Consider the following 115,343-nt stretch of genomic DNA (forward strand, 5'->3'; position numbering starts at 1 on the left):
TCAACCCAATAAAATTTGCCGCACATTGCGGCGCTAGAGATACCATGAATATCGAGTTACTCGGAATATCAAGCCATCAATTAGAACCATCAACTTCCGGTTACCCAAGTGATTGGGAAGAGTTTGATGTTCTCATAGAATTAGACTTGTGCTTTGAAAATCATCAAGCAGATAGCGTGTTTTTTGAATTCTATGTGGCCTCTCCCAAGGCAATTGAAAACCGGACTATTAATTCATTTATGCCACCTACATTGGTACTCGAAGAATTTGATTGGAATGTTATTAAGTGTCATATTTCAAAGTTACTTTTACATGCAAATGGCAGTAATTCGTGGGCAGAAGTTGCAACAAGGCTTGCTGGCCAAATTAGGCCAACTAGTTTGAGTTGCTTTCCGTTCTAAGTATCTCTAACAAGCCAATTATGGCAAGGGCGCAAAACGCATGGCTTGCGCTCTTTCGTCGCTAAGTTAAGCCATGCATTTGTGCGCCCCATATTGGAGCGTTATATGCCTATGAGTAAGCTATTAATAATCACAGCATTTTTTATTTCGTATGATGCTGTGGCCGAAGTATCAGATAAAATGGCGACAATACCTGAACTATGGTTGCATGGTTTAATATTTGGTGTTCCCGTTTACTTTTTGACAGCATGGCGTAAAGGGTTTTTATTTCTTGGTATTTCGTTTGCCTTATTATTTGCTTACGCGGCATATGCGACTTTAAGTGATCCTTATGTTGGCGCAGCAATAATTAAAGAGCAAGGCATACCTTATATCATTGCCTCTTATAGCGCAGCCGTAATAATTGCTTTATTTACTGCGTTTGGTTTAGTTAAAAATAGCTTTAAATTAAAAAAACGGCATATAACAAGGCCGTAAAACCAAGGGCACAAAACAGCAGGCTTGCGTTCCTTCGACGCTAATTATAGCCTGCTATTTTGCGCCGGTTAGGCAAGCGTTATATGCCTAAGGAAGAACTGTGGGTTTAATCGAAGCTATCTTGTTGGGATTGCAATTTAAGAGTTTAGAAAAACCTCTTGTGTTTTTCTCTATGTTAATTGGATTTCTATTTTTTACTTTAGCTGGTTTTGGAATGCTTTATGGTGTTTATGATATTGCTATAAGCAGTAAAGATGGCAAACTTCCATTTGTTTTAGGTGCAACTGCATTTTCAATGTTGTTTTTTGGTCTTGCAAGTGTTTGTGGTTATATAATCAAACGCTGTTTTGCCAAGGTGTAATCGGCTTATAACAAGTCACTCAAAAGGACAAATAACAGTTGGTTTTTGCTCCTTCGTCGCTTATTTTAACCAACTGATATTTGCCTCTTAGTGAGGCGTTATATTTCCTTTGGAGCCTGTCGTGATTCTTAACAATGAGTATGGGGTCATGATTGCAAGTGATGTCAGTAACGGTCGAGACGGAATAGGAGTTGAGATTTACTTCAAGGGTAAGTTGATACTCGAGATATTTCGTGATGACACAAAAAAGTCGCGTGAAGTGACAACTTATGACAAAGATATACCGCTAGAGGTTGTTGAAGCTTCTATAGAATTATTTAAAAAAGAAATACCTTGGGATTTCCAAGATTAGTTCATTGGAAATATAACAAATTAATTAAACAATGGACGCAAAACAGCAGGCTTGCGTTCATTCTTCGCTTAGTTGAGCCAGCTATTTTATGCCGTTTATTTGCGGCGTTATGTTTTACGGAAAATAAGCTCAGAAATTAATATAAGATTAAATAAAGGGAACTTTATGAAAGAAGCTATGGATGAATTAATAAATGAGGCAAAAGCTAAACTACTGTTTTGGAATAAGATTGAAAGCAAAGCCGTTAAAGTTGCGATCGTATTTGTTTTTATTGGCTTAATCGCTTTAAAAGTATTTACCACAGTACTTACTTTTGATTGGCTGAAAAATTTATTCGTTTAATGAGTTCACGACTAAGTAAAACATAACATGCTGCTCAAGCGGGAGCGTTAACGTTTGGCTCGGTTTCGCTTTGCTAAATATCTCAGCCAAACATTATCAGCCCTTTAAAAGTGGGTTAGGCATTCTAATGAGTATCGAAGTTCGTAAAGCAAATTTTGATGATTTCTCAGCATTTAAAATGTTGTGGCAATTTTACCAATATCATCAAAGTTCATTTTCCTTAGAAGATATCGATGAACAAGGAAAATTTTATATAGATGAAAGTTATCTTGAGGAAGTGTTAAGAGGTCAAGATGAGTGTAATGCTTACATAGTTCTAAGTGAGCAATTAATTGTTGGGTTTGTAACGGTTGAGCCAACTGAAATCATGGGCGAAGAAATGCCTGAACTTTCAGATATTTTTATTTTACCTAAATATAGAAATCAAGGTATTGCTCAGCTTGTTATCGAGCTGTTGATGCATACAAAAGAATACAACGAATGGCATGTTGCTGTTTACCGCAATGATAAAAATGCTCTAAGTTTTTGGGAGAAGCATTTTAAACAATCAAATTACTCAGGCGTTAAAAAGGTAAAAACGTCTGATTCTGAAGAGTTTCATGAGTTTGTTGTACAAAATGCCTAACAAGCAGTGCAACAGGGACAAATATTGTTTGGTTTTTAACTGGGCGTTATAAGCCCTTTGGAGTTTAGTGAATGAAGTCAGTATGGGTATTCAATAAAAACAATGCGGACTTTTCTGGTGGTGTCTTCAGTGAACTCGAATTAGCTGAAAGTTGGATAAAAGAAAATTCACTGACTGGGGTACTGACTAACTACCCACTTGATCAAGGTGTATTTGATTGGGCAGTAGAAAATGACATGCATAATATTAAGCCCGAAAAATTAGCTGAAAAAAGTAAACAGCCTAATTTTATCGGTGGATTTACTACAGCTAGTCAAGAGCATTATCATTACCAAGATGGCGCTCGTTCATAAGGCTTAAAACAAAGCGAATTAAAAGTGCGGACCAAAAACAGTTGGCTTTATTCGTGCCTCACAAATTTTAGTCAACTATTATTAGCCAGCTACAACGGCGTTAGTTATAAAAGAAAAACTGAGTATTCATATGGACACCTTGCTTAAAAATCTAGAACAGATCGCTGCTCAACAAAATTTGATTTCAAATGCGATAGCAGGCGCTAAATTGTGGGTTGCTTCAGAGGATTTTGGTATTGATAAAGCAATAACCGATAAATTTAAATTCGAATTTCATTCTCACAAACTGTGTTTTAAACATGAATACATCGAAGTTTCGTATATTGAAACCAATTTAAATGTTTTACTCGAAGAGGAAGAAGTTGGTTATTATTCTTGGCAAACGCAGTTAGATGGTGAAGTTATAGACGATATGTTAGTTATTACAGATAATGAGTTAAAGTATAGTTAACAAGTAACTAAAAAAGGACGCAAAATAGCAGGCTTGTGCTCCTTCGTCGCTAATTTTAGCCTGCTATTTTGTGCTGTTTACAGTAAGCGTTAGCTATATAAGGAGTCAAATGAAGTATAAAATAGTACCTGTAAGATCGGATTTCTTAGATAAAATTAGAAATGTAGGTATAGACGATCAAAATCAACCTGTAGAAGTATTGGAAGCAAAAGGCGGGGAGCCATGCCGAGATGTACTTCGTGGTGCAAAGGCTGGTGAAGAATTAATATTGGCCAGTTATTGCCCTTTCACAAAACCAGGCCCATATAAAGAGTATGGGCCGATTTTCGTGTTGGCAAACTCAGAGAGTGAGGAGTTTGATAATACCAAACTGCCATTACCAAATGGATCTGAAACCGATTATTTAGGCCACACATTTGTGTTAAGAGCATACTGTAGTAACGAGCGTATAATAGACGCAAAATTGACATCGCCTGAGCAAGCCGAATCAGATCTTGAAGTGTTTTTAACCAATAAAAAGGTCAGCTTTGTCATTGCAAGATATGCAGCTTACGGTTGTTACAGTTTTAGAGTGGAACGTGCGGCATAGCTAATAATTTAATTATTAAGGGCATTTTTACACTGACGCTTCGTTAAAAAGCATGTAAAAATGCCTAATGTTAAGGCGCTATATGCCAAGGTTCCCCTTCGAGTTTTCTTTTAAAGTTAATCAGTGTTCTTGTAGGAGTATTTGTATTAGTTACTGTTGGTTTTTTTATTCATCAGTAAATCATGATGCAAATTTTGATGTCGATGAAGAAATTACTATACTCACATACGATAAATGCCAGTCAAGAAGCGAAATTGTTATTCCGGCTAATAGCAACATGCACATCGAATTAAATATCAGGCTAAGTAACAACAGTTCTAATTGGAACCACGATATAAATACCTATGCGCCTTCTATTTATATTTACTCTAAAGGCATATCGTTAAATTTACTTAAAAATTCATCAATTCTTAATTATGCACAGTTTTCTGACAGTCGGCACACTCAAATTATTTAAAAAATGGACAACGAGCTAATTAGAAAAGCATTAGGTTTGGCATGTAACAAATCACTCGTGCAGGACAAATTGCTCATAGTGAGCGCGTAATAGTTGGCTCGCGCTCGCAAATTTAGCCATTTTTTTCGCGTCATTTCGAAAGGCGTTATATTACTGAGGATTAAATATTGAAAAAAGAACAATTGGCGCTTTTAAAAACTCTACAGAGGGCATTGTTAGAAATTCGAATAATTGGCTTTAAAGGCCAAGACTCTGGACTATCTGTAGAGCAAAGCGAGTTTATAGCTGACATCGCGGATGCTCTGCATAATATCCCGGATGCAATAACTGATGCCAATTTTGATTTGGATTTTCACACTAAAATTATGCTTGGTGGTTTCGATGATAAGTATGGTACGACAACAAATTTTAGGTTGCTGGAAATCTATAACCACATTTTGCAAAACGAAATATAATAATGGCAACTAAACGGAAACAAAATGGTTGGCAGGTTTCACCTTTGCCGCTATTATAGCGAGTTACTTTGTTCCGCTTAGTTGGTGTTATCAGCCCGGAATCCAAGTGACTTAAGGAGATTTAAATTGATTACTTGCTACTTGAAATATGTCATAGACCCGTACAAATTGTCCGAATTTGAGACATATGCAAAACTCTGGATACCACTGGTCAACAAGTTTGGTGGAACACATAACGGATATTTTCTGCCTTCTGAAGGCGCGAATAATATTGCATTAGCATTATTCACTTTCCCAAGCCTCGCAGAATATGAGAAGTATCGAGCAAACTCTTTTCAAGACCCAGACTGTATTGCTGCTTTTAAATATGCAGAAGAAACAAAATGCATCATAAGTTATGAGCGAAGTTTTTTTAAACCGATCTTCGAATGAATAATGCTGTTTAAAAGTGAAAAAATTCAGTTAGCTGACTTCTTCGTGCCAGTTAGCAAGGCGTTATCATTCTTTTGAGGTATACGTGAAAATTTTTAAATACATTGGTTTTGGTTTGTTGAGCATATTTCTATTTTTTATAGGAATAGCAGTCATTAGTTCCATTAATCAGGCTAAACAGAGTGAGACATTTATCCCTTTTATTAAGCAAAACATGCCGGAAATAGCTAAATGGGATAAAGGGGTATTTGAGAATTTACTGACAGATGAGGCTTTTAATTCAATAACACCAGATCAATGGGAGCTTTACTTAAACAAGGTATCCTCACTAGGTAGACTAGAAAGTGTAGGCGAGCTACGTCTTGAAAATACTAGCTCTTTTACTTCGTTTAGTGGTGACACACAGTCTACAGCAGTGTATACGGTACCTATGAATTTCACTACAGGTCAAGCACACGCAAAGCTTGTACTCATACATACAGATGAATTAGGTGTAAAAATTCAGCACATCAAATTTCTATCGGACCATTTGATGCAATAGGACTCATAAGAAGTCTGTTTACGGCAAGCGTTAGCGCGACTAAGAGTAGTCGTGCATCAAGACATGGAAATGATAGTTTCGATTATCGAAAGCATCAAGCAGGCACCTAGCTTTTTTAAAGACAACACCCCCAAAAAGATAAAAAATGAGACATGCACAAATCTATTGCATTGTCGGTATCCGGCGGAGTTGTTTTATTTTCAGAGCAGTTCAATAAAGGCGTTTGTTCAAAAGAGGTAAAATGAAATGGTTCTTTAACCATTCCTAATTTGGTGACATCCGCTTAACTTATTGTTATGGTTGGGGGCGCAAAGCTCATATCTGAATTGCTGTTGTTATGTGAGATTTGTCGTAGATAGCAATGTTTGCAGGTAAAGGAGCATGTATGCAAAATTTGAAAAAAGTTAAAGTGTTAACCCGTGGATAGTCAGCGCTGATTGCTGGTGTTTGCTCAGGTCTTTCTGATTATTATTGTTTAAGGAAAAATGGTCTGCGTTTAGCTTTTATTCTGTTTAGTATAATATCTTTCTTTTTACCAGCTATTGTGTACATCGTTTTGTGGCTAATTTTACCCAAATACCTTTCGACACAAGCTATGGCTAGGCATTTGAGGCGAAAAGCATTGCTAAAAAAGAGTCTCACCTGCTAACAAAAAAATGAAACCGTGGATACAAAGCTGTTGGTTTTGTTCGCTCCCGATAAATTTTAAGCAACTATTTTTCGCCGTTTATTTGCGGCGTTGGTCATACCAAGAGGCTCGTGCTAGAAATGAAGTATGGGGATTTATTTCAAATTGAAGAAGTGGATTATAGTAAATATCGGACTTGTCGAGGTGCTGCTAACCGAGCGGAGTTTGAAAGCGTTATTGAAACGATACGAGATCCTAACTCTAGCGTGGATGAACTCGATGATGCGATAAATGACGGTCTATGGGATCTCTTCTCTCATCAATATACTCTGTATTCTTCAACCCCTTTAGCCCTTTATTTAATACTTAGCCGTACAACTAAAGCTGAGAGAATTAAGCGGGTTGAGCTAAGTGAATTCATTAAACTGTGCAAAAGCCGAGGCAATGAGGGTATTTTTTTAACAGAGCAGGAGCTACTTGCGAACAAACGCGGAGAACTGCCTATATTTTCAATCGCTGATATACTGCGCAAGTATACCTAACAAGTTAATCATCAGGACATAACATCATAGGCTTGCCACAAGGCGGCCGTGAAGATTATAATTTTCTTACTGTTAACGCGTTATACAACTATGGATAGTTTAGAGTATGCCCAATCCTTTTATTCCTGAATCATTTAAGCCACCGACGTTTTTTGATAGTGAAAATTTTCACTTCAGAGTTCTGGAAGAAGGCGTTGCTGAGTTAGACTTTGAAGCAGTCATGTCCAGTCAAAAAAGGCTACAAGGAATATTTGGCCCAGGAACTGAGTGGCCTAAAGTTAATATGACCCTCGAAGAAAATATAGAAAGCTTAAAGGTTCATAAGCAAGAATTTGAATCCAGAGATGCTTTTGCATATTCCGTATTTAACAATTCAAAGAAAAAATGCCTAGGCTCTGTTTATATAGATCCAAGCCAATCACTAAATTATGACTGTGAAGTCTACTTGTGGATTCGAGATGATAGTATTACGTTAGAAAAAATACTTTATCAAACTGTCTTGAATTGGCTTGAAGCCGTGTGGCCTTTCTCAAAAGTAGCATTCCCTGGCAAGTCGATTTCATGGCAAGCTTGGACCAATGAATTAAAAGTAAAACCAAATAGGGCAAACACAAATATATTGCCGTAATTTTTTCTATCTTGTAAAAGTGTTTGTCCAACTTGTTCTTTATCAAATATCACTGTTATTCGTAATTGACGTTCTTCATTGGTTTCTAATTTGGTCGTATCAAATTAACTTATTATTGTGATTTACGATATGATAGTGTGTCTGGCTTTATGATTTGTATAGCTGAGTAATATAATGTTGAAATTGATGGTTGGGGCTGTATCGTGCAAAACGATACTTAATAAGCCATGCAATAGGGATAAAACTTATGGCGATTCGCTTCGCTCAAATTGCGCCTACCATTTTTTACCCGTTAATTGGGCTTTGAGAGTACTATGAAATTCATCGCAATTCTTTTAGTAATATTTCCCATAATATCTTTTGCAGATAGCCATCATAAAGAGTTCAAAGATATTGATTTAATTGGCTCTATTCTAAGTGAGTATGAAGAACCCTATGTATTTGGTGGTCAGTTTTCCGCGCATACATTTTTGCTTAGAAATGACGAAATGGGCAACACTAAACATATTGCTATTAAATATGATGACTTTGGCAACGAATCTACCCAGTTTATTTATAAAGTGAATGGACCATGTTGCACTTATTATTCGTTAAAGCTTGTTGATGAAACGGAGTACTTTGTCATTAGTTACTCTCCAGGGAGAGGAAGATCATTAGCTATTTTCTCTGTATCCGAGTCTAAGCAACCAGATTTCGCTGGCACTCCAGTACTAGAACAACTCAGTGGTGACGAGCCTTATACTAATAATACGTTTAAGGTCTCTAACTGTGGGCTACATAGTGAGGTTAGAGACTTAGATAAAAACGGAAACTGGATTATGGTTCCTGAGGTGGCTTATATAACGCCATCAGGGATCGAAAAATCAAAGGTTAGTGATAGTATGTGCATAAAATCCATGACGGAGCTGAGTACTCGTAACAAGTCACTTAGGCAGGCCTCTTAACCGTTGACCAAGTTATGCTTCGTTTCATACTTTAGCCAACAATAATTTGCCTCTTTGTGAGACGCTAAGGAAGTTTATGCGTTTATTACTTGTCATCGCTTTGATGTTTATTCCTGAAAAAGTTCAGGCAAAACCTTATGATGTGTCAACATTCCAAAATACTAACCAATTAATCTGGGATGAAGGGTTTAGATCTCATATTCAGGTATTCTTCGGCGATGAGAAAGGGCGTTACTTTTGGAATGCCCCTGTTGCAGAACAAGTCAGAGCTGGATTTGGCGGGCCTTCTGACAATATAACTCAGCCAGCGGAGAACATATACTTGGCATCGGCGTGTCGACAACATTCGTGTCCTGAAAAAGCAGCTTATATTACGGATGGAACACAAGAGCTCTTTGCTATAATTTCGTTTTTCTGCCCCAATGCCAAAAAGCAACCCTCTTATCAGGGGGATGGGTGTTTGGTGATCTTCTATAAAAACAAAAAATCAAGAATTCAGCTATCTAAATATCTTGTTGATTGGAAAAATCGACATCAAAAACTGGCTTCGGTCGAGTTAGTATCCGTAATCTAATAAGCCAGCTGGCGCGCTGTATTTTAAGGAGAGTTTAGTGGGTGAAAAGGTTCAAAAAGCACTCAATGACATTATATACTTTGGTTGTCACGTTATTGTCGGAATCTAACGAGACAATCACAAACATATTTTTGTAGCTCTATTTAAATTTAAAATTCTCAGTCGATTTTTCATAAAAATCAATATCTTGCACTAATAACCTCAGTATGCCTTGAGTTATATATTTCCGACTATGGTGCCTTTGATGGCGTATGACCTATTTGTTCTTTTCTAATTTGGTGACATCTGTTTAAGTTATTGTTATGGTGAGAGAAGTAAAGTTCGTACCTGCATGGTCGCTGTTATCTGGCAGGCATAGTACTGTTGTTAAGTGATATATGTCATAGAAAAATGTGAGTGATAGGGAGTATGTATGTCGTATTCAACAAAACTTGAAGCGGCACAAAGAGAGCTTGAAGAAGCAAAAGTGAATAAAATTAACATGATGCCCCCACCATATAGGCTACTAAGGAAGCTAGGGGTTAAAATTGTGCCTTTTCATTACAATCGTTTTTTATCCAATTTTGTGATCGCTTCGGTTTGGTATATGCCTATATTGTCTGCGCTGGTATTTTGGCACTTAGATGACATTTCAATCGCTAATATTTTTGCTTTTGGTTTGTTTAGTAGCTTGATGTTGGGGTTATGCACGGCTGCTTATTATAGAAATAGCGCAAAAAAGCACAAATTAAGCGCTTGGGCACAACTGTAGCTAAATGGGACAGTCACAAGTATATTTCTGTAGTCGAGCTATCTCGTAAAAGCCTCCTTCCAATTAGTACACCATATCAATACCCTGAACTCGTAACTTCAGTACGCCAATCAGCCTCAACCTACAGGCATTAAGCAAAGATATTGTCTGCTAATATTGATGAAAGGGCAGTGTGCTATCCGTACTACGATTTCCTGTTCAATCAATACAATGATTAACTTTTGTTTGCAGGCTAGGTGACTCGGAAACGGTTCTACTGCCTCTTCACACGTGTTTTTGGGTTCAATAAATTATGAAATGGGATGAAGGCGGTTATTCAATAAAGGTAATATGAAATGGCTCTTTAACTATTCCTAATTTGGTGACATTTACTTAACTTATTGTTATTGTTGAGGACAGTAAAGCTTGTATCAGCATCACTGTTGATTGCAGGTGTTTGCTCAGGTCTATCTGATTAGTACTGTTTAAGGGAAAATGGTGGGCTTGTGCTCCTACGTGGCAAATATAGCCAACTAATTTTGAAGTTTATAGCAAGCATTATAAGTTAGGGTTGAGTACTAAGGATGAAACTAGAAAATGATATAGGGTTATCTAGCGTTTTCGTCGACTTGAGTTTCGTTTTGCTGATCTTTTTTGTTTTAGCATTACCCTTGCAAAGAGACTCTGCAATTTCACTAATAAAAGGTAACTCAGTTGAAAACTGTGGCCAATTTGCAAATTGGTGTAGTCATAATGCACCTATAAAAGTGGCGATTGAAAATGACGGAACAGTGCGGTTTTTCCGATACGGAGAAGATGTAACATTCAATATCAATGAAGTTAGTGAAATCAATCAATATATATATAACCTACAGAGTGAATTCGAAGCAGAATATGCGTGGCTATATATATCGGAAAATGTATTGGTTAAGAATAGTATTTCGGTCTCATCTTTACTAAAGCAAAATGGCATAATTCATATTGTGTGGACTGATTTGTAACAAGGTCGTAAACGCGGACAAAAACCGTTGTCTGTAATGCTTAGTTTCACATTGCGGCTATCAACTTTTTGTCAGCTGAAGTAGTGTGATAGGTAATGAGAAACACGTGTAATTATTAAAAGTGATCCCATTCGACAAATATATGATAACCTTTCTTGAATTCAAAGATGAGTTTGCAAACTTGGAAAAGGGCACCATATAAGATTTGATTAATACCTGGGAACAGTTATGCAAACAAATTGAAGATGTCCTCATGATAAAAAAGCTACAAAACCTGAAATGGTTTCAGGTTTGCGTTCACCCTTCGTTAATTTAGCCAATCTTTTTTCGCCTCTTATATGGGCGGTATATTTACGTGGAGTTTAGCCGTTGAAATTTAGTCTATTTATATTGTTTCTTATGATCACATTGAGTGCTCAGGCAGATCAATCAGCTAATCATTTAGCCCGATATATTGGCAAACTAAACATGTACGACGTGACATTTACATTGCTAGACTCTAAATGCAGCACGTCCTATTCATTGACGAAAAAGCAAGTTGAAGAAATTGACAAATTAACTTTAGAAAAAACAGGGGTATCATATAAAAAATACACTTCAATTGTAGGCGACCCTGAACTTACGCTAGAAATGGCTGAAGAAGCAATTCAACCGCTCCTCGATAATAATTGTAATGCTAGATTGCTAGACCATTGGCATTATAGAGTATCGAAAGGCGTCGATAAAAATTTATCAGAACTGAGAAATGCAGAACCAACAAGTATGCAAATAAAGTAAGTTTAATAGCTGTTTAAGGTGATGTTTTACTGCTTAGTTGACGCTCACTCTTCACCAATTATAACCAAGCATTTATTTGCCTCTTAGTGGGGCGTTATACGGGTAAGGAAGTATAGTGCAATATTGGACAGGGCCTTCAGAATCACATTTTGGTGAAGGTACAATTTGGACTGAGTTTGCAGATGAGGGGCATGCCCTTCGTCAGGTAGAAAAGTATGATGGGAAATGGTTTTCCTCCAGAAATGACTCCGAGGATGAATGTTGGTTATACGATGGCAACATAAGAGATTTAGAGCTTTCAGACTCAAGAGAGATTTCTAAAGAAGAATTTGAAGTTGTGTGGCAAAGGTCGGCATAACAAGTTACTTTAATTGTATGGTGGGCAATCAGTCTAATTGTTGTCACTCTGCATATTGAACAAGGAAATATCCGCCCAATCGTTTGAAAATTTACCTCGTAACGGGGGGATAGTATCCACATTCAAATACACTGCTGTTGGTATAACGAACTTATATTTGTTACCTTTCATTTGTTCGTCGTTATTTTTAACGCTTTCTTTAGTTTATATCCAGCGATACTATCTGAGTGGTAGTGCAACGAATAAGCGCTAAACAAGGATAAAATGAAATAAGCTTGACGCTTCTTTTGATTTTAGCTTATTCAACTTTGACTGTGAGTTTAGCCTTATGTGCTTGGTGAGTTATGCGTGAGCATTTGGATATCAATGGAAAAGTGCCAAATCTAATTGATCACGTTCTTGAGGAGCTACTTTGTACTGAGATGTGGTCAGAAGGTACGCTAGAGGATCAAGCCAATGTCATTTATCTTAAGGTTAATGGCTGTTGGTTCCGCCACTTTTTTGATTGTGCAATTGTATTTTGGCGTAATCAAGATAAAGCGCCAAAGTCATATGAAATGCAAGAATTAGATTCATATTTTAAGGTAGTAGACCTCGCTCACAATCTTGATATTAAAGGCTTAAAAATCCGCAGTTTTGAAACTTATTCTATTAAAGGCGGATCTGAGTTTGTATTTACGTTTGAGAACAGTCGTTCAATTGTGTTCACTAATATAAATGATATTACCGTATATAGAACATAACAAATGCTGTAAGCGCATCACACAATAAAGTTGGCTGTGTTCTTTTGTTGCTAACCTTAGTCAACTTTTATGTGCCGTTTACGGCAAGCATTATATTTTCAAATAGTATGTGGCCATTTTCTAGATCTAAAGTGTACATTGACGGTAAAAACCTAGCTATATTTGAAGCAGGTCAAAAGAAAATAGTGTCTATTTCTGAAATTACAGAGGTCTCTTATTGTTGGGATCTGTCATTAGGATTTAGAGATTGTTTAACTTTTAAGTGTGCCGCTGAGCAGATTGTTGTTGGTACCCTTCCCAGAAATATTGACAGCACGTTAAGCGTACTAAATAGCCAGCTGAAAAATGGTTCTTTACCACACAAACTTGAAGACCTTATTGATGAAGCACTGCTTAGTGATACTGTAATACTTTGGCAAAAAACATAACAAGTTAATTCAATAAAGAATACAAAACGCTTGGCTTGTGTTCCTTAGTTACTAATTTTAGGTAAGCATATGTACCAATTATTAGGGTGTTCGGTGTACTTATGGTAGAGCATCAGCAATTGTTGAATTTTGCTAGAGACGGAGAGGATATTTGCGTCACGCTATATATTGCTAGAATTGGTTTTTCACTGGCGAGATATTGTTGTGGTGTTTTGAGTGGAGAGACACTGTAAATAGCTGTCTTTAGTGCAGTTTTTTGAAATCTTTTCTTTAAGTTAGCTTTTAGGTACAGTGGCGAAACTGAGTTCAAAGTCGGTCTTAGTTCCTCGCTTTTCAATTTAAGCTCTTACTAGAACCATCATTTATCAGCCGAACGCGTCTGTCCAATTTTGTTTTCTAACTGAGGTGTCATATACCCTTATGAAATATCTGATTACTTGTTTATTATTGTTAGTTTCTCCACTTGTTTCTGCATGTAAATGTATAGAATTTAATGTTGGTCAATATGTGTCAAATGCAGAAAAAGTGTACCTCGGTCGTATTGTTAGCACCCAAATGCTTGGAGGTAAAGGCAATATGTCTGCAACTTTGAGAGTGGATGAAAAGTACAAAGGGGACGTTTTTGAGCTAGAAGAGGTCGTTCAGAGAAACAGTCGCTGTTCGTTATTTTTTACTTTAAATGAGGAATATCTGGTGTTTGAAGGGAAAAGTGGCGAAGTGAATCAGTGCAGTATGCGAAACATCCGATATCTTCGTGACTTGGAAAGTCAGTTAAACGTATTGAGCACACTTGCAAAGCAGGGGATATGACAAGGCTGTACAGGTGGATAAATAACACCTGACTTTGTTTATGCTCCACAAATGTTAGCCAACTTTGTGATATCAGGTGTTTATTGATGGCTCGTACACTCACTTTTATACTTATTTTCAACCTGGTTGCTTGCTCACCTACGCAACCTATTTCGAAATATAGGAACGTTTATGGAGTCAAAGTTGAGGCTACAATATCTATTGAACTCGCCCAAATAATTATCAACCATGTAAAAAAGTGCTCAGATTTTAGCTGTATAACGGATGATGAGCATAAATGGATATTGAATTGGTTCGATGTCTATGAATACGATAAACCTTATAGAATAAGCTTGTATACTGTAAACAATTTTAAAGTAGAAAATAAGCGCGTTTATTTAGTTGAGCTAGATGTTAAAGATGACTTCGGTCATTTGTCTTACTGTCTTATCGAAGAAAATGGAGGTTTTAAAATTATTGGTATTTCACATGGTGAAGTTGGATAAAACACATAACTAACCAATTAAGCGCGGGACTGTGAAAGCTTGGTTCGGTTCCGCTTCGTTACACTTGTTTAGCCAAGCAGTATTTGCCCCCAATGGCGGCGTGAGGTGACTCTATTGTTTAGTATTCCAGAATTGGGTAAGAAGTTTGAAGTGACAATCGTCGATGTATTTGATTTAGGCCTTATTGTTGAATCAAATAAAGGTGATACATATCAGTTGAGAGTCCCAGAGTTGACAGATAGGTTTCAAGTTTTAGATAGAGAAAGTAGGTTAAAAGAGGTTATCGGGGAGACAATATCCGTCTATGAGTTTGTTGAAACAAAAAGGGCACGTAAGCCAGCTATCCGAGTCAGAACTAAAACACAAAGCGGATATACATAAAAAACGTATGATAAAAATGCGATAAGAATATAGTAAAGGTTTTTAATTGTTTCATTTATATACTTGAGTTGCAGGTAAGGGCTCAATGTAGTTGGCTTTTACTCTCTTATCGCATATTATAGCCCGCCGCAAATGGCCTATTAATAAAGGCGTTCGATGATTTTGGAATATCATGCGTATAAATCTATTTCTCATACTGCTATTTATGTCAGCCAGCTCCCTAGCTCAAACGTTAATTACTGAAAAGTATAAGCTAACCATTGCTGAGTTATGTGAAGAGGGCGTTGTCGGCTGCGATAATGTCGTTTTGAATATACTTGAGTATGGAACCGGCGGTGAGCAACGAATTAATGGTGAAGCTTTTCACACTCATTGCTCAGATGGCACTACGCCATGCGCATTTCAAGGCTACAGGTTTAAAGCCAAGAATCAAACATACAGAATATTAAACAACGGTACTTTCCAAATTTTTGATAATAATGGTGAACAAGTTTATTCAGGAAAAGGAAAGTGGCAGTAACTGTCGCATAACAAGCACTTAAACCAAAAAGCGCAAACCATTGGGCTTGTGCTCCTTCATCACGAATTTTATTCAACGATTTTTTGCCGCTTAGGCTCTGGTTATTACTGCATAAGCAGTGACAATTAGATATTTTCTTTTTTAGATATTAGTTTTTATAAATGTAATTTTGGAGTTTTACGTGAAAAAAGTTTTATTTATCACATTGTTTATTAGTTTTCTGGGTGGCTGTGTTGCAATGGGCCCATCACTTAAAGATGCACCTATACCAGAAGGAGATGAGCCAGTAGTTTACGTTTATAGAGAGTTTAGTAAATTTGCGATGGGTGCTTATGCAAAAGTTTATTTAAATGAAGACCATGTCGCAAATTTAGGTATGAAGGGGTTCACTTGGATAAATGTAAAGGAAGGAGAAAATAAAATTGGCGCTTTTCAGGGTCTTGCACAATTCGATGATGGAACGCTTAATCGCGAATTTTCGTTGCAAAAAGGAGAAAAGCTATATTTGAAGATCAGTACAAGCCATCTTACTTCAAACGGTATGACTGTAAGAATACAGAGCTTAGATAAAGTTGACGAAAAAACAGCCCTTGAAGAATTGGCTAACTATTCTTACCAGGCTAACTTCTCGAATAGATAACTTAACTGGTTATTATATCGGAGCAAAATCCAGTTGGTTTTTTTGCTCCTTTTTCGCTTACTTGACCAGCTATTTTTAGCCAGCAAGGCAAGTATTAGGTGAATCATGGGGACAGGTACCATGAGTAAGTGTTTGTAAAATTATTATTGTTTGGCATCTTCTTTAACAGCTAAGCTGTTTTGGCTAAATACTCCAGTGATTTTTCAAATGCCCCTGTTGTCACAAGAGCGTATTAGTTCATTTAGGTGTCATTATTAAACAACTCTAAACTGGTGGGGTAAGTTCTAAACATGGCTACTCCCCAACGAATTCATGTATCAGTGTTTTGAATGTTGTAAATGTGGACAAACTATAAGATCACAACCTGATTGCGGTGCTGTATTCACTTATCAAATTAATAAAGTTATGGACGCAAAAACAGCACATCCCTCGCTTAATTTAGTCTGCTATTTCTCGCCGTTGTGTAAGGCGTTAGATTTTATGGAGTATAAATGTTTAAAGTCTGTACCAAACTTTTAATTGTGTCTTTTCTTGTTTCTGGTTGTGCAACAACTACAGTTGAATATGATGAACCGACCGCTGGGGACAGAGCTAAAGTCAGGTTTGTTGCCTCAGGCCATCACGGTGGAGAGGCTTTGGTGGTTGGCTTCGATACTGCTAACTGTGAAAATGCACAAAATAGAGTGTCGTTATATGCAAAGATGCATGGTAGTTTTATTAAATCAAAAAAGGTCGGTGTTCCTTTGTGGAATTACGGCGACTATGCTGCTAATGCTAAAGAGTTTTATTTTGAAGCTGGTAAACCGAACAATTTTTTAATGTATAAAAAGCATAGCGGTGTGGGGGTTAGCACGTCTTGTGGTTCCTTTATATCAACTTCATTCGAGAAAGATAAGAACTACGAAATTGACTTTAATACAAATGGCTGCACAGCTATCGTATACGAAATTCAGGGCACCGATGGTGTATATAGTCGTGTGCGCCAGTCAGTTGGAAAAAATGACATCTCAACGATGCCTAATTCCTGCATCAAAGAATATAATAATAGAGTAGGAACTAAGGTCCCGCTTAATAATTAAAACCTAACCAGTTTTATAGTCAGATCTGTAATAGTTGGCTCTGTTTCGCTTTGCATTATGACCAACTATTGCTCGCGGATTAAGGTTATGTGGGGCTTCTGAGGAGCGCTATGAGCGTGAGTCGAAATTTAATTAAGTTTAATTCTATTAATTACCGTCAAGGATAGACCGAAGTTGTCGAGGTATTCACAGTGGTTACATTAATGTTGAAACAACACAAATCCACCCCGATATAGATATTACAGACATGGATTTTGATTCAGCTGTGACTCCGTTTGATGATGTTGCATAGGTAACAAATACGGAAGTTGAGTATTGGAGAAACTGAATCTCTTGTTGAGCAGTGAAACAACGCAATTATTTTGTCTAGAGGTAAGGTCAACATATAATAAAGCGAGCAATTCGACATGTAACGTCAAGTTTTTGCGGGGTATGATTAAGCGTCAGCATAGCCTGACAAACGTTTTGGTAGTTTGTTGTATATGAGCGCGTTAGTTGTATAAATTGAGGGCGAGTATAATGAAATGGATAGTCTTCTTTTTAATGTTAGTCGTATCCTATTTTTCATTAGGAAAGGGCGATAAGCTTTTGATCTCTTCATCAAATGAATCTGTTGAATTCAATTTAGTTGAAGGGGGGGAGTTCATTGTTATTAGAGAGAATACCACGTTTAAATTATTTATTAATACGGCGTTTATTGAAGATGGTAAAGTCCACGTAGTATACTATTGCCAATTTGATGGAGATTTAGGGTTTGGTATTGGTGAACTATCAAGTCTCTCTTTTTCTGTTAATGAAAGTAAAAGCTACAGCTGTAATAGCGATATAAAATCGCTTTATATTTTACGAGTAGGTAATTGACGAGCGTATTAAGCTAATGTCGTTATTTTTTTGCGAAAACTTTATTCTAAAAATAATAAGAAGCTAATGATCTTATACATAGGTTAAAGCATTGAATAATTCTCGATTCTCTCTTTCTTACCCAGTAATTTTACTTGGTAAACGAGTTTGTATGGAAAAAGCCATGAAAAAATTAAAATTACTATTTCTTTTATTTATTCCTGTGGAAAGTATAGCGAGTGATATTACTGATAAAGAAGCGGAAAAGTTATTAATCTTAGGTCAAAAATACTTTTCGAATCAGCAATACTCAAATGCACTCGTTGTTTGGAATAAATTGATATCAACTTCAGCGCTCGGAAAAGAAAAAGTTATTCAGCTTCAGTCAATTGCTGAATCTAACATTGGTTACATTTATTCGAATGGGTTAGGAGTGAAAGTTGATCACAGCAAAGCAGAAGAATATTGGTTAGAATCCTCTAAAAAAGGAAATATGGAGGCGAAATACCATTTGTGCTATACCTACGGCGGTAAGAAGATTCCTGGGAAAGGAATAATTGAAGCGTCACAGTTCTGCAAATCAGCTTATAATTTTTATAGTAGTAAAACTAACAAAGAATATAGTGATGAGTACATTATTGATCACATAAGTAAATTCTACAGGGAGTATAAAATGGGGGAGAAAGGTCTTGAACGAGTTAACGAAAAGTAACTAAGCGATCTATATAACAAACTAGCTGAAACTCTGGGAAAACTTTCTGCTAGCGCCTCATGTACAGCAGATAAGCTGTTAAACAAAGCGCACTAAAACAGGGTTGTGTTTCTTTGTTTCTAATTTCAGTCTGCTACTCTTTGACTACGAGGTGGATACTAGTTGCTAAGAGGACACATGGGGACTTTAAACAAAATACAAAATTGGTATTTTTCTCAGTGTAATGATGATTGGGAACATGCTTTCGGGATAAAAATTGATACTCTAGACAACCCTGGGTGGTCACTAAGAATTGATTTAAGTGAAACATTATTGGAAGGACGAGCTTTTACTACAATAGAAGTTGACTATGACTCCGACAAAAATTGGATCATGTGCAAGGTAGAAAATAACCAATTTATAGGGGCTTGTGGACCTCTAAAACTCGAAGCGATGCTTAATATTTTTTTGGATTGGGCAACAAAGGGCAGCTAAGCAATCAGTCAATCCGATTTCAACACGCATTTTTTTCGCGAATGCTTAAGACGCCATCTCCAATGGTAAGCTACCGGGCTTATTTTTTAAGAAAATATCCTCCTTTTTCTTATAATAGCAGCATTTTTTGCGTCCCCAAATTTACCTTTTAGGAAAAGGCGTCATGTGACTAGGTAATTCAAATGTATTCAAATAATGACATTAAGCCTATTGAACCTGCGATCAGCGTGATAAAACGCCAAGATATGTATTTCGGTTCAACTGGGCTACAGGTTAAAAGATAGCGAGCGCAATTACTTAGGGGGCTTCATTCTCGGATGCACAAATACAGATATTCGCTTGATCAACGGTTAGTGGCTTATTTGTGATGATATTGATTGATTAAATATAGAAAGCAATGTGGATGTTAATCAAGGCAATATTTTTGATGGTTTGCATTTGTTTCCTGAAAAGGAAGTAAATAGCCATAGAAGTGAGTTTGTTGCTCGATTATTTTCTAAGGAGCTAGCCATATGGAATGGTACTGCAATAGAAGTAATAAAAGGCGAAGAAAAATTATCAGATAGCTTTCAAGTGACCATAGAGTCTTTAAGGAAGTATAAAAGAACAATAGGATTCAAATTTGAGGCAGTCGTCAAAAAATAGTTAAGTACATAATTTTATTTGTGTTTTATTGGTTTTATTCATAAGTTTTGGTTCTAGATTATGGGGGGATACTTAGTCGATAAGTTACAACAGTATGCTGGTGGGAATGTAGTTTTTACTGGACTTTTAGTATCGACTATATCCGATGAAACAACCTATGGAGCTTTGAATCGCAATGAACTGGGATTTTATTTGAATAAACACTAAATTATTCACCAGCGGGTGTCGGGTTTTTTATTAAAATATAATCTGGATCTTGAATTCTGTCGCTCATAACAGGTTTAATAGTTGACGTAAAACCGAGATTTTACGTTTCTTCTTCGAAAGTTTGGGTCTTTTATTTGGATGGTTATGCGAAGCTTTATAATTATATTACTTTGTTTTTTTAATATTAGTCTTTTGGCATGTGAAGATGAGCATGTGATTTCACCGTTTGCTACAGAAGTACTTGACTATAATGGTTTTGATAACAGCTTAAAATACTTTGAAATCCTGTCTCCAGTTCAAAAGGGTAATGTTTATTTGAGTAGTATCACTGCGCGTGTGAAAGGAAAGTTTGAGTTTAATTTAGATATACGGGAAGATCGAACCTATAAAGGTAACTTTTATATTTCTAGCTTGGGGATCCCAGAAGATCTGCTTGATAAAGTAGAAATATTTATAGCGTACAATACAACTAGGAAAGACCGAAAGACAGTGATCTTTTGTGGAAATTTTGATTACTATAAATTAAGTGAACTACTTAATTTTGAAAAAGCAAAACAAGCACCGCCACCACCTCCAAAGTTGCCACCTAATGATTTGTCAAATAGCATATAAAAATGTTCTAAAAAAGGGATAGAAATCGAAGGGTTGTGCTAAGTTTATCCTGTTTCGTTGTTTCGTTGTTTCGTTGTTTCGTTGTTTCGTTGTTTCGTTGTTTCGTTGTTTCGTTGTTTCGTTTAGCACAGCGTTATACTTTAACTTGAGGTAATTTTGTTTGAAAATGGAATTCAACACATAGTCGCTATTGTTTTTATTTTCAGCTCATTTCCTGTTATCTTTAATGCAGGGCTTGAAATTATCCTTTTAGAGGATTTTGGCTAACTATTTTAGCCATAGCAGTGTCACTTCTTTATTGTGTACTTGCAGTACTATCTTTGTATTATTCGCCCAATGCACAAAGGCTGAACTATCAGGTTTTTAATTTTACTGGGCCTTGTTTCCTAAATATTTGAACTTCTGACCTTTTGCGTGATCAGATCAAAAAACATAACGCAACTCAAGCTTCCATGACAAAGAAAATTAAAAACTGGTCTGCCTATAACCGCGCGTTGATACAGCGTGGCAATATTGCTATTTGGCTCAGCGATAACGCTATTCAACAATGGCAAACCGCAGAAAAACACGGTGGTCGTGGTCGTTCAAATAAATATACTGATTTTTCAATTGAAACTTGCCTGACACTTCGGTCTGTCTTTAATTTGCCACTTCGAGCGCTCGAAGGGTTCGTTAATTCACTCCTCAATTTAATGGATGCACCTATTCACTCCCCTGGTTACAGCTGTTTGTGCAAGCGAGGAAAGACACTAGATGTTCAATATTGAACCAAGCCAACCACGCAGGGATTTATTGATATTGTTGTCGATAGCACCGGCCTAAAAGTTTATGGTAATGGCGAATGGCATACCCGAAAACACCGAGCCAGCAAGCGTCGAACTTGGCGTAAATTGCATTTAGCGATAGATGCTGCCAGTCATGACATTGTCAGTGCAGAGCTATCAATGGTGAATGTATCAGATGGTGAAGTTTTAGGTGATTTACTACGGTCACTACGGAGAAATGTTGACAGAGTAACCGGTGATGGTGCTTATGATACGCGTGATTGCTATGATGAAATTGCAGCTAAAGGTGCCGTAGCTCGTATTCCCCCAAGAGAAAACGCCCAATATTGGGAGAAAGGTCATCCGAAAAACAGCGCCATAATATTAATACATCAATTTGGTTTAAAACACTGGAAGGAAAAGTCTGGCTATCATGAGCGTTCGCTGGCTGAAACGGGCGTTTATCGTTTTAAACAGCTTACGGGTGACAAATTAACAAGCCGCACCTTCAACAGCCAACACACAGAAGTAATGATTAAAGCCAAGGTGATCAACACGATGAACAGGCTAGGTATGCCTGAATATTGGTAAAAATAACAAGGCCGTCAGTAAAGGCCTATTTGATCAACAAGGCCGTTATCATTAGCTATTTAGTTGTATTTTTTTTATACTGAACGATTATGTCGTTGATATCTTGGGGATCTGATGACCAATCAACGGGAAATTTGTTCAAAGTTCAAAGTTGAATACGTTCCATGCTACAAAAGCGATAAATTAGGTATTGCGATTGAATCAATTGGCAAACAACCAATACATGGTTTGAGGCATAAAGCTGAAAATGGCACATGTGGATGGTATATTTGGTGTGGGGAAGCGCTGCTAAATGACCCTGACTTTTTTAAACCTTTGCATGTAAGTCACGTTAATCAGTACCTACCACAAGTTCTTCCATACTTAGCTCTGCCTCCGGGGCATAGGTTTTTGTTGGCTGATGGGTATGAGGATGTTTGGCAAGATCGTAAGTTACTGGGAATATGACACGTTAAATCACCCATGGTTTCGAAGCAGCAGGACTGTGCCTTATTTGTCGCTTAGTTTAGTCAGCCATTTTCCGAAACTCCTTTAGGGATTATATGTCAGAGATAGCAATGAAAGTTCGTGCCAAAGTTACTTTTTAGGTTTTAGAACGACCGCCATACATATTTAGGCATATGGGTCAAAATGTATGGCCTATAATTCGCTAACTCGATGAAATTGAGACAAATTTCAGACTACTTTTTGAGGAAGGGAGAGAAGCATTTGACGGAAATATCATTGAGTTAGCAATGTACTTTGTGGATGATACACTTCATGAAACCAGAATGTATCTGGGGATACCATTTAAACTGTTCGTTATGGATATTAAAATTGCTGAGTGCCAGATTTTTAGTATCATAAAATAGTATTGTATATTAATGCGAATTGGATGGTAAGTTTATGTATAAACTTATTTTTATAACTTTCACTTTTTTTAGCTTTAATAGTATAGCGCTTCCATATGGCGGTTATTGGAGCCCTGGCTTTAAACGTTCTGTCTGTTTATTATGGCAAACTTCAACCGTTGAAATTCCACCGGGTTTAACTGTGACTATTTCTTCTAACTTTTCTTATAAAGGAAAAGGCTATGAGCTTTCTGAATTGCAAAAAAGTTATGGTTTTAAAAAAGAGCGCCATGTTTTGGAGTTTATTCTTCCCGAGGTGTATAACAGTTCATATGTTAAGGTGGATTACCCCTTGGAGCTCTATGTCAATGGCGAAAAATTAACTAAAGTACAAGTGAAAGATACTCAGTACTTTTACCTAACTGGAAAAACTGTGTCTGATATTCTAGCACGAGCAGAAAAAGGTCATGGTTTTGATGCAAAACTAAAGTCTATATCTGGAGAGATTCATTCTGTAAACTTTAACGATGAGCAGCTTGCTCTGAGTACAAAAATGCACTTTACTTGCTCTAAAAATATTACATAATCAAGTCGTAGACGCAAAGAATGAACAATTGGCTTTATACGTGGGCTCTAGAAATTTGAGATCAGAGTTTTATCGGCTCATATAGGCCTTAGGCGGCTATATGGTATTTGAAAGTATTTGAAGGTGGAAGTATATAATTAGTTGACTTACTTTGGAGTCTCAGGGAGTTTGTTCTAGAAAAAAGAGCAGTGTTAAGTACCAAATCAGAGGTGATATTAATCACGAATAGGCTTTCGTTGTCTTGATGAGCATGGACTGACAGAGATAGCGCGCAATCCCTCTAATACTGACTACCTATAAAGTAAAAGATCATGGTTGGTACTTAGAAAGACCACTTATCTTTTCTTGGGAAATAGTGACGATTGACCCCACTTAATCATGACTTCCAGTGAATATTTAGAACCAATTATACGCAATCGTCCAACCATAAAAAAGCTGGGTAAAGTAGAGTCTGTTGTTAACTCACAAAGGTAGCATTCATACATAACTACTAGCTTTCGACAATACCACTCCAATCTTGTTCAACAGTGATTGACTGATTATTGGTTTGAACATTCAAAGGTTAAGAGTCCTAATTATTTAGACAATAAGACGACAACATAATTGGTTGGGTGAAAAAGTAAAAATAAGCTGGTTCTGCTTCTTAAGTACGGCATTTAAACTTGTCACTTCTTAATTTGATTAGTAGCTAAAGCCTCAGTTGCCAATAATATCGATTTTTTGAGTATGTGGGTTTTATGTTTCCTTTATTCTGATTTATATATTAAGGCTTTCTGGCTATTTTTTAGTTTTAAGTTGAATTCTTCTTGAGCTTTGGTTGTACATTTATTTTTGATTAAAATTTTCTCTCCTTAGATGCATTTTTATCATAAAAATGGATATGAAATTGTAACAATCTGTATAGATGGTTAAACGGAATAATGTCGCTTGCATAAGGGGTAAAACATAGTAAAAACAAGTATTTAATGAAAATTTAATTTTATTTTTTTAAATGTATAGCCTCAAAATTTTTCAAATTTCACTTTTATAGAATGGCTAAGTTAATTTGATTGTTTCTAATTGTTTCTATGATGGTTACAAGTAGTTAGGTTATTGTTACTGTCTTATGTAATCAAGTGCGTATATGAATAGTCGTTATTATGCGTCAAGAGATACGCTGTAGTTTTGAAGAAAAAAAGGAGTAATTGAACAATGTCAGAGCTTTCTGAGTATCAGGTAAATATCAAAATTAAGCTATGTGCTTTATGGTCAGCTGTAATGTCACTTTACATTTATTGTGATTATTTCGAGCTTTATACACCTACAAAAATTGAGTCGATGATCAATGGGACGACTATTTTTGGAGCTGGAGATCAAACAGTTTTGCTTGGGTTGTCTTCGATAATGTTGGTCACGAGCTTGATGATTTGTTTATCAGTATTATTACCAGCAAAAATCAATAGGATATTGAATATAATGGTTGGGTTAATAATGACAGTTATGCTTATGTTCCTTGCTTATGCTGTGGGTTGGTATTTTTATAAAATGTATGCTGTTGTTGAGTCAATTCTGACCATGGTAATTGTTTGGCTTGCTTGGAAGTGGCCAGAAGAACCCAAGGTTTAACAAAGCCTCAAAGTAGGGTCCGTATTGGCTTTGCTCGGATCTACTTCGCTCAATGAAATTTAAATCAATTACTTATTGCCTTAATTGGCATTATAAGCCATTAGTTTTGAGTATTTATGTTCAATAAGTTTAGTTTATTAAGGAATAGTCGTGTCTAAAAAAAGTATTGCAAGACTCGCTGGGTTATTTTATTTGGCAGTCGTTTTGACAGGGATATTTAACCTTATTTATGTACCATCTCAGCTTATAGTATGGGGAGATGCAGCAGTAACGGTTAATAACATTCTTAATTCTGAGTTCTTATTCCGATTAGGTATTGTGAGTGGTGTACTCTGCTACATTAGTTTTTTTGTATTGCCGTTTATTTTGTACAAACTATTTAAGTCAGTTGATAAAAATTACGCTTTTCTCATGATAGCACTCGCTGTTGTCAGCGTTCCTATTTCTCTTTTCAATATGATCAATAAAGTTGACGTGCTTACGCTTCTCAGTGGAGCTGAATATCTAAAAGCAGTCGATACCGAGCAAATACATACGCAAGTGATGCTATTACTCAGGTCTTACAATAATGGGATTTCAGTAGTTCAGATATTTTGGGGTCTTTGGTTGTTTCCTTTTGGTTACCTTGTTTATAAGTCGAGGTTCCTTCCTAAAATATTCGGAATTTTATTGATGATAGGCTGTTTTGGGTATTTGATAAAATTCTTTGGATACCTTCTTTTTCCAAATGTAGCCATTCCTCTGTTTGTCGAATTGCCAGCTTCATTTGGGGAAATTGGAATTTGTTTGTGGCTTTTGATCATGGGGGTTAAAGATAAACCAGCGCAAGGAGTAAGCTAATCCATGCTTAGAAAGTTGTTATCAAACTATTGGATTACAATATTGTCAGCGGGGAACCAAAACAGGCGTTTTGTTTAGTTTTCTCTTTGTTTGGTGCACAAGGCACAAAAGGAGTGTGGTGCATGGACAACCCTAAAAATAAATTTAAAGTTTGATGGCAGGGATCTCAAGTTAATGGCCTCTAAAAAAAGTGCAGTGTGCATCAATGCTTGATGAGAGCAACGTTCCATCAGGGAAGTTTGTTGATTTAAAAGCTTGTCAGTGATGAAGGGTTACTCAGTTCGTGTTATCTGCCATGCAGAGCAGATCCCAAAAAGTTGAAGCGAAAGCTTTTGAGAACATTAATATTTCAGGACAGGCACATAATTACTTTTTAAAAAGCCCCTGCATACTCATCAGTCTTGTGGTTAGTCGTTTTTAAGTTTTAATAAAAATGATTGGTAAAAATTTTTCAGGACAGAGCTGTTTTCTAGCAGCTCGATTCAACACACATTTAATTATTAAAAAGAACATAAAATGTGTTAAAGCAAGAAAGGATATTTATATGATAAAGAATATAAAAGTAGTCAAAGTAGCGTTATTGATGTCAGCGTTTTCTGCTCAATGGTCTGTACACGCTGATGATAAGTTAGCAACAATTTTAAACAACCTAGAACCGAGTTTATTCGCACCAAATACAGTATCGACGAATCAATTTGAGTATGGTTCTAGCTTATCTCCCGATGGAAATAAGTTTGCGTTTGTTAGGGCATTGGCCCGGTTCTCAAACAGCGCGCTCGTCATGACTCATAAAAAAGGAGGGGTTTGGCAGACCCCAACATTATTGCCATTTAGTGGCGAGTTTCATGACACTAATCCGTATTTTTCAAAAGACAGTAACACATTTTACTTTACCTCCAGAAGGCCCGTAGAAGGTGCGAAAAAAGATATCTTTAAAATGTGGCAAGTAAGCTTTGATGGCGATAAATTTGGTCAGCCTGAGTTGGTACCTGGTAAAATTAACGGAGATCATAATGTGATCTACCCGACTGTACATGTTAATAAAGATATTTACTTCTCATCTATGATCAAAGGGTCTACAGGCAATGTCGACCTCTTTATTTCGAAGTATCACCCAGATGGATATCAAGCGCCGATTGAGATCACAGAGCTTAATTCTACGGTCAGTGACGCAGATCCTGAAGTTTCTACAGACGGAAAGTTGTTGTTTTTCACATCAATGAGGCCTGGGGGCTTAGGTCACTATGATTTATATGTATCGGTTAAACAAAAGGAGGGTAAGTGGGGGCAGCCGATAAACTTAGGAAATAAAATAAACTCGCGCAGGATGGACTCAGATCCTATTCTATCAGCAGATGGTAATACCTTATTTTTCTCAAGTGATAACAACCCCGAAGTGAAAGCTGTAAAGAATTACAATGAATTGCTCAAGCGGCAGGACAGTATTCATAATGGACTAATGAATATTTATAGTGTTGATATTACAGAGTTAAATAACTACCTGCGCAAAAACATCTAAGCCGTCAGCTACAATACTGCTTGCAACAGTAGGAAAACATGTCGATTTATCTGCATGTTTTCCTGCCTCTTAATCTATGACTAGTATTACTAAGGGACACACCGTTTTCAAAGGTATTTTATCGTGCCCAATAACCTCAAGCACGCCTGCTTTGTGTGGCTTTGCTCTTGAAGAATACGGTGTATTTAGCTCGTTATGGAGGAAGTATTATGAGGCTGGTAAAAGTATTGTAGTACTGTGGGACAGGCAACATTTATCAATTTAACGAAGCAACGTCTATTTACCGGGGTATAAACAATGAGGCACCTGTCACTTCACAGAGGAGGAACGGCTAAAGGTTTTCGTGTCACCTAGAGCCGTTTATATTATTTATCCGACAGCAGGCATTGTTCGCCCTGCTAGATCAGCTGGAAAGCCACGTTCCAGTGCAAGGTGTTCTGCTCGCTGTGCAATTTGTTGCTCAGTTATGTCACTTGTCATAGACGCATCAACGAACGTACTTTGACAGTGCGCTGAGGACCTATCGGATAACAAACCAAGCTCTAATAGCTTGTTAATAATGGTGTTTGCTGCTGGCAGGGCCGATGAGGCTTTGACGATTTCACATCGAGCATAGCTATTCGATTGAAAAGCGACATCGGCAACCCTTAATGTTGCATCATCTCCTGGTATTTGCTGTGCGCCATACATCGGTCGACCGCCAACATCGGCACTGTCAAAAGCAGGGATAAAGCCCGCAACTTTTTTAATGGCCTTGGTAGTTCTTTCGTTAATTACTTGTTCGTCCCATTGATGATTTACTTTATTGATGAATCTATCCGGAAGTTCAGGTTGAGCACTTCCTTGCTTCGACGAGACTAAACCTTCATCAAAAAGGGTTATATCAGGGGTCATTGCATGTATTTGGAAATAACCGTTTGGGTAGGGGGTTAATTGAGTCATGCCATTTTTTGTACCCCGAGTACCATGAAAAATGATTTCGGGCCAATTATACCGTTGCTCTTCCCAGCGGCTTATGTAAGCCGCTTTAAATTCAACCATACGTTTTGGTTTAAGTCCTACCATGTCATCGATAGTGCCAGTTCTAAACCCGCAGGCATTAATTAAGTAATCAACTTCAAAGGTCTCAGCTGCGCCTGAACGTTTAGTCTCTACGACCCATTTTTCAGCAGTGTTCTGGGCTACCGAAGTAACTTGCGTGTTTGTTAATAGTTCACAGTTTGGGCTGTTTTCTAGCGCCAAACTAGTTAATGCCGCTAGCCTAAAAACACTAATGCCATATTCTTGTACTAGAAAAACGGGAAACTTAAGTTGGGTTAAATCAGTTTGTTTGGCAAAAGCGACCATCCATTCATCAGGTGTTTTTGGCTGATTTGGTACGGGTAATTGCGAGAGTCGCTCAATATCTGACCGTTGGTACAATCTAAAATATTCGGATGCAGGTCCTAAAATTTCATTTTTTGGATCTGCGTCGATGAGTCTCTGATATTCTTGCCGAAGCACTGTGAGCCTCGATATAACGTCGTTTGGCTCCCCGTTATCATTAGAGGGTACTGCTACGATTGTTGGCCTGAAATCAATGGCCTCTTGATATAATTTTGCTGTGTTGATCGATTGTTTTAAAAGATCAATACATTGTTGGTCAGATATTTCTCTATATAAATTACCGCCGGCGTGCAGATGACACATTGGCGGACCATTAACTAAGCTACTTTCTTTTTCGAAAAGAAATACATCAGCGCCTTGTTGGCTTAATTTTAATGCGATAGTCGCACCGCCAATACCACCGCCTATGATTCCTACGCGGGTATTGGCATATTTTGAGAGTGAATTTGGCATGTTTTAGACAATAAATAAATGATAAAATGTTAAACCTTGAAAAGGTTCATATTCTTACTCTGCTGGTGCCGTTAAAGAGACTAAGGTTTCAATGATGTTTGCAAAATCATCTAATACCAAAGTTGCGCCATGACTGTTAATGTCTTCACCATGATTATACCCATAGGTTAGACCAACGCTTTGCATACCTGCTGCTGTGGCTGCAAAGATATCGTTTTTCGAGTCACCTATCATTAAACACGAAGAAGGGGTAACGCCAAGTTTGTCGCAAACATACGTTAGTTGCATTGGGTCTGGCTTGCGTTTTGGTAGGCTGTCGCCTCCGACAACCATTTCAAAAAAGTCGTTTAAACCTAAGTGTTTTAAAATAGGGCGAACAAACTGTTCGGGCTTATTGGTTACAATTACCAACCGATAGCCGTGACTATGCAGGCTTTGTAATGTACTTTTTACGTTAGGGTATAACGTCGTTTCAACACAAACATTTTGCTCGTAATAGGTTAGAAATATTGAAAGTGCTTTTTCGACGAAGGTGGCATCTAAATCAGGATTGATGTCGATACTGCCTGACAATGCTCTCTGTGTTAGCACAGCAGCACCGTTACCGACCCAACTTCGAATAGTGTCAGTTGGATAGGGGGTCATGCCTACTGCGGCTAGCATTTGGTTAATACTGAGTGCCAAATCAGGCACACTGTCGATCAATGTTCCATCTAAATCGAATAGCAATACGTTTTTGTTGGTGAATTTCAATGTAAATTCCTACTGTGTACCCTTATCTAAACTCGCGCTAGTGTATCTTTTAAAGAGTTCGCTTTCTACGGTCAACCTAGCTAAATTTGTGTTCTGTGTGTCTTCTAATATTTATCTTGATATTGATTAGGTAATTGTGAATGCTGTCCTTTGTTGTTTGTAGACCTTGATACGGTCATTTTGCAGTTTAGGTTTACATAGAGGAGGAATAATTCAAAAAATACTTAAAACTGCTTGTTACTTGCTTTTGAAACGCGACTTAATTTCGTTGAGATTAAGAGGGGGTGAATAAATAGCTTGTGTTTTTCCTAGTTCTGCTGAGTTTAGAGCAGGTTATCTCAGCGCCCTGTGTATCTGAACTAAAAGAGGCAAGGTATGCCATCGAAACTTGAGACCGGCACAAATTTTTTGGTAAAAGAAATTGAACGAAAGACTGTGTAAATATACAGTTTAAGTTGAGGCGAACAAGAATGACAAGAGCAAGGAAAACACTGAACAATTTGTCGTCGACAACTTATTATCATTTAGTCGCACGGCATGTACGCCGAGCTTTTTTATGTGGGGAGGATAAGTACACAGGTAAAAACTTTAACCATAGGCGTATATGGTTAGTTGGTGGAGCGTCTTAGGTTGCTGAGTAATGTATTTGCTATTTAAATAGCGGCGCATGTTATTATGAGCAATCACTATCATTTGCTTGTAAAAGTAAATAGACCACATGCGCTCAATTGCCCAGATAACTAAGTAATATCGAGGTGGTACAAGCTGTATAAAGGAAATCCATTTAAAGATAGGTGCCTACTTGGCGAACTAGGCTGCATGAAATTAGTTGGTATATAAAGAGCCTCAATGAATACATTGCGAAGACTGCAAACAAAGAAGGCAACTGCACTGGCAAACATTGGAAGGGCGATATAAATCGCGAGCCCTGCTAGATGAGACGTCATTGTTAAGCTGCATAACTTATGTAGACTTAAACCCTATTCGATCGGATGTGGCAAATATACTTGAAGACAGTGACTTTACATCTTTTCAAGAACGTTTTAACCATTTTCAAAACACAGAGAACGTCAAAAAATCAAGTCAACATGAACCCGAGAGCAAAGCCAGTTAACCTAAATCACTTAAACCGTTTGGCAAAAGAATGCATGAACACACATTATCTTTCTCGCTATTTTACTACTTCGAATTGGTAAAAGGGCGTTTGCTAGTAAACACAAGTTTAAGCACTTCTTCTTATTCTAAAATATATCAATATATTTATAAATTAACCCTGCTCAAACCGGTTGGAATTAATAATTTTATTAAGTTTGATTTTATTCTGTAGGGTTTCAAAAATAGCCTATCCTATTTTAATTGTGATGAAAACCTCATGGACGGTAGTGGTTTAGTTTTTTGTTTTTTATAATTTCTAAGTTGGCTAGATTTTAAATTTGCATGTCGATATTTTGGTTTCTATCCAATTATAGTTGCGAGCTTTTTAAATTTAATTTTGCTTTGTGTTTTTGTCAATGTTTTTTGTTGATAATGGTTTTTTTCTGTTTTAATATACTGCTCTTTTTTTTAAAATAAAAGTCAAACACCGCAAAGTTTTTAAAGGAGTTTTTATGAAATCACTTTTTCTTATTTTTTTATTAGCGTTTTTTTCTAGTCAATCGATAGCAGGAAACATAGATAGTTCAGGAAAATATGTTGGTAAGATAAAAAGTGTCGCTATAGGTCATTGGGGGCATGTGGGTGTGCAGCTAGACAATGGCGTTGTCTGTAACGGTAAAAAAGTTGTGCTATTACGCACTGATGTTCCATTATTTGATGCTTATTATTCATTGCTATTGACAGCTCAAACGACAAATCAAAGTGTTGAGATAAATCGCATTACAAGCTCAGAAAATTATCACTTGGGTTATTGTACTATTAAGTATATTGCCTTGGGTGACCTTTCTGAGTGGTAGCTTATTAATATATGGCACTTTTTTATTGCAGTTAAGAGCTGTTTAATAAAAAGTGTCTGTTCATTTTCAATTATTTTAACTCTCCACGTTTAATCCCGCTAACTTTCGACAAGTTTATCACTTCCTTTTTTTGGACGCTGAGGTTGCAAAGAAATTGTAGTGCGAAGAAAGCATCAAATAGAGCCAGTGTTTTGTAATGACTCAGCGGCAAATATTTCAAATATCATACGATAAATAACCAAATCACTTGACTTGCATACCTTAGTCTCTTACTTTGCGGTTTTCATTGATATGTATTATGACGAGGGGAATCAGTATGAAGGTTCAAATTACAAGTATCTCTGGACATCAGACGAGTAAGGTGTTCGCAATTACGATAGCAGTTTTAATGTTGCCAATGAGTTTTTTGCCACTCTTTTTCTTCTTTTTGGATCCAGGCCTTCAAACTAGCGATGGTGAACAAGTTTCTAACTTCCCATTTTTGTTCTTTGCGCTTGCTCCCATATTGTATGGGGCCATGTTTTATTTTATGCAGCGTATATTTTGCTGGGCTTACAATTTAGTCGCTAAAAAAGTAGGTGGTTTTGAATTCGAAACCTCTGAATAATAGGTTTAATTCAAGTGCCTTCGTTTTTAGCCTGTCCCTTTGAGTTGCTTCCTGATAAATATAGATTAATTAACTTTTTTTAAAATTGGTAAATAATGAGAAGGCGATAGTTTTAATTGCGTGAAAGCTGCAATGTTTAATATTCAAGGGTGTCGCTTTAATTATTTTCTTATTACCAATGGGAAGCGCCAATGTTTATACTAAAAAAATTACTTGAACTATTTAAACCCAACAGAGCAATACCAATCAATTGGAGACCAAAGCAAGTCATCAGTGTTGGAGATATCAGTCAACTAATTATACCTGACTCCCTCCCTTATGGAGGTGCTTTGAAAAAGATTAGAACTGAGTTGGTTAACTCCGGGTTGATGATTGAACTCGATTCTTTTTATACACAGAGCCCCATTAAGCTTCATAACCACTTCAATGAACTTACTTATAATTTCGTTTCAGTCGATGGTAAAAATGTTATTGCTTATGAAATACAATGGAGAAAAGTTGAAGGGTCTACATATTATGAAGTCGATTACGACGGCAACGTCATCTTTCAGTGTAAGACGTTCGGTTGTGATAAATCATCTCCACATTTCGAGGAGTATGTTAGAAACATGCAACGTATTTTCTCTACCATTGGAGAGTATCAGCGTTTTACAGAGCTTGGTAAGTAACAAAGTGAATAAAAAGAACAGGTAACAATTATTTCTTTCACTCGCTACACTTCAATCATTTATAACATTTTTCTGTCGTTGTATAAGGGTTTGAGAAGTGAAGGTCTAGGTGCAGTTTATTTTTATACTAAGGAGATAAGCTTGTTATAAATCTGTTTTAGATATTTAACCAGAGGCGTAAAGTGTTGAAGATAAGCTTTTATTAGGATAGGCAAATAAGAATTGGTTTTGTGTGTTTCTATACTGCAGAAACACTGTTCTAAGTTGTGGGTATGAGATTGGGCAATAAAATGAGAGTGTTTGTTTTAGTTTTGGTGTTTTTTTTAAGTCTAGACGTAGGTGCAAATAATACACAACGACTCGCTTTTACTGATTGTTGGTTTTCTGTTGCCTTTAACGAAGACTGGCAAGTCACTTCAAAACCGGTGAAAAGAAATAAATGTAAATTAGAAGCTAAACATAAAAACAGTAGTGCTAACCTATCTATATCAGTTGGTTACAGCGAGTATTTACAAGTATTAAGCGAGCATGGATTTGATTATTTCAATCAACAGTGGGTGACTGTTGGAAGGCAAGGTGCAACAGAAAGCGCTGAGCCAGTGAAATTTAAACATTGGCAAGGTTTAAAAGGGACTGTGGCTGTGGGGTGTCACGACGATGGTGGCTATATAGGAATATGCCCACATGACGTTCTTGTGTTACGTGAATCATCAATGCGAGATGGTAATGTTTTAATAATAAAAAGCTTTTCTGAAACTGAGATGGATTTTTCAGATATCTATAATACATTAGAAGCTGCGTATTAATAGACTGGTAGCGGTGTAATGCGTTGAAAAAGCAATCTGGGTAGGTCGGTTTTTACACGTTTTAGTTCACTGTTTATGTAACTTCTGAGCGTGCTATAGTGTACGTGGTTTCAAAAAGGATATTGTATGACGACACATAATAAAATTAAACGTCTAAGCATGAGCAGGGAGTTTATTACCCAAAACTACCAAACTTCTTTGTGTTTGACTGATATAGCTAAGCAGTCTTACATGTCTCCATATCATTTTTTGCGCGCCTTTAAAGAGGCTTATGGAGAAACCCCCAATGAACTGCTGATTAGGCTAAGGCTTGAGGAAGCGAAAAAAATGCTTATAACAGAGCATGTTAGTATTTCAGAAGTCTGTGAGAAAGTTGGTTATTCAAGTCTTGGTAGCTTTTCTTCACTATTTACAAAGCAGGTTGGTATTGCGCCGACCTTATATCGCCGCAAGCTATGGGCCTTATCATCAGAAGCTTATCGGTTTCCGTCTCAGGCTATTCCCGCATGCTATGCCTATCATTTTTTAAAAAAACATGGGAAATGAGCAACATTGGAGAAATATCCTCTTTATTGTTTGTATAAAATGAGGATAAATTCACAACAGGAAATGTATCAATGATTACATCCATAGCGCACACAACAATTTATGTACTGGATCAGGACGACGCGCTTGATTTTTACAAAAACAAACTTGGTTTCGAGGTTGGTGATGATATGAAGGTGGAGGGCGATTTTCGCTGGCTGACTGTACATCCAAAATCTAAACCACAGCATCAACTGGTATTAGCTGAGCCAAAAGAAGGGCCCATGTTCAGCAAAGACGCTGCTGAAAAAATACGAGCTTTAATCCAAGAAGGGGCTTTTGGAGCAGGTGTTTTTGAAACTGAAAACTGCCAAAAAACGTATGATGAGCTTGTGGCTAAAGGTGTAGAGTTTATCCAGCCTCCAACAGAACAGTTGTATGGTGTTGAAGCCATGGCACTAGACAATTCAGGTAATTGGTTCAGCTTAGTTCAAAGATAAAACATGATAAATTGAGTTTATATGACGTCGAATGCGGCGTCTCGTATTTTTAGATGTGGAAAACTGTAATGAATATGGACACGCGCTTCAAAGTTCTGGAGTCTCTGAATGCTGGTGATTTTCAACATTTAAATGGAGATCTGGAGAGCCATCTCAAAGGTACTGCTTCAATACTTGAAAGCTGGGGCGCTTCTGAAGTGTTGCAAACCGCGGGGTTGTTTCATGCTGCGTATGGCACCGCTGGATTTGATATGAATATGGTGTCACTTGAACAGCGAGATTCTATCGCTAAAACCATAGGCAAAGATGAAGAAGCGTTAGTCTATTTATATTGCTCATGTGACAGAGAGTTTGTTTTTCGGCAATTTGGTCATCAAGATAAAATCCAGTTTAAAGACAGGTTTAACGGGCGGTTCTTTCCACTAGATATTCACAGAACCAAGATGTTTTGTGAGCTAACCGTCGCAAATGAACTAGAGCTCGTACATTCAAGCGAAGCATTTAAACAAGAGCACGGGAAGGGCCTATATCACTTGTTTGTTAGAATGGAAGCTTATCTGTCCCATTCTGCTATTCAAGCGTTTAAGGTTGCATTAGATAGTGTGTTTTAATGCTTAATATCCAGTGAGTAGATTTTGCGAGTCAACAGTAATCGACCAAGGGAAAAAAGAATCATATTTTTAGGCTTACTGTTGGGTGAAGCCTCCAGTTGAACTATTTATAACAGGCGGCTGTTTCTTTAGTAAAGGGTCAATAAGTCTTTCTTTTCAGCATTGGTTAGTCTAACCTCCGTTCGCTTTCAAATAACTAAACTCATTAGTAGAGCAAGATGTTCGTATTCTTTTGATGTTTCTTTACTTGTGAATGTGAGTTTAAGCCTGTGGCGCATGCAGGTATCTCTAATAAAAGGTGATTTTTATTATTAGGTTAATATATTCAGTATTGGCTTGTATATTTTATACCTCCTCAATCGTATCTGCTGTTTTTTGGGGCTATGTTGCTTGGGATAGTTATCATAAAGGCTTGAATAGTGATGTATTAGCAATGCTAAGCATGGCAATCATGCCACATGTCATTTCCCTGATTGTGGCTAGTTGTTGCTTAAACCGCAGAAGGGAAAAAATTAAAGGCATATTCAGATCTGTATCAAAACCAACGTATGCTTACTCAGGTTACCTACTGATAGTAATTAATCTCGTGTGTTTTTCAGCTGTTTGGCTTTTCGCTCTAGAGGTTGAGAGTAAATACGTCACATTGTCTTTTTTAGTGTTTACATATTTGGGGAGCATTTTTGTCGGGTGGAGTAAACAAGAGACTGTGCATTACTGATATAGCGGAGCTGTTTCTTCATACTGATTAGCCTCGCAGTGGTTGTCAGTCGTTAGTCATTTTGATGTCACTGCTTTTGAATATATTGAACTTTAATGGTGGCTTTGCGCTATTGCTAGTTGTGTGAGATTAAGTGTTTATCAGCTGCCCCTCTATTCGTTGTTCGCGTTGCTCGCACCATTGGGGCTCTGTCATCCTACGTACTAACTCTAGTCAAATTACCCACTTTGACTTTATCTAAAGAGAAATGAAGTATAAGTGAGTTTTGTATTTAAGCCTTTTTGGATTGGTAAACCCGTAATGTATTGCCTGCTCAGTAAAAGCTTGCGATGAAATGAGCTTGATAGGGTTACTCATCTATGAAAATAGAATGTTAGACCATAAGTTTGGCAATCATTGTTTGCTCTGATTTGGGTTTTGAACAGAGTGAACCAATGCATTCGAGTAAGTTTTACTCCGGTTCAGCCTATTAACTAGGCCACTTAACCTAAACAATATAGTTTGGGTTAAGCGTACAGTCTTGTGTTTAGTTAAGCTTTAAATAAAGGCTGGCAGAATCTTCTCGGCAATGACTTGTTTGAAAGGAATGTTGTTATCATTCGCAGTGTGGACAATTAGCAGATCGAGCTCTTCAATTATCATGATGATTTGACCATTACCACCTTGGGCTGAAACACCTAAATAATGCTTGTCTCCAACTTTCAAGTCGACTCCCCACCATAGATATCCATAACCTTGATTAGATACATCTTTGCCGCCCCAATGCACCTCATCATCGCCAGTCATAATGAGTCTGCTGGTACCATCGGTGATAAATTTCTCGGGAATAAGTTGCTCGCCTTGCCATTTCCCTTTGTTCATAGCAAGCATGCCCCATTTTATCATATCTCTGGACGTCATATTTGTGCGCCACCCAGCTTCGGGCAAGCCAGATGCGCCATTTGTTCTCCACTGATAATTGTTGATCCCTATTTTGTCGAGTAATTCTTTTTTGATAAAGTTTTTAGCAGTTCCGGGGACGACGGCGTCGAGTACATGCATGACCAAAAGCGGACCATAGCCGTATTTGAAGGTTTGAGTCTCTTCAGTGACAGGCCGGCTGTGCTCAAATATCGCTTTAATTTCTCCTTGTCCCATTAATTGATTTGGCAGCTTCTCTATTTTCGCTCTTTGTTCACCATTAGTTCGAATACCGGATGTCATGGTTAATGCATGACGTAAGGTCACTTTATCAGCGCCTTGTTTTACCGATTTACTTAAATCTAACTCTGTCAGGAAGCTTGTTAAAGGTTTGTCCAAGTCATCCATAGAAAGATAGCCTAGCTGAATGGCACGACCAAGAGCTAAGCCGGTGTAGGTTTTTGTTACTGATGCTTGGTAATGAGGGAGGTTGACTCGCCCCTTTGCATAATAGGATTCAAAAACGAGCTTCCCATTATGCGCAATTAATAAACTGTCATAATGGCCATGTTTAAAACTACCAAGTTCTTTTGCAAACTGGGTGATCATCTGTTTTTTACCCCCGTAGAGATCTAACTTACCTACCGGGATCCCATCGTTTCTGTTTTTTGGGGAAGTATCTACGAAGGCAGTATCAAGATATGGGACTTCGGTATAGGTGATATGTGCATCCGCTTTTGACACTTCTGGGGCGTGATGTTCTTTGGTGTTTGCCATAGCTGTTGTCATGTTATTGCTTAAGAGAACTGCAATCGCGAGTAAGCTTTTTATGGTGTATTTGAGAGTCATAGCTGCTCCTTTTATTTGTTTATAAACATTACATAAATTGGAAAAAAGTAATTGTATCCTGCTTTGCAAAACTCCAATTCAGCGGTTATCTACTACAGTAAACAGAAAAAAATATGGTGCTTGAGCTTCTTATGATTTTTTGGTTACACCTTTGTGATTTAATAATATATTCAATATTATCAAGTTCTTGTATGAGGCTATTGAGGGGCGAATGTATGATCACTGACTTGGTTTCAGATTGATATTCAGCACAGTCATGTAGACACAGGCTCTAAATATAGAGAGGGAATATGGATGATGTGTGCAAAGTTTGTTGGAAGGGATTACCCGTAACTCGTCAGAGCGCGTTTTGAATCATTACGAGACTTAATATTTGAGGTGGCGAGTGAGCTTGATTTGGGCGCTGTTGAAGAGTCTATCAAGTGGTGAAAGCCAAGTTATCAAGTAAAACAAGGTAGTCCTATTAGAAACGATTGGAAACCGGCTACACTTAAAAACTATTGGTTGTTCTTTTATCGCCAAACAAAGTGATTTGACACTTATAAAGTGCTTTATGATGAGGTTTTGGAGTTTCAGGGGGGATAGGGCTATTGTTTTGCCTTTATCGGAACCTGTACTAAAAGTTATTATAAAATGTTGTTTAGCGTTAGCACTCACTTATCAGCAAAGAAAGCGCTTGCTACTTTTGGACGCCTAAGTGTATTTTACCTTTCTCTGCGGTACTGCGTTTATGTGACAAGCAATTGAATTACTCATCCAAATAGTAAGCAGTTCACCCCTGTTAGTAATGTGTTACCTGTAGTGTGTAAGCAAATTTACTTATTATGCATATCCTAACGGGGTGGCTTGATTTTAATATGATGACGAGTAGGTCTTACATCTATTCTGTTGATGTGTTAATTGAAGTATTTAAATGAGTTAAAGTCGAACTGTGGACTTCAAATGCATAAAATTTTGGTGACTTACCTTTTTGAGAGATTAACACCTTATTATCGCTGATTAAATTAAAGGCGCCGATATCCTGCAATACAAGACTTAAGTCTTTGCCATCAAAAGTTGATGTAAATAGCTTGGCTGAATCATCTGGGTCCAGATAGCCGCTTTGATTGGTATCTTCATTGATAATCAGATAAAGATTCTTATCAAGTAAATAGCCAGCCTCGTTTGTTGCGAACTTTGCTTTTGAGATTTCTAGTATCAATCCGTCTTTTTTCAATAACATGTGGCGCTCGCCATTTTCTCTCACAAACATCAAGTTGACGGCGTTTTTGGATAAGTATGGCGCGGTATATAAGTCGAGCGATACTTTTGGTTTGGCGAACATTTCAACGATTTCACCATCGTGGGTTTGATTAATATCAATCTCCTTTGAACTTAGCTCAAAAATGTACACGTCTTTTAATTTAGCGAAATACTCTATGGTGTACTGTGTTTTTTTGACTTGAGTATGTTCGTCTTTGTTATCGACAAGTGCAATTTTGGGGGGCTCATATTTGTTGTCGAACAAGTCAGTTATAAAGTCGATAGATACTACGGTGATAAATAATGTAACCGCGACAAAGAACAATACTTGGTTAGATTTTTTTATAAAGCTTAGCGTTTTACTCATATTGGTTCTCAAAAGTGGTGGGCATATTGGATTTTATTGGCTCATTTTTTCAATGTCCGAAAAATAGTTTAGGCACTTTATCAGTTTATAAATTAACTGTAAGTATATTTAAAAAGTGTAACAGTGAGGCATTTACGGCTTTTGTCTCTGTGAGCTTAGGACTAACTCATTAATTTACTCAACATAACATATAGCGAATAGGAGGAAAGGTGCTGAAATTTGATAATGCAGATTCATGTTTTAATTGTCGCAGTGTCGCTGTCATTATTCATAATGGTCATATATTACTTCATCGAAATATTGAAGATTCCTTTTGGGCTTTACCTGGTGGTAGAGTCGAGCTTTTCGAAAATTCAGATTCGACAATAAGTCGAGAGCTGCTCGAGGAGTTAGATGTCGTTACGGTGGTAAAGCGTCATATATGGTACGTTGAAAATTTCTTCGTATATGCAGGAAAAAAGTATCATGAGATCTCAAATTACTTTCTTACAGAATTAGCGGCATCAGAGAGGTTGCCTATCGGTAATACGTTTCGGGGGATTGAATCTGATATAGAGCTTGAATTTAAATGGTATCCAATAGGCGACTTGTCTAATTTAAATTTGAAACCAGCGTTTTTGAAGAGTGAGTTGCAAGCTATACCAGAAGAAACTAAGTATATAAAAGTAAACGATATCTCTAGCTAAGAGGTATATTTTCACTCTCGATTGTGGGTCGTAAACAGTGGCAAAGCAGCTTGTACCGCAATGTATGGCTAAATTGCAGTTACAGATAAAGCAGAGCGTGAGTCAATTACCATAGTCAGAAGTACTGAGTGACTCATTTTAGGCTGATATCTAGCGGGCAGTTACACTTCATTGATTACTTATTGCAGGGTAAATATGCTCTATATGTTTTGTTTGTGAAAGCAGAATAGTGTGTATTTTAAATGGTCCCGATTGAAAGTAAAATTTACGCTGCGCTGGCTGCCGTTAATTTCAGCCGTCGGCATTACAATTAGACGTTTATGATATGTGAACTTCAATTAAATTAAGTGCCTATTCAATACTAAGTCATTCGATTCTTATAAAGCTATTTGGGGAATTTTAGTGAACAATTTTTTATTTGTTTGGTTTTTCTTGTTTTCAGCATGTCGGTGCTTGCTGAGTGCCCAACAACCTCCACTCGACACGTAAAAGGGGATGAGCCTTTGGCTTCAGTATTATATGAGGCTGCAAAAAAAGCTGAAATGGGGTCATGGCAGGATGGTACCTTTAACTGGGAAGTCTTTTCTTATTTAGGGAGTTTAAGGGTAAACTACCATCATGTTTGGAAGTTTCAGATGATTGCTTTGAACTCAAAAACGGGAAAAGTGCGCTCGGGTATTGAAAAGCAGTCTTATGATGAAAGCGTTAGTAAACGCACCGATTGAGTTAGCAACATGGGTGTGGATTGGTTTAAGTTACGCGCAAGGCGGCATGGAATGAAAATTAGAACAAGAGAAGAATTAGTCGATCATTTAAAAGCGGGTAATCAAGTTAAACACCTCTTTTTTTGGGGTCATCAAGAACGAAGTGGGCATGTGACAAAAAGTTGCTTTAGCCAGTGGTACGAATCAAAGTTCGAAGAAAATGGGTATTTATTTGCCACAGCCGAGCATTACATGATGTACCACAAAGCAAAACTTTTCGATGATAACGAAGCATGCGAAAGGGTACTCAGTGCTAAAACGCCAGGGGCTGCAAAGGCCATAGGTCGCGAAGTACGTGGATTTGAACAGAAGGTATGGGAAAGCAAGCGTTTCGGCATTGTTGTAAATGCTAATCTTGCAAAGTTTTCTCAAAACCCAGCACTTAAAGCATTTTTAATAAATACCAGAGATAGGATACTGGTTGAAGCAAGTCCTGTAGATAAAATATGGGGAGTAGGATTAGCACAAGATGACCCTCGCATTGAAGATGTGTATAGCTGGCAGGGCCTTAATTTACTTGGGTTTGCGTTAATGGAAGTCCGTGAGAAACTGATAAATTGCACTGACGAGGAGTTAAATCCTTAAGGCTCTTTATTAGGTAAAACGCATTACTCCCAGATACAATGATGCGTGGGACTTTCATCATACAACTGCCAGTGAGGTAGCGTGCCATTTAACACAATGCAGATATCAACAAAGTACTTGAGGTAATTTTGGACAAAGCGAGCACTTTAAAAGAGCCTAAATTTATATATAGCAAAATTATGGCTGTGATGAGTTTGACTCAAATTCTTATATTGGGGGGCTTAGCATTATCCAGTTTTGAGCTTTATCAAATTTTCACGAATTTAAATGTGCAAGATGCACCTGAAGAGACAGCTCAAAGGATTAGCCATGCGTTAGTGCCGTTAGCGACTTTTATGATTGTATCTTTTCCTGGGTGGCTATGTGCAATGTGCATTTTAATGTTTACTCAATATCGAAATCGAGATTTCTACTATTTTAGTATTTTTATGTCTATTGTGATGACTATTGGATTTCCCATAAGTACTCTATTTGGCATTATATTAGGCTTAGCTCTGTTCTTGAAGCGTAAGCAATTTAAGCACTGCGATTAATTTATCATTATATTATTTAAGAGTAATAATGAAGATCAAAATAACGGCTTTCTTTTTCTTGCTTTTACAGGTGAGTGTTGCAATGGCAACCGACTACAAAGTTCGGGGAGTCGTTGCCTCTATGACACTACCGCCTCATCACATGTGTACTAAAAAACAGACGTTGACTGCCAATGAGTATACAACCAGCCAAGCAACCAGTGATTTCTTAATTATTTCCGGTATTCACGGAAATCATGAGTTTTTTTTAAAAATGGTAGAAGGCAGCTTTGAAACGAGTTCATATAAATATGCAAAAAGTATTGGTGCAAATTTTGTTGTAAGCAAACCTTTGACGATAAAAGCGAATGAGGAGGTGCCGCACCAATACAAGCATTTACTTTTCACATTCGGCAGTAGTGAGAGAATAATGCTTTCGCCTCCTATCTTTTTCGTATGTAATGAAGGTGGTACCAAAAGTCCTCAATGAGTGAGCGCATATTGTTGGTCTAGTAGTTCTTACTCCAGTTATATCGACATTTTTACAATAAGAAAAATAAGGTCGTTTTATGAAAGCAACAACAGAATTACGGTCTGTTATAGTGGCAGTTCTGTTTGGATTTTTGGTTGTCTGCGTTTTTGTTTCGCATAGCATACATGCGAATTTAGCCAGTGAGCGACATGGGCAAAAAGTGGCGATAGATGAGTCAATGTCAAAGATTGAACTGACAGGCTTAGAGCAGTATGTTGACGCTTTGATTGAACGGGGGATAGCGCAACATACAATACCTGGTGTGACTGTTTCTATTGTTAAAGACGACAAGGTAGTGTTGCTTAAAGGATACGGTTTTAGCGATGTCAGTAGTCAAAAAATGGTGAACCCTCGTACGACTTTGTTTCGCATTGGCTCAATTACAAAAACAATGACCGCGATTGCGGTTATGCAGTTAGTGGAGCAGGGAAAACTCGCATTAGATGTTGATATCAATGAATATCTCACTGAATTTAAAATCCCTGATACCTTCGAAGAGCCTATCACTATTGCCGCTTTATTGAGCCACCGTGCGGGGTTTGAAGAAGCTGATGCTGGTAATTTATTAAGCAGTCAAGCCGAAGAGGTGTTGAGTACATCGCAGTATTTGGTGACCTACATGCCGAGTAGGGTTTGGCCTGTAGGTTACAATATGTCTTATTCGAATTATGGATTTGGTTTATTGGGCTATTTGGTGGAGTTAAAGTCTGGTTTAGATTTGGCCACTTACATGGAGCAACACATTTTTTCTCCGTTAGGTATGCATAACACCACACTACGAGAGCCGCTGGGATCTGAGGCGACATCTATGCAGCGCGCTTTGCAAGCGCACTTAGCAACAGGCTACTTCAAAGACACCGTTGGACGAAATTTAGCGAAACCTTTTGAGTTTATAGGGCATATCGGCGGTGCAGGCGCTGTGTCAGCCACAGCAGAGAATATGGCATTATATATGCGCTCGTTGCTGCAAGAACGACGGGGGCTAATCTCACCGTCTACCGACAGCGTAATGAAACAGAGACTATATGACGATAGAGCGCTTGCTACAGGGGTTGTACATGGCATGTTTGAAGGTAATCTCAGGGGATATAAGTACTACCATCACTCAGGTGCAACGCTGACTTTCTCTGCCAATATGGTTGTCTTTCCTGAAATACAGCTCGGTATTTTTATTGCTAGTAATATGGTGGGGGGCGCTGCTCAGTTAGCGGACTTCTTACCTAGGGCTATTCTTAATAAATACTATAAAAGCCTGCCTATCCAAATAGACGAATCGCCTCAATTGGGCGCATATAATCAATTTATGACAGCGCCAATTGTGAAGCGTAAATTAGAAGAATATACGGGCTCTTGGTTGAGTACGCGTCGTTCATATTCTCAATTAGAAAAAGTGTCGGCTTTAGATAGTTCAGTGATCATTTCACTTGATGCACAAGGTCAGTTGGTGATGCGCCGCTTGGGAAGTCATACTAAATTTGTGCTGAAACGACTCAAAGAAAACGTATTTCAAGCGCAGTCAGAAAAGGGCTCTATATTTTATTTTTATCCTGACAGCTCAGGGGAGATAACGCGTTTTTCAGCAAGTATGTGGTCTGGTGACTATGAGAAAGTAAGCTTGTCCCATAGCCCATTTTTCTTTTATTTTGTTATGGTCCTTGCGTCATTACTGTCTTTGTCCACTCTGTTACTGACGAGTTTTCAAAAGCGTCGAGCTAAAACCCACCATATATTTAAAAAAGTGACGCGTATCGTTGCCGGGTTGCTACTGCTTACTGTGATAGGCTTTATTTTTATGAACTCTGGTCTCGTTTTAGACGAGTATAACTTCCTGATTAATTTCCCGACACTGGAAGTAAAGCTGTTACTTTGCTTGGTGCTGGTTATTGCGCCTTTGACGTTAGTTAAAGTGGTGGGACTCGCATATATTTGGCGACATGAAGAGTCTGGGATGCTATACAAGATCCATTATTCGATGTTTACTTTGAGTTGCTTCAGTTTTCTATATGTGTTCTGGGTATGGAATGCGATAGGTTTTAATTATGTCAATTAAAGCCATACTTTGCGCGATGTTGACGCAAGTTGAACGCTGGGCAAATTAACGTGTGTATACCCACCTACTCAGAGCAATCAACAAAGAGTAAGTGGGTGTTTTTACATGACTATGACGGCAACAAGGTCATCTTGTTATTTGCTTATCTTTTTTAGGTTTAAATCATGAAAGTTATAGGAAAAGTCAGTACTACGACTTATCGCTTTCATTTTGAATCCCGAGATATTCCCTTCAAAATCAACGTCAAAGTTAACAAAGGCATCAGCATTAAGTGTTCTGTCAGTCCATTTGGCGGCAAATCGATTGCCTTGCAGGTGAACCAAGGACCCTCTCAGCGCTTTACCGCGAGAGAATTCAATTAATAACTCTTCGTCAGACACAATGACTTTAACACTACCATACCAGTCATCTTGGTAAGTACCTGCGTATTGACTCAGCGCTAAAGGCGGCTTTGTTGAACTTAATTCGAGTGGCTTCTCGGCCTTATTTTGTTGTTTTAGGTACTCTTTGTAGCGTTTATTACCCTCTATATAAACATCAATGTAATCGGTTGGCTGTTGTTCAATGTAGTGCTCTAATATCGTTGCCGTCAGTCCTTGCGCCGCGCGCGACCACTGATTAGTTAGCGCTATCACGGCGATGTCTTTTTCAGGTAGAAAAGCGATATGAGATGTCATGCCTTGCACAGCACCGCCATGTGACGCATGTAAATGTCCATGGAAGTCTTTTAAACGCCACCCCAGACCATATGCTTGAAAGTGAGTTTGCGCATATTTTTGGTCAATGTAGGAGACTTTTTGCAATGTAACTGGTTTCCACATTTCTTTCTGCTGTTGCTCTGTGATTAATACTTGCCCTTCAGGTAATTTACCTTTGGAGAGGAACATTTGCGCCCACTTGGCCATACCGGTTATGTCGCAATTGATGTGTTCATCGTCTTTGAAAAAGGTAGTTTTTAATTGTCCGTTGACTTCCATGTGAGGTATGGCACGTTTATCTTGTTGCTTAATTCGTTTAGGGCTGGCAACACATCCGGTCATTTTTAAAGGTGAAATCAACGATTTTTCCACGTATTGATCCCAAGGCATTTTAGTGACGACGCGAATCACTTCTTCCGCAACGGTATACATTAAGTTGTTATAGGAATACTCAGATCTAAATGAGCTTGTTGGCTTTAGGTACTTTAATGCGGCAATAATTTCGTCTGGTTGAGCGTGTGCGTCTGGCCATTGCAACAGATCTCCTGCTCCAAGTGGCAAACCAGAGCGGTGGGTTAATAAGTCCCTAATGGTAAATTCTCGGGTGACCCAAGGGTCATACATTTGAAAGTGAGGGAGGTGGTCAATGACTTTGTCATCCCAGCTGAGTTTACCCTCGTCGACTAATAGCGCAAATGCTGCGGTTAAAAATGATTTAGAAATGGAGGCAACTTGAAATAAGGTGTCTGTATCTACAGGTGTATGTGTTTCAATTGATTGAACCCCATGTCCTTTGGCGTACAAGACTTCATTACCGCTCACCACGGCTAAAGCGATACCTGGAATATTGAGTTTACCCATTGCTTTTTCGACCAAGGCATCAATTTGCTTGTGCTCTAGTGTTGAGCCAAAACACGTTGGTGTAAAAAGAAATTGTGAGAAGATAATGCCTGTAAAAATTGAGTTTTTGATATAGTTCATTAATATTCGCCCATTGAAGCAATTTAATCATTAGTAAGGACATTAACAATTACTTCTTATCTTTCTAGTACTTATATGCAAGCGGTAGGGTATTTTCTGCAAGTGGCAGGGAGGTATTATGGTTTTTTCTCAATAAGTGCAAAGCAGTGGTATTTCTCAACCAATACGCTGAAGATTGTACTATTTTTTGTATTTGCTTTGCTTTTTATTTCTTATAAAGTCCATGCTAATAACTTTAATAAGCAATTTATTCAAGAGGTTATGGTTTGTTATGACGATGTTGGTGAATTGACAGCTGCGAATTTTTTTGAGCAAAAGTGTGAGCAAGTATCGTTAGATAAAGTCGAGCCTACCAGCAAATTCATTTGGATAGGTGCATCTTTTGATCTGGATTTACCAGAGTTTATCAATAAACCATTGGGACTGTTCTTTTCTGCCAAAGCATCTGGTGAGTTTTATTTAAATGGGCAGTTAATTGGTAGTAACGGTACTCCTGCACTCACCAAAGAGGGTGAGATAGAAGGGGTGATGGATACGGTTATGTATGTGCCTAAAGAGCTCGTTAAAAAACGACAAAATGAGTGGGTAGTCAAACTCTCTGCACATCATAGTATTCACACAATGAGTGACTTTATTTCGTTAGCGGTTTTTACCCAGTACGAGTCTCCACAAGATATTGTGCTACGTAACTATTTGCCTTCCTTTATTCCTTTAGGGGTTTTGCTCATTGGGTTCGTGTTTTCTTGTGCATTGGCTGCCCTTCAATCAAAACGTCAACGTAATGTTTTATTGCCTATTTTTGCGCTACTTGTTGCACTTCAGTTGTTAGTAGAGGTGTCTAGAGGATTGATATCCTATGAATATTCTTTTCAAGATACGAGACTATTGGCGATTTTATTGTTAAGTATCCTCAGTGGACAGTGTCTGTTGCTTTATACAATACGTAGTTTTGTGAGACAGGGGCGATGGATTTGGCTTGCGATTTCAATGTCACTCACGCTGGTCATCGTATATTTTGGTGCGACAATTGAAGGCAAGACTGTGCTGGCTTTTCAAATACCTGCTGGAATATGTTTATTAATCACTGGGTATGAATCATATCGCAAGCACGCGCTTGCCATTCAACACGCCACTGCTTTCTTTGCTTTCTCCGTGGCCATTGCTGTGAAGCCGAATGCGTTTCTAGATATATATTATTATTATTTTGTGGCTTTTTTGCTGGTGTTTTTGTCTATACAACACGCGGTTGCCTACAAAGTGGAGAAATCACAGAAGTTACTTGCGCAAGCGAACGCTCAGCGGCTGCAGCATGCATTAGATGAATACAAAGAGCAGCAGCAACCCTCAAAAATTAAATTAAACCTTTCAGGCAAGATTGAGTGGGTATCAAGCGACCTAATATGCTTTGTAAAAGGGGCGCGAGATTATGTGGAAATCACGCTTTCAGATGGGAGGTGCCTTCTTCATAATGAGGGGCTTGCGATAATGGAAGATAAATTACCCGCGACTTTCTTGAGAGTTCATCGCTCATATATTGTCAATAAACACTTTATTCAGTCATTAGAAAAGTTGTCTTCAGGTGGTGGTAACCTCTCATTAACTACTGGCGACAGTTTACCTGTGAGCAGGAGAATTATGCCCAAAGTGAAGGTGCAACTTAATTGATAGATGTAACCAGTATTCCAGGTGGTTGAGTTATATTCTTCTGGATTTTTTATTTTTAAATACTATGTAAAGCTGTCATATAAAAATATAGATCAACTATTTTAATTTGATTTAACCAAAATGATTAATGTAGGATCCGTGCGCTAAAAATTTGGATTAATTTTTGGTGCTAGAATGGTTTTAATATTGGAGTAGTATATGAAAATTAAGATGTTATTTTTGCTTGCGAGCTTGTTTTTAACTGGATGTGAATCTGGCCCGACTGAACTTGAGATTGAACAAGCGGTAAATAATTTTGAGTTGAAGCCAGTTTCTGAGGGTAAAGCGCGGGTGTATATATACTATAGAATGTCTAGTCATCAGCTTGGGGATATTGCGTTTAGTCTTTCTCCGGATGGAGACTTTGTCGGCAAAGTTTTTTACGATGAGCACACAACGTTTGAAGTACCAGCAGGCGAAAACACCATTTATTATAGAGGTTTTGGCAAGTCCAATAAGGGAGTTCACCTTGACTCGGAAAAGTTTACTTTTGATGCAGGTAAGACTTATATTTTAAACGTGGTACATGGCTCTATTTTTAATCAATATGCAGATGATGGCCAGAGCTTGATCAGTTCCTTAAACTTAAGAAAAAATCAAAACGCAGCAATATATTACTTGGCCAAAACAGAAGAAGCATCAAGCAGTGAAACATGTTTAAGCGAGAAAAGTGTTAGTCTGTTTAAAGTTGTTTATTGTGGTCAGTGACCGAGTAATTTAAGAGAAGAGAGCTTGGCTGTGGTTTTCTTTTTATGTTGAGTGACCCCATTATTACAATTGCTCAATTATGTATAGCTTTCTCTTTAATTAAGTATGACAGGTCAGCTGGTAATGGAAGGTGCACAGTGGTTTTTAGTCCACTGCGCACACGCACCTTAGGGCTGAGCCTCGTTAAAGTCTTCTAAAACACTTGTGGACATTATCTCTGGGAAATTGAATCTCTTTTAGCTTGGAACAAAGCACGTTTTTCTGGGTCGGATGATTTTTCAACTGCTTTAGCAAGAAACTGCTCGGTTTTTTCTTTATTACCTTGCGTGTTATAAAGCTTAGCTAGTTCAAAGTAGGGCTCTGGTATATAGGGCGTTTCATAAATGATTTCTTCAAGTTGTTTGATCGCCTTTTTATATTGGCCTTTCTCAACCGCTCTTTGAGCCAATTGAATTTTATCAAATGGTGTTGATATATTACTCTCTAGTAGATTTTCTAAGCGACTAACTAGTGAGCTATCAGACTGACTCTTTGCGACTAATAGATAATTTGATAACAAGTTTGGACTAGTAAATTTATTTTCTACTGCATATTGATAAATTGCATTAGCCTGCTCGGTTTGCCCACTGCGACGATGTAATACAGCGGCAATATTGATTAGCTCGGGGTGATAAGGTCGATAGTATAAAGCTCTTTTGAGCAAACTATAGCTTTGATTAAATTGCTCGCTTATCAGTGCATCAACTGCTTTGTTCGCATAATATTTTGAAACAAGGTCTTGGTAGGTCGCGTTGTTTATAAAAAAGCTATCTTGTGCTGGAAAATAATCGACAACGGTACCAGCACGAAGAATGACAAATGCGCCTGGTTGCAATGGTTTTTCTGGTGCTAATAACTTGGTACGAAAGTGATTGGAAATCAAAATGGTATTTTTGTTTTTGCGAAACACAGGCATAGTACCCACTTCAATGAAGGTTGTATCTACCTCGGCTAAGAATGCATAGGCCTGTGTGAGTATTGCCAAAGATATGCAGTTGCCTTCATTTCTTGTTAAAGACTCTTGAGCTGTTAACGTTTCACCATCATAAGTAAAGTTATCTAAGCGATTTTCGAGATATTTAAAGATGGCTTTGTCCGGTCTCACGCCTTGCGCTAGCGCATTGTGATAAAAAGCTAAGAACTTGTCTCTTTCGTATTCCGGTAGGTCAAAGATTTGCTGTTCATCGATTGTTGGCGCATCTTCAAAGGCGTGATTGCTCAAAAGCTCAGTGACTGGAGGTATATCGACAACGACTGAGGTGTTAGTACTTGAGCAAGCCGTTAGCGATAATACAAAGATTAATAAAAGTATGCGATTAATCACGAGAACTCCTTTAAAGTGAATATTTTTAATATATGCCACGAACTAAAGTTTTTATCAACTTATTGCATAATATTAAAATTGAGTTCGCCTTAAATATCGCCACATGTTAAATGTGTGTGCTTTGTGGTTTTTTAAGTGAAATTTGTTATTTTTTTTGGTTTATATTATTAATTTGGTTTTTAAAGAGGGGATATATTGAATAACGCATAAGAATTAGTCAGGGTTATTAATGATGTGAGGGTGAACTTGAGCGTTTGACTTATCTATTTGGCTTTTGCCATTGCGCATCTTGTGGGAAGGTGGTTGAATCATAGCCAAAACAATGTACATGGTGATTCAGCAAGCTATTTGGCAATTCTAGCTGATGATGACAATGTTAAGGATAGCTAGGCATAAATTATGGAAGCAGTCTTTCGAAATCTCAGTCGTGACGATGAAAATAAGATAACTGATGAGCACACTTTTGCAGAGTATGAGTTAGTCATAGGAAACGGATATAAACTGATTGAGTGTGCAAGGAGTATACGTTATGAGGTGTTTACCAAAGAACAAAATATTGCGACAGAGTTAGATCATGATGGCTTAGATGAAGAGTCACTTCATGTACTGGTGAGTAATAAAGAGCAAGCTATTGCTACTGCACGTTTAACTGTGGGGATGGAGCAACAGGCGTCTATGACCAGAGTGGCAGTACTAAAGGCTCACCGTTCTCAAGGTATTGCGACGACGGTAGTAAGCGTATTAATAGAACATGCGAAAACGCTCAACATAGCGTCAATTAACATTCATGCTCATAATTATTTAAGACAATTTTATGAAAAGCTTGGATTTAGGTTTATTGCAGAAGTTGAGGTCGTATGTGGGCATCAATTGATTGAAATGAAAATAAATCTTTGTGCTGATAGTTAGAGTCACTGATTACAAGTCGGAATAAAATATCATCAATATTGAATGATGTTGGATTTTAAACGAACACTTTGGGGTAGAGTGGTGTCGGTTGCGAGTTTATTGGTCCACATCATAGTCTATATACACTTAAATTAAATATTTATTTCTTGAGTGTGAATTTTTGTTTAGTCACCACTGTAAGCTTTTTTATCAAGCTTCTGCTTTCTTCACTTTATTCTTGACAAATACGCTATTTAATTAAAAGATTGGCTATTATTCATATCATTAAAATTATAATTGTGACACCTTCAAATAATTTGATGTCGAAACTGACATCCGTCGTAGAAGCCAAATCATTTCAAAACTTTTTGGTCGCTGTGATATTGTTCAATGCTGTAACATTAGGTCTTGAGACAACTCAGTTTGGCAAAGATAATGCATTGTTATTGCATAAAATAGATACAGTCATCTTACTTATTTTTACCCTCGAATTGTTACTTAAACTGATTGTTTACCGACTTAAATTTTTTAAATCTGGTTGGAACTGCTTCGACTTTATTATCGTTGCGATATCTTGGATCCCTGCTGGTGGAGCACTTTCTGTTTTACGTGCATTTAGGATCCTCAGAGTGTTGCGGTTGTTCTCAATTGTGCCTCAGATGCGAAGAGTAATAGGAGCCTTGGGACATTCATTACCTGGAATGGCATCTGTTATTGGTGTGCTAGGTATCGTTTTTTATGTGTCAGCGGTTTTAACCACGAAATTATTTGGTCAGCATCCAGATCCAAATATGCAAGAGTGGTTTGGTAGTCTGGGTGCATCAGCATATACACTTTTCCAAGTCATGACGCTGGAAAGTTGGTCTATGGGAATAGTGCGACCTACAATGGAGCTATTTCCTGAATCTTGGCTGTTTTTCGTGCCGTTTATCATTATCACCAGCTTTGCGGTATTAAATCTATTCATTGGTATTATTGTCGATGCGATGCAAGTGATGCATGACGAAGAAGTCAAAACAGAGCAAATGTCCGCAACCAAAGAAGACATTGATCGTCTTGAGGCCAAGCTGGATGAATTGTTGAAGCAGAAAAAACACGACTAAGTGTAATTAAGTGGGTTGATGGGTTTAGGCACTCAACTCACTTAATATTTGACCTTAATTATAACAGAACGATCAATTAGATTGCGCCATATAATCTAATGTAAATTCAGTTAAAGCACGGGTGCCCAGCTTAAATGCAGATTCGTCAGCAAAAAAGTAGGGGGAGTGATTACTCGGAGCGTCCTTTGGATGAGTCCCTTTTGGTGTGCCCCCTAAAAACACGAATAAACCTGGCACTTCCATCGCATAAAAGGAAAAGTCTTCTGCACCTGTGACTTTTGGCATTTCAATAAGTCCATTACTCCCGACGACTTTTGCAAGCGAAGGAAGCATTTTGTCTGTTAAGGCGGGGTCATTGACAGTAACAGGGTAACCTTCTTTTATGACTACTTCCGCTTTACTCCCTGAAGCTTGGGCAATATGCTCTGCTGTGTGCTTAATTTTGTCGAAGATTTGCTGTCGATTATCCATATCGAAGTTACGAATAGTGCCCACCATGCTGACTTCCTCTGGGATAATATTATTTCGAACGCCACCCGAGATTTTACCAAACGAAACGATTGCAGGTTCTTTTGTAATATTGATTTGACGACTCACAATATGATTGACGCCAGAAACGACTTGCGCAGCGGCTGCAATGGGATCTGCACCGGCCCACGGAGTTGATCCATGAGTTTGCTCGCCCTTGACAGTGATTTCAAATCGATCTGCACTGGCCATTGTTGGACCACTACGATAGCCTATCTGGCCGACATTGAGTTTAGATGTGATATGTAACCCAAATGCGACATCGGGTTGATACCTTTTAAATATCCCTTCTTTTAACATCAACTCAGCACCGCCTTCTTCTCCATCTGGTGCTCCCTCTTCAGCGGGTTGGAAAACAAACATGACATTACCAGCGAGCTCACTTTGCATGTTTGCAAGTACTTCAGCAGCGCCCATGAGCATCGCAACATGGGTATCGTGACCGCAAGCATGCATGATACCTACATCTACGCCACGGTAATTTGTAGTTTTGGTTGAACTGAAAGGGAGGTTGGTTTTTTCAGTAACCGGTAATGCGTCCATATCAGCTCGTAACATGACGGTAGGTCCAGGCTTTGCGCCTTTTAAAAAGCCCACAACCCCGGTATGAGCCACTTGTGTTTCAACTTGCATACCTAATTTTTTTAGGTGCTGCGCTACCAAGGCTGCTGTACGTACTTCTCTGTTCCCCAGCTCTGGGTTTTGGTGAATATCTCTGCGCCAGTCGATGACTTTAGATTCAACAGTTTGTAATAATTTAATATGATCAGACGAAGCAATTGCATTGTGATTCACGCCAGTGAGTAAAAGTGATACACCGATAGCTTTTTTTATTTTATTCATTTCCTTTCTCGTATGTTAGTTGTTGTTATTCTTCATTAGTAACATAAAAAATCATTAGTACTTTAGAAATGCGATGAGTGATATTTTGCAGTTATTAAAGACTTGAGAATTGGTTCAAGGTTTTGTGTTCGAATAGACAGACAGTGGTCATGAGTTGATCTTTGTTATTGTGCAAATGATCGGTGTTATGGCTGTATTTATGTCAGCTCATGCCACCTGGAATGTTTAATTTTTTCAAGGTTAAGATACTGAATATAAAGCTTATTATTTTACTACTTCCAATGAGTTTGCAACAGGAGAATACTTTCATAAAAAATCAAATAGAAGTCATATGCACGTAAGGTTTTTAGTCGTTGGATCCGCTAATTTGGTAGTGAGATTAATCGATGTCAACGTCAATAAAAGCGTTTGCGAGCCTACAGTAAGGAAAAAAAATGAAGCAACTTTCACATTCAGTCTCTTTTATACTCTTTATTGCTGTGAGCAATACAGTATGTGCTAAAGATACCTTCCCTATCGTGACAGGTCCTTATTTTGGGCAAACCCCTCCAGGAATGACACCCGAAGTGTTTGCACCGGGTATTGTGTCAAAGGAGCACAGGGATTGGACAGGCTGGTTTACTCCAGATATGAAGGAATACTATTTTACTCGGAATAATCGTCAAGCCAGAACCAGTACCAAAATGATGTTCAAACTCGTTGATGGTCAATGGCATGAAAAGGTACTTGATTCTGGTATTGGAGGGTCTATTTCTCCAGATGGAAAAATAATGCATTCAGGGAATTTCTACCGAGAGAGAACTACTCAAGGTTGGTCAGAGCCTAAAAGTCTTGGCAAAGCATTCAGCGATATCCCCATCATGGTGTTGAGCGTTTCTGCAAATGGCACCTATATATTTGATGAACGTGAGGTAACAGGCACAATTCGTTATTCTCGGCTAGTTAATGGTAAGCGGGAGGCGCCGAAAGCCTTTGGGAAGCACATTAACTCAGGTAAATGGACTGCTCACCCATTTGTTGCGCCAGATGAAAGTTACATTATTTGGGATAGTGAACGGGAAGGGGGGTATGGAAAGACGGATCTGTATATTAGCTTTCAAAGTAAAGATGGCATTTGGAGTGAAGCGATTAATTTAGGAGACAAAATCAATACATCTGGACCAGATACTGGCGCGGTGGTTTCTCCTGATGGAAAGTATTTATTCTTCAACAGAAAATTTAGTGAAGATGACTCAGATATCATGTGGGTGGATACGCAGGTTATTGAGCAGTTGAGACCTAAAATATAGTGTCGCCATCATCGCCACATTGTCAACTGGGTTAAAGCTTGGTGGCTGCTCTGCTTGAATCCAGCTGATGAGTATATTTGTGGGTACTAAAAAGGAGATGAGTAGTGCCCTAATACACCAATGCTTACCCGTTTTGTTTTGTTCAAGTTTGTGCCAAGCGCTTGTTAAAGCCCGTATTATTAATGTGTATATACTTAGCTGGTGACTTACCTTTGGTATATTTTTGCCGTACACTGCAATGTTAAGTTCATTACTTATTTTTGCATAAGATGTCATATATGGCGCGGCAAATTGAATACGGTTAGGAGAATCACTTGGCTAAAAAATATTACGTTGTTTGGAAAGGTCGGCAAACAGGGATCTTTGATACATGGTCAAAGTGTCAGGCTTTAGTCGATGGGTTTGCAGGAGCGAAGTTTAAGTCGTTCCCAAGTTTAGCCGAAGCAGAAGCTGCATTTGGCGGAAAAGCAGACTTTAAAGCAAACACCAGCAAGCCGAATAAGACATCTAAGTCTAGCCCGCTTTCACAATCACAAATAGACTCATTGCCATATGATATAAAAATTTTCACCGATGGGGCTTGTGATCCTAACCCTGGTGAGGCTGGAACGGGAATTGCGATTTATCAAAATAATATCCTAACTGAGCTTTGGTATGGCTTCTATCAGCCAGTTGGTACAAATAATACCGCAGAGCTACGCGGTTTAAATCAAGCATTGCACTTAGCTCAGAGCTGGCTGGAAAAGGGGCAGTCAGTAGGCATTTTTTGTGATTCAAAGTACTCGATAGATTGCATTACTGAGTGGGCTAGAGGCTGGCAAAAGAAAGGGTGGGTTAAATCAGGTGGTGAAATTAAAAACTTAGACATTATTAAACCGGCCTTTGAGATATACCAAGAAATTGCCTCAAAAGTTAAGGTGCATCATGTAAATGGACACGTTGGGATCGAAGGTAATGAGTTGGCAGATAGAATGTCAATTATTGCTATTGAAACTCAAAATGAAAATTTAAAACAGTTTGAAGACACGGATGACATTGCATCTATTTTAGCATTGCGAGCGGGCTAATACGCAGTTGTCGGTTATTGTATTGTGCAACAAGTGCACTTTAAAGTTAGTAAAGCAGTCGTGTTATATTGACGTACTAAGGCATATCAAAACAAACAGGGAGAAAGCATATGCAGTTTGGTTTTATATTTATAGTGATATTACTTATTTCGGGTTGTACATCGCAATTATGGCAGTCACCAAGATATAATGAAAAAGTCACAGGCTTTTATGCACAGGAGCAAGCTCGTTTGCTATTAATCACGGGCGAGCAATATAGTTATGTGTTTACAGTCAGTGATGTATTGATCAAATCACTTCAGCTCAGTAGGGAAATGGAACTTATTCCACACTATAGTGTTTTTAAACTGGATGAAGACAACCAAATTAGAGGAACTTTCAAGCTCACTTCGAATAAAACTGAAGACACCAAAGTACTTAAAGAGCAGGGCTTTCCAGTGGATAAATATGGTAATGTTGTACTTGAGTTTGAATTAAAAGGAAAGCGGTATACAGCGCAAGGAGATTACCCTTTTCAAAGGTTGGCTAGCGCGCATTATGTTGTGGTTGAAACCCCAGAGTCAGGAGTATCCACAGCGGGAAAAATAATTGTCACACCACTGACTATCGCAATTGATGCCGCAACTGTAGTGCCTGTGGGTGCTTTTTTTACTGTACTTGGTGTACTAAACAAGACTTAGAATCTACTTGATTGTAGCGTGTTGCTGGTGTCATAAATTAAGGTATTCAAACAAGTATTTAGGGTTTTAAAATGAGTAATAAAAACTTAGTGATCACCTTAGAAGGGGTGCCCGCAGTTGGTAAAAGCACGGTTGCTAAGTTACTTGAGCAAGATCATGGGTATTGTCGAGTTCCCGAAGTGAATGAGTTATTTCCAAATCGCCCATCTCCAGAGCCCGTTCATTGGTATGCATTAAAGCAGTTAGAAAGAAGCCATATCGCAACGCAGAATGAATATAGTCTATTGGATGGAGATATTTTTCAGGTTATATGGCTTAGTTGGATTTATCCCGACAGAGGGTTTATAGATTATCAAACTGCAGCAGAGTTATTCATTGAAAATATTGATTTACTGAGGTTACCATCGTTGTTTGTCTATTTGTATGTCAATGATGATATTCGCTATCAGCGGGAGCTTGAGAGAGAAAAGAGGCGGGGTCATGATCGTCAGCAATCCATTAAAAAGTATCAGAGGTATCAATCAATGAGAGTGCCTCAACAAGCGCTCTTTGAAGCAATCGACAAACAATATCCAGGATGGGTGCTATTTCTCGAGAATAATGACTCTCATTCTAGTGTGAAGAAAATAGTTAAGCGACGGCACAATGCAATCTTGCCATCACCAAAAGAATTTGTTGCTTGGTTGCGAGACTGGCTATCACGACATAACCCGATAACCCCTTAACGTTTACTCACAATATGCTTTATGGCAGTCTGAATATTGAATGGCTGCTTTTACACTTCTTCGTATTCACTCTTTGCAATAGTACGGCACAATCACTTTCTTTTATGCTCATTTCGCGTTTTTTTAAACACTAAGACCTTCGAGCAACTTCAAGGCATGCGTAATGTTTTACATTAGTTTACACCCACTTTTTCTGTAAGTTGTTACATTGACTCCAGTCGCCTAACTGGCAAGTTCAGCCTGTGTAGTCATGAACTTGGTTGTCGCTGTATGACACCAGTAAAGATGCTAGGCAACGAATTATAACAATCATAAAAATTTAAAGACCCAGAGTGGCGCTTTGGTTCTTATAAACAAAGGATGTAGGCATGAGTAAAATACAATCGTTTATCAACGCAGCGTGTTTGGCAATGATCATAGCTGGAGGAGTTAACGCGACGGAAGCATTTCCAGTCTTAGAAGGTGATTGGTTTGGACAGCAAGTACCAGGTTTGACACCTGAGCTATTTGCGCCAGGCACAGTGTCAATGGAAGGTCGTTATGAATTTGGTATATCTTTTTCTCCAGATTTAAAAGAGATGTATTTTACGGCATTAGATGAAATCGAAGGTGTAGATACCAGCCCTAAAATCATGCTTTCAAGTGTAGAAAATGGACGATGGACAAAACCTGAAGAAGCGCGTTTTACCAAAGGGAAGATGGCGTATGAGTTGGTGCCTTATGCAAGCCTAAATGAACCAAGAGTCTATTTTACAGGGCGCACATCTGGCTCAAAAGAATCTGGTATATGGTATGTCTCTCGCGAGGGCGGAAGCTTGAGTGATGCAAAAAGGTTTGAATCGCCATTAAATACAGGGCGTCTCTCTGATTTTAATCAGGGCATAGGTGGCGATATGATTTTTACCAATATGTCAGAGCGGAAAATGTATATTTCGAAAAAGGTAGATGGCCGATTCTTAGATGCTGAGCCGATGGACATTGAGTTTGGGATCCATGGATTTATCTCGCCAAATGAAGACTACTTATTGGTCAATGCTCGAAATCGAGATGATAAGAACAGAAAAGACAGTGATTTATTTGTTTATTTCAAAGAGCAAGACGGCAGCTGGTCTAAACCTATTAATTTAGGAGCTACTGTTAATTCGAAATACTCGGAAACCGTAGCAAGGGTATCGCCAGATGGTAAATATCTTTTCTTTGCTCGTTACAACGAGCCAAATGGTATTTCAAATTTATACTGGGTCAGTACAAAAGTGATTACGCAGTTACAGGGGGCATATTTTGGCACACAGTAGCGCGAGATAAATTTGGGGGAAGTGGTGTCTACTGTATCCTGTAATTTTCGGTTATTTTATTGTGAGGCTCTATTTTTTGCCATTGATGAATGAAGTACCAAAAAGATAGTCGTTGAACTTCGTATCGAAAATGAAATTAAAATGAACCTTATTATAAAGTTAATATCTATACTCCTTGGGTACGCTGTATTTTGGAAATAAGCGTATTTTGAAAACCTTCTCCTCACTGTGTTTACATTAGATTCAAACTGCGCTTTAAGTGTTGGGGCTTCAATGGAAAGCATCCGGTGATTGTTTAGGTGAAATAGTAAAAAATAAAAATAAATCAAGGATATATGGTGTATAAAGTCGTACTTATATTATTAATGCTGTTTCAATTTAATGTTTTTGCAGAATCTGACGTTAGCATAGCGAAAAGTTTTGAATTTAAGTCAAAGTCGCTGCGAGAAAATAGAACCATTGTGGTTTCTTTACCTGATGGGTATGAATCTTCAAATGCGCGTTACCCTGTACTTTATCTTTTAGACGGTGTTCAGAATCTAAAGCATGTCGTGGGTAGCGTTGATGTTTTAACCCGTGTTGGCAGTATTCCGCCAATGATTATTGTAGGTATTAAAAGCAAAAGTCGAATGAAGGACTTCACATCAACAAAGGCGGCTGGTATTGAAGAAAGTGGTGGGGGTCAAGCATTTCTGAATTTTTTGGGGGATGAGCTTATCCCTTATATTGATGGTAAATATAGGACTAATGAATTTCGAGTGTTAGAAGGGCACTCTGTTGCGGGTCTCTTTACGGCATATGCGTTTATGGAATCACCTAATTTATTTGATGCTTACATTGTTATGGGCCCAGCGTTTTGGTGGAACAAAGAAGAGCCTGTAAGAGAAGTTAAATCATTTTTGAGTGCAACACCAAAGTTTGATAAAAAAATCTATTTCGGAGTTGGCAAAGAGGATGGTAATCGACACGCTTTAAAGCGATTTGTAGAAGAAATCAAAGCTGCTGCACCTAGTGAATTAGTATGGAAACATGAAGAGTTTGATGATGAGGGTCATATGTCGGCACCTTTGTTAAACAATTACTTCGCACTGAAGTTTATATTTTCGGATATGAAGTTGCCACAAGAGATCAAGGATAACTTTACGAGTAAAAAGTTTTTAGAGCATGAAGCCGGTATCATGAAAAAATACGGAAGTGCAGCAAGGCAGCCTCAAGAAATTTATGTTCCCTTGGCTATGGAACTTATTAAACATAAAGATTATGCAGGTGCAGTGAACGTGTTTAGACGTAATGCTGAGGCGTACAAGATGAACAAATATCCACAAAACTATGTTTGGTTAGCAGAAGCATTAGAGAAAAACAAAGAGCCTGCTGAAGCACTTAAAGTTTATAAGCAAGCATATGAGTTATCAAAAGAAACTGGCTATGGGGAGCTTGAAAAGCTTGCTAAAAAAATAGCAGGGTTAAAAGCAAAATTATAAAAAAGTAGTCTTGATGTAAATGCGTGGACAGCTCAAGGAAAGCATTGCTTTCCTTGAGCGTATTTGACGTACAACAGGACTTATCCTAGGTGATTAGCGCTTTCTGATACCAGGTACACAGCGGTAGAAATTAGTTTTCGGCATACCAAACCAGCCCATTGCTTTAGAGTCTTGAACTGCATAGAGCTCATACTCAGCGCCTGGCTCTAAAGTAACAGCAATAGAAGTCATACCTTTGAAGCCAGCTTGCTCAGGCTCCTTACTTAAGTTACATTCAAGGTTAAGTACAACCTCGCCTGACATGACTTCACGAGGTTGGCTCCCTTCACCTGTGTAATATATAAAACCATGCTCATCATATTGTACGCCAGGAATTTGTTGTGCGTTATTGTTATCAAAATCGAAGTCAGAGACAGCAACAATTTTAACGACATCTACATGTGCGTAAATAGTTGGATCTGCAACGATAGGCGCATTTAATACTTGATCATATGAATAGATCGTTGCCGTTGTTGCCATTGCTGAAGTAGAAAGGGCTGTTAAAGCAAGTGCTGTAAGTAGTGTTTTCATTTTTTATCCTTATAAAGTTAATTTTACTTAGCGAAGTGCCTGTTGACGGAAAAATAATACCCATGGTTTATTTTAATTTGGTTTATTATTTGTTAAGTAAATATTAATTCTGTTTGTGTTTTTCTATATTTTAATGGTTGTTTTTTAGGAATTTAATATTCAATTGTGTTTTTAGGCAATAATGACATTAGCTGGCTATCAGTTTGAAAAGGCGCAGTGTCCCATGTTACGGCTAGAAGTAATCTAGAGATAATTGTGGGGGGCAAATTATTTGTGGTGATCCCGTTCTTATATTTTGTTATTGGGGAGACAAAGCAGAGTTGCGGGAACTGTTAACTGAATTGAATTATCAATATGTCGGCTTAACAAGCTCACTGAACAACGTTACCATAGCGAAAATTTAAGTATTGCAGCCTCACTGTGAAGCTGGGGTTTGCACAATAATGAGTAGCGTATGCGTAAATCAGATAAAAAACTAGAGAAAGCCATTGTAGCAGCATTGACTGAAGCGTGCGAAGACGCCTTGAAAATATACGAAGGTTTCGAATGGTTAACTCATGTGGTCAACTATCAAACATTTCCGGAGAGCTTTACCATTGTGTGTATTTTTGACAACCAAGATAGCTTATTAAAAGCGCTGAGTGAAAATAAGGGGGAGGCACTTAAAACGGCTATAGAGAGCAAGCTAAATATGCATAATATAAAAATAAAAGGGGTTAAAAAACGTATTTTGTTTGATACAGAGGAGGCCTGTGCTTCAGAGTCTGGAGGAAAATGGGGAAAAAGGCTCGAAGGTATACATCTCGCTCGCCATGTTTAATGAATCTTATTATCTAGATAATACGGTTGGTTACCTTATATTTTTTCGCCTGTATTGATCATTGAGTGTTAGCCAATCATATAAGCGCTCGGCCAAATGGGTAATACTTTAATTGATAAAAACATTGGTATGTTTAATTTGAGTAAAAGCTCTAAATTTTTAAAGTCGCTATTGATAACTGGTTATACCAGTTGTAAGCTATCATGACTTTGTCATCAGATTGTTTACCACTATGCCGTTCATTGTTTGTCGAGAAATCACCATTCACTGTGAGGATAAATACCCCCTTGCTGCAACGGTGTTTTTACCTAAAGGCACTTTAAAAGGGGCGGTTGTCATTGGCCCTGCAACGGGCATCAAACGCCAATTTTATACTGCATTTGCTGAGTTTTTAGCAGGCAGCGGTTATGGTGTGCTTACCTATGATAATAGAGGGATAGGTCAATCTCTACACGGTGAAATTGACAAGCATCCAGCGACATTACAAAGTTGGGGGCAGCAGGATTTACCCGCGGCTATTTCCGCCTTAAAAAGCGAGTTTCAAAATGTGAACTATCATTTAGTAGGGCACAGCGCCGGTGGTCAGCTTATTGGATTGGCACCCAATGCGACAGAGTTATCATCTATGTTCAATTTTGCCAGCTCTTCGGGGCGTTTATTGAATATGAAAGTCAAAGATCAGTTCAAGTCCCATTTCTTTATGAATGTGTTTATTCCTTTTTCAAATTTGGTCTTTGGTCATACTAAGTCACATTGGTTTGGTATGGGGGAGCCATTACCAAAGGCGGTAGCGGCTCAGTGGCGCACCTGGTGTAATGGTTGTGGGTATGTCAAAACGGCTTTCGGAAAAACCATAGATACACACTATTTTAATGAACTCACGTTTCCAAGTATGTGGGTAAATGCGGTGGATGACTTTATCGCCAATCATAAAAATGTCAAAGATATGATAGCCGTTAGTCCGAATTCTGTGTCTGAGACATTAACGTTAGTACCAAAAGAGTATGGGCTGAAAGAAATTGGCCATATGAAGTTCTTCAGTCGAAAATCCAGTGTGTTATGGCAAATCTGCTTAGATTGGCTTGATAATTACGCCAAAGATAAATCAGTTAATCTAAACTAAAAATTGATTTATTTATCATCATCAGTTTTATTTTTATATAGAATAAATAACAGGTATTTAGAGCATTTAATCGTTAATTTTTCATATGAATAAAATCAAAGCCACTCTCGTTTATTGTCTTTTTGCGCTCATAACGATGAGCCTTGGCCTCTTTTCTAGAGCAGATATTATTGAATTTCCGACTTGGGTTAGTCTTTATTTAGGCGATTTTTTATGGGCATTAATGGTTTTTTGGCTAATATGCGCGGTCAGACCAAATATGTGCCCTCGGCAAGTATTTGTTGTCGCGTGCTTGTTTTGTTTTTCGGTTGAATTTTCCCAGTTGTATCAAGCCGGTTGGCTCAATTCGATTCGACAAACGTGGCTGGGCGCACTGGTGCTAGGTTTCGGTTTCAAGTTCAGTGACCTAGTTGCTTATTCATTGGGTAATGCTTTGGGTGCTTATGTAAAATATAGGCTGCGTGGTATAAGTGAGAGTGAGATTGTTTTGAAATAGCGAGTAGCCACAGTTTATCAAACGAGTTGTGTATTAATGAGCATACGAGTCAATCTATACATTCAATAACTTTCATTAATATGAGTGCATTTTTCAAAGGTAAACTGTGTATACTCTACTTATATTTTAAATACACAAATTTGTTGTAACACGATTTGTTTAATCACAAAATAGAGGCTATTAGTGGACTTATCACCTGTAATGGATGGATTGATACTGCTTTTGAGTGGATTGATCATTTTACTCTTTGCTTTTGGGAAATTGTTTCCCGATGTGCTTAAACATGAAAAATGGCATGGCTTGGCAATGCCACTGCGTATTATCGGGGGAGCTATTTCAATTATCAGTGTTTTATCTTTTTTTTAAACGCTTTATCAATTCACTAGTATTTCTAATACTTTGCAATGGCACCAAAAAGTTTATTACCCTATGGGTAATCTAACGTCTATCGAATTTCAGCTATTTAAGGCTTACTATCAATAACCTCTCACAGTCAAAATATAGAGTCACCAATTGTCAATATGCACTCTTTGCTTAGTATTTTTTTCTTAAATCTAACACACGGTGTGTTTGCCATGCCTAGAATCCGGATAACATTGAACTCTAAGCGAATGACGGTGAAATTAAAGGAACGACTTTATTATTTTGTATATATAAACAATGGTATGATTATCGGGCCAGCTGCATCCCAAGTAGCGTCGAGATATACCAGTTAATCGAGGCATTACATCTCAACAAGTCATTTAAAAAGTTCTATATAGGAATTGAACATGAGACGAGTCGATTACTCCACTTACTCAATTGAAGAATTGTTGGAGGTCAAACAAAACATAGATCCGACTTCAGAAAATTACCCAGCATTGGTTGATCAACTCGAAAAAAGTGAAGGGGAGATCTCTGTATCTGATGGGAATAGCCGAGAATCGCATTTTAATTTAGCCATGAATAGAGTGAAAGCGATTGGCTATCTGCAACTGGCAGCCGCTGCTATTATCCCGACCATGATATTTATGTCGGGTGATGTTTCTATAGGTACAGCAGTGATTACAATTCTATTAACATTACTTAACCTTGTTGCTGGTTACACAGCAGTCAGTGCATTAACTCGTTTTTATTGGATCTCTATATTAAATCAGTCTTTGCAAGTGGTCAGTTTTGGTATCGGTGATACTGTTTTGAACTATTCAGGTTTGGGAGGCATTAATCTAAAGGTCACGCTGGCAGAGGTGTCTTCTTTTGGTTTTGCTATTCAGTTTAACCCAGGATTTTCTTATGTTGAGTACACAGGGCAAATTGCTGAGCAGTTCATCATCATTGACGTGTTAGGTATTATTTTTATTGGCGCACTAGTGACCACAGGTTTTTGGAAACAGTAGTCAAATTTCTTGACCCTCACGTTACGTGATAGTTAATCATGGTCTTGCCTTTTAACAGTACACAATGGATTCTGAGTTGAATAAAAGAAAACGTTTTAGCGTAAGCCAATTGAGTGAATTGGCAGGGGTCAGTGTTCGTACATTACATCATTACGACAAAATAGGTTTATTGAAGCCTCTTAGAGGTGTTAATGGTTATCGCGAGTACACCTCGACGCACTTAATGCGCTTGCAACAAATTATAGTGTATAGGGAGCTTGAGTTTAGTCTTGAAGATATACACAACATCCTCAACGCCACGGATTTTGATTTATTGCAAACCCTCAAAGACCAGAAAAGTATGCTGTTGAAAAGGCAGGAAAAAACACAGTTAATTATCAATAGCCTGGAGAATTCAATGAGTATATTAAATGGTCAAACTAATTTGGATATTTTATTTAAGGATTTACCTCTAGAGAAAGTAGAGCGCTGGAAAGATATGATGGCTCAGAGTACAGAGGTGGGATCTTTGGATGAGTATTATTTATCTTTACAACATTTGGGTCGTGAGGATACAGGGCTTGAGCAGAAAAATTTTGAACAGTGGGTATCAAGTTATAAATTATCACTAAACTCCCCCATAGACAGCAAAGAGGTGCAATCCTTTATTGAGCAGCATTACGTCATGACCAATCGCATTCTAAATAAAACAAAAGAGAAAGATGCTGAGTTTGAAGGAATGAGCTATGAAGGCTATTTAGCGTTTGCCGACGCAGTATTAACCGATCCTATTTCTTGGGAAATGTATGAACATTATGGTCAAGGGATAGCAAGCCATCTTCACGAGTCGATGATTTACTTTGCTGAAAATACGTTAAAAGAAAACGTTGATAAATATAGGAAACTTGGACTTGAGTAAACCTAACGAAGACTAATAATTATTATAACGCACTACTTAAGGGCCAAGCATTGGCCTTTTTTAATCTCAGAATTCGTAACTGACTTTGTTCTATATTTACCTTGATATTGTCATTCACTTTCAGTATTGCATGGTTTTGCGCTTGTGAGTGGGGTGTAATCGATTTGAAACATAGGTGTGACCAGTTAATCACCTTGATTCCTTTTAAGTTCCTACTGTTTTATGTAGTCTAGACGGGTTTTAATTTTTGGAGGCATTTCGCTATGTTGCGAATTCTTATCTCTGCAAGCTTAGGGTTTGCAGTAAGTGCAGGTGTGTCAGCGCAAGAGGTGATGACCCCTGAAAAGTTATGGGAAGTTAAACGTGTTACTGCGTTGGGATTAAATAAAGATAAAACCCATGTGATTTACAGTGTAACAACCCCGAGCGTGGCTAACAATGATTTTGCCAGCAAGGTATATCAGGTGCCTGTTAAAGGTGGAAAAACTCAGCTATTAGAGGCATATCAAGGCTTATTGATTGATAGCAATATCTCTCCTGATGGCAGTAAAAAACTCTTTCATGAAAAGGTAAATATTGAATCGGTGTTAGCAAGCCATAGGCATAAAGATCTGTCGCAAGCTAATGCGTATGTATTTGATGACTTGAATTATCGCCATTGGGATACTTGGAATGATGGCGGCTTCAAGCATGTCTTTTATCAAGATTTAGCAACAGAACAGAAAGTCGACATCATGAAGGGTAAGCCTTACTCGAGCCCAACCTCTCCATTTGGTGGTTCTAGTGATTATATTTGGGGTCCAAAAGGTGAGAATATTTACTATGTGAGTAAAAAACTCACGGGTACAGAGTATGTGACAAGTACTAACACCGATATCTATCGTTACAACCTAGCGAGTAAAAAAACAACCAATATCACTGAAAGTAACTTAGGGTATGATAAGAGCCCTGCGTTTTCTTCAAAAGGAAACTTAGCATGGTTACAAATGGACGTGCCAGGTTATGAAGCAGATAAGAACGACATCATCGTACGTATCAAAAACAAAGAAGTAAATTTGACTGAGCATTGGGATGGCACGGTAAACAGCTTTAAGTGGAGCCCAGATGGCAAGCGTATTTACTTTGTTGCACCAACCGATGGTACAATCCAATTATTCCAAGTATCAGTCAGTACTAAGCCAAAGATCAAGCAGTTAACGAAAGGCCAGTTTGATGTCAATGGTATTGTCGCGGCAATGGATAAGCACTTAGTCGTGACACGCAGCAGCATGAACCGCGCATCAGAAATTTTCCGTTTTGACCTGCGTAAGAAAAAACTAACTGCGCTGACAAAGGTAAATGACGCATTTTATGCAGGCCTTGACTTACCAACCGTTAAAAAGCGTATGGTGACGACGAAAGATGGTCAGCAGATGCTAACTTGGGTGATCTATCCACCTAATTTTGATGAAAGTAAAAAATACCCAACGCTGCTTTATCTTCAAGGTGGGCCGCAGTCTGCGCTTTCACAGTTTTATTCGTTCCGCTGGAATTTCCAAGTGATGGCATCACAAGGTTACATCGTTGTCGCGCCAAATCGCCGCGGTATGCCGGGTCATGGTGTTAAGTGGAATGAAGACATCACTCAAGATTGGGGTGGTAAGGCGATGCAAGATTACCTAGATGCCATTGATGATGTATCAAAAGCATCATACGTTGATAAAAAACGTATCGGCGCTATTGGCGCGAGCTTTGGCGGTTATTCTGCATTTTATTTAGCGGGTAACCATGATGGTCGTTTTAAAACTTTCATTTCTCATTGCGGTATTTTCGACTTGCGCAGCATGTACGGCACAACTGAAGAGTTATTCTTTGTAAACCATGAATTTGGTGGCCCTTACTGGGAGCAAGGCAATGCGTCTATCAACCAAACGTATAATGAATTCAACCCAATTAATTATGTAGATAAGTGGGATGCACCTATGTTTGTGATCCATGGTGGCAAAGACTACCGTGTACCATTAGGCCAAGGGATCCAAGCATTTCAAGCTGCAAAGCTACGTGGTTTAGAGAGCCGTTTTCTTTACTTCCCTGAAGAAAACCACTGGGTACTGACGCCGCAAAATGGCATTGTATGGCAACGTGAGTTTTTCAAATGGTTAGAAGACACACTTTAAACTAGTTAAACGCGAGTGTGTGAAAAGTTTTAATGCCTGGGTACAAATTTGTCCTCAGGCATTTTTATAATTACTTATGCTCAGGCAGGTTTATATGAAGTTATTACCTTTGCTCATGATACTTTTATTGTCTGCATGTCATGCGGTTACAATGAATAAAAACGAACCCAGTATATTGCACTCTGAGCAAGGCCACTTTAAAGCGGGTGATGTAGAAGAACATCAGATAGTCGATGAACACTTAGTGGCATACAACAGCAATGAGTATGAAGCATTCAAGGCTCTTTTTCATCAAGAAATAGAGGTTTACGATTTTCCTAACAGCTTGTCTTTTAAAGGACTGGAAGCACTTGATAAAGTATACAAATCGTTAGTTGAAAAACTAGATAAGCAAGCTTTTATCAGTAAAAGGATCATTGACGGCAATTTTGTAGTAGATAAAGAAGCTGTGAAGTTTCATATTGCAGGGCAGGGAGAGCAATTATTAGAAGTACTTGTAGTTTATCAAATCAAGGATAATTTAATTTATAGAATTATGTTTTTACAGGATGAATGACGGTACATTCGAGTAGCGATAAATAACTCTTATTTTTACAAAAGAGAGTTATTTATCATACTTTAGGCATAAATATAGTTTATATACTGAGTTCCACCACGTCCTGATTTAACTCTATAAGCTGCTCTAATAGCACGTGTTCGCCTTTTATGTCTGATATTTTCCATGCGAAGGGCTTCAGCGGTTTTAATTTTCTGATGAGCTCACCGTTTAAATCGTATTGCGTTAAGTAATCTGATTTCATGTCATAACTGTAGAAATACTGTTTGTATAACACCAAACTATGACCATTAAGTGTAGGCATTGGTTTATAGCCAGTGGTTTCAGGTCTAAGCGTTCGTTTAAAAACCTGCCCATCAAACTTGCTGAGATAAAGGGCGTGGTCAGTGAGCCAAGTTGACTGGACATCGTCCATTTCATAGGTGGTAAAAACCTGTGTTTTCAAATCTAGTTGCCAAAGTGCATGGGCCGAAGGTCGTAATGCAGTAACCAATATTCCAAAGTGTGGGTGCCAGTTCAAGACTTCGATCAGTGGTTCGGGGGCTTTGATAATTTGAGTACCTCCCTGTAAATCAAGGATGTTAAGTTTTGCATTACTGACTACTGCAAGCTTTTGGCCATCGGGAGACCAGCTAAATTGTTCTATTTTACTCGGCCTTGAAAAGTAACTTAGCTGTGTGGCTTGATTGCCGTCCCATAGCCATATTTGATCGTGCCCACTGCGGGCTGAGATAAAGGCTATCAGCTCACCACGTTGTTGAAATTTTGGGTATTTTTCTCGGCTTTTTGAGCGGGCAAAGCTTGGATAAGGCTGAACATGTTGATTCATTATTTGCGTTATAGACGTTTCTTGTTCGCCGTATAAAGGTATGCGAGCGATATCGGTGTCTTTTGTTCCTTGAATGGCAATTATGCTTGGTAGAGTGGGGTGGGATTGAGCGCTGACTATGTTATGTAGCGCTGAATGGTAAGGAGTGGTTTTGCCATCGAGTGCTAAGTGATAGAGTTTGCCATTGAGTACAGCTAATAATGCATCGCCATGGGCTGAAAAACGTATTGAAAGTTGGCCAAGTTCTTCATGAGTGTCTATTTGGTTTTGATGCAGCAATTCGCCATGTAGATTTAATAGACTCAACAAATGCCGACTTTCATGATCGTATGATAGTACGGCATATTGCGCTTTGATTGGGTCGTAATCATAAGTATAAATTGTTTGCTGCTCTGGGCTAAACAGCTTGGTGGTTTGCTGGTTAATAGCGTTGAATTTCAGGAGTGATCGAGTGTTACCTTGCTGGCTTAGAAATGCATATTGGTGGTTCGCTAGCGCAACAGGGCGTTCAATCGCGCGGTTTTGGCACTGGTAACGTACCGATGCTGTTTGTGGTGCATTTAATGCTTCAGCAAAATCGATCATATCTATTTGCCAGCAGTTTGCTTGCAGTGGTTCGTGAGCATTGATTTTATCTTGGTGGCAGCTTTTTTGTTTTGTAAAGATGATGCTTCGCCCATCTGGTGTAAAGCGAGTATCACGATAAAACCCAGGGTGTTTGGTAAGTTGACTTTCAACGCCTGTTTTTAAGTTTTTGGCCCAGATATGACTTTGGCAAGCGCGCACATTGCGGTTGAAAAGTATGTGAAGACCATCAGGGCTATATGTTGCATCACTCTCAAACGCATCAGTATAGGTAATTTGTTTTAAACTATGAATACTCTGCTTTGGCGTTTTCATGCTCTGCCATATACCCAACACGATTGTTAATACTAAGAGTAAAGTAATCCCTATAAAGCCAAGTGTTTTAAGGTTGGGTGGACTTGCTATTGTGATCCCTTGCCGTGTCGTTTGTGGAAGCCATTGCACATCTACCATTAATCGGTAGCCTATTTTGGGATGTGTTGCAATTATTCGTGGGGATTTGGCATCGTCACCAAGCACTTTTCGAAGCCGAGCAATACATCGTTGTAGAGCATTGGGAACCACTTCGCTGCCTTTCCATACCTCTTCCATGATTTGCTGATGACTAACCACCTCTTGTGCATTCTGGGCCAGCAAGAGCAGTACTTGCAAAACTTTGGGTTCGACCTTGATACTTTGCTGTGCAAAAGTGACCTCAGATCGAGATAAGTCAATAAGGTGTTCTTTAATATAAAAACGCTGAGTTGTTGACATAAATCCTAGCTTACTGCCTTTAGTAAGCACGAGTATATGAAGTTAGCTTGATGCTGTCGAGCATCACATTATTTTGTAACTTATTGTAAATTATAGATATCAGCTATTCATCATGATTTCCTCAGCCTGTCATTGTTGTGCTTTTGGTGACTCAAAGCAAAGTAACGACTTTAAAGTGTGCAAGTTAAGGAGTCTTACTATGTGTTTCTATTTTTTGAAAAAAGTGCTCAGCAAACCAGCCGTAAAGCGATGCTTGATAAGCGGGATTGCAGTGTGTCAAAGCCACTTTGTTTTTGCTGATGATGCAGCAATTGATGTGATTAAGCAGGCCGTTGCCGCATATGGTGTGCAGGCCCTAAGTTCATTAAAGCAGTTAAAAGTGGAAGAGGAGCTTTATCGATATAAGCAAGGTCAAAGCGGTCACGCCGAATCAGGAGCACATGGTTTTGTGATGCATAAATACCAGCAACAACTTGATATTGATTTTACGCTACGCGCAAAAGCGTTCAAGCGCAGCGACCAGAATGTGATAGGTAATTACGGCTATCATTCGCTGGTAACAGTGGACAGGCGCTTCAGAGAGGGAGAGGGGGTGAGTGTTGATCATTGCCTGCAAACTTACCAACCCAGTGCACGAATCGACTGGGATTCGGTAGCGCTGGATATGGAGCAGGCAATAGATACACTGACAATAAAAGAGCTCAGTGATAATAGTAAGCTGGTGAGGAGTGCTGGGATTGCATTTCTGCAAGGGCGAGCACATAGCGTGTTGAATTGGGAGAAGAGTAAGGTAACAAAAACGGCTTATATTGATAAAGTATCAGGTTTATTATCTCGTTTACTCACTAACAACAAAGGTCAAAAAGCTCAATATGACTTTTTAGCACACCAGCAAAATGCACAAGGCCTAAAGTGGGCAAGTCAAACAATTATCAGTTATGAGCAACGTGTTACGCGGCATATTACAAACAGATATCTTTCATTGAAAACGTCTGACGGCGCACTTTTTCAAACGCCCGAGTATTACCAACCCCGAGCTCAAGATAAGTTTTTGGATTTTGCCGAGCCAAGCGTCAATGAAATTGTTAGAGGCGTTTTTTTGGTGGGGCAAGGTTGGGGGTTTACCTTGTTTGTCGACATGGGTACATCGTATATTTCAATGGGCTCATGGCAAATGCCCGATGATACATTTACTTGGAAACAAAGGCTTGCAAAGTTGCACCAGTTTACAGGGAAAAAGAAACCTGTGTCTCAATTTATAGTGACACACCATCATGATGACCACTTAATGGGGGTAAGTGAAGTAATCGAGCATGGTGCGCAGATACTTTTATTGGCAGAGCATCAACAAGCGGTAGAGACAAGTTTGGGTTTGCCTCTTACTCTTGAGCAAGTAGGCTTGTTATCTCATGGGCTTAAGTTTGCAAATGGTCAGGTGCAGGTGTTTGACGTACCAAGCAGTCACGCAGATCACAATGTTGTCGTGTACCTTCCTGAACAGCAAATTTTATTTGCTGAAGATATGTTCGGCAGCAGCTTGAAAGCGGGGTTTCATTCTCCAAATAGTTGGCCCAGTCGAGATGTTTATTATCGTGCAGAGGTACTCAACAAACACCTTAAAAATGCAGGCGTGAGTGTTCAATACTATGTTTCATCTCATCATGGCAGAGTATTCTCAAATGCTGAATTTATGCGGTTTTTGCGCTTATCATGTCCAGATAATGACAGTTTGTTAGCACGCTTATATGCAAATGAATCACAGTAGCGATATATTAATTTGGCCAATAAGGCAGATATCGTAGAGTATCCTAAGGCGGTTTAATTAAAATCTAAATATCACTCCGTCGGTGTGTTGCTATTTCAATAAATGGCCACTAAATTTTACCAAAATATCTAATATATTGAGGGACTGATGGAGTTAACCCACGCGAGTCTACATTACCAGATCATGAGGTACTTCATTGAGTATGCAAGAGCGCCCAGTGTCAGCGAGTTAAGCAATATATTTGGGAGACAAGCGGTTTGCGTTGTGGAGGCGTTAAAGGCATTGCAAGCCTATCATGGTGTGGTGCTGCAGCCTAATACACACGAAATTTGGGTCGCACACCCGTTTTCTGCTGCGCCAACAAACTTTTGGATTGAATCTGGTGATATGGGCTGGTGGGGTAACTGTGCGTGGTGTGCATTGGGGGCAGCTGCATTACTTGGGCGGGATCTGACCATTACGACCACGCTTGGCAGTGAGTCAAAGCAGGTTGTGATTGCAATCAACAATGGAAAAATAGAGAACTCGAACTTGTATGTCCATTTTCCTATACCCATGGAAAAAGCATGGGACAATGTGATTTATACGTGCAGTACGATGCTGATGTTTAAGTCTGAATCTGACATTGATAGGTGGTGTGAAAGGCACAATATGTGTAAGGGCGATGTTCAGCCTATTGAGCATATTTGGGCATTTTCAAAAGTGTGGTATGGACGTCATTTGAATCCTGATTGGGTCAAGTGGACTGTCAAAGAGGCTTCAGAGATATTTGAAAGCTTTGGATTGACTCACTCGATTTGGAAATTGCCGATAGAACAAGGCCGGTTCTGAGCAGGCTAAATAGCCTGCCCTTATGTGTTTATTTGGTACAATTGCTTGGCAGTAAAATATCTACCCACACTAACCTGTGGTCAGAAGAGGCTGCTCTATTTGCAACTAACTCAGCCCCCGGCTCATGCTGTGCAGGCCAAAATACTCCGCTATCAATGATATTAAGGTCACTCGATGGCAATACATAATCAGCGCGCATGCCCCAATGTGCAGTATGTGCGATAGCATTTGCATTTTGCGGCTTATTTAATTTACCCCCTTCAGACTTAGGTATGGTCAAGTTATTTACTCGACTGTGTGTCAGGAGTTGTCTGATGGCATTTGGATGGCCATCTCCATCGACATCACTGGCATTTAAATCGCCGACAATCACAAATGATGAACCGCTAAACCCGCCTTTTACTCCTGCATCATCGTAAATGTAACTGTGACCAGTTGCAGATATATAGTCTTTCCATAGCCTAAGTTCATCATGATTTCTTTTCCCGTTTCTATCTTCAGGCCCATCAAAAACAGGCGGAGTTGGGTGACTGGCAAGTACATTGATTTGTTGGTTACAAACTTGCACTGGAATATCCCAATGAGACTTTGAAGAAAGGCGCATGATTGCACGCTCAGACTGTGCATACCAGCTCTTGCCCCCTGCGGTTGTTGGCATCATATTATTTGGCATATCTTTCCATAAAAAGTGTTGGAAAGTACGCACTTGATCAGCGTCTATCGGAAATTTTGATAGCAAGACCATGCCGTATTGACCTGGGTATTTACCAAAACCAAAATGTGTCAGCTTACTGTCTTTGTCTGTTAAAGATGTTTTAACGCCAGTATTGACCGGTGCTAAATACACATGTGGGTAAGAAATTGGTTCAAACCCATTTTGAGACACTTCTAAATACGCTTTTTTGAATAAGTTGATGCCTTGTTCAGGGTCAGCAATATAATCAAATTCGTTAAGAAGTATGATATCTGGGCGAGTGCGTTGGATGATTTCTGCAATATTATTAATTTGCTGCACTTCACCGCTTTTTAGCGCGTTGGTTAATACATTACCAGAGACATCTAACGTTTTATCAGCTTGATAATTAGTTGCTTCCATACTTACGTTGAACGTTGCAACACGTATTGTGGTGTCGTTCATTGTGGCGGCATCCATTGTTTGAGTTGGTGTTTGTTGGCAGCCGGTGCCCAGCAAAGCTGCTGCTAAGGCGATTGATACGAATGATGGTTTCATTATTAACCTAATACAAAATGCAATTGTCGATAGTCTACCTCTTTGTTGTTCAAAGAGGGTTTAAAAGTATGTTAATTATTTGGTTTTTTATTTTATTTAGAATAATTGCGCAAGGGCTTCACAAAGTAAAGATAACTTGATAGGTTCTTAATATAGGTACATTTTTAAGCGGATTGAATGTAATCGGGCCTACGCATTTTTGAATAGAAGTCCTTGGCTGCGCCAACATTCACCGGCAAGCACCACCGAAAGCCGTTGTTTTAGAGTTATAAAGTAGGGAGCAATACCTTGGAAAAATTTGAAGTAAGCGATGAAATCAGTCTGAAGTTATTGTCCTTGTCGGATGCTCCAACTTTATTTGCACTGGTTAATGATAATAGGCAATACCTTAAACAGTGGCTTCCTTGGCTCGACTCTACTCAGACGGTACAAGATTCTGAGGAGTTTATTAAAACAACGCACCAGCAACTCCAAAGTGGCCTTGGGTTAATGGGTGGCATATATTTAAATCAAAATTTAGTCGGCATGTGTGGCTATCATCCAATTGATAAGGTGAATGGTAACGCGTCAATTGGATACTGGCTTGCGCAGCAGTATCAAGGTCAGGGTGTGGCAACAAAATGCGTACACTTTTTAATTGATCATGCGTTTAGTACATTGGCACTTAACAAGGTTTCCCTCTCTATTGCAGAACACAATTATAAAAGCCAAGATATTGCACTTCGTTTAGGACTTGTGAATAAAGAGTTCAAGCCAGACGCCGAGTTTTTATATGACCACCGAGTAAACCATCTCTGCTATTGGGTTGAGTATTCAGAATGGTTGGCACAACAGAGGCACATTGACGACACTAACATTGACACCGCATAGTTTTATCAAACATAGTGAATGGTTGTAAGGGCCGGTGATTGATTTTGCTAAATCGATAAAGCCAGCAGAAATGATAAGAACCAGCACTGCGTTATCAATAATAAAACGTCAACAGAAGTGGAGCAGTATGCAGTTAAGTCAACTTGATGAAAACATCTTTACAATCCACGGGTTCCTTTCAATTCATGCATGTCACGAATTGATTGGTTACAGCGGTGCAGATGTACAAGTGGGCGCTGGTCGCTCATATCTGAGCAACATACGAAATAATGACCGGGTGAATTGGATATCAGAAAATTTGGCTGCGCAATGGTGGGATAAGCTTTCTAACATGGCACTGCCAAACATTGAAGGTAAATGCGCCATTGGTTTGTCACCTCATTTTCGTTTTTATCGCTACACATCAGGACAGAAATTTAATATGCACAAAGACGGACGGCAAAGTGTGTCAGGTGGTGTAACAATAATGACTTTATTGGTGTATTTAAATGGCTGTTATGAGGGGGGGAAGCACACAATTTAGGAAATCAAACTTGGAGATACATACCGATATAGGTAAATCACTGATATTTGAGCATCATTTATGGCACAAAGGAAATGAAGTACTATCCGGAGTTAAGTATGTCCTCAGAACAGATATTGTTTATCAATAAATAGCATGTTCCGATAATGGTTGCGCATCTCATCTTAAACGACTGTATTGCCTGCGTGATTTAGAGTATAAACTGCCTTTTTTCTAGTGGGTAAGAACATGACACAACCTATACAGCAGCAAATTGGCAACATCGCACTGGTCGTTGAAAGTTACGATGATGCGATTGAATTCTATACACAAAAACTACAGTTTACGCTCATTGAAGATACAGATTTAGGGGCTGGAAAGCGTTGGGTTCAGGTTGCTCCGCCTAATTCAAATGGGACTAATTTGCTGTTAGCACAAGCAAGTACTGATGAGCAGCGTCAGGCGATAGGTAATCAAAGTGGCGGACGTGTGTTTTTATTTCTGCAAACCAATGATTTTTGGCGGGACTATAATTTGATGAAAAATCATGGCGTGGTTTTTCATGAAGAGCCACGAGTTGAGGAGTATGCAACTGTGGTGGTTTTCGAAGATTTATACGGCAATAAGTGGGATTTATTGGAATTAAAAAATAAGCATTAAGTTAGAAGAAGGCACTTCGTCAGTCGATTTTATTGGGAGAGTCCCAACAGGCTCCCAAAATACATATCAATATAATCATTTAAAGTTGTTTTACCTCAAGTTAATCTTTAATAAACATGTCTTGTTGACATTTTTTATTAATTACTGAGTTTATGAAACGTATTCTAAGTGCATAGGATTACAGCATGTGAGCGTATAAATACGCAGGCATGGTGAATGATTGTTTTAATATACAGACTGAGTAAACTAACATGGATATACGCCTTTTTTCTCCTTACTTCCTTGGCTCTTATGGTGAAAATAACCACGAGTTTGAAGATATCTTTTTAGAGTTCTTTCGGGACCACGTTTATTGGCGACGTAGTTTTCACCCAGAAGATTTACCGCCAGTCTCAATCATTGAAAAGCAGTCTTCGCATTATTTAGAAACCATGGCTAAAACTAAGCAAGAGTTGCACAAGTTGAGCGCTGATTTAAAGCAATCAGTGCCGTTTTCAAATCCCCGTTATATCGGCCATATGGCATCAGACTTATTGCTGCCAGGAATGCTAGCGCAGTTTATTACTGCGTTGTATAACCCCAACAACGTCACGGAGGAAGCCGCGCCAGTCACCGTTAAAATGGAGCTAGAGGTTGGTAATAAGTTGGCAGAAATGTTCGGCTATAACTTAAATGCAGACGAAGGTGCAGTGGCTTGGGGACATTTAACCTCAGGCGGTACGGTGGCGAACTATCAGAGCTTATGGATGTTCCGCTCCGTGAAGTACTACCCATTGGCGGTAAAGCGCTGTGGTGAGCTGGCAGATATTGACTTTGTGGATGGACAAGGGCGTTCTTTACACAGTATGTCTACTTGGGAGTTAATGAACCTTTCGATTGATGAAGTAGTACAAATTCGTGTCAATTGCTTAAATAAGCTCAAAGCCATGGGCGATGACAAATATGATGAGCTGATCGAATTATTGAGAGAGCAACGCATTGAGCACCAAGGTCACATTGATTTCTTTGACCAACATAAAGATTTAAAACAGCCCGTGGTGTTTGTGCCAGCCACTGCTCACTATTCATGGATAAAAGCCATGAAGATTTTGGGCATAGGCAGTAAAAACTTATGGCAAGTTCCTACGGATGAAAAAATGCGTTTAGATCCGATAGCACTTAAGCAGTTACTGCTAAAAGCAAAATCTGAAAACCGCACTGTCCTTGCGGTGATTGGCGTCTTAGGGACTACCGAGTTTGGCACCGTTGACCCCATCGCTGATATTGTTTCTTTGCGTGACGAAATGATCCGAGATGAGGGACTGAATTACTATATTCATGTGGATGCCGCATGGGGTGGCTACTTGTCGTCTGTATTTAGAGGTGAAGACAATCGAATGCGCGAGCATGAAGCAGTGAAAGCAGGGTTTGAGTACTTCCCATCTGCTAAAGTCTACAATGCATTTGCCGCACTATGCGACACTGACTCCATTACAGTTGACCCGCATAAGTTAGGCTATATGCCATTTGGCAGCGGTGCATTTATCGCCAGAAACAAAAACATGTGTGGGTTTGTGGTGCAAGAAGCGGCCTATGTGTTTGATAAAAAGAATCGATTTGTTGAGCCTGAACCTAAATTAAATCAGTTAGGTCAGTATATTATGGAAGGTTCAAAGCCGGGGGCTGCCGCTGCTGCAAGTTACGTTGCGCAAAATGTATTACCACTCAACGCTGAGCACTTTGGCAAATTACCAGCGAGCACAATTCGCACCACAGAAGTGTTTTATCATAAGATTTCAGCATTGAGTGAAAAGCTTGCAGGTAAAGCGACCTTGATCGCCCCTATAGAGCCTGACACAAACTTAATTTGCTTAGCCATTAACCCAGCGGGTAATACCAGTACACGAGTCTTAAATGACTTTACACGCAAAGTGTTTGAGCACATTAAAATTGAGAAGTCGACACCAATGTTTAGCAAAGAGTTTATCGGCTCTTATACCTCTATTTTTAGAAAAAACATCAACGATGAAGTGGCGCATAACCTGTGTATCAAGTTGGGTTTAGATCCCAACTCGTTTGTAAGAGATGTTGAGCATGTTGAGTATCAGGACAATGCGCTCTTTGTTTTACGACACACTTTGATGAATCCATGGTTATCAGATGATAAAAATGGCGTAACTTACATGGATATGTATCTTAATTACCTTGAGGAGATCATTTTGCAGGTTGTTGAAGGCTAATTTATGGCGTTGTTGGCTGGTAAAAACAACCAGCCAACAGACACACTGTTACAACCGCTTTAAAAGATTATTTACTATCTCTATTTTTGCTCAATTAATATGCACTCACGCCGATAACCAAGTTACATGGATGGGTTTGGAGGAGCTATGAAAATTGAAAGTGCACAAATTGAAATGCGTAACAAACATGAAGGGCAGTTTCACGTCAGTGAGCAGCGTACAGAAGTTACAATGCCTGAAGAGGAGCAAAGTGCTTTACCCATGGTTGATACTGAAGTTGCAAAAGCAGAACATGTTACAAGTGATATGGAAATGGGCAACGATGCTAAGCTGTATATTCTTAAGTTACTGGTACAGAAGCTAACCGGAAAAGAGGTAAGTTGGTACGATGACACCATAGGTAAGGATGTCGCAGAGGCTGAAGCTGCCGCTGAGCGTGCCGCAACAGATGCAGCGCAGCCCGAGCCGACCCATGTCATTGTTGAGCGTTTGAGTCATGAACACCAATCCAATGTGTTTAAAGTCGGTGGTCAAATTACACTCCAAAGCGGCGAGCAGATCGCTTTTTCATTTAAGTCCGTGTTTGAGCAATCTCACACCAGTTACGAGCGTACGATTGAAGACATCAATATGAAAGATCCGCTTATTATCAGCTTTACCAATAAAGCGGTAGAGCTGGAGAGTGAGCAGATGCAGTTTGATATTGATGCCGATGGTAAAGCAGACACATTCTCACACTTGAAAAAAGGTTATGGCTTTTTGGCGCTGGATTTAAACAACAATTCACGCATTGATGATGGCTCAGAGCTGTTTGGTGCGTTAAGTGGCAATGGCTTTGCTGATTTAGCTCAATACGACCAAGACGGTAACGGCTTTATTGACGAAAATGACGAGGTGTTTGACAGCCTTAGAGTGTGGATCAAAAACAAAGATGAAGACCAGTTGGTCACACTGTCAGAGGCCAATATTGGGGCTATTGGGTTGCAAAATGCCGATACCCCGCTAAATATTCGCGATCAAGGTGAGCTTAAAGGCGCAATCAGAAAGTCAGGTTTTTATCTTGACGAGCAGGGTAGGCCAAGTTTAGTGCAGCAGATTGATTATGTTGTTTAGTTATGCAGCATCATGAGTAATGTCTAACAAGAAATTACGATGGTTAGATTCTAAGTGTAGCTGTGTGTCCATACCATAAATTGCTTTAACGTGCTGTTTTCGGCTATAGTTCAGTTGTTTGATGACACCTACGAATATAGTTAGCTGGTAATTTTTTGAATATCATTGTGACAAATCACTAGCACCATTCGGTCGCTAGTTTCTATCCCCTCGAAAATCGTGTGTTTTTTGGGCGGCTTTTTATTGTCTAAATATGAGTAATTGAAATTGAAAAACAATCTATCTATTCGTGAAATGAGTTTATCCGATCTATCAGAAGCAAAGCTGATAATTGAAGATAACAATATGTTCCCATCTGAGCTTTTAAATGAAATGAGTACGCCCTTTTTTTCTCATACATCAGAAGAGAAGTGGTTCGTAGTTGAGAGTTCTGATAAGCAAGTTATAGCAATAGCTTATTGTTCCCCAGAGAGAATGACGGAGGGAACTTGGAACTTACTTCTGATAGCTGTATTGCCGTCACATCAAGGTCATGGTGTCGGCAGGTTGCTAATTGAGCATGTTGAGTCGGCGCTTGTCCAGAAGCAGGCTAGAATTATGCTAGTTGAAACGTCAGGGCTTCCCGAGTACGAACGAACCCGCAAGTTTTACCCTCAATGTGGCTATACTCCTGTCGCAGTTATTCCAGAGTACTACGGTCAAGAAGATGACAAAATTGTATTTTGGAAGTCATTAATGTAATCACTTGAAAATAAAGGTACTGTCAAAGTACCTTTAATCTTTCAGGTGCCACTGGTCTAAATAAGTGACACGGTTTTTATATGAAAGGACAAAAAAGTGCATTCTAGATAGTTGTACTTTTTTGTTACTCCGTATTCTATTTAGTTCAGTTTAGCACCGTTATCTGCGTTATTACTCGATGTAATGGGCTTTTGTCCTTCTAAATCCAACATATACACCGCGCCTGATGAATTGCCGTTATCATCGCGATGTGGTGCGGCAACGATGGCATGTTGATTTGATAGCGCGAGATTCCAGCCAAATCTGTCTTCGGCTTTCCCGCCTTTGGCGACAATTTTAGACGTGAATCGCCACTGACCACCTTGTTTCTTATACACATAGACAGCACCTGCATTACTGCCGTTGGCGTCATGGTGCATGGCACTGATTAAGGCGGTGTCTTTAAAGAGCGTTACGCCGCGTGCAAATCGGTCATCTGCATGCGCATCGGGCGCAACCAATTTTTGTGTTTGCGACCATTTTCCATTAGTTCGCTCAAAAATATACGCAGAACCTGCATCCTTACCTACGCCTTCAATATCGTCTCTTCTGGCAGAGATCAGTGCAGTATCGCCTTGCAGCGCAACTCGTACACCGAAGATATCTGTATGTCCGCCATCTTTTGCCATCAGTTTGGCTTGTTGTTTCCACTGTTTACCATCAAATTCAAAGGCATAAACAGCACCGGCTTCTGGTGCAATTTCATCATGTAAATCTGCACCGACAAGAATAGTATTACCATCAATTGCCACACTGATCCCAAACAAATCGTCTGCTGCACCGTCTTTGGCAGTAAGTTTTGTTTGATATTGCCACGCGCCGTTTTCGCGAGTGAACACATAAGCTGATCCGGAGTCTTTATGCGGTGCATCACTGTGTGGCGCGCCGATGACTAAAAAGTGTTCAGTCAATGCGATGCTTTGTCCAAATACATCGCCTGCTTTGCCATCAAAGGCGGTTAAAATTTGCTGTTGTGACCAAGCCCCACCATGCTTTTCAAACGTAACCACGGCCCCAGAATCTTTGCCATGACTGTCTCTTCTCGATACACCTAACATGGCCATATTATTTTTGAGTGCCACATTGCCACCAAGAGTGTCCTCGCTGAAGGCAGGCTCTGCCACCAACTTTGCTTGTTGGTACCAGCCGTTGTTACCTAGTGCATACACGTAGGCGGCCCCTGCATTTTGAATTGTTTTTGTATCCGCTTTAAAAGCACCAACTAAAGCGGTTGTGCCGTCTACAGCAACACTGAATCCAAAATTGTCATCGGCTTTGCCGTCATGAGGTAAGAGTTTTTGTTGATTGGCTTCGCCCTGAGCAGCGGCAAGTAGAGTTAGACAAGACAACACTTTAAGTAGAGCACCCGATTTCATTATTATTTTCCTTGGGTTAGATAATCCTGTGCCAATATAGGAAACTTTTAGTTGTTAGACAAGAGGTCAGAGAAATAGACCACATTAAAAGTAGTCGAGACCAAAAGTAAAGCGAAGCGATTGTAATCTCTCTATTTTTTGGTATGAGTTAAGCGAGTCAACGTCTTCTATATTTACGCCTTCTATTACGTTCCTCATCCATACACAGCATTTTTGCTCAATTTCATCGATAACAAATGGTTACATTCACGCATAAGAGGTAGAGTTCATACCGCTTAAACCTTGACTATACTCAGGTCTAATTTAGGTTTTGGCTCTCAAAGCGACACTTTTGAGTGTTATCGGTTTAATTAAGCGGATTAATAGCATGATCAAATTTACACTTGCTGCGCTGACTATGTTGGCTTCAAGCATGGCGCACGCGCTCCCTAATATTCAATTCTCTAAACTCGACTTAACGCAGAACAAACGTTTAATCATTTTTGTTGATAACGCTAATTCATTAAGCGGGCTTGCGGCGCAAGTAAACACAAAAACAAATGGCCAATTGCAAGGCGCAATTGAGAGCGCAGGCTTTAAAAGTGGATTTGGTAAAACACAAACGTTTTATGGTCTGGCACCTTTTGCGCAAATTACAGTAATTGGTACAGGCTCTAATGCATTAACACAAGCTCAACTGCAAGATTTAGGTGGCTACGCAGCGGCGAGCACTCCAGATAATGGTAAAAATCAGTATGCTGTGATTACTGACGCGCTTAATACGCAAGTATCAACACCTTCAGCTTGGGTAGCAATGGGCGCGGGTCTTCGCGATTATCACTTTGATAAATATAAAGCAGAGACAAAGCAATCTTCACCTCGTAACTTTGTGCTTCATAGTAATAACGTTACTGCAGCCACTAAAAAATATAATGACGATTTACAGTACATGGTACAAGGTGTGCATCTAACTCGTGATATGGCGTCAGAGCCGGGTAAATCTATCTATCCGCAGAGCTTTGTGGACAGAGTAAAAGACGCGTTTGATGATATTGATAATGTTGATATCAAGGTGATGAAAGTCAGAGAAATGAAAAAGCGTAATATGGGCGCGATTCTGGGTGTTGGTTTAGGTTCTATCCATGAACCACGCATGTTGGTGATCAACTATCGTGGCGGTAACAAAAAAGAGGCACCTATCGCATTGGTGGGCAAAGGGATCACATTTGATACGGGTGGCATCAGTTTAAAGAAAAACAGTGGTATGTGGCAAATGAAATCTGATTTGTCTGGTGCTGCAGCGGTTGCCGGTACAATGTTAGCAGTGGCAAGCCGAGGTGAAAACGTTAATCTAGTCGGTGTGATGCCACTTGCTGAAAATATGCCAGCGGAAGATGCTATTCGTCCGGGTGACGTACTGACAACAATGCAAGGCACGACGATTGAGATCATCTCAACAGATGCTGAAGGCCGTTTGTTGCTCGCCGATGCCGTGCGTTATGCACAAGATGAATTTAAACCTAGCATGCTGGTCAATATTGCGACGTTGACAGGATCAGCTGCGAGAGCGTTAAGTGATGAGTATGCTGCCATGGTTACCCGTGACTGGTCTCTTGCTCAAAACATGATGCAAGTGGGTGAAACCAGTGGTGAAGCGGTTTGGCCTCTGCCTTTACACCCGAATTTCTTTAAGCAAATTAAGTCAGACATTGCAGATATTAAAAATTCTGGTGCTGGTAACCCAGGTGCAAGTATCGGTGCAGCGGTAGTCGCCACGTTTGTAGATAAAAATATTCCATGGGTACACCTGGATATTGCAGGGGTTGATTGGTTAAATCAGCCAATTGCGGTGGCGCCGAAAGGTTCTCAAGGTTGGGGTGTACGCTTTCTAGATCAATTGGTTAGACAAAACAGTAACTAATCAATATCTAGTACTTTTTAGAGTGCAGCCGCTTCATTGCGGTGCACTCTTTTCTGATCTCTACCCTAACTCTTTTCTAATCTCTTCCCCTATAAGAGGCGTTTCACTCGTTTAAATGTACAGTGATTGCGCTACGCTGCTTGCCTTTATTGACTTTGAAAACAGTTTGTTTACAGTTTGCTTACCTTGCATTGAATTACAACAATTTCCCGCGCGTTATAGATTGGCTAACTTAAATGAAAAATGATATCACTTTATTGATTAGTAAATGGAAACAAGGCTGTGAGGCATCAGAAAAAGCGCTTAAGTCAGCGGTTTTTTTACATTTAAAATCCAGCTTGAAAAAGCATAAGCAACAATTAGTTCGTAATCATGATGAGTTTGACGTGGTGCCTAATACAACCTCTTTTATCAATGAATACTTTATCCACTTTGCACCTCCTGTTAAAGATTATGAGAGTAGGAAACAATACTTAAGAGATGTATCGACGTTTATTCGTAATGCCTTAATTAGCGAAATCAGAAAGAACAAAGCGTACAAACGTGGAAATTTACATGAACACACCTCCGTAGAACAATTAAGCCAAATCACTGAGTATGCAAATGATGAGCAGTACAGCACATTTGACGAGGCTATTGGGCTTTTAAAAACAAGATCAGAGTCATGTTATGAAGTGGCATTATTTTATTACTTTTTAGGTATGACTGCAGATGAGATTGGGCGCGAGTTGAGTTTGTCTAGAGGGAAAGTATACCGCCAAATAGAAGTTGCAAATGCGTTTTTACGCAGTCAATTTATGGATGCCATGTAATGCTTACTCCTACCGTAAATGCTATCAGTGCATTTGATATTTTTGAGCAATTGTTAGAGTTACCGGCTGATAAAATGATGCATAATTTGCATGCATTTGAAGGGATAGACAGAACAATCGTTGAAGAGGTAAAAAATCTAATTCAAGCCCACTTCCTCAACAAACAAGATATGTTCTTATCGTCTTTGATATCACAGTCTGCGAAGTCTGCGCTGGGTTATGACGAGTTATTACATCTCAGAGGAGTAATAATTGAGGGCTTTGAATTAACCGCTTTACTAGGTGAGGGCGGGCAAGGTGTAGTGTATAAAGCGATTCGGTGCGACGGCAAATTCGATCAAACCGTTGCTATAAAACTGCTCTATCCGGCATTAAATATGCCAAAAGAAGCCATTGCTATATCGTCAGAGGCACAAAGTTTAGCCAAGCTCAATCATGGCAGTATTGCAAGAGTATTTACCATTGGTCAGCACCACAATTACTGTTATATGATTATGGACTTTATAAACGGCGAGTCATTAGACACATTTTTTGCTGATAACGCGATTTCTTTAGATGACGCACTGGCGCTGTTTTTTAAGATATTGAACGCATTAGCGCATGCACATAAGCAAGGTGTCGTGCATGCAGATATTAAGCCGAGTAATATATTGGTTGATGCGGATAAACGCCCCGTACTGGTTGATTTTGGTATATCCAAGCATCTTGTCGATATGCCGGCTCTTGCACCGCCAGAGGTATTGGGGTTCACACCAAGTTTTTCTAGCCCGGAGCAAATAAGCGGAGAGGCAGTGGGCGTGTCGAGTGATGTTTACTCTGTTGCGAAGATGTTTAACGCCATGATGTTAGCAAGGTTTTCAGACGCAGAGTTAAGAGTTCGGCTGTTAAGCTTGGTATTGGAGCAAGCATATTTAGAGGATTTGAAGGTAAGAACGCCGGATATTGATTCTCTGCAAAAAATGTTGAGAGCAGTGATGCACTTTCAAATACCAAAAGATATTAATATATCTTTTTGGGATAAACTTAAGTGCACAGCTTTAAGGTACAAATATCGGCTTGTTAGCTTTGTGCTTGTTCTTCCAGTTTTATTTACAGTCTTAAATATTTTGTCCACTAAAAATGCTGAGCTGGCGCAACAAAAAAATGAGAATGACAAAGCAATAGACTACTTAGAACGGTTATTTGAAGCGCATGAAAATAATGGAGAGTTTTTTGATATATTGAATAATCCAAAAGCATCTAGCAATTTAGGCACTTTGTCTGAAGGTGAAGGTCATGTTCATCCAAAGCTATTTTCCGTGCATGTGTTTACCAATCATGGGGGGAAGATAGGCGAACCAATTGCGCTGAAAGTGGTCGGTGAGGGCAACCATGTATCAGATCTATCTTTTACGGTGACAGGACCTGGTTATGTTAGTGACGAGGGGGAATATCGTCATACATTCACTCAAGTAGGTATTCATACGGTCACAATAGAAGCACAAAGACATGGTCTGGGGTATGACAAATTGGTACTCAGGTTTGTGATCAGAGACGGGCATAGCTTACCAATTCAGTTTAAAGATGTGCCGCCAGCGCATCCTCACTATAGCAACATCCACTATCTCGCAATGCGCGGTGTGGTTATTGGCCGCCCTGATCAAGGTGGTGATGGACGGGTATTTCAGCCTCAGCAGATAGCTAAGCAAGCTGAGGCGCTATCGATATTGTTTTTATCTGCCCATGAAAAAGGGGTTATTACGCTAGCCAAGACAAGTCGTTATTTCCGTAACTTGAGAGTCGTCAATGGCAAGGGGGGGATCGAAGATTTTACTTGGGCGAATGCGTATTTAGAGTATGGAAATAAAGCGGGATTTATGCCATATCCAGAGCGGTTTGACCCTAAAAAGCCCGTATCAAAAGAATGGTTTGCTATGATTGTGAGTGAGCTTTTGGCGCTCTATGATCCTGATGGGGTAGACAGCTTTTCACACCTTAATTTTAGTGATAGTGCAGAGTTTAACAGCATCCAAAGTGTAAGGTACGGGCAATTATGTGCTTTTTATCAGTTGTGTGATTTGGGTGGAAGTCAGTTTCAACCTAAAAGAGCGATGACAAGAGGTGAAGTTGCCAATGTAGGCGCTAAAATTTTACAAATGACAGTACGTTCCAAGACGCCTATCAATTAACTTAAACCCCTGCTTATCAAGAACTTTTGTTATTTCTTTGCGTTCAATTCTGTTGGCCCATTAAGTGCGAGCTACTTATCTGCACATTTCTTAAGAAAAAATTGAGAAAAAAAACGCGAAATTGCGTGCCTACTCTTCAAAAGAAAATTTACTTAGATTTACACCTGCCACTGGATAGTGGAAAACATTCATAAATTAAAACGTCAATGGCCACAGCCATGTATATAAGGATTGATAAAATGAAAGTGTTGAACAGTCTGGTTATGATCGTCACTTTAGGAGCATCACTTGTTGCGGCAGCGCAGGATTATTCTTTTGCGGTATTAAAATCTGGTGTAAAGCAAGATTTGGAACAGTTAATTGATAACCCAAATAACTTTGTACGAGAAAGCGATCATGTTTTTGGGGGAAGTATGTTGTATCTCAAACATACATCAAGCATAGCGAATACTTTCAAGCAGTATGGTGTCGTAAATAACCATCAGCATGACAGTCGCTATATCAGTTCAGTCGTAGATTTAATCTCGGTTGGAAAGAGCTTTGATAGTTATTTTCAGTGTGTGCAATTTGTGCGTGCGTTGTCAAATGCTGGCCACACAAGTAAGTGGAAGTGGAGTGGTGCTAAATTGAATTCGAGCATGTATCTGAAGTGGCGAATTATCGCAAAATTTAAGTCAGATGGTACTTATTGGCAGCGTGGAGACAGCGGTGCACCTGGTCATGTCGCAATTGCACTGGGTTCAAACGCTAACGGCGTGTATGTAATCGATCAAAACTGGGAAGGAAATGGTTATTCAACATACGGAAAAGTGGCTGTACATTTAATTCCTTGGAGTGAAGCGAGCAAGTATTCCTTACTTACTATCCCTAAAGGTTAACTAGATTAAGTTTAAATCTCATTATAGAGTGAGTGCTAGCAGCCCTATAGGGCTGCTTTTGGTCGATATAGAAGAAATACATATCAACATATTATTACTTCGGTTGATATTTTGAATCCATGTTTAAATACATCGATATGGCAGTCGTAACCATTGATATTCACCTAATCAATGTCAGAAGATAAGTTTATATTTTACAAAAGTTTGCATTTAAAGCCATGTGAAAATTGGTACACTGCGTATGCACAGTAACGGGTTGCTGAACCATCTATAAAAACGAATTAGAAGGCAGGTCGGCTATCACATCGATTTTTACAACAACAAAAGGAAGTGGTTTGAGCATTAAACCAACACTGCTCATCATTGAAGATGAGCCGAGCATTTTAAGAGGTTTGACGGATTTATTTGTATTTCATGGCTATAACGTAGACAGTGCGGTAGACGGAAAAGAAGGCTTAGATAAAGGACTCTGCGGTGATTATACCTGTATTTTGCTCGATGTTATGCTGCCTTCAATGAATGGCTTTGATATTTGCAATGCACTTAGAGCTCATTCTCGTACTCAACCAATTATGATGCTTACAGCAAAAAATGCAGAAGAAGACATCATTAATGCGCTGACCCTCGGTGCCGACGATTATGTATCAAAACCTTTTTCAACCTCAGAGCTGGTTTTGCGAGTCAGTGCGTTGGTTAGGCGCTCAGGCTGGACAGAAAAAGGCGATGTTATCTCGCTCAGTGAGCAAGTTTCCGTGTGCTTGCAGTCATTGACTGGAAGCTCGTATCAAAAAGAGATGAAATATACCCGCAGAGAAGCGGAGATTTTGGCCTATTTGCACCGAAAAGGCGGCTTAGTGTCACGAGATGAATTGCTAAAAGATGTCTGGGGGTACAAAGAAACCAAAGATATCGATACGCGCACGGTGGATATTCATATCGCTAAAATTCGTAAAAAAATAGAAATAGACCCAAAAACACCCAAGCATTTAATCACCCATAGAGGTGAAGGCTATCAGCTCTACACATTATAAGAATTACAAATGACTTTTATAAAAAATAAGCGCTTACTTAATTATTCTGAGCGTTTAAGACAATTAAGGATCTCGGCTGTTTTACTCTTATTTTTGCTACTCATCCCTCTTTCTTTATTGTTTTGTGTCAGTTATCAGCAATCTGAAAAAAACCGCCTGTCTGAATATCAAAAAGAAGCCAGTAATTTAGTTAGAATAATAAATAGAAAGCTATTTCGGATGACCAGTGTTAGCAATCAAATTCCGGTGGATGCATTTAATTATTATCGCTATGTTCATAACCCTGTAACCAAGCAAACGCAAAAAGTCGTTTCACCTCTAGCACAACTTGATGGTGCACAAAATATAGCTGGGTTTGTGGGGTATTTTCAGATTGATCATACAGGCAGTTTTAATTCTCCTATTTGGCCAAATGTAATTACAGTTGATGAGTTGTCTGATACATCTAACGAAATACGCACTTTGGAGGCGATCACGCGCCGCGAAATGGCGGTATCGGTATATCACATTGTATTTCAATCTGAGTCGCTTAAGGATATGTTGACATCCGGATTAGACCCTCAAAGAAGCCAGTTTGATGTGAACTTTGACCTGCCTGAATATTTGATTTTTTATCGCGTCGCGGCTGTTTTAGAGCAGCCTGTCTTGCAAGGCTATGTGGTAAAACGTGACCCGTATTTGCACCAGCAAGTGATAGATATCCTAGAGAATAGACGCTTTAATATGCCCGTTGCAGTTACATTGAAGGCTGTGGATGAGAGGGTACACAGTGCAGATTTTATATATTCACCCTCAGAGGGGTCACCAACAGTGATGCAGTCTGAGAAACTAGAGAATATGCATAAGCAACAACAACTATTCGAGGCTCAACTGCACTGGCCATACAAAAATTATGCGATATCAGTGAGCTCAGAGCCAATGCCACTAGCTGAAGCAACCATATTTAGTTTAATCTTTAACGGCATTTTATTAATTGCCATCGCTTCGGCTTGCTATGGGTTTTATCGCTTTAGTGTTAAGCAGCTTGCCCTCTCAGAAGAGAAGGTTAATTTTATCTCATCGGTAAGTCATGAACTGAAAACACCACTTACTTCCATCAAAATGTACTCTGAGATGCTTAAATCTGGCATGGTTACTTCGCCAGAACACCAAGGTGAATATTATGACTTTATTTGTGATGAAAGTGACAGATTAGCAAGACTCATTGACAATATTTTGCAATTGTCAGCATTTGAACGCCAACAGCAAAGGGTGGCCCCAGACTATACTCCATTGCCGGTATTGCAAAACATCATTCATTCTAAAGTTTCATCATTGACTGATAAACATGGTTTTAAACAAGTTCATAGTATGGCATTTTCAGAGCCTGAGTCTATTTTAGCATTCATTGAGCCTGATGCGTTTACGCAAGTGGTGATAAATATAACGGACAACGCGATTAAGTTTTTTGAATCTGCAAATATAAATGATCCATCAAGAAAGAAAATTGAGTTTATTTTTCAACCGCATCCCACAAACAAAAACATGGTTCAATTAGAGATCCGGGATTATGGAAATGGCATCAGCAAAGAGCAAGAGGACAAAATATTTGAGCTCTTTTATCGAGGGAGCAGTGAACTCACACGAAATACCAAAGGGACGGGGATTGGTTTAGCACTTGTTCGTGAACTGGTTTTGTCGCAGCAAGGTGAGATCCAAGTGCAAAGAAGGTATCCCGGTTTGGCTTTATTGGTGTCCCTTAGATTAAAACGCCGTGATGAGTAAAGCGATTGTTCCGTTTTTCAGCTTAATACTCCATATATTTAGCTGAGGTAGTAACTGTTGTAGGCGAATTTTTAATTCTACCAGCGGTAAAGTCGCTGTAACAAACTGTAATAGTTTTATTTTATACCTCGACTCACAATAAAAACATTGTATTAGCTTGAACAAAAGGAAGCAGCGCAATGTTTTTAACTCAATGCCAAAAAGAGAAAATTGAGTCAATTGTTGATAAGAGCAATGTATTTTATCCAAATGACGACTTCAATAATCTAAAAAGTCAGTACAATCGATCACGTAGGGTATTTAATCGAAAATTTGATTTTGTACCAAGCGCGGTAGTTCAGGTGACCAGTACTGAGGAGGTTTCCGGGCTCGTTGCGTATTTGCAGAAAGAGGGGATCGATCTCACTGTTAAATCAGGTGGTCACGATCACGAAGGTGAATGTGTTGCCACCGGGAAAGTATTAATCGATTTTGAATGCATGGGCCAAGTCGACGTCAGTGAGAACAAATCATTAGTTAGGATCCAGCCTGGAGCAAAATTCGTTAGCATTAAAGCGGAGCTCGATAAACATAACCTTGGGATCCCGCATGGCACGTGCATGACGGTGGCGATTGCTGGCTACACCATGGGGGGCGGTTGGGGTCCTTGGACTCGAAGATATGGCATGGGGTGTGAGCGACTTATTGGTGCAACAATTGTACTTGGTGATGGCACCATTGAGTATCTTGGACAAAGCGCAACTCATCACAATAAAGACCAGTCTGCGCATAATAGTCAGCTTTTAAGTGCCTTGCGAGGCGGTGGTGGACTAAGCTACGGCATTGTCACTGAGTTTTTCTTTGAGCCATTCGAGCTGCCAGAAATCGCACAAAGTTTTGTGATTAAAAGAGACACAATACCTGCTCTGGAAAATATTAAAGCCACAACCATTATTGCCGCTTGGGAGCACCTAATTGCAAACGATAAAAATCACAACTTAATTGGGACTAACTTAAAAGTTGACGCTAAAGCAGTGGCCTGTACATCTGAAATCAGTGAAGATGCTGTGCTAGATTGGCAAATGAATGGACACTTTGGTGGCACAGTCGAAGAGCGTGACGCATTATTAGCTGCATGGGCAAACATTGTTGGCTTGACCGGGGGAGCATCTTCACAATTAACCGCTGCTAATTCACTGTCGGAGCTGTATAAAAATGTCAATGTAGATACTCAGGTACATGCAAGCACCAGCAATGCAGGCGGTTATGTTCTGAACTTTGATAGCTGGGATCGCAGTACAGGCATAGAGCTTGAAACAGATGGACCTGCACCGCATAAAATTACCTCAAGAATGCCTACACCGGATTGGGATGAGGAAGGGCGAGAGGCGTTGGTTAAATCTTTACAGTCAACTTTGCTCTTTGATCAAAACAGTGACTCAACAGTGTCAGCTTATATTACGCTAGGCGCAATAAGTGGGCCGTTCTACACAAATAAACTAAAAGCTCCGCTGAACGAAAGGGTGTCTTGTGCGTTTCCTTACCAAGACCGACCTTTTACCATCCAATATCAAGCATGGTGGGACCAACCGGACAAAGGCAAACCAGTGAGCAAAGAGCAAGAGATTGCCACGCGTTTTTATGAGAATAGAGCACAAGATTGGATTGAGTCATGTCGCAGCTATGATATTCCGCAAACTCATGGTTCGTTCATCAGCTTTAAAGATGCCTCAGTTGAAACGAAAGACTACTTTGTCGATAAGTATGAAGAATTAATCAACACTAAATTAGAATGCAGTAAAGACGATAAGTGTTTACTTAGAAGCCGTAAGACGATTATTTAAGGTCGTTTTATTTCCGGTCAAATTGCAATCATGCCATCCATGTTTTGTGGTTGGCGTGATTGGTAAAGCGATGTCAGCAAAACCCGCTATAACATCCTCCATATTTAGTTATTTATTAATTTAATCATGAACTTGCACTTTAAAGCTTAGCGATATAAATTTCGGAGTCTAAACGCTTATTTTATTTACTGAGAGAGACCAAAAAATGGAAAAACTGTTTTCATATGGGACATTACAGTTAGAACAAGTACAAATTGAAACTTTTGGTCGCAAGCTAAAAGGTGAAAAAGACCAGCTTGTTGGCTATGTGCTATCCGAGGTTAAAATTACCGATGCTGAGGTGATTAAAACCAGTGGTAAAGACATACATCCGATTTTGAAATATACAGGTCACGCGTCAGATATTGTTGAGGGTACGGTATTTGAAATTACCCCTGAGGAGCTTGCCCAAGCAGATGAGTATGAGGTGGATGAATACGTTAGGATAGCAGGGCAGTTTCAATCAGGTCAGCAAGCTTGGGCTTATGTTTGCGTGGCAACAGAATCAACTAGAAGCTGATAGTTTTCATCGTGCCTTTTTAAAGTTTTAGCAGTGCAGGTCGCGCGGCACTATGCAATCTAGCAGCTTTATAGTCGTCACTCACGCTTATAAAGGCGAACATTATCAAGCCTGCTTTTGAGTCCAAGAAGCTTGTACTTCAAATGATAGAGGTCTCAGCCTGCCCTCTTAAACTTCTGAAATAGTAGGGTTATCCCAAGAGACTTGAGAGAAATTATCGGTTAGTTTTTTATTTGGCTAATGTCTTGTTTTAAAAAGCCGTCATATAAGGCTGCAGCAGTGTCTAGTGGTTGGTTATCCAGCTTAGCCACTCTTCCTGAGGGGAGTGGCAAACCATGTATTGTTGGTCGATATATTGATACCGACAATAATAAAATAATCAGTACCAAAAATGCGGTAACGGGTGCTCAATAGTGATTCTTCAATTCATCACTTTGCATTGTTAGTGGGGATTGTTTGTAGGTATTATCTTCTTCTTTGAATAAATACATAATCAAGCCTTCCTCTAAGTAAAGTGAACCCATACTCCAAATGATAAAAGCTTTTGACTCACCGCCTAAATATTTAAAGCCGTATGGTTTACCCCATGGATCGAGTGGTACATCTTTGAGCAAAGCTGGAGAGGTTTGAGAAAGTTCCAAGAAGTTTTGGAGTTGACTAATTTCTTTATTCAAGAGCTTATCATAGGCGACAACGGCGGTTCGAAGTAATAAGATATCTAACTCCACTTTTTCGACTAGCGCGTCAGATTTACAGCTAAAGGGGTTTACCAGAAATGTGAGTAAGCCTATGCTCAATAATGAAACGCCTAAGAGGTATACAAAGTACTTTTTCATTCTTTATTATCTGCTCATTCGTACGATATAGGGTTTACTAAACAACACCTTACCTGCTACGAATGAACTCACACCTAATTGCACCGTATTTGTCTTGGACGGCTGTGAAACCTATAACCATGCGTTAATAGCCTACGCAAATTGAGCGCGCCACTTGCTTGGGGTAGTACCCAGTTGTTTCTTAAACTCTGTATAAAAAGAGCTTTTATTATTAAAGCCGCTATCAAGGGCGATTTGAGTGATGTTATCCTTTGTTGTACTTTTTTTGAGTAGCTCACAAGCGAAATGGATTCTGTGCTCATTGAGCAATGTGTAAAAACTCTTGTTCATATGCTCATTTAACAGCTCTGAGGTTTGATGTTGAGTAAGTCCAAGTTGGTCTGCAAGCTGCGCAAGCGTCAATTGGTTGTCTAAAAACACTTGTTCTTTTTCTAGTAACTGTTTGAGTTCATCAATGCAACTTTGCGCAATTGAGGGGCAGAGCTGCAGTTGCTTTTTTGTCGATGGGGGCTCAACTTCGTGCATATGCTGTGTTTGTTTTATGTGATACACGGCTTTGAAAGAGAACAAGAGTAAATATATGCAAATACTGATGTTAAGTGTCAACCAAAGTGGGTAAGTAAATAACGCACCGCTTAAAAAGGAGATAGCGACACCTCCATTGAGTATGACTACAAATATAATCCAAGCGAGCAACCGCTTATCACCTTGAAGAGTACCTACCTCTGCGTCACTGTGACTATGCCAAATTGCAGTTAAATAGCTGAACATTAAGCCAAAGTAAATAATATACATGAGCTCTGTTTGGGCATGAAAGTGAGCAACTTTTATAGCTAAAAAAATGAAAAATGGCGCGCAGTGAAGAAAAACGACGCTTAAATTAGGTTTTGACTTATATCTATAAAACAAATAAGTCAGGCCACAAAATAACAAGATACAGTTATTGGCAATTTGCGATATGAGAGGAGATTGCACATGAAGTTTAATTTGTATGTAACTTATCAGCGGGATCAGCATCAGCGTTAAATTTGCAAGAGTTAAAAAGTGCATACCTTTATTAAAGCTGCGTTCAAACTTAAGCATCATACCAGCACAAAATACCGTTATCAGGCTTGAAACGAGGTAAAGTTCTTGTTGTAACCCTAGCAACATATATTGTTAATCCTTAATGAAACTATGTTGGTTTATATAATTAGCTGTCAGTTTAGCTAAATTGACAGAGTTAATTACCTGATACATATGCTTATTAATTCAAATAAATCCTATTTTATCAAGGTGGAATAAATTTGTTTGCTGCGCTTTAAAAATAAAAAGGTGATAAATACAACGACTAGGAGTCATCATGAAATCTATTCAAGCAGGTTTAGTTTTATTAGGTTCAGGGTTTTTAAGCTTTAATGCGAGCGCGGAGCCCCTAACAGCAGCACAAGTAGAGCAGGTCAAACAGAATGTTTTAACGTATATGAGTACTTGGAACATTCTTGAAGAGGATGAGCGAGTGAGTCACTTGGAACGCGCGACTAACCCAGGCTTTCGCTACCAAGACCCAACAACCGCTGGGTTTTTGGTTAACGATGCGCAAAGCGTCAGTAATTGGATCGGTGGATTTCAGGGGCAAATGCGTGACTTTGGACTCTGGCCTTTTGATGCCACTTTGGTGTCAAATGTTGAAATACATGGCAGTGTTGAAAGCACAAACATAAGGTTTAATTGGCATATTTCTGCATTAGGAGGTGCGGTGACGGTAGCCGAAGGAGTGGATTACGGCACCGCCTCGAACTTAAAGTTGGACTCTATTACGGGCTTTTTTGGCGCGCTTTCACCACTTTGTCGCTCACCACAATGGCAAGCTGGCAGCACTTATGTGAGAGATAATCAAGTGACATTCAATGGCGCAATTTATAAGGCGAGTTGGTGGACGCAAGACTCGCCAGAGCAAGACGCACAAGCCTGGGTAAAATTAACAGACTGCAGTATGGCACCGTAACGAATAGTTAGCAATCAAGCAGAGTGGCTCATAACGAGCCCTCTTTTATTCTTTCAGAAAGCATTGAAACTTTATTTCTTGCCGCTAATATAAATAGGGTCTTGTCTAAGAAATAAAGGATTATTTTATGAAGAATAAGCACTATCTTATCGATCGCTCCCTTCACTGGTTTGCCGCTTTTTTGATCCTATTTATTTTAATGAATATGGGCACGCAAATTCACAATATCGATTACCGTATAAAAGGTCAGGCGCTACACCGCCAAGAGGCGATTGAAACGCATGCATTAATGGCGCTGGGGGTATTTGGTTTAATTTTGGCACGGCTTGGCTGGGAAAAGTTGTTCGCAAACAGGCTTCCCCGTCAACCCATGCGCAATACATTCCATTTGGGATTAGTAAAAAGCATACATGCATGTTTCTATTTAATATTATCTGGGTTGGTGATCACAGGATTAGGTATGGCGATAAACGCCGAAGTGGTTATTCAATTATTTGGTATGCAACTTTCTGATGCGATTAGCAGTGACGGACGTTTTTATGCCAAGATGCTAGACATTCATTTAATGCTCATTGACACTCTGTGGTGGCTGATTGGTCTACACTTTTTGGGTGTGTTGTATGCACGTAAGTAGCTATTCAAAGTGCAGGGGCAATGATTGTCCCTGCAAGATATTTTTACTTGATGGTTTCTTTTAAGGCTGCAAGTAATAAGGCCACGTTTTGCTCATTGGCTGTGCTGCCCATCAGACCTATGCGCCATGTTTTTCCTGCAAGTTGGCCAAGTCCTGCACCGATCTCTAGGTTATATTTACTTAATAAAGTTGATCTGACTTGCATATCATCAACCCCATCAGGCACCAACACAGAATTGAGCTGAGGTAGACGATGTGTTTCATCAACCAAAAACTCAATGCCGAGCTGTTCAAGGCCATGATGAAGCTGCTCATGTAACCTTTGGTGACGTTGCCATGCGTTTTCTAGCCCTTCTTGCTTGAGCATAAGTAAGGATTCATGTAACGCATATAATGAGTTAATCGGGGCAGTGTGATGGTAACTGCGTTTGCCTTCACCAGACCAATAATCCATCACCAAGGATTGATCTAAAAACCAGCTTTGCACCTTGCTTTGACGAGATTTAAGTACTTCAACTGCTTTTTCACTGAAGCTGACAGGAGAGATCCCCGGTACGCATGATAAGCATTTTTGAGAACCTGAATAGATGGCGTCAATACCCCACTCATCAACTCTAAGCTCGCTGCCGCCAAGAGAAGTGACAGCATCTACGATGCTCAGCGCGTTATATTGCTGTGCAATTTGGCATAAGCTTTTTGCATCACTGCGGGCACCGGTTGAGGTTTCGGCGTGCACAAACGCCAAAGCTTTTGCATCAGGGTTCGCTTTGAAGGCGTCACTCACTTTGTCAATTGAGACTGGGTGACCCCATTTATCTTCGACAACAATGGCTTTGGCACCTACGCGTTCTATGTTTTCTTTTAAACGACCACCGAATACACCATTAATACACACAATGACTTTATCACCGGGCTCGATGAGATTCACAATACAGGCTTCCATTCCCGCAGAACCCGGCGCAGATAGGGCAATAGTAAAGGCATTTTGTGTGCCAAATGCATATTGCAGGAGCTGTTTTATCTCGTCCATTAAGCCGATGAATTGCGGGTCTAAATGACCAATAGTTGGCCTAGATAGGGCGCCTAAAACTCTCGGAGATACATTAGAGGGACCTGGACCCATCAATATACGTGGTGTTGGATTAAAAGACTCAAACATAAAAATTCCTGTTGTTAGCGTGTTAGTCGATTTAAACGATGAAGCGTTAAAAAAGTGCTTGGATTTTATCGAAGTTTTATTGTGTGTTTATTGATACATATTATCCAGTGTTTAAAGAAAATTTTATTTAATGATGGTTTCTGTTGAACATGTCGTCTTTTGCCATTTGACGTACATTAAATTCAAAAGGCTGGCCAGTGCAACCAAGAATAAGCAGCCGCTCAATACCGGAAACAATAAAAAGTCGATGTGTGTATTGCCAGCCATGATGATGACAAGCGGGGTAGCGCCTGCTGGCGGATGAACCACTTTGAACAGTTGCATTAAGGCAATTGCTAACCCAACACCAATGGCCATGAACAGAATGCTTGAGCCAAATAAAAATAACATAAACAAGCCAATGGCGGCTGAAAGGCAATGCCCGCCGATGACATTTTTTGGCCTTGATAACGGGGAGTGAGGAACCGCAAAGAGCAATACACACGTTGCACCAAATGGGGCCATTAAGATCGGGTGATGCACCAACGAAGAGAGCATGCCTAACCCCCAAATTCCCAAAAAACCACCCACAAAACCTTTTGTGATATCAGTTAATCTACTCATCTTATCTCCTTACGTTAGCGCTGCAATTTTAAATGTGTACAAGCCTGTACACCTCTTGCTAAAAAGAGTACAGATTTGTACACTTCCAGACAAGAAATTTTTTGGCAAAAAAAACATGGATATACAGCAGCATATTTTGGATGTGGCAGAGGACTTATTTAACCAGCATGGGTTTAACGTGGTTGGTGTTGACCGAATAAGAGATGAAGCACACGTGTCCAAAACCACCTTGTATCGACGCTTTGGCGATAAGCTAGGTTTAGTGGAGGCTGTGTTGCATAGACGGCATGTGCGCTTTGAGCAAATGCTTGATGAGGTTATCAGTGCGCATGACTGTCCGAAGGATAAAATCTCAGCCATTTTGGATTGGCATTTTGATTGGTTTGGGTCGCCGCAGTTTAAGGGCTGCATGTTTATGCATGCCCAATCAGAATTTAAATGCACAAAGCAAAAACCAAGTGAAATTGCAGTCGATCATAAAGCATGGCTGTTGTCTTTATTTATTCGTGCTCTGGGTGAAAATCAAGTTAATGCACAAGAGCATGCCGAGATGTTACTGACCTTTTTTGAAGGCATGATAATACGTGCTGAGTTCGGTTGTATTTTACATGATAAAGCGTTTTACAAATCGGCCTGTTTGAAGTTACTACCATAGAAATAAATACATGTTTAGATAAATTGCTTTCTAAGCCAGTCAACAAAAATTTGTTGTTGTTGACTGTAGCGTACTTCTTGCGAGGACAAATAATATCCTAAATTTGAGGAAACTGGTTGGTGATCAGATGAAGTTAATACGCCGTTTTGCTCAAGCATGCTAACTAAGCTGTGCGAGGCAAAAACACAGCCAGCGCCAGCAATGGCTTCTTGAATGCAATAGAGTTCTTGGTCGTAGGCGATAAGATCAAATTGTTTATGATTCATCTGATTTTGCCTTAACCACGCTGACCAAGGGGCTCCGGGAAGTGATGAGTTTTTCCACTTTGGCATAAAAACAGGACTTTGATTTATGCCGCCAATGTTTGGATTGAGATATAAATTAAATTGCTCAATAGAGAGGATTTGGTGCTTTTCAATGTGGCTAATATCACCAAACCGAATGGTAATAGCCTGATTATCATGGACCAGATGTTCGCCGGTGATCACAGACACATCAATATCTGGATTTAATTTCGCAAAGTCTCTTAAGGCTGGGATAAGTTTTTGGGCTGCAAAGGATGAGGTGGTGTGTACCGCAATGCACTTACTTTGATCTACTAGCTGATGAAGCGCCCGTTCTATGGTGCTAAACCCAGAGCCAGTGGCTTTTGCCAAATCAGCCCCAGCAGTTGTTAGTGTGACTTCTCGTGTTTTTCTAATGAATAGTTCGATGCCCAAGCGCGTTTCAAGGTTTTTAATATGATGAGACACGTTAGTTGCCGTGAGGTTTAGCTCGTCGGCTGCGAGTTTAAAACTGTTGTGACGTGCTGCTGCGTCAAAAACCTTAAGTGCCTGCATTGATACGTTGATCATCGGTTATTCCTGAAACTAAATTAGTTAAATTATACATGAGTAAAACTTATTTATAACTTGGTTCTTTTCATTTGTCGCAACATGCCAAAAACAGCAAAATTGCAGCCATCAAACAGCAACAATAGGTATGCAACTCCATGTATTCAATACTTCATATAGACTCAAGTATCAGAAAGCGTGTCAACGACAACCCGAGCCATGATTCAATCTCTAAACGTTTAGCCCATAGTTTTATTAAAAATTTAAAAGAAAGTTCATCCATAAAAGCATATCAGCACCGCGACGTGGGGATGAATCCACCGCCTTTTACTGATCAGGATTGGTTAGGCGCTGTATTTACGCCACAACAGAGTCGCAGTGAACAACAGCGCCAGAAGCTGGCAATATCAGATCTATTAATTCAAGAAGTGAAAGTGGCCGATATCATCGTTATTTCTACCCCAATGTATAACTATGGTATGCCCGCACAATTAAAAGCATGGTTTGATCAAATTGTGAGGATCCATGAAACATTTAGCTTTGACTTAAATCGAGGTGATTTTCCACTAGAGCCGATTTTGAGTGGGAAAAGCTTGGTCCTAATTACGTCATGTGGAGAGTTTGGCTTCGAAAAAGGAGGAGTAAGAGAAACGATGAATCACTTAGCGCCGCATATTAAAACCTTGTCCAAGTATTTAGGGTGTGAGCAAGTATTTGAGATTGCCTCTGAGTATCAAGAGTTCGCGGACTTACGTCACCAAACCTCATTAGAGGCGGCGTTTGTTGAAACTCGCACGCTAGCACGTAAGCTTTCTTAATTAATTTGTAACAGCAAAAAGCGATTTTTGCTGTTTATTCTCGTTCTGACAGTCTTTATGATTGGTGCATATTCATTAATTTTCCAAAAGGAGTATGGTTTGGCTGATCACTCTCAACACTCTTCAGTTGCACAGATATGTAAACGTTATTTTTTTGAGCAAGATTTACCAGAGCAGAAGCTTGAAAGTTGGCACTTTTGTGATAATGAGCATGATGCAAATACGTGTTTAGCTTTGGTGCTCGCCGGAGAGAAAAAAGCAACTTCACCATCTTTATGGTGGTATGAGGCAAATAATGAATCACTGCCTCAAGAAGGCGATCTAAATGTAGTTACAAACTATTTAGGAGAGGCGCGCTGTATTATAAAAACCACCAAAGTGACCATTACGCCGTTTAATCAAATTAGCGAAGCCTATGCGCATACAGAAGGTGAAGGAGATAAATCGCTTGCATATTGGAAGCGTGTTCACTGGGCCTATTATCATCGAGAGTTGGCTGATACTGATTTTGAGCCTGAGCTAGATATGCCCATTGTGTGTGAGGAATTTGAAGTGGTTTTTGTTCAGGAGGCATCATGATCGAAGCGGTGATTTTTGACATGGATGGAACGTTAATTGATTCAGAGCCAATGTGGAACGAAGCAGAAAAGCAAGTGTTCAGCAGTTTAGGCGTTGATATTAAAGAGGAGTTAGCTGTTAAGACAGCGTCGATGACAACCATGGCTGCTGCTGAGTTTTGGTACCTGACATCTCCTTGGGTTGGAGAGTCTATTTCACAAGTGGCGGATAACGTCGTTAATAAAGTATCTGAGCTCATTGTACAACGAGGTGAGGCACTACCTGGGGTACTTGATGCGCTGGCATTTTTAAGTGAAAAACAGATAAAGATTGGGTTGGCAACTAACGCACCAAGTGTGCTGATCCCAGTGGTATTAAACAAACTAAACATTGCACATTATTTTTCAGTTTGTTGTTCATCAGAGTATGAAAAATCAGGCAAACCTAGCCCTGATGTTTATTTAAATACAGCGGCTAAGCTTAACGTTGCGCCGCAAAATTGCCTCGCAGTGGAGGATTCCATAACCGGACTTTGTGCTGCGGAAGCTGCAAATATGTGTACGCTAGTTGTGCCGCACATCGACGAGTACCATAGTGAAAAGTTTAACCACGCTGATTATAAACTGGAGAGCTTAAAAGCGCTTAAATCACTGTATCTATTTGCAGAAAATCATCGTTAGTTGCATAAAATGCGTTCAAATGCAGTTAAATAGGGTGTCTTACTTTGCATTTATTGCAAGCTATTACTAGCATCAAACTGTGGTGTAACGAAAATTATTTCGCTAAGGAAGACAATGAAGATTTTGATCGTAGATGATACTTACTTTATGAGAGAGCTAATTAGCGAAAGCTTGCAAGAGCGTGGCTTTAAAGAGTTGACCCAAGCGTCAAATGGCGAAGAGGCACTTCTGGCATTGTCGGATAAGAATTACGATTTAATTGTGACAGATTGGAACATGCCAAAAATTAATGGGGTAGAGCTGATCAAACGGATGAAGCAAAACCCCTCATGTCGAGATACAAAAGTGATTATGCTGACTGGAGATACGACGCCAGAAAAAATACTGGAAATGAAAGCGCTGGGTGTCAATGGCTACATCTCAAAACCGTTTACGCCAGAACTGCTTACCGATTTGGTGCTCAAACTCGCTTAGTGATGTTTCCTCTCCCCATCCATTTGCTTTTACTTAGTCTACAAATCTACCTCAACTACTTGAAAAAATGCTAAAAGGCATAGACTATAAGCGCAGTTTATTAACTAACCTGAAATGGAAATTGAAATGACTAAAGTTTTGCATACAGAATCTGCGCCAGCGGCAATCGGCCCATATGTTCAAGGGGTTGACTTAGGAAACATGGTAATGACTTCTGGTCAGATACCAGTAAACCCAGCGACAGGTGAAGTACCTGAAGCCATTGCTGATCAAGCACGACAATCACTTGAGAATGTTAAAGCAGTGGTTGAGTCTTCGGGCTTGAGTGTTGCAGATATTGTAAAGCTTACTGTATTCGTTAAAGATCTAAATGACTTTGGTACAGTTAACGAGGTGTATGGTAATTTTTTCGATGAGCATCAAGTTGCTAACTACCCGGCGCGTTCATGTGTTGAGGTTGCACGCTTGCCAAAAGATGTAAACATCGAAATTGAAGCGATTGCAGTACGCAAATAGTGCTGATGCAATGGTTAAGAGGGGCTTAGGTTCCTCTTTGAGTTATAGAACTTTCTTAATTCATATACGAATAAAAAATCAGTAACACAAATCATGCTTAAACTCATACCCTCTCTCGCAGAACATATTGATGCCTTCATCGAGATGGAGCAGTACAGTGATACCGCGCAGTTCATCATTCCCTATACGAAAGCTCAACATCAAACTGAAATGCACAAGCAGGATGTCATTTACTTATCAATATTATCTCATAAGGTTTTATCCGGATTTATCATCTTAGCGCGACAAGCCAACAGAGAAGTTGAATTCAGGCGAATTGTTGTCGACAGTAAATTTCGTGGAATTGGACAGCAAGCGATTGTACAAATGGAGCAGTATTGTATGACGCAGTTTGATACTCAAAGGATCTGGCTGGATGTGTTTGAGTCAAACCAGCGTGGGTTACATATCTATAATAAATTGGGTTATAAACAATTTAAAACCGCGCCTCATCAAGGGCAGTCTCTAATTTTGATGGAAAAGTACCTGTAGATAAAAAACAGTTTTGACAAAAAATATAGGTACAGATATGCTGATAAAATGCACAAAATAATAAATGAGAATATTCGACACATTATCATCATCATTCCATAGGAATGGTGGGATTTGATGTGCAAAGATTTTATCAAACCCGCCCAATACGGCGGGTTTTTTTATGCGGTATTGGGAGACAAGTTATTAAGGAAAATAAATGAAAAAAGTCGCCGTATTTGGCAAGCCTGGTAGTGGCAAGTCGACCTTTAGTCAGTATTTAGCAAAGCAGGTAGGCTTACCTCTGCACCAATTAGATATCATGGTGTTTAATCAAGATGGCAGCCAAGTCTCACAAACGCAGTTTGATGACAGCCACGACAAAATTCTACAGCAGCCAAGCTGGATTTTAGAAGGGCTGGGTCCGTTGGGATCTTTCAAGCAGCGTCTAGCTCACGCTGATACACTTATTTATATCGACTTACCCTATTGGTTGAGCTACTGGTTTGTGACAAAGCGCGCAATTAAGGGGTTATTTAAAACCCCAGAAGGGTGGCCAAAAGGGTGTTCGATTATACAAGGCACACGTCAGTCATATCATTACCTAAAACTATCTCGACAGTTTTGGAATGATGAGTTTGAACAGAACTTAAAACACATCGCCAGTGATAAACAACTCTATATCGTGCGCTCATTGAATGAGCTTAGGTCGTTACAGCGTCAGTTAGTCAGCTAATTGCTAATAAATGAGCAATAGTCATTGCTCATCTTTATCACTCATCTTGCTCAAATGTGGCTTGCAATAAGGATTCTGTTTGAATCGCAATGTCTTTCATTTTGATGGCATATTGTTCTAGCGCTTTTTGCTCTGGTGTTTGAGCAACAAACTTTGATACTGGGATTGGGTAACCTGCTTGATCCATCGCGATAAAGCTAATGATGCAGTGATTGGTTTCGACCATGTGTTGTTTTTGTGGATCGCCGCATCGAACCTGAATAAAAATTTGCATACTGGTTTTTCCGGTATGTGCAATTTTTGCAGACACCTCAACAATTTGACCCACTAAAATAGGCCTGTGAAAGCGAACGCCTGCCACGGATACGGTTACGCAGTATGCACCGCTCCAGCCAGCAGCACAGGCATAACCAGCTTGATCTATCCACTTCATGACAACACCACCGTGTACTTTCCCACCAAAGTTGACATCGGTTGGTTCAGCTAAAAATCTGAAAATCACTTCTGATTGGTTGGCCATGTCTACCTCATCATTTTTTGAGTCTGAGGTAAGTATAGAAAAAAAGGGGCATTTCGCCCCTTGCAATTTAGGATATGTAAATAATTGGTTGGTTTTACATATTCGGGTAGTTGGGACCGCCTGCGCCTTCAGGGGTTACCCAAGTAATGTTTTGACTGGGATCTTTGATATCGCAGGTCTTACAGTGAATGCAGTTTTGTGCATTGATAACAAACTGTTTCTCACCGTCTTCATTTTCATTCACTTCGTAAACGCCTGCTGGGCAATAGCGCTGTGCAGGCTCAGCGTACTGTGCTAGATTCACTGAAATAGGGATGGTTTTATCGCTCAGCTGTAAATGACATGGTTGTACTTCTTCATGGTTCGTATTAGATAGAAATACAGAAGAAAGCTTGTCAAAGCTGAGTTTGCCATCTGGTTTTGGATAAGCGATTTCTGTTGCATCTTTTGCAAGTCTTAGAGATTCATAATCCTTGCTGATGTCTTTGATGGTGAACGGTAGAGCACCAGAGAAAAAGTTCTGATCAATCATGTTATACGCGCCACCTAAGTAGCGACCTAGCTTGTGCATGGCAGGGCCAAAGTTACGCGATTGATATAACTCTTCGTGAAGCCAGCTGGCTTTAAACTTAGCATCGAAGCTGTGTAAATCTGCTTTTGCATCTTCTTGTGAGAGTGCTTCGATAATGGTATCAGCGCCAATGATCCCTGATTTCATGGCTGTATGATTTCCCTTGATCTTTGCAAAGTTCAAAGTTCCCGCATCACAACCGATCAATAAACCACCTGGGAAGTGCATTTTTGGTAAAGCATGTAAGCCACCTTTGGCAATGGCTCTAGCACCGTATGAAATACGCTCGCCGCCTTCAAGTGTTTGCTTAAAGACAGGGTGGTGTTTCATGCGTTGAAATTCATCAAAGGGGCTAAGATATGGGTTTTTGTAGTTCAGGTCGATAATGAGACCCACCACAACTTGGTTGTTTTCGGCATGATACATGAACGAGCCTCCATGGGTCTCGCTATCAAGAGGCCAGCCTGTACCATGCACGACAGTCCCTTCTTTGTGTTTTTCAGGGTCTATTTGCCAAATTTCTTTAAAGCCAATACCATAGTGCTGAGGTGTGGCATCTTTATCTAGCTCAAACTCTTTGATTAGCTGCTTACCAAGATGTCCTCGGCAACCTTCTGCAAATACTGTGTACTTAGCTCTAAGCTCCATACCTGGCATATAAGTGTCTTTTGGTTGGCCATCTCTATCTAAGCCCATGTCACCTGTGACAATGCCTTTTACTTCTTTGTCTTCGATGATTAAAGAGTGGGCACTAAACCCTGGGAAGATCTCAACGCCAAGCTCTTCAGCTTGCTCCGCTAACCAACGACAGACATTACCCATTGAAACGATGTAGTTGCCGTCGTTTTTAAATGTTTTTGGCACCACCATGTGCGGCAGGTTGGTTGCGTTTTGCTCATCTTTGAATAGGTAGATTTCGTCTTCAGTGACTTTAGTGGTGACTGGTGCCCCTTTTTGTGCCCAATCAGGGATGAGTTCATCCAGTGCTTTGGTTTCGAATACCGCACCGGACAAAATATGCGCACCCACTTCAGAGCCTTTTTCTACCACACAGATCATGAGTTCTTGTTCTTTTTGCTGTGCTTGTTGAGCCAGTCGAATAGCGCATGATAGACCCGCAGGGCCCGCCCCCACTATGACGACATCAAATTCCATGGTTTCACGTTCGACCATTTTTACCTCGTATACATTGACGGTAGATTAACTTAAACTCGAGTTAAGTTTTTTTTACGTTAAGCTAAGGTTATTTTAGGTTGACGTTTACGTCAACAGGAAGTACGCTGGTTTCATCAAATTGTTTCATTGACGTACGCGTCAGCTATACAAATAACCAGATGATGGAGTAACCATGAAAGTACTTGTACCAATCAAACGCGTGATTGACTACAACGTCAAAGCGAGAGTCAAGGCAGATAACAGCGATGTTGATCTTACAAATGTAAAGATGGCCATGAACCCGTTTTGCGAAATCGCAGTAGAAGAAGCGATTAGATTAAAAGAAGCAGGTAGTGCAACTGAAGTAATTGCCGTATCTATCGGTGATAAAGCTTGCCAAGAACAACTTCGTACTGCACTGGCACTTGGTGCTGACAAGGCAATCCACATCGAAACAGATGCAACATTAGAATCTCTTCATGTTGCTAAATTACTGGCTAAAGTAGTAGAACAAGAAAACCCTGAATTGGTCATTCTTGGTAAGCAGTCAATTGATGCCGATAACAACCAAACAGGACAAATGCTAGGTGCATTGACTAAACGTGGTCAAGGTACGTTTGCATCTAAACTTGTTATCGAAGGCTCAAATGCTGTGGTAACTCGTGAAGTAGACGGTGGTCTACAAACTGTCTCACTGGCGTTACCTGCGATTGTAACCACAGACCTTCGCTTAAACGAGCCTCGTTATGCGACACTGCCTAACATCATGAAAGCAAAGCGTAAGCCGCTAGATGTTATTGCAGCAGATTCATTGGGTGTAGATTTAACACCACGTGTTGAGCTTGTTAGAGTCGATGAGCCTGCTAAGCGTGAAGCAGGTGTCATTGTAGAGAGCGTTGAAGAGCTAGTAACAAAACTTAAGACAGAAGCAAAGGTGATCTCATGAGCGTATTAGTTATTGCAGAACATGAAAATGGCGTATTGAAGCCAGAAACCGCGAAGGTGATCACGGCAGCTATTAAAATTGGTGGTGATATTGATGTATTAGTCGCTGGTAGCAATGTAGCTGCTGCGGCAGACTCTGTTGCTGGTATTGCGGGTGTTTCGTCAGTAAAATTAGTGGACGACGCTAATTTTGAACACCAATTAGCTGAGAACACCGCTGATTTAGTGGTTGAGTTGGCAGAAGATTACAGCCATATCCTAGCAAGTGCTTCTACAACCGGTAAAAACATTTTACCTCGTGTTGCGGCGCTATTGGACAAATCACAAATTTCTGAAATTGTCGACGTAGTAGATGCAGACACCTTTAAGCGCCCAATTTATGCGGGTAACGCCATTGCGACGGTTAAATCACTTGAGTCACAAAAAGTTATCACTGTTCGTGCAAGTGCATTTGATGCTGCGGGCGAGCAGGGCCCTGTGTCTGTAGAGTCATTATCAAATGGCGCAGCGAACAACCTAAGTAGTTTTGTTGGTGTTGAGCAAACTGAATCAGAGCGCCCAGAATTAACCGCTGCACCTGTGATTATTTCAGGTGGCCGTGGCATGCAAAACGGTGATAACTTCGCATTATTAAACGGTGTTGCTGACAAGCTAGGTGCTGCAATAGGCGCATCTCGTGCTGCTGTTGATGCGGGCTTTGTACCAAATGATATGCAAGTCGGTCAGACAGGTAAGATTGTCGCGCCAGATCTGTACATTGCGGTGGGCATTAGCGGTGCCATTCAGCACCTTGCTGGTATGAAAGACTCTAAAGTCATTGTAGCCATCAACAAAGATCCAGAAGCACCGATTTTCCAAGTTGCTGACTATGGTCTAGTCGCCGACTTATTTGACGTATTACCTGAGCTAGAGCAAGCTCTGTAACCTATTCTGGTTGTTGAAGCCGTGTGCGTTATGCCGCGGCTTTTTTCATTTAATATGTTTGAATTACAACAATCAATAATTATGCGCTGGCATGAAAGCCAAACTGATACACTTCAAGTTTGTTGATCATAGTTTCATAATTTCTGACCACATCTTGTGTTGCTGCACCCTGATTTTTAACTGCGGATAAATTTTCTTTTAATTGACCTATCACATCGAACTTTTCAGCTTTTGCTTGAGCAAGCGTCGTCCTGCCGAGCTCACCATCATGCTTAATTAAATTATATCGCCCAGTTAAAAATGCAACCTCGCCAAGGCTTAACACGCCTTGCTGATAAAGCGCCTCAGCGGCATTGGATTGCTCTTCTAATGTCATATTAGAAAAATCAAATTGCCTACCGTGTATATTACTATGAGTATCTGTTTTAGCACTATGGACTGAGTTTGATTCAGTCACGGCTTGGCAGTTTTTTAAAGTTTGATGTCCACTTGGGGTTTGGGGAGAACTGGCTGTAATGTTACTGATCATCTTTTATCCTTAAAATGAGATTGAGCGTATAAAATATAAGCAACAAACATTCCATGAGGCATTCATTGTCACGAAGCAAAAAGTTGGTATTGTCTAAGTATTTCGAAGCTCTGAAGGTGTGATACCAAACCAACGTTTAAACGCACGTCGAAAGTTAGGCAGGTCATTAAACTTCAGTGCTTTTGCTACTTGCGCATTAGAGTAGCCTTGTTGCTGAATGCAAAATGCAGCTTGCTGGCTAAGCACTTTGTCTTTTAAACTACTAAATTGGCTATTGTGCTGAGCGAGCTTTCTTTTCATTGTTGCTTCACTGACCATAAAGTGGTCGGCAAGGTCTTCCAAACAGGCCTTAGGGTATTGAATCAAAAATGTTTCCGCATAGGAAAGAAAGCCCATTGATAAGCTGGGCTGCAAGCTTGTCAATTTACTCTGTAGCGCTGCCACAGCATCTCGTTGAGGAGTTTGCAGCATTTTTTTGTTGATGATCATGACACATGCATGATGTCCGAAAGATAACTTGCCGGTACGCAAAACGTGATAGTGCTCAATATGGGTTGGTATGGCGTAGGGCAGTTGAAGTTGCACTTTTAGCTCGCTGAACCGCCAATTAATAAATCCACTAACAAGGCTGAGCCAAACTTCGAGCAAAAATTGATAGGTGCTGATGGAGGGCTCACTCACAGCTGGGTTGATGAGTAGGTGAATCGCTTGTCGCTCCCTAAACATCCGAACGCTAAAGTAGGGGAATAGGTCATTTTCTAGTTGTTTGCAGGCAATCAGCAAGGCTTTGAAATCAAAGCAATGAAACAAATACGATGCATATTTTGCACACAGGCTATGTAACAGGTGCTGACCCAATACAAAGCTAATATCTTTGCTCAACTCATGTTTTGTAATATTTGTTATGATCTGCTCTAGTTCCTCATTACTAGAAAGGTGGCTTTGCGCTTTGAAATCCTTGTAAAATAGCTTAGTGCCTTTGAGCGCTTTATCTGGGTGGATACCGCGTTGCTTTGCGAGTTCAACCAGTGGCTCAAGCAGTTGATGGCTATTAAACCTAAGGTCACCTGTTTCAAAGTAAGGCATTAGCATGCCTGCTTATTGTATATGAGTTGAGTCATCAGTTGTTCAAAGATTTGCTCACTTTGCATCGGAAGTGAAACTTCAATACAGGCATAATGCAAGGTAGTTGGGTTTAACTTTACGAGATTTTTATCGTACTGATGATGCATTTTTGCAGCTGCACAGACCCTATTTGTGATATCTATGGCTGTACTGAGTTTAGTTGCGGGATATAAGACGACGAATTTATCTCCAGCGTAACGGCAGGTGAGATCACAGCCTCGAATATTTAAGGTTATCAATTGTCCTGTGTCACGGAGCAGTAATTCACCTTTGGTGATGCCATGCTCAAAGCAAAATCTGTTATAGGCTTTTAAGTCCAAAATGGCAACGCAGAACCGAGTACCATTATCGATGAGCTGTGAAATCTCTATATCTATCTGTTTTTCCATATAACGCGCACTGTAAAGACCAGTAACATAATCAGTAAAAGTGTGCTCTCTAAATTGTCGCTCTTTTCTTAATAACGTTAAGTTTAAAAAGGTTTGCTCTTGATACCACCAATACATGGCAATACTCATCACAATCATACCGAGCAGTGCGGGGAAGGCTTCAAGTGAGCTGAGAGTTGGATGAATGTGGTTAAAAGAAAAAAACTCATCTAAGCAATCTAAGAGCAGTGAAATCAGCATCAAGGTGAGGCCAAAAGAAAGCGCCGTCGTAACGCGTCCTTGTGGGCGGCTCAATAATGTTGCAATTAGCCACACCAAAGACATGGCAGCAAGTCCTCCTTCACCAATCGCGTCAAGTATTTCGAACTGTACGTATGGCTTTAATTCACCAAAGTGTATTGCCAATACTATTGTGATGGTGACAGACACGACAAGCAGTGCCCATAAATGAAAGTTTTTTATCGATGTAATAAAGCGAGCCATAAATAGATGCCGAGCAAAATGTTTATTGTTGTTATGTTATTGCAGTGAAATTTCTTGAACAGGGTCAATTTAGCTCATTACTTTGACAGTTTTTTTTAACTTTGATGGCACTTTAAGGCTAAAACAGTCTCGGTTTATTGTTTTCGGCTTATTTAAGAGGGTGAAATTAGCTCAAAAGCATAGCTTCAGGAGCTAAAAGCTTGTTAAATCAGCATCTTCAGCAATGAGGTGAAATAAATAATTCATATTGTACAGATATTGTGGCCGCGATTTTTAGGGTAATCACACAACACAATCTGTAAGAGATAAATATGAAACAATCACGACCGTTACCTTTTTCAAAGCCCTACCAAGCCATTGCGCTGATATTAGGTGTGTGTGCAACTGGTGTACATGCAAATACGTTGCAGGGGCAAGTAGGGGATATACAAAACAAAGCCTTTTTTGAAGGCGTGCATGTCAAAATCGTTGAGCTAAATAAACACATCACTACAAGTCGAGATGGGCGTTTTGTGTTTACTAAACTGCCAGAAGGGGAATACACGCTTGAAATCACCTACATTGGTGCTCAACCGTCCGTTCAAACAATAACAATCAATGACGACCAACTAACGCAAGTTGCTGTGAAGCTAAAACCTGTACAAGAGGATTTAGACAATATCATTGTGGTTGGCCAGCGCGCAGGACAAGCTGGCGCATTTAATCGACAAAAAAATGCAGATGGTATCATGTCTGTGGTGAGTGCAGACAGCATTGGTCAACTTCCTGATCAAAATGCCGCAGAAGCGCTACAGCGCCTGCCTGGTATGTATATTCAGCGCGACCAAGGTGAAGGGCGTTTTGTTGGGATCCGCGGTATAGATCCAGGGTTGAATAATGTGTCGATTAATGGCGCGAATGTACCTTCGCCAGAAGCTGGGGTGCGAAGTGTCGCGATGGATGTGATCCCCAGTGAAATCATTCAAAGCTTAGAGGTGAGTAAAACCGTCACGCCAGATATGGACGCCAGTGCGATTGGTGGCAGTATCAATGTAAAAAGCCTCAGCGCGTTTGACAGGCAAGGGCGAAGTTATAGCTTTACGGCGCAAGGCTCTTACAACGAACAGGTCAGCGAGTCTAGCCCGAAACTTTCAGCGAGTTTTAGCGATATATTTGCGCTTTCCAATAATACACAGTTAGGTGTTGCGACAGCCGTTTCTTGGTTCGAACGAAAGTTTGGTTCCCATAATATGGAAACAGATGGGGGGTGGATGGCTTTAGAGCAAGAAGAGGCTACGACGGGAGAAGATGCTGCATTTTATGGCGCCGAAGAGATAGAGCAGCGTCACTATCTAGTGACTCGTGAAAGGCTAGGGGCTGCGCTTAATTTAGACCTTCACCATAATACATTCAATAAGTACTATTTGCGGACTTTATACAGTAAATTCTCGGATGACGAGTATCGTTTACGTAACGAATATAAGTACGATAAAGGTAAGTACGTAGCCGCCGAGTCGAATTCAAGTTCGGCGTATTTCACAGATGCGGAAATGGACAGAGACACCAAAGATAGATATGAAGAGCAAAGTATTTTGTCATTGGTGGCGGGTGGTGAGCACATATTGCAAAGCTGGTTTGTGGAATACAACCTTGGCTATTCAAAATCGGATGAAATTGAGCCAGACCGATTAGATGTGGACTTTGCGGGTGAAGGCTTTGCATTGGGTTACGGCAGTCTAGGTGAAACACCAACACTCGCTCGCTCAGAAGATGCGCATGAATTAAGTAACTTTGCATTAGATGAAATTGTCAGTGAACATAACCTGAGCGAAGATGAAGCGGTTAGTTTTAAGCTAGATGTGAGTAAAGATTTAATTGTAAAAGGGTATAATGCGCAGCTAAAAGTCGGTGTGAAATACAGCGACCGTGAAAAAAGCAACCTTGTGAATACCAGCGTCTATGATGATGGTTTTGATGACGTGACGGCGATGCAGTTTGCAGCAGGCAGTCCAGAATTTGAACTAGGTCAGTTTGGACCCGGATTATCGCGAAGCGGCATAAGAAGCTTCTTTGCAGAGAATCAAGCACACTTCACGCTTAATCAATTAGAAACAGACATTGAGAGCAAAGGTAAATCCTATATATCTGAAGAGCGGGTATCAGCTGCTTATGTGATGGCGAGTATCGACATTAATGATTTGAATGTTATTGCTGGGCTGCGCTACGAAAATACAGACTATGAGACATCAGGGAGCCGCGTCGAACTACTCAAAAATGAGATAGAAGACAGTGAACAAGTTGCAATTACCCCATGGAATGTCAGCAAAAGCTACGACCACTTATTACCAAACCTGACTCTCAGGTATGCCTATTCGGATGAATTGATTACGCGTTTTGCCTATACACATACGATTGCAAGACCAAGCTTTGGTGATGCCGCTGCTTTTCAGTTACTGGAGAGCGAAACATCCAGTGATGACGATGGTATTCAAGTTGAGCGAAAAGGTGAAGTGGGCAACCCCAATTTAAACCCTTATGAATCGAGCAACCTTGATTTCTCAATTGAATATTACCCCGGCAAGATTGGCATTATGTCTGCGGGGCTGTTCCACAAAAATATCGATAACTATATTGCTAAGCAGCAAGTACAAGACAATGGCAATTGGGATGGCTTTGAAGAAGTGATCCAATCGGTCAATGGTGGCAAAGCCCAGTTAAGTGGCATTGAGCTGGCGTACACGAAAAACTTTGATAATGGCCTGATGATTTCAGCGAATGGCACTTTTATTGATGCGGATGAGAGTCTGCCAAATCAGTCTGACACAGTGGCGAACTTGATGATTGGTTATGAAAATGACGAGATCAGTGCCCGCCTCAGTGCTAGCTACAAAAGTCAGTCGTACATTATGACTGAGAATGATGCGCGAGTGTATCAAGACGCCCATAACCAAATAGACCTCAGTGTGAAGTATTTCATCGATGAGCAAACCCAAGTTTACTTTAATGCAGTCAATTTGATGGATGAGCCGTACTACGTGTATCACGGCGAGCAGCGTTATAACTATCAATATGAAAGTTATGGCCGCACTTATCAATTGGGTATCACCTTAAGTTCTTTCTAATTTTTTCTAAAAACAACCATGGCGCTGCTTGGGTAACCTTGCAGCGAAAATTTATGACGTTATCTACCTCTTACTTGGCAGCATCAGCATTACTACTCAGTGGCACTTTTAATGTGGCAGCTAAAGATTCTATTTCGTTTTTGGCTTTTGGTGACGGGGGGTATCACCCAAATTACCCAAAAGCCAAGCATATTGAGAAGCCCAAAAATAAACAGCAATTTATAGCAGCTGAACGCGCTGATTGGTTGGAGGACCACAGACCAATAGAGGAGTTTAATCACGCCCCAATCTACATTTATCCTGGCACCGAAATCGCCACAGAAGATACCGGCGCTGCGGCTGTTGGTAAGGCAATGGCGACACTATGTGAGCGCAAAGCTTGTGAGTTTGGCATTCAACTTGGCGATAACATCTATCCAGATGGTGCGGATGCAAATGATGGCAAAGATGACCAAAAACGCATGAATGATTTGATATTGGGTCCCTTAAAACCGCTATTTAAAAATAATAAAGAGCTGGTGGTTTACTCTGCGCTTGGCAATCATGATTGGAAGACATCTCGAAAGGGCGTAAAACTGCAAACGCAATGGATGGCTAATCAACCTAACTTTCATATGGATAAACGCGGATACTATAGTTACAAAATTGGAAAGACAGGCAATGATGTAGAGTTTTTTGTGCTCGATACAAATATGCTGTTATCAGGGCAGCATTATTATGAAATTCCACTGGCAAAAGATGGCAGTGAGCAAGGTCTTGCGACGGCACTGGCACACGGACATGCTGAAGTGGAAGACATAGAAATACATGAGTCGCCGGTCAGTGGTGAAGATCATAAGCAACTTGCTTGGCTTGCAAAGGGACTCAAAACTTCAAAAGCAAAGTGGAAAATTGTGTATGGTCATCACATCTTGTGGTCTATTGGCGGAACAAAATATGATGAAGGGCATGTGCTTCGTCGTCTGATTTTACCTGAGTTATGTCAGTATGCAGATGCGTATATTGCAGGGCACGAGCATGATCTTGAGTTACTGACAGATGATTGCTCTCGTGTTATGCCGGGTAACGAAAAGCCTAAACTTCCACTCATTATCAGTGGGGCAGCATCAAAAATGCGAGGGACGCACACGCCATTTTCGCAGCAACAAGAAAAGCGTTATCCAGAGTATGACTTAATTTGGGCTAAGAGCTTTATTTGGGGCTTTGCTCATATTGAACTCGATAATCGCAGTGATAGTTTAAATGTCAGTTTTTACACGACGCCACATGATAAGTCTGGCCAAGTGATCCCGGAAGCGAGCTTTTCTTTTAAACATCGTAGTGAGTAGGGTTATTTAAATTATTATATCTCGAATTATTAAAGGGTTAATATTGGGAGTAATCTATCACTTTATTTCTTTTAGCTGTTTTCTGATTTTGTGTATTTTAATGTTGTTTTTTTCTTTTGTGGGGTGTTATAATTTTGTGGTTTTTATTAATAAGGAAATTTTATGAAATTAATCGGTAGTGCACTATTAACTTTTTCAATATTATCTTTATCGTCAACAGCTAGTGAAAATACCCTACAAACTGAGCAGAATAATTATTATCTTGGCGGAGTTGTGAAACATGCTTTGGCAAATAGCCGAGCTTGCATTCATCCAAATGGTGGTAATATAAAATTTAAAACTCAAAGTGGCACTAATGTAGTGGTGCATGGGGATGCATGCAATAGTAATGAAGCTCGTATTTCCTGGTTCTATACATATGAGAAACAAATTCGTTGGATGGGAGATAATGAGTCTGACTCGTATAGAGCAGAGCGCACAGGTTTGTGCTGGGAGCCTAAGTTTCATAGCAATAGTTACGGTGGCGTAAACAATAATACTGAGGTGGTTCTGCGCCCGTGCGATCCAAATAACCCATGGCAAAAATGGTCATTACAAAGGCATGGATATTGGTCCGCTGCCCAAATAAAAAATGATATGGCATACTCTTGTGTGCATATTAATAAAGGAGGGTTTAACCCGA

Annotated in this window: 121 protein-coding genes and 2 pseudogenes (1 of these 123 running past the window's edge); 102 read left to right on the forward strand and 21 right to left on the reverse strand. The window is 39.5% G+C overall.

Annotated elements, in window-relative coordinates:
- The 40 genes and pseudogenes from N473_RS01735 to N473_RS01925 all read left to right on the forward strand — a co-directional run.
- Positions 1 to 401 (forward strand): Imm8 family immunity protein (locus N473_RS01735; RefSeq protein ID WP_231099503.1); only part of this gene is annotated, 401 nt, incomplete at its 5' end.
- A 111-nt stretch (positions 402 to 512) separates the two neighbouring features.
- A complete protein-coding gene (locus tag N473_RS01740) occupies positions 513 to 878 on the forward strand; it encodes a hypothetical protein (RefSeq protein ID WP_155735506.1) in 366 nt (121 codons plus the stop codon).
- 100 nt (positions 879 to 978) lie between these two features.
- Entirely contained in the window at positions 979 to 1,239 is a 261-nt protein-coding gene (locus N473_RS01745) for a hypothetical protein (protein WP_063366451.1), read from the forward strand.
- 121 nt (positions 1,240 to 1,360) lie between these two features.
- Complete coding sequence (locus tag N473_RS01750; RefSeq protein ID WP_231099504.1) at positions 1,361 to 1,591, forward strand: hypothetical protein; 231 nt, start codon at positions 1,361 to 1,363, stop codon at positions 1,589 to 1,591.
- Positions 1,592 to 1,756: 165 nt separating this feature from the next.
- Positions 1,757 to 1,933 (forward strand): hypothetical protein, encoded by a 177-nt coding sequence (locus tag N473_RS26455; RefSeq protein ID WP_196766352.1) that lies wholly within the window; start codon positions 1,757 to 1,759, stop codon positions 1,931 to 1,933.
- A 127-nt stretch (positions 1,934 to 2,060) separates the two neighbouring features.
- Complete coding sequence (locus tag N473_RS01755) at positions 2,061 to 2,558, forward strand: GNAT family N-acetyltransferase (RefSeq protein ID WP_063366452.1); 498 nt, start codon at positions 2,061 to 2,063, stop codon at positions 2,556 to 2,558.
- Between the two features lie 71 nt (positions 2,559 to 2,629).
- The gene (locus tag N473_RS01760; protein ID WP_063366453.1) at positions 2,630 to 2,911 is read left to right on the forward strand and encodes a DUF7710 domain-containing protein; all 282 of its coding nucleotides are present in this window, start codon (positions 2,630 to 2,632) and stop codon (positions 2,909 to 2,911) included.
- Positions 2,912 to 3,041: 130 nt separating this feature from the next.
- Positions 3,042 to 3,362 (forward strand): hypothetical protein, encoded by a 321-nt coding sequence (locus N473_RS01765; RefSeq protein WP_063366454.1) that lies wholly within the window; start codon positions 3,042 to 3,044, stop codon positions 3,360 to 3,362.
- A gap of 109 nt (positions 3,363 to 3,471) precedes the next feature.
- Positions 3,472 to 3,951, forward strand: coding sequence for a DUF1203 domain-containing protein (locus tag N473_RS01770; protein ID WP_063366455.1), 480 nt, complete (start codon positions 3,472 to 3,474; stop codon positions 3,949 to 3,951).
- A 624-nt stretch (positions 3,952 to 4,575) separates the two neighbouring features.
- The gene (locus tag N473_RS01775; RefSeq protein WP_063366456.1) at positions 4,576 to 4,863 is read left to right on the forward strand and encodes a hypothetical protein; all 288 of its coding nucleotides are present in this window, start codon (positions 4,576 to 4,578) and stop codon (positions 4,861 to 4,863) included.
- Between the two features lie 126 nt (positions 4,864 to 4,989).
- Complete coding sequence (locus N473_RS01780) at positions 4,990 to 5,295, forward strand: NIPSNAP family protein (protein WP_063366457.1); 306 nt, start codon at positions 4,990 to 4,992, stop codon at positions 5,293 to 5,295.
- A gap of 214 nt (positions 5,296 to 5,509) precedes the next feature.
- Positions 5,510 to 5,836 (forward strand): hypothetical protein, encoded by a 327-nt coding sequence (locus tag N473_RS25740; protein WP_231099505.1) that lies wholly within the window; start codon positions 5,510 to 5,512, stop codon positions 5,834 to 5,836.
- A 436-nt stretch (positions 5,837 to 6,272) separates the two neighbouring features.
- A complete protein-coding gene (locus N473_RS26685; protein WP_269202329.1) occupies positions 6,273 to 6,485 on the forward strand; it encodes a PspC domain-containing protein in 213 nt (70 codons plus the stop codon).
- Positions 6,486 to 6,595: 110 nt separating this feature from the next.
- On the forward strand, positions 6,596 to 7,006 hold the full coding sequence (locus N473_RS01795) for a hypothetical protein (protein WP_063366459.1): 411 nt from the start codon (positions 6,596 to 6,598) through the stop codon (positions 7,004 to 7,006).
- Between the two features lie 106 nt (positions 7,007 to 7,112).
- Positions 7,113 to 7,634, forward strand: coding sequence for a hypothetical protein (locus N473_RS01800; RefSeq protein ID WP_063366460.1), 522 nt, complete (start codon positions 7,113 to 7,115; stop codon positions 7,632 to 7,634).
- Between the two features lie 314 nt (positions 7,635 to 7,948).
- Entirely contained in the window at positions 7,949 to 8,578 is a 630-nt protein-coding gene (locus tag N473_RS01805; protein ID WP_063366461.1) for a hypothetical protein, read from the forward strand.
- 76 nt (positions 8,579 to 8,654) lie between these two features.
- On the forward strand, positions 8,655 to 9,152 hold the full coding sequence (locus tag N473_RS01810; protein WP_063366462.1) for a hypothetical protein: 498 nt from the start codon (positions 8,655 to 8,657) through the stop codon (positions 9,150 to 9,152).
- Between the two features lie 412 nt (positions 9,153 to 9,564).
- On the forward strand, positions 9,565 to 9,903 hold the full coding sequence (locus tag N473_RS01815) for a DUF6404 family protein (RefSeq protein WP_063366463.1): 339 nt from the start codon (positions 9,565 to 9,567) through the stop codon (positions 9,901 to 9,903).
- 563 nt (positions 9,904 to 10,466) lie between these two features.
- Positions 10,467 to 10,883 carry a hypothetical protein gene (locus tag N473_RS01820; RefSeq protein WP_063366464.1) on the forward strand — a complete coding sequence of 139 codons (417 nt, stop codon included), beginning with the start codon at positions 10,467 to 10,469 and terminating at the stop codon, positions 10,881 to 10,883.
- Between the two features lie 369 nt (positions 10,884 to 11,252).
- The gene (locus N473_RS01825; RefSeq protein WP_155735508.1) at positions 11,253 to 11,660 is read left to right on the forward strand and encodes a hypothetical protein; all 408 of its coding nucleotides are present in this window, start codon (positions 11,253 to 11,255) and stop codon (positions 11,658 to 11,660) included.
- Positions 11,661 to 11,775: 115 nt separating this feature from the next.
- Positions 11,776 to 12,018 carry a hypothetical protein gene (locus tag N473_RS01830; RefSeq protein WP_063366466.1) on the forward strand — a complete coding sequence of 81 codons (243 nt, stop codon included), beginning with the start codon at positions 11,776 to 11,778 and terminating at the stop codon, positions 12,016 to 12,018.
- A 344-nt stretch (positions 12,019 to 12,362) separates the two neighbouring features.
- Complete coding sequence (locus N473_RS01835; protein ID WP_063366467.1) at positions 12,363 to 12,761, forward strand: hypothetical protein; 399 nt, start codon at positions 12,363 to 12,365, stop codon at positions 12,759 to 12,761.
- A 131-nt stretch (positions 12,762 to 12,892) separates the two neighbouring features.
- Entirely contained in the window at positions 12,893 to 13,189 is a 297-nt protein-coding gene (locus N473_RS01840; protein ID WP_155735509.1) for a hypothetical protein, read from the forward strand.
- A gap of 420 nt (positions 13,190 to 13,609) precedes the next feature.
- The gene (locus tag N473_RS01845) at positions 13,610 to 13,999 is read left to right on the forward strand and encodes a hypothetical protein (RefSeq protein WP_063366469.1); all 390 of its coding nucleotides are present in this window, start codon (positions 13,610 to 13,612) and stop codon (positions 13,997 to 13,999) included.
- Positions 14,000 to 14,085: 86 nt separating this feature from the next.
- The gene (locus tag N473_RS01850) at positions 14,086 to 14,484 is read left to right on the forward strand and encodes a hypothetical protein (RefSeq protein WP_063366470.1); all 399 of its coding nucleotides are present in this window, start codon (positions 14,086 to 14,088) and stop codon (positions 14,482 to 14,484) included.
- A gap of 114 nt (positions 14,485 to 14,598) precedes the next feature.
- Positions 14,599 to 14,865: a hypothetical protein gene (locus N473_RS01855; RefSeq protein ID WP_155735510.1), complete on the forward strand. Its 267-nt coding sequence runs from the start codon at positions 14,599 to 14,601 to the stop codon at positions 14,863 to 14,865.
- 172 nt (positions 14,866 to 15,037) lie between these two features.
- Complete coding sequence (locus N473_RS01860) at positions 15,038 to 15,385, forward strand: hypothetical protein (protein WP_063366472.1); 348 nt, start codon at positions 15,038 to 15,040, stop codon at positions 15,383 to 15,385.
- 181 nt (positions 15,386 to 15,566) lie between these two features.
- A complete protein-coding gene (locus N473_RS01865; RefSeq protein WP_063366473.1) occupies positions 15,567 to 16,025 on the forward strand; it encodes a hypothetical protein in 459 nt (152 codons plus the stop codon).
- 491 nt (positions 16,026 to 16,516) lie between these two features.
- Positions 16,517 to 17,104 carry a hypothetical protein gene (locus tag N473_RS01870; RefSeq protein ID WP_063366474.1) on the forward strand — a complete coding sequence of 196 codons (588 nt, stop codon included), beginning with the start codon at positions 16,517 to 16,519 and terminating at the stop codon, positions 17,102 to 17,104.
- A 519-nt stretch (positions 17,105 to 17,623) separates the two neighbouring features.
- Positions 17,624 to 17,965 (forward strand): hypothetical protein, encoded by a 342-nt coding sequence (locus tag N473_RS01875; protein ID WP_155735511.1) that lies wholly within the window; start codon positions 17,624 to 17,626, stop codon positions 17,963 to 17,965.
- A gap of 151 nt (positions 17,966 to 18,116) precedes the next feature.
- Positions 18,117 to 18,656, forward strand: a complete 540-nt coding sequence (locus N473_RS01880) for a sel1 repeat family protein (protein ID WP_063366476.1) — start codon at positions 18,117 to 18,119, stop codon at positions 18,654 to 18,656.
- Between the two features lie 177 nt (positions 18,657 to 18,833).
- A complete protein-coding gene (locus N473_RS01885) occupies positions 18,834 to 19,130 on the forward strand; it encodes an immunity 53 family protein (protein ID WP_063366477.1) in 297 nt (98 codons plus the stop codon).
- Positions 19,131 to 19,529: 399 nt separating this feature from the next.
- A complete protein-coding gene (locus N473_RS01890) occupies positions 19,530 to 19,775 on the forward strand; it encodes a hypothetical protein (RefSeq protein WP_063366478.1) in 246 nt (81 codons plus the stop codon).
- Positions 19,776 to 20,126: 351 nt separating this feature from the next.
- A complete protein-coding gene (locus N473_RS01895) occupies positions 20,127 to 20,594 on the forward strand; it encodes a hypothetical protein (RefSeq protein ID WP_063366479.1) in 468 nt (155 codons plus the stop codon).
- Positions 20,595 to 21,046: 452 nt separating this feature from the next.
- Positions 21,047 to 21,949: pseudogene (locus N473_RS01900) on the forward strand (IS5 family transposase).
- 114 nt (positions 21,950 to 22,063) lie between these two features.
- Positions 22,064 to 22,396 carry a hypothetical protein gene (locus tag N473_RS01905; protein ID WP_063366480.1) on the forward strand — a complete coding sequence of 111 codons (333 nt, stop codon included), beginning with the start codon at positions 22,064 to 22,066 and terminating at the stop codon, positions 22,394 to 22,396.
- Positions 22,397 to 22,834: 438 nt separating this feature from the next.
- Positions 22,835 to 23,365 carry a hypothetical protein gene (locus tag N473_RS01910; RefSeq protein WP_063366481.1) on the forward strand — a complete coding sequence of 177 codons (531 nt, stop codon included), beginning with the start codon at positions 22,835 to 22,837 and terminating at the stop codon, positions 23,363 to 23,365.
- Between the two features lie 1,191 nt (positions 23,366 to 24,556).
- A complete protein-coding gene (locus N473_RS01915; protein ID WP_063366482.1) occupies positions 24,557 to 24,970 on the forward strand; it encodes a DUF6326 family protein in 414 nt (137 codons plus the stop codon).
- A gap of 150 nt (positions 24,971 to 25,120) precedes the next feature.
- Positions 25,121 to 25,810 (forward strand): DUF4386 domain-containing protein, encoded by a 690-nt coding sequence (locus N473_RS01920; RefSeq protein ID WP_081220893.1) that lies wholly within the window; start codon positions 25,121 to 25,123, stop codon positions 25,808 to 25,810.
- A 544-nt stretch (positions 25,811 to 26,354) separates the two neighbouring features.
- Positions 26,355 to 27,329, forward strand: coding sequence for a TolB family protein (locus N473_RS01925; protein ID WP_063366484.1), 975 nt, complete (start codon positions 26,355 to 26,357; stop codon positions 27,327 to 27,329).
- 369 nt (positions 27,330 to 27,698) lie between these two features.
- Here N473_RS01925 and N473_RS01930 read toward each other — a convergent pair whose 3' ends face one another.
- Entirely contained in the window at positions 27,699 to 29,168 is a 1,470-nt protein-coding gene (locus tag N473_RS01930; protein ID WP_063366485.1) for an NAD(P)-binding protein, read from the reverse strand.
- 54 nt (positions 29,169 to 29,222) lie between these two features.
- Positions 29,223 to 29,921 carry a phosphoglycolate phosphatase gene (locus N473_RS01935; protein ID WP_063366486.1) on the reverse strand — a complete coding sequence of 233 codons (699 nt, stop codon included), beginning with the start codon at positions 29,919 to 29,921 and terminating at the stop codon, positions 29,223 to 29,225.
- Between the two features lie 470 nt (positions 29,922 to 30,391).
- On the opposite strand from N473_RS01935, the pseudogene N473_RS26950 reads away from it, so the two are divergent.
- The 8 genes and pseudogenes from N473_RS26950 to N473_RS01970 all read left to right on the forward strand — a co-directional run.
- Positions 30,392 to 31,116 (forward strand): annotated as a pseudogene (locus tag N473_RS26950) (alpha-amylase family glycosyl hydrolase); the annotation flags it as partial.
- A 412-nt stretch (positions 31,117 to 31,528) separates the two neighbouring features.
- The gene (locus N473_RS01940) at positions 31,529 to 31,873 is read left to right on the forward strand and encodes a hypothetical protein (RefSeq protein WP_063366487.1); all 345 of its coding nucleotides are present in this window, start codon (positions 31,529 to 31,531) and stop codon (positions 31,871 to 31,873) included.
- 316 nt (positions 31,874 to 32,189) lie between these two features.
- Complete coding sequence (locus N473_RS01945; RefSeq protein WP_063366488.1) at positions 32,190 to 32,480, forward strand: hypothetical protein; 291 nt, start codon at positions 32,190 to 32,192, stop codon at positions 32,478 to 32,480.
- Between the two features lie 329 nt (positions 32,481 to 32,809).
- Positions 32,810 to 33,148, forward strand: coding sequence for a hypothetical protein (locus tag N473_RS01950; RefSeq protein WP_196766354.1), 339 nt, complete (start codon positions 32,810 to 32,812; stop codon positions 33,146 to 33,148).
- A 290-nt stretch (positions 33,149 to 33,438) separates the two neighbouring features.
- Positions 33,439 to 33,954, forward strand: a complete 516-nt coding sequence (locus tag N473_RS01955) for a hypothetical protein (protein ID WP_155735512.1) — start codon at positions 33,439 to 33,441, stop codon at positions 33,952 to 33,954.
- Positions 33,955 to 34,113: 159 nt separating this feature from the next.
- On the forward strand, positions 34,114 to 34,500 hold the full coding sequence (locus tag N473_RS01960; RefSeq protein ID WP_269202330.1) for a helix-turn-helix transcriptional regulator: 387 nt from the start codon (positions 34,114 to 34,116) through the stop codon (positions 34,498 to 34,500).
- Positions 34,501 to 34,571: 71 nt separating this feature from the next.
- Positions 34,572 to 34,979 carry a VOC family protein gene (locus N473_RS01965; protein WP_063366492.1) on the forward strand — a complete coding sequence of 136 codons (408 nt, stop codon included), beginning with the start codon at positions 34,572 to 34,574 and terminating at the stop codon, positions 34,977 to 34,979.
- 68 nt (positions 34,980 to 35,047) lie between these two features.
- Positions 35,048 to 35,590 (forward strand): DUF6817 domain-containing protein, encoded by a 543-nt coding sequence (locus N473_RS01970; RefSeq protein WP_196766355.1) that lies wholly within the window; start codon positions 35,048 to 35,050, stop codon positions 35,588 to 35,590.
- Positions 35,591 to 36,845: 1,255 nt separating this feature from the next.
- Here the strand turns inward: N473_RS01970 and N473_RS01975 are convergent.
- Both N473_RS01975 and N473_RS01980 read right to left on the reverse strand, forming a co-directional pair.
- Positions 36,846 to 38,057 carry a serine hydrolase domain-containing protein gene (locus N473_RS01975; protein WP_063366493.1) on the reverse strand — a complete coding sequence of 404 codons (1,212 nt, stop codon included), beginning with the start codon at positions 38,055 to 38,057 and terminating at the stop codon, positions 36,846 to 36,848.
- Positions 38,058 to 38,937: 880 nt separating this feature from the next.
- Positions 38,938 to 39,666, reverse strand: a complete 729-nt coding sequence (locus tag N473_RS01980) for a hypothetical protein (RefSeq protein WP_063366494.1) — start codon at positions 39,664 to 39,666, stop codon at positions 38,938 to 38,940.
- A gap of 209 nt (positions 39,667 to 39,875) precedes the next feature.
- On the opposite strand from N473_RS01980, the gene N473_RS01985 reads away from it, so the two are divergent.
- The 5 genes from N473_RS01985 to N473_RS02010 all read left to right on the forward strand — a co-directional run bounded on the left by N473_RS01985 (position 39,876) and on the right by N473_RS02010 (position 44,795).
- Positions 39,876 to 40,352 carry an NUDIX hydrolase gene (locus N473_RS01985; protein WP_063366495.1) on the forward strand — a complete coding sequence of 159 codons (477 nt, stop codon included), beginning with the start codon at positions 39,876 to 39,878 and terminating at the stop codon, positions 40,350 to 40,352.
- A gap of 503 nt (positions 40,353 to 40,855) precedes the next feature.
- Positions 40,856 to 41,077, forward strand: a complete 222-nt coding sequence (locus N473_RS01990) for a hypothetical protein (protein WP_155735513.1) — start codon at positions 40,856 to 40,858, stop codon at positions 41,075 to 41,077.
- A gap of 51 nt (positions 41,078 to 41,128) precedes the next feature.
- Complete coding sequence (locus N473_RS01995) at positions 41,129 to 41,701, forward strand: NADAR family protein (RefSeq protein ID WP_063366497.1); 573 nt, start codon at positions 41,129 to 41,131, stop codon at positions 41,699 to 41,701.
- Positions 41,702 to 42,262: 561 nt separating this feature from the next.
- On the forward strand, positions 42,263 to 42,703 hold the full coding sequence (locus tag N473_RS02005) for a hypothetical protein (RefSeq protein ID WP_063366499.1): 441 nt from the start codon (positions 42,263 to 42,265) through the stop codon (positions 42,701 to 42,703).
- A 79-nt stretch (positions 42,704 to 42,782) separates the two neighbouring features.
- The gene (locus N473_RS02010; RefSeq protein ID WP_063366500.1) at positions 42,783 to 44,795 is read left to right on the forward strand and encodes a serine hydrolase domain-containing protein; all 2,013 of its coding nucleotides are present in this window, start codon (positions 42,783 to 42,785) and stop codon (positions 44,793 to 44,795) included.
- A gap of 134 nt (positions 44,796 to 44,929) precedes the next feature.
- Here the strand turns inward: N473_RS02010 and N473_RS02015 are convergent, their stop codons facing one another.
- Positions 44,930 to 46,474 (reverse strand): serine hydrolase, encoded by a 1,545-nt coding sequence (locus tag N473_RS02015; RefSeq protein ID WP_081220896.1) that lies wholly within the window; start codon positions 46,472 to 46,474, stop codon positions 44,930 to 44,932.
- A gap of 102 nt (positions 46,475 to 46,576) precedes the next feature.
- Here N473_RS02015 and N473_RS02020 point away from each other — a divergent pair, with 102 nt between their 5' ends.
- Both N473_RS02020 and N473_RS02025 read left to right on the forward strand, forming a co-directional pair.
- Positions 46,577 to 48,139, forward strand: a complete 1,563-nt coding sequence (locus tag N473_RS02020) for a LytR/AlgR family response regulator transcription factor (protein WP_196766356.1) — start codon at positions 46,577 to 46,579, stop codon at positions 48,137 to 48,139.
- Positions 48,140 to 48,337: 198 nt separating this feature from the next.
- A complete protein-coding gene (locus tag N473_RS02025) occupies positions 48,338 to 48,886 on the forward strand; it encodes a hypothetical protein (RefSeq protein WP_063366502.1) in 549 nt (182 codons plus the stop codon).
- 211 nt (positions 48,887 to 49,097) lie between these two features.
- Here the strand turns inward: N473_RS02025 and N473_RS02030 are convergent, their stop codons facing one another.
- On the reverse strand, positions 49,098 to 50,249 hold the full coding sequence (locus tag N473_RS02030; RefSeq protein ID WP_063366503.1) for a tetratricopeptide repeat protein: 1,152 nt from the start codon (positions 50,247 to 50,249) through the stop codon (positions 49,098 to 49,100).
- A 399-nt stretch (positions 50,250 to 50,648) separates the two neighbouring features.
- Between N473_RS02030 and N473_RS02035 the strand changes: the two genes are divergently transcribed.
- Both N473_RS02035 and N473_RS02040 read left to right on the forward strand, forming a co-directional pair.
- Positions 50,649 to 51,158 (forward strand): GNAT family N-acetyltransferase, encoded by a 510-nt coding sequence (locus tag N473_RS02035; protein ID WP_081220897.1) that lies wholly within the window; start codon positions 50,649 to 50,651, stop codon positions 51,156 to 51,158.
- 299 nt (positions 51,159 to 51,457) lie between these two features.
- Positions 51,458 to 52,240 carry an ion transporter gene (locus N473_RS02040; RefSeq protein WP_063366673.1) on the forward strand — a complete coding sequence of 261 codons (783 nt, stop codon included), beginning with the start codon at positions 51,458 to 51,460 and terminating at the stop codon, positions 52,238 to 52,240.
- Between the two features lie 72 nt (positions 52,241 to 52,312).
- Here N473_RS02040 and N473_RS02045 read toward each other — a convergent pair whose 3' ends face one another.
- On the reverse strand, positions 52,313 to 53,611 hold the full coding sequence (locus N473_RS02045) for an amidohydrolase (RefSeq protein ID WP_063366504.1): 1,299 nt from the start codon (positions 53,609 to 53,611) through the stop codon (positions 52,313 to 52,315).
- A 434-nt stretch (positions 53,612 to 54,045) separates the two neighbouring features.
- Between N473_RS02045 and N473_RS02050 the strand changes: the two genes are divergently transcribed.
- From N473_RS02050 to N473_RS02075, 6 genes are all read left to right on the forward strand, one after another.
- Complete coding sequence (locus N473_RS02050; RefSeq protein WP_063366505.1) at positions 54,046 to 54,900, forward strand: PD40 domain-containing protein; 855 nt, start codon at positions 54,046 to 54,048, stop codon at positions 54,898 to 54,900.
- 314 nt (positions 54,901 to 55,214) lie between these two features.
- Positions 55,215 to 55,967, forward strand: a complete 753-nt coding sequence (locus tag N473_RS02055; protein ID WP_063366506.1) for a ribonuclease H family protein — start codon at positions 55,215 to 55,217, stop codon at positions 55,965 to 55,967.
- A gap of 110 nt (positions 55,968 to 56,077) precedes the next feature.
- Complete coding sequence (locus N473_RS02060; RefSeq protein WP_063366507.1) at positions 56,078 to 56,647, forward strand: hypothetical protein; 570 nt, start codon at positions 56,078 to 56,080, stop codon at positions 56,645 to 56,647.
- 71 nt (positions 56,648 to 56,718) lie between these two features.
- Entirely contained in the window at positions 56,719 to 57,372 is a 654-nt protein-coding gene (locus tag N473_RS02065) for an AAA family ATPase (RefSeq protein ID WP_063366508.1), read from the forward strand.
- Positions 57,373 to 57,740: 368 nt separating this feature from the next.
- Entirely contained in the window at positions 57,741 to 58,667 is a 927-nt protein-coding gene (locus N473_RS02070; protein ID WP_063366509.1) for a PD40 domain-containing protein, read from the forward strand.
- 365 nt (positions 58,668 to 59,032) lie between these two features.
- Positions 59,033 to 60,148, forward strand: a complete 1,116-nt coding sequence (locus tag N473_RS02075; RefSeq protein WP_231099511.1) for an alpha/beta hydrolase-fold protein — start codon at positions 59,033 to 59,035, stop codon at positions 60,146 to 60,148.
- 93 nt (positions 60,149 to 60,241) lie between these two features.
- Here the strand turns inward: N473_RS02075 and N473_RS02080 are convergent, their stop codons facing one another.
- Positions 60,242 to 60,718 (reverse strand): hypothetical protein, encoded by a 477-nt coding sequence (locus N473_RS02080; RefSeq protein ID WP_063366511.1) that lies wholly within the window; start codon positions 60,716 to 60,718, stop codon positions 60,242 to 60,244.
- A 454-nt stretch (positions 60,719 to 61,172) separates the two neighbouring features.
- Between N473_RS02080 and N473_RS02085 the strand changes: the two genes are divergently transcribed.
- The 8 genes from N473_RS02085 to N473_RS02120 all read left to right on the forward strand — a co-directional run bounded on the left by N473_RS02085 (position 61,173) and on the right by N473_RS02120 (position 68,143).
- The gene (locus N473_RS02085) at positions 61,173 to 61,538 is read left to right on the forward strand and encodes a hypothetical protein (RefSeq protein ID WP_063366512.1); all 366 of its coding nucleotides are present in this window, start codon (positions 61,173 to 61,175) and stop codon (positions 61,536 to 61,538) included.
- A gap of 232 nt (positions 61,539 to 61,770) precedes the next feature.
- A complete protein-coding gene (locus N473_RS02090; protein ID WP_063366513.1) occupies positions 61,771 to 62,661 on the forward strand; it encodes an alpha/beta fold hydrolase in 891 nt (296 codons plus the stop codon).
- A 136-nt stretch (positions 62,662 to 62,797) separates the two neighbouring features.
- Positions 62,798 to 63,157: a DUF2809 domain-containing protein gene (locus N473_RS26955; RefSeq protein WP_419555130.1), complete on the forward strand. Its 360-nt coding sequence runs from the start codon at positions 62,798 to 62,800 to the stop codon at positions 63,155 to 63,157.
- Positions 63,158 to 63,340: 183 nt separating this feature from the next.
- Entirely contained in the window at positions 63,341 to 63,523 is a 183-nt protein-coding gene (locus N473_RS02100; RefSeq protein WP_063366515.1) for a hypothetical protein, read from the forward strand.
- A gap of 404 nt (positions 63,524 to 63,927) precedes the next feature.
- Positions 63,928 to 64,533 (forward strand): hypothetical protein, encoded by a 606-nt coding sequence (locus tag N473_RS02105; RefSeq protein WP_063366516.1) that lies wholly within the window; start codon positions 63,928 to 63,930, stop codon positions 64,531 to 64,533.
- A gap of 76 nt (positions 64,534 to 64,609) precedes the next feature.
- Positions 64,610 to 65,431 carry a MerR family transcriptional regulator gene (locus N473_RS02110; protein ID WP_196766357.1) on the forward strand — a complete coding sequence of 274 codons (822 nt, stop codon included), beginning with the start codon at positions 64,610 to 64,612 and terminating at the stop codon, positions 65,429 to 65,431.
- A gap of 263 nt (positions 65,432 to 65,694) precedes the next feature.
- On the forward strand, positions 65,695 to 67,587 hold the full coding sequence (locus N473_RS02115) for an alpha/beta hydrolase family protein (protein ID WP_063366518.1): 1,893 nt from the start codon (positions 65,695 to 65,697) through the stop codon (positions 67,585 to 67,587).
- 94 nt (positions 67,588 to 67,681) lie between these two features.
- Positions 67,682 to 68,143: a nuclear transport factor 2 family protein gene (locus N473_RS02120; protein ID WP_063366519.1), complete on the forward strand. Its 462-nt coding sequence runs from the start codon at positions 67,682 to 67,684 to the stop codon at positions 68,141 to 68,143.
- Between the two features lie 79 nt (positions 68,144 to 68,222).
- Here N473_RS02120 and N473_RS02125 read toward each other — a convergent pair whose 3' ends face one another.
- Positions 68,223 to 70,310 (reverse strand): winged helix-turn-helix domain-containing protein, encoded by a 2,088-nt coding sequence (locus N473_RS02125; RefSeq protein WP_063366520.1) that lies wholly within the window; start codon positions 70,308 to 70,310, stop codon positions 68,223 to 68,225.
- Between the two features lie 199 nt (positions 70,311 to 70,509).
- Here N473_RS02125 and N473_RS02130 point away from each other — a divergent pair, with 199 nt between their 5' ends.
- Positions 70,510 to 72,075: a hypothetical protein gene (locus N473_RS02130; RefSeq protein ID WP_063366521.1), complete on the forward strand. Its 1,566-nt coding sequence runs from the start codon at positions 70,510 to 70,512 to the stop codon at positions 72,073 to 72,075.
- A 147-nt stretch (positions 72,076 to 72,222) separates the two neighbouring features.
- Positions 72,223 to 72,906 carry an alkylmercury lyase family protein gene (locus N473_RS02135; RefSeq protein WP_063366522.1) on the forward strand — a complete coding sequence of 228 codons (684 nt, stop codon included), beginning with the start codon at positions 72,223 to 72,225 and terminating at the stop codon, positions 72,904 to 72,906.
- 28 nt (positions 72,907 to 72,934) lie between these two features.
- Here the strand turns inward: N473_RS02135 and N473_RS02140 are convergent, their stop codons facing one another.
- Entirely contained in the window at positions 72,935 to 74,137 is a 1,203-nt protein-coding gene (locus N473_RS02140; protein WP_063366523.1) for an endonuclease/exonuclease/phosphatase family protein, read from the reverse strand.
- A gap of 288 nt (positions 74,138 to 74,425) precedes the next feature.
- On the opposite strand from N473_RS02140, the gene N473_RS02145 reads away from it, so the two are divergent.
- From N473_RS02145 to N473_RS02170, 6 genes are all read left to right on the forward strand, one after another.
- Positions 74,426 to 75,007 (forward strand): GNAT family N-acetyltransferase, encoded by a 582-nt coding sequence (locus tag N473_RS02145; RefSeq protein WP_063366524.1) that lies wholly within the window; start codon positions 74,426 to 74,428, stop codon positions 75,005 to 75,007.
- A 127-nt stretch (positions 75,008 to 75,134) separates the two neighbouring features.
- Positions 75,135 to 75,530, forward strand: a complete 396-nt coding sequence (locus N473_RS02150) for a hypothetical protein (RefSeq protein ID WP_063366525.1) — start codon at positions 75,135 to 75,137, stop codon at positions 75,528 to 75,530.
- Between the two features lie 228 nt (positions 75,531 to 75,758).
- Positions 75,759 to 76,169: a VOC family protein gene (locus tag N473_RS02155; protein WP_063366526.1), complete on the forward strand. Its 411-nt coding sequence runs from the start codon at positions 75,759 to 75,761 to the stop codon at positions 76,167 to 76,169.
- A gap of 251 nt (positions 76,170 to 76,420) precedes the next feature.
- Complete coding sequence (locus N473_RS02160; RefSeq protein WP_063366527.1) at positions 76,421 to 78,388, forward strand: pyridoxal phosphate-dependent decarboxylase family protein; 1,968 nt, start codon at positions 76,421 to 76,423, stop codon at positions 78,386 to 78,388.
- Positions 78,389 to 78,535: 147 nt separating this feature from the next.
- Positions 78,536 to 79,501: a hypothetical protein gene (locus N473_RS02165; RefSeq protein ID WP_063366528.1), complete on the forward strand. Its 966-nt coding sequence runs from the start codon at positions 78,536 to 78,538 to the stop codon at positions 79,499 to 79,501.
- A 294-nt stretch (positions 79,502 to 79,795) separates the two neighbouring features.
- Complete coding sequence (locus N473_RS02170; RefSeq protein WP_063366674.1) at positions 79,796 to 80,242, forward strand: GNAT family N-acetyltransferase; 447 nt, start codon at positions 79,796 to 79,798, stop codon at positions 80,240 to 80,242.
- A gap of 140 nt (positions 80,243 to 80,382) precedes the next feature.
- Here N473_RS02170 and N473_RS02175 read toward each other — a convergent pair whose 3' ends face one another.
- Positions 80,383 to 81,657: an FG-GAP repeat protein gene (locus N473_RS02175; RefSeq protein ID WP_063366529.1), complete on the reverse strand. Its 1,275-nt coding sequence runs from the start codon at positions 81,655 to 81,657 to the stop codon at positions 80,383 to 80,385.
- 367 nt (positions 81,658 to 82,024) lie between these two features.
- Here N473_RS02175 and N473_RS02180 point away from each other — a divergent pair, with 367 nt between their 5' ends.
- From N473_RS02180 to N473_RS02215, 8 genes are all read left to right on the forward strand, one after another.
- Positions 82,025 to 83,557: a leucyl aminopeptidase gene (locus tag N473_RS02180; protein WP_063366530.1), complete on the forward strand. Its 1,533-nt coding sequence runs from the start codon at positions 82,025 to 82,027 to the stop codon at positions 83,555 to 83,557.
- A 236-nt stretch (positions 83,558 to 83,793) separates the two neighbouring features.
- A complete protein-coding gene (locus N473_RS02185) occupies positions 83,794 to 84,369 on the forward strand; it encodes an ECF-type sigma factor (RefSeq protein ID WP_063366531.1) in 576 nt (191 codons plus the stop codon).
- The gene (locus N473_RS02190; protein WP_063366532.1) at positions 84,369 to 86,537 is read left to right on the forward strand and encodes a serine/threonine protein kinase; all 2,169 of its coding nucleotides are present in this window, start codon (positions 84,369 to 84,371) and stop codon (positions 86,535 to 86,537) included. Before N473_RS02185 ends, N473_RS02190 begins: the two co-directional genes overlap by 1 nt.
- Positions 86,538 to 86,776: 239 nt before the next feature.
- Positions 86,777 to 87,415, forward strand: coding sequence for a BPSL0067 family protein (locus N473_RS02195; protein WP_063366533.1), 639 nt, complete (start codon positions 86,777 to 86,779; stop codon positions 87,413 to 87,415).
- Positions 87,416 to 87,750: 335 nt separating this feature from the next.
- Positions 87,751 to 88,446: a response regulator transcription factor gene (locus N473_RS02200; RefSeq protein ID WP_063366534.1), complete on the forward strand. Its 696-nt coding sequence runs from the start codon at positions 87,751 to 87,753 to the stop codon at positions 88,444 to 88,446.
- A gap of 9 nt (positions 88,447 to 88,455) precedes the next feature.
- Entirely contained in the window at positions 88,456 to 90,210 is a 1,755-nt protein-coding gene (locus N473_RS02205) for a sensor histidine kinase (RefSeq protein WP_063366535.1), read from the forward strand.
- A gap of 179 nt (positions 90,211 to 90,389) precedes the next feature.
- Positions 90,390 to 92,033 carry an FAD-binding oxidoreductase gene (locus N473_RS02210; RefSeq protein ID WP_063366536.1) on the forward strand — a complete coding sequence of 548 codons (1,644 nt, stop codon included), beginning with the start codon at positions 90,390 to 90,392 and terminating at the stop codon, positions 92,031 to 92,033.
- Between the two features lie 205 nt (positions 92,034 to 92,238).
- Complete coding sequence (locus tag N473_RS02215) at positions 92,239 to 92,592, forward strand: gamma-glutamylcyclotransferase family protein (RefSeq protein WP_063366537.1); 354 nt, start codon at positions 92,239 to 92,241, stop codon at positions 92,590 to 92,592.
- Positions 92,593 to 92,999: 407 nt separating this feature from the next.
- On the opposite strand, the gene N473_RS02220 is transcribed toward N473_RS02215, so the two are convergent.
- Positions 93,000 to 93,428 carry a type II secretion system protein GspG gene (locus tag N473_RS02220; protein WP_063366538.1) on the reverse strand — a complete coding sequence of 143 codons (429 nt, stop codon included), beginning with the start codon at positions 93,426 to 93,428 and terminating at the stop codon, positions 93,000 to 93,002.
- A 132-nt stretch (positions 93,429 to 93,560) separates the two neighbouring features.
- A complete protein-coding gene (locus N473_RS02225) occupies positions 93,561 to 94,580 on the reverse strand; it encodes a helix-turn-helix domain-containing protein (RefSeq protein WP_063366539.1) in 1,020 nt (339 codons plus the stop codon).
- Positions 94,581 to 94,770: 190 nt separating this feature from the next.
- Here N473_RS02225 and N473_RS02230 point away from each other — a divergent pair, with 190 nt between their 5' ends.
- Together N473_RS02230 and N473_RS02235 are read left to right on the forward strand one after the other, a co-directional pair.
- Positions 94,771 to 95,415, forward strand: coding sequence for a carbohydrate-binding protein (locus tag N473_RS02230; protein WP_063366540.1), 645 nt, complete (start codon positions 94,771 to 94,773; stop codon positions 95,413 to 95,415).
- A 127-nt stretch (positions 95,416 to 95,542) separates the two neighbouring features.
- Positions 95,543 to 96,049, forward strand: a complete 507-nt coding sequence (locus N473_RS02235; protein WP_063366541.1) for a cytochrome b/b6 domain-containing protein — start codon at positions 95,543 to 95,545, stop codon at positions 96,047 to 96,049.
- Positions 96,050 to 96,092: 43 nt separating this feature from the next.
- Here the strand turns inward: N473_RS02235 and N473_RS02240 are convergent, their stop codons facing one another.
- Complete coding sequence (locus N473_RS02240; protein WP_063366542.1) at positions 96,093 to 97,208, reverse strand: pyridoxal-phosphate-dependent aminotransferase family protein; 1,116 nt, start codon at positions 97,206 to 97,208, stop codon at positions 96,093 to 96,095.
- 123 nt (positions 97,209 to 97,331) lie between these two features.
- Positions 97,332 to 97,811 (reverse strand): HPP family protein, encoded by a 480-nt coding sequence (locus tag N473_RS02245; protein ID WP_063366543.1) that lies wholly within the window; start codon positions 97,809 to 97,811, stop codon positions 97,332 to 97,334.
- 115 nt (positions 97,812 to 97,926) lie between these two features.
- On the opposite strand from N473_RS02245, the gene N473_RS02250 reads away from it, so the two are divergent.
- Positions 97,927 to 98,466 (forward strand): TetR/AcrR family transcriptional regulator, encoded by a 540-nt coding sequence (locus tag N473_RS02250; protein WP_063366544.1) that lies wholly within the window; start codon positions 97,927 to 97,929, stop codon positions 98,464 to 98,466.
- Positions 98,467 to 98,480: 14 nt separating this feature from the next.
- On the opposite strand, the gene N473_RS02255 is transcribed toward N473_RS02250, so the two are convergent.
- Positions 98,481 to 99,320, reverse strand: a complete 840-nt coding sequence (locus N473_RS02255) for a LysR family transcriptional regulator (protein ID WP_081220900.1) — start codon at positions 99,318 to 99,320, stop codon at positions 98,481 to 98,483.
- 137 nt (positions 99,321 to 99,457) lie between these two features.
- Here N473_RS02255 and N473_RS02260 point away from each other — a divergent pair, with 137 nt between their 5' ends.
- From N473_RS02260 to N473_RS02290, 7 genes are all read left to right on the forward strand, one after another.
- A complete protein-coding gene (locus tag N473_RS02260) occupies positions 99,458 to 100,117 on the forward strand; it encodes an FMN-dependent NADH-azoreductase (RefSeq protein WP_063366545.1) in 660 nt (219 codons plus the stop codon).
- Positions 100,118 to 100,216: 99 nt separating this feature from the next.
- Positions 100,217 to 100,696 (forward strand): ASCH domain-containing protein, encoded by a 480-nt coding sequence (locus N473_RS02265; protein WP_196766358.1) that lies wholly within the window; start codon positions 100,217 to 100,219, stop codon positions 100,694 to 100,696.
- Positions 100,693 to 101,355: a hexitol phosphatase HxpB gene (gene hxpB / locus N473_RS02270; RefSeq protein WP_063366547.1), complete on the forward strand. Its 663-nt coding sequence runs from the start codon at positions 100,693 to 100,695 to the stop codon at positions 101,353 to 101,355. Before N473_RS02265 ends, hxpB begins: the two co-directional genes overlap by 4 nt.
- Before the next feature lie 114 nt (positions 101,356 to 101,469).
- Complete coding sequence (locus N473_RS02275; protein ID WP_039609724.1) at positions 101,470 to 101,829, forward strand: response regulator; 360 nt, start codon at positions 101,470 to 101,472, stop codon at positions 101,827 to 101,829.
- Between the two features lie 126 nt (positions 101,830 to 101,955).
- Complete coding sequence (locus N473_RS02280) at positions 101,956 to 102,345, forward strand: Rid family detoxifying hydrolase (RefSeq protein ID WP_039609725.1); 390 nt, start codon at positions 101,956 to 101,958, stop codon at positions 102,343 to 102,345.
- A 93-nt stretch (positions 102,346 to 102,438) separates the two neighbouring features.
- Entirely contained in the window at positions 102,439 to 102,876 is a 438-nt protein-coding gene (locus N473_RS02285) for a GNAT family N-acetyltransferase (protein ID WP_063366548.1), read from the forward strand.
- Between the two features lie 199 nt (positions 102,877 to 103,075).
- Positions 103,076 to 103,591, forward strand: coding sequence for a hypothetical protein (locus N473_RS02290; protein WP_063366549.1), 516 nt, complete (start codon positions 103,076 to 103,078; stop codon positions 103,589 to 103,591).
- A 37-nt stretch (positions 103,592 to 103,628) separates the two neighbouring features.
- Here the strand turns inward: N473_RS02290 and N473_RS02295 are convergent, their stop codons facing one another.
- Both N473_RS02295 and N473_RS02300 read right to left on the reverse strand, forming a co-directional pair.
- Complete coding sequence (locus tag N473_RS02295; RefSeq protein ID WP_039609728.1) at positions 103,629 to 104,111, reverse strand: acyl-CoA thioesterase; 483 nt, start codon at positions 104,109 to 104,111, stop codon at positions 103,629 to 103,631.
- A 94-nt stretch (positions 104,112 to 104,205) separates the two neighbouring features.
- A complete protein-coding gene (locus N473_RS02300) occupies positions 104,206 to 105,855 on the reverse strand; it encodes an electron transfer flavoprotein-ubiquinone oxidoreductase (protein WP_063366550.1) in 1,650 nt (549 codons plus the stop codon).
- Positions 105,856 to 106,030: 175 nt separating this feature from the next.
- Between N473_RS02300 and N473_RS02305 the strand changes: the two genes are divergently transcribed.
- A complete protein-coding gene (locus N473_RS02305; RefSeq protein ID WP_063366551.1) occupies positions 106,031 to 106,783 on the forward strand; it encodes an electron transfer flavoprotein subunit beta/FixA family protein in 753 nt (250 codons plus the stop codon).
- Positions 106,780 to 107,706, forward strand: a complete 927-nt coding sequence (locus tag N473_RS02310; protein ID WP_063366552.1) for an electron transfer flavoprotein subunit alpha/FixB family protein — start codon at positions 106,780 to 106,782, stop codon at positions 107,704 to 107,706. The genes N473_RS02305 and N473_RS02310 overlap by 4 nt, the downstream gene beginning before the upstream one ends.
- A gap of 79 nt (positions 107,707 to 107,785) precedes the next feature.
- On the opposite strand, the gene N473_RS02315 is transcribed toward N473_RS02310, so the two are convergent.
- The 3 genes from N473_RS02315 to N473_RS02325 all read right to left on the reverse strand — a co-directional run bounded on the left by N473_RS02315 (position 107,786) and on the right by N473_RS02325 (position 110,232).
- Complete coding sequence (locus tag N473_RS02315; protein WP_063366553.1) at positions 107,786 to 108,235, reverse strand: hypothetical protein; 450 nt, start codon at positions 108,233 to 108,235, stop codon at positions 107,786 to 107,788.
- A gap of 93 nt (positions 108,236 to 108,328) precedes the next feature.
- Positions 108,329 to 109,321 carry a helix-turn-helix transcriptional regulator gene (locus N473_RS02320; RefSeq protein WP_063366554.1) on the reverse strand — a complete coding sequence of 331 codons (993 nt, stop codon included), beginning with the start codon at positions 109,319 to 109,321 and terminating at the stop codon, positions 108,329 to 108,331.
- Positions 109,321 to 110,232 carry a GGDEF domain-containing protein gene (locus N473_RS02325; RefSeq protein ID WP_063366555.1) on the reverse strand — a complete coding sequence of 304 codons (912 nt, stop codon included), beginning with the start codon at positions 110,230 to 110,232 and terminating at the stop codon, positions 109,321 to 109,323. The genes N473_RS02320 and N473_RS02325 overlap by 1 nt, the downstream gene beginning before the upstream one ends.
- Before the next feature lie 311 nt (positions 110,233 to 110,543).
- Between N473_RS02325 and N473_RS02330 the strand changes: the two genes are divergently transcribed.
- From N473_RS02330 to N473_RS02340, 3 genes are all read left to right on the forward strand, one after another.
- Positions 110,544 to 113,333, forward strand: a complete 2,790-nt coding sequence (locus N473_RS02330; protein ID WP_063366556.1) for a TonB-dependent receptor — start codon at positions 110,544 to 110,546, stop codon at positions 113,331 to 113,333.
- Positions 113,334 to 113,386: 53 nt separating this feature from the next.
- Positions 113,387 to 114,661, forward strand: a complete 1,275-nt coding sequence (locus tag N473_RS02335; protein ID WP_063366557.1) for a metallophosphoesterase — start codon at positions 113,387 to 113,389, stop codon at positions 114,659 to 114,661.
- Between the two features lie 162 nt (positions 114,662 to 114,823).
- Positions 114,824 to 115,343, forward strand: the 5' portion of a protein-coding gene (locus N473_RS02340) for a hypothetical protein (RefSeq protein WP_063366558.1). It continues 71 nt past the right edge of the window; 520 of the gene's 591 nt are visible here — the first part of the coding sequence; it begins with the start codon at positions 114,824 to 114,826; the stop codon falls past the right edge of the window.

The organism is Pseudoalteromonas luteoviolacea CPMOR-1 (assembly GCF_001625685.1).
In the GTDB taxonomy this organism is placed as follows: Bacteria; Pseudomonadota; Gammaproteobacteria; order Enterobacterales; family Alteromonadaceae; genus Pseudoalteromonas; species Pseudoalteromonas luteoviolacea_K.

Excerpts from the sequence above, each read along its gene's own strand:
- N473_RS02130 (WP_063366521.1), top strand. The coding sequence starts at position 70,510 with ATGTGTTTCTATTTTTTGAAAAAAGTGCTCAGCAAACCAGCCGTAAAG.
- N473_RS01850 (WP_063366470.1), top strand. The coding sequence starts at position 14,086 with ATGGCTCGTACACTCACTTTTATACTTATTTTCAACCTGGTTGCTTGC.
- N473_RS02035 (WP_081220897.1), top strand. The coding sequence starts at position 50,649 with ATGGAAGCAGTCTTTCGAAATCTCAGTCGTGACGATGAAAATAAGATA.
- N473_RS01870 (WP_063366474.1), top strand. The coding sequence starts at position 16,517 with ATGTTTAAAGTCTGTACCAAACTTTTAATTGTGTCTTTTCTTGTTTCT.
- N473_RS02150 (WP_063366525.1), top strand. The coding sequence starts at position 75,135 with ATGCAGTTAAGTCAACTTGATGAAAACATCTTTACAATCCACGGGTTC.
- N473_RS02305 (WP_063366551.1), top strand. The coding sequence starts at position 106,031 with ATGAAAGTACTTGTACCAATCAAACGCGTGATTGACTACAACGTCAAA.
- N473_RS01915 (WP_063366482.1), top strand. The coding sequence starts at position 24,557 with ATGTCAGAGCTTTCTGAGTATCAGGTAAATATCAAAATTAAGCTATGT.
- N473_RS26455 (WP_196766352.1), top strand. The coding sequence starts at position 1,757 with ATGAAAGAAGCTATGGATGAATTAATAAATGAGGCAAAAGCTAAACTA.
- N473_RS02325 (WP_063366555.1), bottom strand. The coding sequence starts at position 110,232 with ATGGCTCGCTTTATTACATCGATAAAAAACTTTCATTTATGGGCACTG.
- N473_RS26955 (WP_419555130.1), top strand. The coding sequence starts at position 62,798 with ATGAGCCTTGGCCTCTTTTCTAGAGCAGATATTATTGAATTTCCGACT.
- N473_RS02275 (WP_039609724.1), top strand. The coding sequence starts at position 101,470 with ATGAAGATTTTGATCGTAGATGATACTTACTTTATGAGAGAGCTAATT.
- N473_RS02040 (WP_063366673.1), top strand. The coding sequence starts at position 51,458 with ATGTCGAAACTGACATCCGTCGTAGAAGCCAAATCATTTCAAAACTTT.
- N473_RS02170 (WP_063366674.1), top strand. The coding sequence starts at position 79,796 with ATGAGTTTATCCGATCTATCAGAAGCAAAGCTGATAATTGAAGATAAC.
- N473_RS01805 (WP_063366461.1), top strand. The coding sequence starts at position 7,949 with ATGAAATTCATCGCAATTCTTTTAGTAATATTTCCCATAATATCTTTT.
- N473_RS01755 (WP_063366452.1), top strand. The coding sequence starts at position 2,061 with ATGAGTATCGAAGTTCGTAAAGCAAATTTTGATGATTTCTCAGCATTT.
- N473_RS02115 (WP_063366518.1), top strand. The coding sequence starts at position 65,695 with ATGTTGCGAATTCTTATCTCTGCAAGCTTAGGGTTTGCAGTAAGTGCA.
- N473_RS02085 (WP_063366512.1), top strand. The coding sequence starts at position 61,173 with ATGCGTAAATCAGATAAAAAACTAGAGAAAGCCATTGTAGCAGCATTG.
- N473_RS02225 (WP_063366539.1), bottom strand. The coding sequence starts at position 94,580 with ATGTTGCTAGGGTTACAACAAGAACTTTACCTCGTTTCAAGCCTGATA.
- N473_RS02060 (WP_063366507.1), top strand. The coding sequence starts at position 56,078 with ATGCAGTTTGGTTTTATATTTATAGTGATATTACTTATTTCGGGTTGT.
- N473_RS01800 (WP_063366460.1), top strand. The coding sequence starts at position 7,113 with ATGCCCAATCCTTTTATTCCTGAATCATTTAAGCCACCGACGTTTTTT.
- N473_RS02045 (WP_063366504.1), bottom strand. The coding sequence starts at position 53,611 with ATGAATAAAATAAAAAAAGCTATCGGTGTATCACTTTTACTCACTGGC.
- N473_RS02250 (WP_063366544.1), top strand. The coding sequence starts at position 97,927 with ATGGATATACAGCAGCATATTTTGGATGTGGCAGAGGACTTATTTAAC.
- N473_RS02295 (WP_039609728.1), bottom strand. The coding sequence starts at position 104,111 with ATGGCCAACCAATCAGAAGTGATTTTCAGATTTTTAGCTGAACCAACC.
- N473_RS02240 (WP_063366542.1), bottom strand. The coding sequence starts at position 97,208 with ATGTTTGAGTCTTTTAATCCAACACCACGTATATTGATGGGTCCAGGT.
- N473_RS01860 (WP_063366472.1), top strand. The coding sequence starts at position 15,038 with ATGCGTATAAATCTATTTCTCATACTGCTATTTATGTCAGCCAGCTCC.
- N473_RS01905 (WP_063366480.1), top strand. The coding sequence starts at position 22,064 with ATGACCAATCAACGGGAAATTTGTTCAAAGTTCAAAGTTGAATACGTT.
- N473_RS02160 (WP_063366527.1), top strand. The coding sequence starts at position 76,421 with ATGGATATACGCCTTTTTTCTCCTTACTTCCTTGGCTCTTATGGTGAA.
- N473_RS02330 (WP_063366556.1), top strand. The coding sequence starts at position 110,544 with ATGAAACAATCACGACCGTTACCTTTTTCAAAGCCCTACCAAGCCATT.
- N473_RS01810 (WP_063366462.1), top strand. The coding sequence starts at position 8,655 with ATGCGTTTATTACTTGTCATCGCTTTGATGTTTATTCCTGAAAAAGTT.
- N473_RS02105 (WP_063366516.1), top strand. The coding sequence starts at position 63,928 with ATGAGACGAGTCGATTACTCCACTTACTCAATTGAAGAATTGTTGGAG.
- N473_RS01835 (WP_063366467.1), top strand. The coding sequence starts at position 12,363 with ATGCGTGAGCATTTGGATATCAATGGAAAAGTGCCAAATCTAATTGAT.
- N473_RS02195 (WP_063366533.1), top strand. The coding sequence starts at position 86,777 with ATGAAAGTGTTGAACAGTCTGGTTATGATCGTCACTTTAGGAGCATCA.
- N473_RS01980 (WP_063366494.1), bottom strand. The coding sequence starts at position 39,666 with ATGAGTAAAACGCTAAGCTTTATAAAAAAATCTAACCAAGTATTGTTC.
- hxpB (WP_063366547.1), top strand. The coding sequence starts at position 100,693 with ATGATCGAAGCGGTGATTTTTGACATGGATGGAACGTTAATTGATTCA.
- N473_RS02255 (WP_081220900.1), bottom strand. The coding sequence starts at position 99,320 with ATGATCAACGTATCAATGCAGGCACTTAAGGTTTTTGACGCAGCAGCA.
- N473_RS02065 (WP_063366508.1), top strand. The coding sequence starts at position 56,719 with ATGAGTAATAAAAACTTAGTGATCACCTTAGAAGGGGTGCCCGCAGTT.
- N473_RS02300 (WP_063366550.1), bottom strand. The coding sequence starts at position 105,855 with ATGGTCGAACGTGAAACCATGGAATTTGATGTCGTCATAGTGGGGGCG.
- N473_RS02025 (WP_063366502.1), top strand. The coding sequence starts at position 48,338 with ATGAAAATTAAGATGTTATTTTTGCTTGCGAGCTTGTTTTTAACTGGA.
- N473_RS01760 (WP_063366453.1), top strand. The coding sequence starts at position 2,630 with ATGAAGTCAGTATGGGTATTCAATAAAAACAATGCGGACTTTTCTGGT.
- N473_RS02320 (WP_063366554.1), bottom strand. The coding sequence starts at position 109,321 with ATGCCTTACTTTGAAACAGGTGACCTTAGGTTTAATAGCCATCAACTG.
- N473_RS02175 (WP_063366529.1), bottom strand. The coding sequence starts at position 81,657 with ATGAAATCGGGTGCTCTACTTAAAGTGTTGTCTTGTCTAACTCTACTT.
- N473_RS01965 (WP_063366492.1), top strand. The coding sequence starts at position 34,572 with ATGATTACATCCATAGCGCACACAACAATTTATGTACTGGATCAGGAC.
- N473_RS01875 (WP_155735511.1), top strand. The coding sequence starts at position 17,624 with ATGAAATGGATAGTCTTCTTTTTAATGTTAGTCGTATCCTATTTTTCA.
- N473_RS01765 (WP_063366454.1), top strand. The coding sequence starts at position 3,042 with ATGGACACCTTGCTTAAAAATCTAGAACAGATCGCTGCTCAACAAAAT.
- N473_RS02245 (WP_063366543.1), bottom strand. The coding sequence starts at position 97,811 with ATGAGTAGATTAACTGATATCACAAAAGGTTTTGTGGGTGGTTTTTTG.
- N473_RS25740 (WP_231099505.1), top strand. The coding sequence starts at position 5,510 with ATGCCGGAAATAGCTAAATGGGATAAAGGGGTATTTGAGAATTTACTG.
- N473_RS02080 (WP_063366511.1), bottom strand. The coding sequence starts at position 60,718 with ATGAAAACACTACTTACAGCACTTGCTTTAACAGCCCTTTCTACTTCA.
- N473_RS02090 (WP_063366513.1), top strand. The coding sequence starts at position 61,771 with ATGCCGTTCATTGTTTGTCGAGAAATCACCATTCACTGTGAGGATAAA.
- N473_RS02290 (WP_063366549.1), top strand. The coding sequence starts at position 103,076 with ATGAAAAAAGTCGCCGTATTTGGCAAGCCTGGTAGTGGCAAGTCGACC.
- N473_RS02230 (WP_063366540.1), top strand. The coding sequence starts at position 94,771 with ATGAAATCTATTCAAGCAGGTTTAGTTTTATTAGGTTCAGGGTTTTTA.
- N473_RS02285 (WP_063366548.1), top strand. The coding sequence starts at position 102,439 with ATGCTTAAACTCATACCCTCTCTCGCAGAACATATTGATGCCTTCATC.
- N473_RS02180 (WP_063366530.1), top strand. The coding sequence starts at position 82,025 with ATGATCAAATTTACACTTGCTGCGCTGACTATGTTGGCTTCAAGCATG.
- N473_RS01995 (WP_063366497.1), top strand. The coding sequence starts at position 41,129 with ATGAAAATTAGAACAAGAGAAGAATTAGTCGATCATTTAAAAGCGGGT.
- N473_RS01770 (WP_063366455.1), top strand. The coding sequence starts at position 3,472 with ATGAAGTATAAAATAGTACCTGTAAGATCGGATTTCTTAGATAAAATT.
- N473_RS01885 (WP_063366477.1), top strand. The coding sequence starts at position 18,834 with ATGGGGACTTTAAACAAAATACAAAATTGGTATTTTTCTCAGTGTAAT.
- N473_RS02215 (WP_063366537.1), top strand. The coding sequence starts at position 92,239 with ATGGAAAAACTGTTTTCATATGGGACATTACAGTTAGAACAAGTACAA.
- N473_RS02120 (WP_063366519.1), top strand. The coding sequence starts at position 67,682 with ATGAAGTTATTACCTTTGCTCATGATACTTTTATTGTCTGCATGTCAT.
- N473_RS01845 (WP_063366469.1), top strand. The coding sequence starts at position 13,610 with ATGAAATATCTGATTACTTGTTTATTATTGTTAGTTTCTCCACTTGTT.
- N473_RS02155 (WP_063366526.1), top strand. The coding sequence starts at position 75,759 with ATGACACAACCTATACAGCAGCAAATTGGCAACATCGCACTGGTCGTT.
- N473_RS01910 (WP_063366481.1), top strand. The coding sequence starts at position 22,835 with ATGTATAAACTTATTTTTATAACTTTCACTTTTTTTAGCTTTAATAGT.
- N473_RS02260 (WP_063366545.1), top strand. The coding sequence starts at position 99,458 with ATGTATTCAATACTTCATATAGACTCAAGTATCAGAAAGCGTGTCAAC.
- N473_RS02315 (WP_063366553.1), bottom strand. The coding sequence starts at position 108,235 with ATGATCAGTAACATTACAGCCAGTTCTCCCCAAACCCCAAGTGGACAT.
- N473_RS01740 (WP_155735506.1), top strand. The coding sequence starts at position 513 with ATGAGTAAGCTATTAATAATCACAGCATTTTTTATTTCGTATGATGCT.
- N473_RS02205 (WP_063366535.1), top strand. The coding sequence starts at position 88,456 with ATGACTTTTATAAAAAATAAGCGCTTACTTAATTATTCTGAGCGTTTA.
- N473_RS01955 (WP_155735512.1), top strand. The coding sequence starts at position 33,439 with ATGAGAGTGTTTGTTTTAGTTTTGGTGTTTTTTTTAAGTCTAGACGTA.
- N473_RS01880 (WP_063366476.1), top strand. The coding sequence starts at position 18,117 with ATGGAAAAAGCCATGAAAAAATTAAAATTACTATTTCTTTTATTTATT.
- N473_RS01925 (WP_063366484.1), top strand. The coding sequence starts at position 26,355 with ATGATAAAGAATATAAAAGTAGTCAAAGTAGCGTTATTGATGTCAGCG.
- N473_RS02015 (WP_081220896.1), bottom strand. The coding sequence starts at position 46,474 with ATGAACTATATCAAAAACTCAATTTTTACAGGCATTATCTTCTCACAA.
- N473_RS01940 (WP_063366487.1), top strand. The coding sequence starts at position 31,529 with ATGAAATCACTTTTTCTTATTTTTTTATTAGCGTTTTTTTCTAGTCAA.
- N473_RS02140 (WP_063366523.1), bottom strand. The coding sequence starts at position 74,137 with ATGAAACCATCATTCGTATCAATCGCCTTAGCAGCAGCTTTGCTGGGC.
- N473_RS02220 (WP_063366538.1), bottom strand. The coding sequence starts at position 93,428 with ATGAAAAAGTACTTTGTATACCTCTTAGGCGTTTCATTATTGAGCATA.
- N473_RS01815 (WP_063366463.1), top strand. The coding sequence starts at position 9,565 with ATGTCGTATTCAACAAAACTTGAAGCGGCACAAAGAGAGCTTGAAGAA.
- N473_RS02010 (WP_063366500.1), top strand. The coding sequence starts at position 42,783 with ATGAAAGCAACAACAGAATTACGGTCTGTTATAGTGGCAGTTCTGTTT.
- N473_RS01975 (WP_063366493.1), bottom strand. The coding sequence starts at position 38,057 with ATGACTCTCAAATACACCATAAAAAGCTTACTCGCGATTGCAGTTCTC.
- N473_RS01930 (WP_063366485.1), bottom strand. The coding sequence starts at position 29,168 with ATGCCAAATTCACTCTCAAAATATGCCAATACCCGCGTAGGAATCATA.
- N473_RS02005 (WP_063366499.1), top strand. The coding sequence starts at position 42,263 with ATGAAGATCAAAATAACGGCTTTCTTTTTCTTGCTTTTACAGGTGAGT.
- N473_RS02165 (WP_063366528.1), top strand. The coding sequence starts at position 78,536 with ATGAAAATTGAAAGTGCACAAATTGAAATGCGTAACAAACATGAAGGG.
- N473_RS01970 (WP_196766355.1), top strand. The coding sequence starts at position 35,048 with ATGAATATGGACACGCGCTTCAAAGTTCTGGAGTCTCTGAATGCTGGT.
- N473_RS01945 (WP_063366488.1), top strand. The coding sequence starts at position 32,190 with ATGAAGGTTCAAATTACAAGTATCTCTGGACATCAGACGAGTAAGGTG.
- N473_RS02190 (WP_063366532.1), top strand. The coding sequence starts at position 84,369 with ATGCTTACTCCTACCGTAAATGCTATCAGTGCATTTGATATTTTTGAG.
- N473_RS01895 (WP_063366479.1), top strand. The coding sequence starts at position 20,127 with ATGCGAAGCTTTATAATTATATTACTTTGTTTTTTTAATATTAGTCTT.
- N473_RS02135 (WP_063366522.1), top strand. The coding sequence starts at position 72,223 with ATGGAGTTAACCCACGCGAGTCTACATTACCAGATCATGAGGTACTTC.
- N473_RS02075 (WP_231099511.1), top strand. The coding sequence starts at position 59,033 with ATGCTGTTTCAATTTAATGTTTTTGCAGAATCTGACGTTAGCATAGCG.
- N473_RS01960 (WP_269202330.1), top strand. The coding sequence starts at position 34,114 with ATGAGCAGGGAGTTTATTACCCAAAACTACCAAACTTCTTTGTGTTTG.
- N473_RS02335 (WP_063366557.1), top strand. The coding sequence starts at position 113,387 with ATGACGTTATCTACCTCTTACTTGGCAGCATCAGCATTACTACTCAGT.
- N473_RS02280 (WP_039609725.1), top strand. The coding sequence starts at position 101,956 with ATGACTAAAGTTTTGCATACAGAATCTGCGCCAGCGGCAATCGGCCCA.
- N473_RS02125 (WP_063366520.1), bottom strand. The coding sequence starts at position 70,310 with ATGTCAACAACTCAGCGTTTTTATATTAAAGAACACCTTATTGACTTA.
- N473_RS02050 (WP_063366505.1), top strand. The coding sequence starts at position 54,046 with ATGAAGCAACTTTCACATTCAGTCTCTTTTATACTCTTTATTGCTGTG.
- N473_RS01820 (WP_063366464.1), top strand. The coding sequence starts at position 10,467 with ATGAAACTAGAAAATGATATAGGGTTATCTAGCGTTTTCGTCGACTTG.
- N473_RS02210 (WP_063366536.1), top strand. The coding sequence starts at position 90,390 with ATGTTTTTAACTCAATGCCAAAAAGAGAAAATTGAGTCAATTGTTGAT.
- N473_RS02185 (WP_063366531.1), top strand. The coding sequence starts at position 83,794 with ATGAAAAATGATATCACTTTATTGATTAGTAAATGGAAACAAGGCTGT.
- N473_RS02235 (WP_063366541.1), top strand. The coding sequence starts at position 95,543 with ATGAAGAATAAGCACTATCTTATCGATCGCTCCCTTCACTGGTTTGCC.
- N473_RS02310 (WP_063366552.1), top strand. The coding sequence starts at position 106,780 with ATGAGCGTATTAGTTATTGCAGAACATGAAAATGGCGTATTGAAGCCA.
- N473_RS02070 (WP_063366509.1), top strand. The coding sequence starts at position 57,741 with ATGAGTAAAATACAATCGTTTATCAACGCAGCGTGTTTGGCAATGATC.